The following is a 115,343-nucleotide window of genomic DNA, read 5'->3' as shown; positions in this document are numbered from 1 at the left end:
CAAAATTTGGACCTTCTGCTATCCCGTCACGAGTCACATCAGAGCATTTTAAGTATTTTAATCCTCGCTCGTGAAAGAATTCAATGTGATCAAAAAGATCAATTTCAGTCTTTTTTAACCAACCTCTTATTTTGATTTTCTCATCTGCCGGATTGACGTCGGCAGCTAAATTTATTTTTTCCCTACCATAGGAAAGTAAAAATTGCGCAAAGCGCTCAGGATTATTCGCTGCAATAGAACTTACAGTAATAGTAGCAGCTCCAAATTCAAAAGACTTGATTACGTCTCCGTCGGTTGTAATTCCTCCTGTGAAGTCAACTTTGAGATCTGTGTATCCCGTAATTGTTTCTAAAATATGATAATTTTTCGGCTCACCTCTTCTTGCGCCGTCAAGATCAACCAAGTGAATCCGCTTCAGACCGATGGACTCAAAAGCTTGGGCAATTTCAAGGGGATTATCCGAAATCACCTTCTCAGTGGAGAAGTCACCACGCTTTAAGCGGACACATTTTCCATTAATTAACCAAATCGAAGGGACTATTTCAAACATTACAGTGGGGTTTTGCTAAATTATTAGTATTGGTTTTTAAAACAGGTATTCAAAGATAATACAGGATAAGATTCTTCTGTAAAACTTCAAATCTATTCTTTCAGATTTTTGAATAAATAATCCGGTAAATCGAATATACTATAATAAATCTTGGTTTTTATTTTCAATATTTCAATTTAGCAACTTTTCCATTAGCTCCTGAAGCCCAAATTGAGGCTTCTGTGTGACCGATTTTCACAGAATGAAATCCTTCTTGAGAGAAATTTTGCCAAGAGACTCCACTATCTTTTGAAAAATCGGAGCCACTAGGTCCCACCGTTATTAACCAATCCAATCCTGGAAAAAATGTCACACCAGAACGATACCCTTTAGGAGAACTCCCTACTTGAATCCATTCCTCTAGGTCCAGAACAAATTTTCCGGAATTTTTAATCGAATCATTTTCTTTTAAGTAGTCTCCCCCTAAGGCGAAGAATTGATTTTTCCCGATGGCTGTAACTGCAAATATGCCCTGAGAACTTTCGCCTTGAATTAAAATGGAATTATACTTTCTCCATTGATCTCCTCCATTTTCAGAAATATAGAGATTAGCCTCAGACCCTCCACTTCCTAAAATTAACATCTCCTCAATTGCCAGTAAAGAGCTCGCGCTTGCAGCAAAACCTGCTTCACCAACTGCCGCCTCCGGAAGATTCAGCAGAGAATACCAAGTCTCCCCCTTATTTACTGTCTTTAATATAGTCCATTTACCATTCACTGGATCACCAATCACATAACCGGTGTCCTGGTTGGCAAAGGAAATTCCGTCTAAAAATGCCTGCTCACTTTCCTGATGCTTCAACTCCCAGGTTTTACCACCATCTGATGTTCGATAGATTACTGCCGGCTGACCAGCAGAAACTGCAACAGCATTTTCAGCATCAAATGCGTGAATTGATCTAAAATCGACAGTATCCAATCCCGCAATTACTCCATGATCCCAGGTTTTTCCACCATCTAAAGTTCGCAGCCAAGTACCCTTACTGCCACTCGCCCAGGCAATATCTTTAGTCAATGGAGAAAGTCCACGCAATGAAGATTTGACGGGAGTTTGAAATACTTCCCATCCTATTGGTGCTTCTGGGATTGGTTCGGTATTGTTTGAACAGGAAAAAAGCGCTCCTAAAAAGGAAAGCGCTATTAAAATTTGTCTCATTCTTTATTTAATTCTTTATATCAACTTTTCTATATGCAGCAATTAGAGCTTTTTCACCATCTATTCCCGGACCAGCATTTCCATGCTCCATACCCATCACTCCTTTGAACCCTTTTTCATGAATAAATTTAAAGACATTCTCAAAATTGATTTCTCCTGAACCTGGCTCCTTTCGTCCAGGATTATCGCCGATTTGGATATAAGCTATTTCATCCCAGGTTTTATCCATAGTAGCAATCAAATTTCCCTCATTCCGCTGCATATGATAGATATCATACAGAATCTTGCAACTAGGACTAGCTACAGCTTTACAAATCATATGGCTTTGATCAGCATGTCTCAGAAAGAGCTCCGGGGTGTCACTCAGTGGCTCCAGAACCATTACAAGGCCATGTGGCTCAAAAATCTCAGCACCTCTTCTAAGCGCCTCTATTACATGCCCAGTCTGAATGCCAATGGGTAAACTACGATCAAAGAATCCAGGGACCACAGTCATCCATTTAGCATTGACTCGCTTGGCTGCCTCAACTGATTGGCGGCAAGTAGCGAGAAAAGTATCTATAAACTCTTGCTTCCCAGTTGTAAGAGATGTTTTCCAATTATCTCCGCCATCTACTACAAAAACGCCCATCCTCATGCCTAACTCGGAGAGCATGTTCCCTATTTTAGTTTGATCCTCAACAGATCTTTTAAGCAGACCATTATCCTCTAAGGATCTAAATCCCTGATCAGCCATAAATCTCAACTCATCAAAAATCCCTCCGGGAGCTGAATTTTTGAACATTCCAAAATGTGGTGCAAAGTCCATGTTAAATGTAGGCTCAGCACTATTGCCCGCAAAAGAGGGAATGCTAGTGGCACCGGAAACTCCCAAAACAGCTCCTCCCAGTCCTATTTTTTTTATAAATCCTCTTCTTTTCATAGCCTAGATCACTTTAGTTTTTCCTGGAATTGCATGTGGGTAATAACCGTCTGGTCCTGGTAAAATTTTTGGCATCGCATCCCAAGCCAATTTCTCCGGAAAAAGATCCACAGAACCGTTTAAGGCTTCATCCCAAGTCAATGGTTTTCCAGAATAGGTGGCATAACGTCCCATAATAGAGGTCATCGTGCTTTTGGCGGCATTCTCTGCGTCTGCAAATTTATATTCTCCTTTGAAAAGCGTAGCCCAAAGCTCGTCATGCTCTTGCTGATATGGGTTGGGCTGATTTTCTCTTGAGTGATTGTAGAGTTCCTTCCCCTTCCAATCCGTCAAAATACCATGGTTCCCTGCACTTAGATAAGCTCGCCCATTGGTGCCTTGAAATGTCTCGTCTACCCGATTGGCAGCTCCTGGAAAATGGCGGCATTCGCTATGAATGACAGAACCATCTTCATAGGTAAACGATACCACGTGGTGATCGAAGATTTCTCCATGCTCCTTTCCAGTTCTCACTAATCTCCCTCCAGTACCTTCCGCTTTTACAGGATATCCTTTCTTAACCCAGTTAGCCACATCAATATTATGCACATGCTGCTCCGTGATGTGATCTCCACAAAGCCAATTGAAATAATACCAGTTGCGCATTTGGTATTCCATTTCAGTCTGTCCCGGTTGACGCTCTCTTACCCAGACACCGCCATCATTCCAGTACACTTGCCCTCCGGTAATTTCACCGATTGCACCGTCATGGATCTTGGCGATAGTATCCCGATAATTATTCTGATAATGGCGCTGCAAGCCAACCACTACATTAAGCTTTTTAGCCTTTGCTTCCTCAGCAGCTTTCAATACTCTCCGGATACCAGCTGCATCTGTAGCTACTGGTTTTTCCATAAATATCTGCTTGCCTTGCTTGACAGCTTCTTCAAAATGCATTGGCCTAAAACCAGGAGGTGTAGCCAAAATCACCACATCAGCAGCTGCAATTGCTTCTTTGTAACCATCGAATCCCACTAATTTCATTTCCTCAGAAACAGCTACTTTAGCTGCGCCATATTTTTCTAAAATCAATTTATGGCTATTATCTAATCGGTCTCTAAAAGCATCTGCCATCGCAACCAGCTTGATGGGATGACCCGTTTCCATTGCCTGGAATACTGCACCAGTTCCTCTTCCGCCACATCCTATGACGGCAAGTTTGAGCTCATTTACAGGAGCAGCGTATGCGCCTGGAAGAACAAATGGGGATGCAAGGACTCCACCGGTCACCAAGGCTCCGGTTTTGATAAAGTCTCTGCGGGAATTAGAGTTTTTCATGATTGGGTTATTTTAGGTTTAATAATCAGTTATTGGGCTTGCGGTATAATAGTTCTTAATTAATTCTGGCGAAGGTGGATTGAGCGGTCTCACTAACCTAATTCCCAAAAAGGGAGCTTCTGGAAACCACCATTGGCTTTTTGGGATTTGAGGGTCAATGCGCTTCCAGTCCGGAGAGGTTTGAAAACGCTTTGTAGCGCTAAGCTCATCTGCAGCTGTAGCAAAACTTCCTCCTCTTACCACTCTAGAATAGAGTTTTACCGGAGGGTTCTGAGGGTTTAGGGAATTTGATTTCTTATAAAACTCAGGATCATAGAGATCATACGTCCATTCCAAAACATTCCCATAGATATCATAAAGACCCCAAGGATTTGGCTTTTTGGTACCGATTTTCTGGGTAGATTCTTTTGAATTTTCTTTGATCCAGGCATAATCAATTAGCTGACTTGGATCATCTCCAAAGAAAAACCTAGAATTGGACCCTGCTTTTGCAGCATATTCCCACTCGGCCTCTGTCGGGAGTCTATAAAAAATACCAGTCTTCAGGTAGAGCCAATGACAATATTGAATAGCTCCATATTGGGTCATACCAACTGCAGGTTTTCCTTCTTTTCCCATTCCAAAAGTCATGTCCAGATAGGGTAAACTTGGTCTACTTAATCCATCCACAATCTCTCCTATCGGCTCCTCAGAGATAGCTAACTCATAATTTTTATCCAAAAAAAGCTCGAAAGCTTCCCAATTGACTTCATGAGTACCCATCCAAAAGGCATCTAATTTTACCTTATGAGCGGGTTTTTCATCTTGGTTATTAGAATCATCATTTCCCATTAGAAACTCACCTTCTGGGATAGGAGTCATATCAAAAGTCACTTGAGTACCAGGAATTTTCTGGGTATAGGCTTCAAAAAGAGAGCTCCTATTTGAAATGAAACTGACCAGATAGCCAGCAAAACCCAAGAATCCCAGAAAAATAAAAGTTCTTTGAAAAGTACTCATATGTTTGATAGGTAATTGAAATACAACTAGATGCTAAGAAATTTTATCCAGATTTGTGCAAAGGGATTTATAATCGGTTTACAACTTCTTTTTTTGGTATTCGAATAGACCACATTCCCCTTAAATCACCAATTTGATGACCTTTGGCTTTATCATTCGGATAGATGGAATCAATCTTTTGAAGCGTTTTGGAATCTATTTCCTTACTTGGATCACCGTGACAACTCAGACAAAAGGCACCTGGAATTACAATTGCTTTAGTATATAACAATACATCACCATTCTCTACTTTTTGAATACTGGGTTCGCTCTTGATCCCATTTTCCGCATTGTATTCATAGGCTTCCAGCAGTGGCTGCTCGTCTTCGTTGGGTTGATCAGCCGGGTTGCGGTATCGATTTGAAGCCCTACGAATGCTGACGTTATATTTTTCAGCAACTTCATTCAGAAGAGGAGTAGCATTCACATTACAAAATTCAACTGCACCGTCTACTCCTTTGTCAGCGATTGCTTTTTGCAGATTGGAGATCAATTGAACTTGAGCTTCGGTAGCAATCGAATCTCCCCAGATCATTGCTTCCTGCACAATTTCAAAATCTGAAAGTTTTTTCACTTCCATCTTCTCATTTACTGCCTCAAATACCTCTTTTGAAACTCGCTCCTGAGGACCGCAGGAAGAAATTAAAAGTGCAGGAATAATCAGTTTTACTAATACTTTCATTTTTCTTATCATTTCTATTCTTCTAAAGCTACAAATCTCGGATCAAAATAGAAATCCATAATCAGCCTTTTAAACGAGCTATATCAAGATACCACTTTGACAACTAGCAAAATCACGTATTTTTGTTTGAAATCCCTGAATCTAAAGAATGCGAAAATTCTTACTTCTATTTTGCTTATTTTTTATTGGTTCCATTTCCCTCTGGGCGCAAACTTGGACTCGTATGCAAAGTTGGGGACTAGACTTTGAATCCATAAACTGGGTAGATTCCGAATTAGGATTTATTGTAGGGGAAAATTTAATAATTCGAACCATAGACGGTGGAATCTCTTGGAAAGAATATCCGATAACCTTTGAAGGGAAACTAAAGGACGTGGATTTTTGGGATAAGGACCTTGGAGTCGCTGTAGGAGAAAATGGATTGATTTTTAGAACCAGTGATGGTGGTGGGAATTGGATAAAAATCAGTCCTCCCACCACTTCCAATTTATTGAGTATCGCTTTTTCAAACTCGACCAAGATTATAGCCATTGGTGAAAACGGGCTAATTTTTCGCTCCGAAGATGCAGGCCAGACTTGGAGTTCTATTCTCTCTGGATCAAACCTTAATTTAAACGACCTATTTGTCGTCAATCAGGATACTGCCTTTGTAGCATCAAATGAAGGGAAAATCCTTCGGACTTACGATGGGGGATTACAATGGATTTCAATTAATTCCGGACAATCTCAAAACCTGAAAGGGATAACTTTCTCCACAGCCCTAATCGGGTATGCGGTAGGAGATCAAGGGACAATACTGAAAACCATCAATGGAGGTGAATCATGGACGGCCGCGCCCTCAAACGTAACTACCGAACTGAGAAAAGTATCCATCAGTCCGATAGACATTAGAATCATAACTATAGTTGGAGAAAATGCTACCGCCTTACGATCCACCAATTCTGGAGCGAGTTTCGCTAAGGTAAACCTTGGGGCAACAAATCAAAGAGATTTGATAGCTCTTGCCTTCAAACCTAGCTCCAATTTGGTGATGGCAATAGGTCAGGATGGTTATTTAATAAGCTCAACTAATGCTGGAAGCAGCTATACTCAAAGACTCGCAGGAATAAGGAACAATTTCTCAGGCACCGATTTCAAATCAGATAGAGCTGGCCTGATTTCAGGGGAAAATGGCCAATTTTTCTTAACTACAAATGGAGCGGTAAGTCTTACCAGTAGGCCCTTACCGGAAAGTTTGAATCAAGTGAGTCTTGATTTTTGGAATACTTCTTTTGGATATGTATCAGGAGAAGGAGGCAAAATGTATCGAACTGGGAATAGTGGATCAAGCTGGGTTTCTGTCCCAGCTCAAACTAGTGAAACTATTAATGGCTTTTACCTTTTTGCTCCATCTGTCGCTTACATTGCAGGAAGTAATGGCTACATCGCAAGATCATTTGATTCAGGAGGCACTTGGGATTCAAACATTGCAACCAACACCTCGGAAAACCTTCGCGATATAACTTTCTTCGATTTTCAAGTTGGTTTTGCAATGGGAGATAATGGTCAAATCAGCTGGTCAAACGGTGGAAACGTCTGGGAAAATCTTCCAAAACTTACCTCCGAAAATTTGAATGCGCTTGCTAAAGTGGATTCTTCCACCGCAATAATTGTAGGAGATGCAGGGGTGATTTTGAAGTCAGAGGATAAAGCTAGGACGTGGAGAAGGATTGAATTGGAAGAAACTGAGAATCTAAATTCTGTAGATTTTTGGGACGAATTCATTGGATTCGTAGTGGGCGACAATGGAAAAACACTCCAAACCAAAGACGGTGGAGAGACTTGGGTTGAAATTCCCAGTGGGACAACCAGAAACCTGACTTCAGTAAGCGCAGGCAACCCGGTCGTTGCATTTGCTGTCGGTGAAGATGGTACAATTCTGAATTACAGATGTGTTCCTCCTACAGATGTGAGCGAAGTAATTGGTGCCCAGAATAGCTGTCTAACAATGCAAAAATATTCGATTTTGGATAGCCCAGTTGATGGCTCTGAATTGGTATGGAGGGTCGATGGAGGAATTATTGTAGCCGGTCAAGGAAGCAGTGAAATTGAAGTAATGTGGACTATTCCTGGTAAAAACGGAGTTTTTGTCAGCAGACAAAACTTCTGTGGTAATGGTGAAACTTCCTTTATGGAAGTATTGGTGGATGATTTGGCATCTTCTGAACTACAAATTACCGGGGATGGTAAAGTCTGTAAAGAATCCGTTTATTCTTACTCTGTCCCTGTCAAATCAGGTGTCACTTATAGTTGGACAGTCACCGGAGGCGAGATTACTTCAGGTCAGGGAAGTGCGTCGATCTTAGTGGAATGGTCCTTGGAGGGGAATCAGCTAGTTTCAGTAACCCAAGAGAATATCTGTGGAAAGTCTAACCCTATCGAGCTTCCTATCTTGGTAACAGCAGCCCCCCCTCAACCTAGTGAGATTGTAGGTGAATCCCAGACAGGGCTTGGAGATCAATTCTATGAAGTCGAACTTCAAAATGAAGTCAATTTTATATGGGAAATTTCAGGCGAAGGCATCATTGAACAAGGTCAGGGCTCAAATCGAGTTTTAGTGACGTGGCAAAATGAAGGGGATTTTCAACTGAAAGTGACCCCTCAAAATGAATGTAATGAGGGAGTTACCAGAGTTCTTGATGTAAATGTAAATATCATCACAGCTCTGCCAGAAAAAGAAATCACAGGAATTAAGATTTATCCCAATCCTTCCTCCGGGATAATTTTCATTGAATTTGAAGGCTCCTCTAGTTGGGAATCACTACTCTTGGTAAACTCTATAAGTCAAGAAATCCAATCATTTCAGCAAACAGGAACTATAGATCGGATTCGAATAGAGAATTTAAAAAAGGGGCTATACATCATTCAGCTTCAGAGCAAGAACTCAATAAGCCAATACAAAGTAATTGTGAATTGATGATGATTATTGCTCTCCTCGAATTCTCACATACTGAAAAATATCCCCTACAATCCCATTTTTAATAAACGCTTTTTTCAAAATAGCTTCAGGGAAGTAGCCTGCCTTTTCTAATACGCTCATCGATTGACCATTGAAATCATATACTTGAGCATAGATTCGCTGTATATCGAATTTTTGAAATATAAAATCTGAGTAAAGTTTAATTGCTTCTGTGGCAATTCCTTTGCCCCAAAAAGGCTCGCCTACCCAAAAGCCTAACTCCATATTCGTTCTAAGCTCATCCTTACCTCGCTCTGAGCCTACAGATCCTGCTAGCTTACCTTCAAATTCAATTGCAAAATTTTGAGGAGGATTGAATTTTTGATTATGCTCAATCCAGTGCCTCGCATCATGAATGGTATAGGGCTGAGGATAGCTATCGCGTAGATTCATAGCAATCTTGGGATTATTAGCCAGTGGATAGAGCTGATGAAAATGAGCTTCATTCCAGCTCACCAAATTGATTCCTCGTTCTCCAGTAATAATCATAAAAGTTTGATTGTTAATTGTTCAAGATAATAGGCTATTCTTAGAAAAAATAAATTTCTAAGGGATTTTATACAAATTGTATACCTATTCTTCAATCCCGCTTGTCTGCATTTTTTCAAGGTTTTCTGCAAACCTCAATGCGGATATAAATTCACCAATTTGCCCATCCATGACCTCAGGTAGGTTATAGACTGTCTTATTGATCCTATGATCTGTCACCCTTGACTGAGGATAATTATAAGTCCGGATTTTATCCGAGCGATCACCACTTCCTACCATAGACTTCCGTTGGGCACCTACTGCGTCATTATGCTTTGCCAATTCAATCTCATAAAGCCTAGAGCGAAGGACTTTTAGTGCCTTTTCAAAGTTTTTGATTTGAGACTTTTCATCCTGGCAAGTTACTACTAACCCAGTTGGATTGTGGGTCAATCGAACAGCTGAATAGGTTGTATTTACCGACTGACCACCAGGGCCAGAAGAACAGTAAGTGTCTTTTCGTACGTCATTCATATCTATATTGACTTCCACCTCATCCATCTCAGGAAGCACCGCAACTGAGGCCGCAGAGGTGTGCACTCGTCCTTGGGATTCTGTGGCCGGAACACGCTGCACTCGATGAACACCTGATTCGTACTTTAGCATCCCATATACATCTGCTCCCGAAACGGTGGCAATGATTTCTTTATAGCCACCAGCTGTCCCAAAAGTCAAATCAAGTACTGTCAGTTTCCAACCCTGCAATTCACAGAATCGCTCATACATTCTAAAAAGATCACCGGCAAAAATGGACGCCTCATCTCCTCCTGCTCCTCCACGGATTTCCAGAATACAATCTTTGGAGTCATTGGGATCTTTGGGAATCAAAAGTTGTTTTAACTCTTCTTCCAACTCAATTTTCCTAGGTCGTAGTTCTTCCAATTCAGCCTTCGCCATTTCGCGAAATTCAGCGTCTTTTTCAGTATCTAAAATTTCCTTCGAACTGGTTAAGTTTTGTAAGACAAGCACGTATTCATCGTAGATCTTTACGATTTTTTCCAAATCCTTATATTCTTTGTTGAGCTTGGCATACTTACTCATATCTGCCATAGACTCCGGCATTACGATCAATTGACCAACTTCCTCAAATCGTTCTTTAATAGCTTGTAATTTATCCAGCATAGTTTTTTCTTCGCTCTACAAAAATAGGAATTTTTATTTGTGCTAATTCTAAACTGACATTCGATTACTGCGTTTCAATGGAGTAATTAAATAATCTGATTATCCGCAATCTTGCCAGTAACCTAAAATTCTTTGCTCATTTGGCTAGAAGACGGAAGACCGGTGACCGAAGCAGCATCGATGCTAGCTTTAACCCCTTCTTTTATTGCTTTTAGCTATTTACTGGCAGAAAAGCGGATATACATATTAAATAACTTCTCATTTTGAAAAAACTCTCCTTTTTCGTTTTTCTACTGATATCTATTTCAGCATTCCAATGTGAAGATCAAAAGCCCATTGACGATTGCATTGACCCTGAAAAGATTAGGACAGGTATTTGCACAACGGATTACAATCCCGTTTGTGGCTGTGATCTAAAAACGTATAGTAATGCCTGTTCAGCTGATCTTGCCGGGGTCAAATCCTGGACTTTAGGAGAATGCAAGTAAAAAGGCTATCGAATCGATAGCCTTTGAAATTTATTCTACAGTAACTGACTTGGCTAAATTCCTTGGTTGATCCACGTTGCAACCTCTCATCACAGCAATGTGATAGGATAGTAGCTGAAGTGGCACCACTGAAACTAAAGGAGCAAAGGCCTCATGAGTTGCTGGAATTTCTATCACGTGGTCAGCCATTGCTTTTACCTGTGTATCACCTTCGGTAACAACGGCAATAACTTTTCCTTTTCTGGCTTTTACTTCTTGGATATTGCTAACTACTTTTTCATAAGAGCTGTCTTGAGTCGCAATAAAAATCACCGGCATTTCCTCATCAATTAATGCAATCGGACCATGCTTCATCTCTGCTGCTGGATATCCTTCAGCATGGATGTATGAAATCTCTTTCAACTTCAAGGCTCCTTCTAAAGCAACCGGGAAATTGTATCCTCTTCCCAGATAAAGCGCATTTCTAACATTTTTGTATTCTCCTGCAATGTATTTGATCGCTTCATTACTTTGCAAAGCCTTCTCAACTTTACTTGGTATAGCCTCAAGCTCGTTTAGCAATTGAATGTATCTGTTTTCAGGTAGAGTCCCTCTTTGATAACCTAGTTTCAAAGCCATCATCGCCAAAACAGAAATTTGAGCTGTGAACGCTTTGGTAGAAGCTACTCCAATTTCTGGTCCAGCGTGCGTGTAAGATCCAGCATGGGTAGCTCTAGGAATCGAAGAACCCACAACATTACATACTCCAAAAATTGTTGCGCCTTTTGACTTTGCAAGCTCAATTGCAGCTAAAGTATCTGCGGTTTCTCCGGATTGTGAAATAGCAATAACAAAATCTTTTTCGCTGATTACTGGATTTCTGTATCGAAATTCCGATGCATATTCCACCTCCACAGGTACTCTTGCAAACTCTTCAAACAAGTATTCGGCAACTAAGCCTGCGTGCCAAGAAGTACCGCAAGCAGTGATAATGATTCGTTCTGCATTTTGGAATTTATTCATGTAGTCACGAAGACCACCAAGAACCAATCTTCCAGATTTTGCATCCAGTCTTCCTCTAAGGCAATCCGCAATTGATTTTGGCTGCTCATAGATTTCCTTTAACATGAAATGCTCGTAACCGCCTTTTTCGATTGCCTCAAGCTCCATTTCCAATTGATTGATGTAGGGACTAGTCTCTACATTTTCAATGGTTTTAACTTGAAGTCTATTATTCCGAATTACTGCAATTTCATAATCATCTAGATAAATGACCTTATTAGTGTATTCGATAATCGGTGTAGCATCAGATGCTAAGAAGTACTCATCTTCTCCAACTCCTATCACCAAAGGAGAACCTTTTCTTGCAGCGATAAGCGTATCAGGCTCCTCTTTATTGATCAATACGATCGCATATGCTCCTACTACCTTGTGTAGTGCAAGTCGAAGTGCTTCTTCAAGACTACAGTGATTGTTGATTTGAATATCTTCGATAAACTTAATAAAGACCTCAGTATCCGTATCTGACTGGAAGGTGTAGCCTTTCTTCTCAAGGTCCTTTTTCAACACCTCGTAGTTTTCGATGATCCCATTGTGGATCATAGCTATTTTCTCAGAAGAAGAGTAATGCGGATGAGCGTTTGCATCATTCGGTTCACCATGAGTAGCCCATCGGGTATGACCAATACCTATCTTCGAAGTCAAATCAAACGAAGATTCCAGATGTTTTTCCAATTCGGAAACCTTCCCTTTCTTTTTATAAATACTCAAGCCATTGGAATCTAATAGCGCTACACCCGCACTATCATAACCTCTGTATTCTAATCTTCTTAAACCTTTGATGATGATTGGCAAGGCTTCCTGCTGACCAACGTACGCAACAATTCCACACATATTGAAAAATTTTTTAGCTTTTTATTTACTTCTACAAAGAAACATGATTCCATCCAAAAAAAATAGCCCACTTCACCTTTTTAGGGAAGTGGGCTAGCCTAACTTTTTCGAAAACGATTGTGTTACCTGATTTTCGAATAAATAACTTTTACTTTTATATTTTCCTGATTGACTAAAAACTCTCTAAATGAACGTTTAAAATCATCTCCGGAAGTCTGGGGCGAATTCCCATAAAGCAACCAATCTCTTCTTGTTATCTCTTTTCGGTAAAGAGCTCCCAAGTATGAGCTAATCTGTGTTACATAAATACCAGTATTCTCATTAAATCTAAGTATGGTTGGAGCATTTACAGCTGGTCGCTCATTTCCATCAGCATCTAACTCTATCTGTGGCTGCCCATCTGTTTGCAAAGTTAACGGAAGACCATCTGACCTTGTCAATATACCATTTGAATTATCTGTAAAATAGATAATCATTGAGGAAAGCGGACTCTGAGTTTCAGGTTGATCCTGAATCTTTCCAATTTCGAAATTAACCTGATTAAATGTCACCCCATCCAAAGTGTCTAAAAATGGATCAAATGGACTAGTATCTAATTTAATTGTCATTCCTAGATTGGCTTTCAATCCTACTAAAGGTCCGACGTCATAATCTTTCCCCAATTCCTCAACGATTGCTGTCGCTGAACCGGATCGATCACTTTTCACTCCATTAAAGCTTCTTGATGAAGCAGTGTTGATTTCGTAAATAGAAGGGACAGTATCCCCTTGCAAATGGTAATAGAAAGATAAGTTTGTAAGGAAACCGAGATTGACTCCGACTGTAGCATTGTCCCCTTCTCTTGCCGTAACTGCAATCCCTGGAAAATACTCTCTAAAACTAAAAAGATCATTAAACTCTCTTCCTCTTACAATTTTTTCAAATAATTCAAAACCAAATTCTTCATCAACGGGCATTTTAATTGTCGTGTCCTTTACATCACCAAAAGTGATTTCTGCTTGAGAGAAGGGCTTATTCTCATAGGACAGTTCATCAAAATTGTAATATAGCGTATCCAGTATTGGTTGAGTCAATTTATGAATCGAGATCTGTTTTGGTTGATCTAGATTTTCACCATTAACACTTACAACATCCAGAAAAAAGAAAACAGAATCAAAAAATGCCTCTCTTGTTGGCCTGTCTTCTGTAACATCAATAAACATTCTTGAAAAACCTCTTCCGGAGGACTTCCCGAAAAAAGGATCCTCTTCTTCCCCTACTATCAGTACTCCTTGATTTGTGGTATTAAAAGAATCAAGTAAAACTACCCTAGCAGGCAACTCAATTTCAGTGAAAAACACACCGATTTGATTATTTCCGGGCGCAAGCTGCAAGCCTACCGTGGCAGGATCACTACAGGAAAAACTAAGAAAGGAAATAGAAAGGATTGCCCACAGGGCAAACTTAACCGGCGAGGTTGGTATATATGTCGTAAAGCTCTTCGTGAGCTTGTTCTTCTGATTCTGATTCAATGCTGATTTCAAACTTCTTGTCTTTTGAGAGACCCTCGATTAGTTGGTTTAATTCTGCGGAAACTTCACCGCCTTTGACTATCAAATCGGCATATTCCATACCCATCTTGATAAATCCTATGTAGTCTTTGCTCATCAAAGGTGCTAAAATAGCGTCATCTATATCCACCATCTTAACCTTGTTTAACAAATCATCGCCAAAGGTATGAGAAAATCCATTGTTATAAACTGCAAAAACAGATTTAGTGTTCTTGAAGAGAGGCTCACTTTTGTAAGTAGTCTTCAAATACATAGGAATCAAGCTTGTCATCCAATCATTACAATGAACGATATCCGGAGCCCAACCTAATTTTTTAACTGTTTCAATCACACCTTTACAAAAGAAGATCGCACGTTCATCATTGTCTTCATAGAATTTCTTCTGCTTGTCATGAAATACGTGTTTTCTTTGGAAGTAATCTTCGTTGTCAATAAAGTAAACTTGCATTTTCGCATTAGGAATTGAAGCTACTTTAATAACCAGCGGCTTCTCTTCGTCTCCGACTGCGATATTAATTCCGGACAAACGAACAACTTCATGTAATCTGTTCTTTCGCTCATTTATCAAACCAAATCTTGGTACTAAAATCCTGATCTCCATGCCTCGCTCTTGCATAGCTTGTGGTAGGGCCCTCAGGAAGTTTGCAACTTGGGAAGTTTCAAGAAAAGGATTGATTTCACTTGCGACGTAGAGAATACGTAAATTGGACATAGTTATCGGATTTTAAGTATTAAGGTGATAAACAGCTGCGCAAATATATAAAAAAAATGCTGAAACGCCTTGTATTTCTGAATATTAATATAGATTTGCCCCTATTTACCCATTAAATACCCTCTCTCTTTTGATACAGATTAAGCACCGGGACGACTGGCATGAAAAATGGCTCAATGCCATTAAATCAAATAAAACTATAGGATTTGTACCTACCATGGGAGCACTTCATGAAGGCCATTTAGAGCTCATTCGTGCCTCCAAATTGACTTGTGATATTACTGTAGTTTCAATTTTCGTAAACCCAACACAGTTCAATAATTCTGAAGATTTCGGTAACTATCCTAAAACTCTAAATGAGGATTTAGAAAAATTAAAACAAGAAAAAGTTGATTATGTATATACGCCATCGAATGATGATATATATACAGAACTGCCTATCCTCAGTTTTTCCTTTGGAAGATTGGAATCAACTTTAGAAGGAGCATTCAGACCTGGACACTTTAACGGAGTTGGGATTGTAGTATCTAAGCTATTCAACATAATCAGACCAAGTAAATCATTTTTTGGCCAAAAAGATCTGCAGCAAGTTGCAATAATCAGGCGACTAGTTACCGACCTTTCATTTGATATTGAATTGATTGTTGTCCCAACTAAAAGGGAAACGGATGGCCTTGCGATGTCCTCTCGAAATCTTAGACTCTCTCCAATAGAACGGGAAAGCGCTCCACTATTATTCAAATACTTAACAAAGGCAAAAAGTGAACTATTGGCAGGAAAAAGCTGGTTTCAGGTACAACAAGAAATTGTCGAAGATTTTAAAGAAGATTCATTGATAGACCTGGAATACTTTGAACTGATTCATCCTGAAACCTTTACCCCCTATCAAGAATTTGATTCAAATGAAAAATCTTCAATTTGCCTAGCAGCATACCTAGGAAAAATTAGATTGATCGACAACCTCCCCATAATTTCTTAATTTTGCGGCAAAACTAAACCAATGCAAATTCAGGTATTAAAGTCAAAGATCCACCGTGTGAAAATCACACAGGCGGAATTACATTATGTAGGTTCTATCACCATTGATGAAGATCTTATGGATGCGGCGAATCTGATCGCAAATGAAAAAGTCCAGATCGTAAATATCAACAATGGCGAGCGTCTGGAGACCTATGTCATCAAGGGCGAAAGAGGTTCGGGAGAAGTCTGTCTGAACGGTCCCGCTGCTAGAAAAGCACAAGTGGGAGACATCGTAATCATCATTTCCTATGCAGGAATGGAACTCGAAGAAGCAAAGAATTACACACCAAAGCTGATCTTCCCAGACGAACAAAACAAACTAATCTGATGCTTCAGAAAAACTTTAAACAAATTATCCAGCTGACAATTTCTCTTGGAGTTGCCGGCTGGATTTTTTGGTTTTTATACCGTGATATTGCTTTTGATAGTTTGATTGAGCAGGTCAAGTCCAGTAATTGGTTTTGGATCCTTACCTCCTTGGCAATAGCACTGGTAGGGTATTGGGTCCGAGGATGGCGATGGAGTCTTTTGATCCAGGAAGATGAGGGTCTCAAAGTCACTCCGAATAGAGCTTATCATGCAGTGATGGTTGGATATCTGGTCAATATGCTGATCCCAAGGGCTGGAGAAGTAGCTCGCTGCGGAGTCCTCACCCGAACAAACGGAGTTTCTTTGGGGCATTTAGTCGGGACTGTAATCGTCGAACGAAGCGTAGATTTGATTTTTTTGATTGGCACTATCCTTTTAGCTTTTTTGGTAGAAAATGAGCTTTTCTTAAATCTGGCTAGTCAATTGGTAGATTTGAAAGCTTTGGGCGAAGGTATCCTCTCCAATCTTCCTATAGCTTTGGGTGGCTTGATCATTTTTATCCTATTTATTTATCTTGTTTTTAGAAGGTTCAAAAACCACTCGTTGGTAAACAAAATCCAGCATTTTTTCCGAGAAATCGGAGGTGGTTTAAAATCCGTCGGTAAACTCAAAAACCCTTTAGGCTTTCTGGGTAGTTCAATCTTGATTTGGGTGTTTTATTTTATGACCATGTACACTGTTGCATTAGGAATCCAGAGTACTGCCAATTTGTCTTCAAGTGAAGTGCTTTTGGTAATGGTAATGGGCAGTATTGGCATGATTGCACCTGTTCAGGGAGGCATAGGTACCTTTCATGCGCTTGTGGCTTTCATTTTGATACAGCTTGGTGTATCCGAACAAGACGGGAAAATCTTTGCGGCAATCATACATGGCACTCAGGTTATTCTAGTCTTAGTCGTCGGTTTGATCAGCTGGATAATTTTAGTGAGAATTCCAGCTTGGAAAAAACCTGACTCGTTCTAATTTCGTAATCACATCGCTAACTAATTTAAAAATGATCATAGTAATCTTTGTAGTCTTTGCAGCAGCTGGTTTTCTAGTAAGCAGGACTTTAAAAAGTAAATTCAAAAAGTACGCTCTGACACCTTTGAAGGCAAATCTGTCGGGTGCTGAAATCGCCAAATTGATGCTGGCAGATAATCAAATCACAGATGTACAGGTAGTCTCCGTAGAGGGGCAGTTGACAGACCATTATAATCCTCTGAATAAAACTGTAAATCTAAGTCCGGATGTCTATTATGGCCGCAATGCTTCTGCTGCCGCTGTAGCAGCTCACGAATGTGGCCACGCGGTACAGCATGCAAAATCTTATGCCTGGTTGAACCTAAGATCCACCTTGGTTCCCATCCAAAACAGTGCGAGTAAGATTCTAAACATAGTTTTGATCGCATCCCTTTTTGGTGGTTTTGCATTAGGCCTTCCTTATGAGTTTGTCGGATATATCGTAGTAGGTGCTTATGGAGTAATGACATTATTTACCCTTGTTACCCTTCCTGTGGAATTTGATGCTAGTAACCGGGCATTAGCATGGGTAAAGACCCGAAACATTGTCACTCCCGACGAATATGCAATGTCAAAAGACGCATTAAAATGGGCGGCAATGACTTACGTAGTAGCAGCCTTAGCAGCTTTGGCAACATTAGCCTATTATATTTTCATCTTTTTTGGAAATAGAGATTGATCCAGATCAAATAACTAATTCGAAGAGGGGCAAGGTTTTGCCCCTCTTCTTTTTTTGATTTAATTTCAAGACTGAATTAAACCCAAAAATTTAAAATATGCATTTCCAACTTACTGAAGAGCATTTAGCAGTACAAGAAGCGGCGAGAGAGTTTGCACAAACTGAATTATTACCGGGAGTAATTGAACGTGACTCAGAAGCAAAATTTCCAAAGGAGCAGGTTAAAAAAATGGGCGAACTTGGATTCATGGGAATGATGGTAGATCCAGCGTACAACGGTGGGGGAATGGATACCATCTCTTATGTTTTGGCTATGGAAGAACTATCCAAAATTGATGCTTCGGCTTCAGTTTGCATGTCAGTAAACAACTCTCTGGTATGTTGGGGTCTGGAGAAGTACGGTTCAAAGGCCCAAAAAGAAAAATATTTAAAACGACTAGCTACTGGCGAAGTTATTGGTGCTTTTTGCCTTTCAGAACCTGAGGCTGGCTCTGATGCTACTTCACAGCGGACAGAGGCGCAACTTAATGGCGATCATTATATTTTAAACGGAACGAAAAACTGGATCACCAATGGCTCTTCCGCAAGCATTTATTTAGTAATCGCTCAAACCGACGCCAGTAAAGGCCATAAAGGGATTTCAGTTTTCATAGTAGAAAAAGACTGGGATGGATTTATAGTCGGTAAAAAGGAAGATAAACTTGGAATCCGTGGTTCTGACACCCATTCGCTTATGTTTACCGATGTCAAAGTACCTGTGGAAAACAGAATCGGAGAAGAGGGTTTTGGATTTACTTTTGCAATGGAAACACTCAATGGCGGTAGAATAGGTATAGCAGCACAAGCCTTAGGCATCGCAGCTGGAGCTTATGAGTTTGCCTTGGCCTATTCCAAAGAGAGAAAAGCTTTTGGCAAACCAATTAGCCAACATCAGGCGATTCAATTCAAGCTTGCAGATATGGCTACGACTATTGAGGCCGCAAGACTTCTAGTCTATAAAGCAGCTTGGCTCAAAGATCAAGGTGAAGATTATTCCCACGCTTCAGCAATGGCCAAACTTTATGCATCACAAGTAGCCATGGATGTGACCATCGAGGCTGTTCAGGTACATGGAGGATACGGCTATGTTAAAGAATATCATGTCGAGCGCTTAATGCGAGATGCAAAAATCACCCAGATCTATGAGGGAACTTCTGAAATTCAGAAAATAGTCATATCTCGAGGAATTTTAAGATAAAATTAAGCTCCTTATGTGAAGGGTATAATTTATAGAAATTATACCCTTTTTTTATTTTTATACTTAAGCTGATAAAAAAGTGATGTTTTTTAATTAGAAAAATTATATTTTTGACTTTTACACATCTTCCAAATAATTCATGGAATATTACAACAAAGTCATTGAGTCAGTCAATGTTAGATTTATTAGAGGAAATAATTACAGGCTCGAAAAGCATTTTTCTGTCAAAGACTATCGAGAAACTGAAAACACTTTAATCCTACTTCACCACGGCACACTAAAATTTGGCGAAGATCAAGAGCTTTTAAATGAGGGAGAAGTACTCTTTCTCCCCGCAGATCAAAAAACCAAACTAACCATTGGGAATAGTGCGAAAAAAACCGAGTTGAATAATTCCCAATTCAAAGAATCAAAGAAAAAATACCTTCAAAGTCTTTCTTTCAAGGATATTCAAAACTCGGAAGAAGATTGCATCTCGATGATTAGCTTTGAATCCAAAGTTTTTGATGTAGTCAACTTCTTTAATTCACTGGATATTCCTCCTTTTATCATTCGATTCAATGATCGCCTTTCTACTGTAATGGAAGATTTGATGAAAGAAGTTGAGGTCAGTTATATTGGTAAAGAGCGCATTTTAAAAGCAGAAACTGAGATTTTGGTAATAGAGCTTCTGCGTCATATTTTGAAAAACCGTCTTTTCTTGGAAGAACTTTCTACCAATGCGACCTATTTCAAAGATCCTAGATTGATTGATCTTTTCAATTTTATCAAGACCAATCTTGGCGGAGATTTATCCAATAAAGTGCTGGCCCAAGTAGCAAATGTATCTGAAGATTACGTAGGTCAATATTTCAAAATGCTTACCGGAATTAATCCACAGGACTACATCGAATACCAGCGAATGGAAACCGCAGTAGAATTATTAAGAACTTCGAAAAAATCTATCCGGGATATCGGTAAAGAGGTAGGATACAAGGACACTGCCTATTTCTGCAGAAGATTCAAGATGATGTATGGAGTACCGGCCGGTAAAATGCGTAGAAGAGAATCGCTAATTAACGTTTAGAGAAGTATTCAATCCTGATTTAAATGCTAAGGCCTCGACCAAAAAGTCGGGGTCTTTTTCTATAGCATTACCCAAAACGACCACATCCGCACCGGCATTGAAGGCCATCTTAAGTTTATCCATTGAATCAATTCCTCCGCCTACTATCAGTGGATGATTTATAGTCTTTCTGACTTCCTCAATAACCACTTCGGAGACAGGCTTTTTTGCTCCACTTCCGGCATCTAAAAAGAAATACCGCATCCCCATAAATTGCCCTGCAAGGGCGGTAGCTATGGCAAGTTTTGGTTTGGAATTAGGTATTGGCGTTGTTTGACTGATGTATTGGACACTGGTGACATCTGTTTCATTGACCAATAAATATGCAGTTGGAAGTACTTCAATCTCCATTTGATGAATTGTCGGTGCTGCTGCAACCTGCTGTCCTATCAGATACTCTGGATTTCTCCCTGAAATTAGAGAAAGAAACAAAATGGCATCAGCTTCTTTTGCTAATTGTAATTGGGAGCCGGGAAAAATCACAACGGGAATATTTCCAGAGATAGTCTGAACAGATCGAATTACTTCTTTGAAATTATCTTGATTCAAACAGCTTCCCCCAACAAAAATTAAATCTAAGCCAGAATCTTTGACCCAAGAAAAATCTCTTTTGACGGTAGCCGTATCAACAATTTTATCAGGATCGATTAGCCAAGCAATACCTTTTTGGGAAGTTCTGTGGAGAGCTTTTAAAAGCTTACTTACTCTTTTCTTGGACGCCCTCATCTTCCTCTGCTAAATTAAAAAGATTAGGAAGCAATTTTTCCTTTGCAATTGCCAAACCCAAAATCAACAAACGTTGGCTAAGACTTGGCCAAAAGCTTGATTTTTGTGGCTCAGAGAGTTTCTTCTCCAAGTCTTTGGTAAGTAAACCTTCTCTTTCCAATACCTCAATCGCACGATCAGTTTCTCTGTCTTTTTTCTTTTTGGAGGTCCTTATTATTGCATAGGTCAACAAGCCACCCACTAGGACTAATCCTCCTATTTTAACCCATTCTTTCGAGTCTACTTTCAAAAGTTCCAATTGCTTGGAAAGGGTTTGTTCAAGTTCCTCAGCTTTATTTTCCAGATCCTTATTCATTTTAATTTTTCTTATTTCTTCTTTTGAAAATAAAACTCCGCAGACCTGATTCTACAGTCCGCTGCACAGCAGGTGAATATCTAGTGTAATACAAAACTGCCATCAGTATCAGGTATAAACCCCCAACCATCAAAAATCCCATATAGGAAGTCTTAGTATATTGACTCAGGAAAAAAGCCAATGAAAAACTAAAAAACAACAGGACCAAAAGACCTACTGAGCTTATAAATATCAAAAGCATTATCCGAAATACAATTCCGATAAATTCTTCTTGAATCTCATATTTCACCAATTCTACTTTGGTTTCTACGATTCCTTTGACCGTTTCTATTATTTCTCCAATTTTCAACATGACGGAAAATTTACTTAAAATCTAAACCCCAATATACCTTAAAAGCAAAGAGCAAAAAAATTACAGCTCTTGAAGTAATTCTCCTTCTTGATAAAATTTGTAGCGCAAAACCAATTCCAAGGCCAATTTTATCGCAGTATTGATAGGATGCTGTTGGGCCAACTGATCGTCGATTTCCTCTATTAGCATATAATATTTCGCGGCATTGGGAATTTCCATATCCTGATTTATTCGCTGAGTCGTAAGCTGATATTTCTCGGGCTTTCCCTCTTTCAGCACTTTGCAAATGATCAACTCTTTTGAACCATATTTATTCTTTCTGGCAGCAGCAGCAAACAACCTGCAAATCATTCCTCGATTGGCATAATTTGTACAATATCCCTTTTTTCCATCAGCAGAATGAGCTCGGTAAACTATACAAGCACTCCCTTCTTCATCGGAATCCAATAGCTCCAGTATGGTATCAGCAAGGCCTTTATTAAAAAAGTCAAAGGCAAGAGGCAAAAATTCCAATGGGGACGCAGATACCTTCGGGTTTGCGCAGCACGCTCCGCAACCAGCAACACATCCCAAACCACTCTCAGAAGCGAACTGCTTCGCTTCTTCACCAAGCTTTTCAAATAATTTTGAAACAGCCTGAGACTTCTCTGCAAGATTCATCGATTTATAAATAGTATTACAAAACTACGTCAGATAAAGGCTCATTGATTCTTAGATCCTCTAATTTTTTTATATTGAGCTTCAATCCCTTAGGAAAACTTTAGGACATAAAATTTAATTTCATTGTCCATTTCATAAAGAAGATCGTTTTCTTAGGTAAAAGAATTTTTATGAGCAACGAAGAAGAAAAAATTGCCGAAGATAAAATCCGAAGTGCTTTCAAAGAGCGAGACTGGAATGAAATCAAAAGTGCGGATTCATGGGTTATTTTTAAAGTGATGGCCGAATTCGTAGAAGGATTCGAAAAACTATCAAAAATAGGCCCCTGTGTTTCAATATTTGGTTCAGCTCGTACCGCCAGAGATCATGAGCATTATAAAATGGCAGAAGATATAGCCGCAAAGCTTGTCCGTCACGGTTATGGAGTGATTACCGGTGGTGGCCCCGGGATCATGGAAGCAGGTAATAAGGGAGCCTATTCCGAGGGCGGGAAATCGGTAGGTTTAAACATTGAATTACCCTTTGAGCAATTCAATAATATCTATATCGACCGAGATAAACTGATGACTTTCGACTATTTCTTTGTACGAAAAGTCATGTTTATCAAATATTCTCAAGGCTTCGTGGTCCTTCCTGGTGGATTCGGAACAATGGACGAGTTTTTTGAGGCCTTAACTTTAATACAAACCAATAAAATCGGAAAATTCCCAATCGTTTTGGTTGGAAAATCCTATTGGGAAGGTTTGGTGGATTGGATCAAAAAATCTCTTCTATCTAATCATTACATCCTTGAGGACGATTTGGAGTTGTTTAGTGTAGTGGAAGATGCCACCGAGGCAGTGAAAGTAATCGATGAGTTCTACTCAAAATACTTACTCAGTCCAAACTTCTAAATGTCCAAAAACCATATAATACTGCTCTATTTCTTAGTGATAGTTTGCTTAGGCATTACTATTTTCTCACTGTTTAAAAGTCAGAACACTCTAGAATCTGCACCGATTCTTGCATCAGAGCAGTTGATGAATACCGTCCCGGGTTCATTCAGGGATTCAATTCGGCTATTTGACCTTCCCTCCGAACTATCCTTTGCCGGGGAATCAGTTCCTCTTTCGATTCCCGATGTTAGAGAGCGACTGGAGCGGGAAATCTATGTTAATGCCTATTGGGAATCCAATATGCTTTTACTGATGAAGCGATCTTCCAAGTTTTTACCTGAAATCGAAGCCTGGTTGAAAGAAAACAATGTCCCGGATGATTTTAAATACCTTGCTATCGCCGAATCGGGCTTAATGAATGTGGCATCACCTGCTGGAGCAAGGGGTTTTTGGCAATTTATGCCGGCAACTGCAAAAGAGTATGGACTCGAAGTGAGCAAGGATGTTGATGAGCGATATCATTTTGAAAAAGCGACAAAAGCTGCTTCGAGATACCTTACAAAAGCACACGCCAAATTTGGGGATTGGACCGCCGTTGCAGCCAGCTATAATATGGGTCAGACCGGCTTCGCAAAGCGACAAGAAGAACAACTCAGCAGAAACTATTACGAACTGTATTTGAATGATGAGACAAGCAGGTATATGTTTCGGATTCTGGCTTTCAAGGTGATATTTGAAGATCCTGCAGCCTTTGGCTTCAAATTAAGGCCTAAAGATTATTACCAAAACCCTCCTCTCAAATCAATCAAGGTCACTTCCGATATTAAAAATCTAGCCAGCTGGGCCAAGACTAACGGTAGTAATTACAAAGATTTGAAACTTTACAATCCCTGGCTTAGAGATAAGGATCTCAATATCAAAAGAGGAAAATCCTACGAAATTCTTTTGCCTGAATAAAGAGTTAGAAATTTCCATTTTAAAACACTGACCATTTTCAAGTGAAATTCCAATCCTATAGGAATTTTAATCCGGCCATTGATTTAGAAAATATCCCCTTGCTTCAAACCAACCTGACCCTATTTGGGTTAGTATCTTGAAATACAGCTAGTCCTTCCCTTTCTAATTTCGTACCTTCGCCGATTGAAATCGTCCCTTTATTTATGAGTAATACCACTTCTTCTCAGGAAGAATTCATTGAAATTTTTGGTGCTCGTGAGCATAATCTGAAAAATCTTGATCTGAAAATCCCACGTAACAAACTTGTGGTTTTGACAGGATTAAGTGGTAGTGGAAAGAGTTCTCTTGCCTTTGATACTATCTACGCTGAAGGTCAGCGGCGCTACATGGAAAGTTTCTCTGCCTATGCAAGGTCATTTTTGGGAGGACTGGAGCGTCCAGATGTAGATAAAATTAACGGGCTTTCGCCTGTAATTGCAATTGAGCAAAAAACCACTTCGAAAAATCCTAGATCAACTGTGGGCACGGTCACAGAAATCTACGATTTTATGCGTTTGCTCTACGCAAGAGCAGGGGAAGCTTATTCCTATCTGACAGGAAAAAAGATGATCCGTCAGACTGAGGATCAGATCATTGAGCAGCTTTTCGCAAATTTCTTAAACAATAAATTATATATCCTTGCGCCAGTAGTAAAGGGTAGAAAAGGCCATTATAGGGAGCTTTTTGAGCAAATCCGTAAAATGGGATTTTCAAAAGTCAGAGTGGATGGAGTGGTCATGGAGATGGTGCCGAAGATGCAAGTAGATCGATATAAAATCCATGATATTGAAATCGTAATTGATCGAATCATCGCCGAAGAATCAGATCGGTTTAGGATTACCCAATCGATAAAATCTGCATTGCAGCATGGCAAAGGAGTAATGATGATTCGAGATGAGGCGGGCGAGATTCATCATTTTTCCAAATACCTCATGGATCCGGAAACGGGCCTTTCATACGATGAGCCTGCACCTAATTCCTTTTCTTTCAACAGCCCCTATGGTGCTTGTCCTGTTTGCAATGGTCTGGGAATTACAGAAGAAATCACCCGAGAAAGTATTATACCTGACCCCAAACTGAGCATCACAAGAGGGGGGATTGCTCCATTAGGAGAATATAGGGATATCTGGATTTTCAAAAAGATTGAAGCAATTCTCAAGCATTATAAATGTTCGATGAGCACACCAATCAAGGATTTGCCCGAACAAGTGATTGAAATCCTTCTGAACGGTGATAAGGTGGAAGTAGCCGTTGATTCGGTGAAATACCCTGGAACCAAATGGCATACGACTTTCGAAGGAATCATCAATTTCCTTCAGAAATATCAAGAAGGCAGTTCTGATAAAATTCAAGATTGGGTAAGTGAATTCACGGTGACTCAAACCTGCCCAGAGTGTCATGGCTATAGATTAAAAAAAGAATCTCTGCACATCAAACTGGATGATACCCATATCGGTCAATTGGCCGTGATGGATATCAGGAGCTTAGGAGAATGGTTTGAAAATGTTGAAGAACGTTTATCTGAAAAGCAAAATATAATCGCGGCTGAAGTATTGAAAGAAATCAGAAAACGAATTGGTTTTTTGCTGGACATAGGTTTGGATTATTTATCTCTTAACAGGCCTCTTCGAACACTTTCAGGGGGGGAAGCGCAGCGCATAAGACTGGCAACTCAGATTGGAACTCAACTTGTGGGTGTCCTTTATATCTTGGATGAACCAAGCATCGGTCTTCACCAGCGTGACAATGAAAAACTGATCAAAGCCCTACAAAGTCTTCGGGATTTGGGAAACTCTGTCTTGGTAGTGGAACATGACAAAGACATGATGCTTGAGTCCGATTATGTAATTGACATGGGACCTGGGGCAGGAAGGCATGGTGGTCATATCGTAGCATCAGGTACGCCCGCAGAGATCCTCAAGTCTTCTTCCGTCACGGCAGAATACCTCAGTGGAAAACTTGGATTACCTGTTCCAAAAAAGAGGAGAACAGGAAAAGGCATCTCACTTTCCCTCAAAGGCGCATCCGGAAACAATCTCAAGAATGTGGATCTCAATCTGCCACTTGGCACTTTGATCTGTATCACAGGCGTCTCTGGATCTGGAAAAAGCACATTAATTCATGAGACACTTTATCCTATTCTAAATCGAGAGATATATCATTCCAAGAAGGAGCCTATGCCGTATGAAAGTATCGATGGATTGAAAGAACTCGATAAAGTAATAGAAGTAGATCAATCTCCGATAGGTAGAACTCCAAGATCAAATCCAGCCACTTACACGGGGGTTTTCTCGGATATCCGGACCCTTTTCACTGAACTTCCCGAATCAAAAATCCGTGGCTATAAGCCGGGTCGTTTTTCTTTTAATGTAAAAGGTGGACGCTGTGAGGATTGCGAGGGAGCTGGTATGAAATTGGTCGAAATGGATTTCCTTCCCGATGTACATGTCCCTTGTGAGACTTGTAAAGGCAAGCGATACAACCGAGAAACTTTAGAAGTCCGATTCAAAGGGAAATCCATTTCGGATGTCCTGGATATGACAGTAGAGCAGGCAAATGATTTTTTTGAGTTTCAGCCTAAAATTCTTCGAAAGATCAAAACGCTAAATGATGTAGGACTAGGTTATATTACACTAGGTCAGCATGCTACGACACTTTCAGGTGGAGAGGCGCAACGAGTGAAACTGGCAACAGAACTTTCGAAAAAAGATACCGGAAAAACATTCTACATCCTGGACGAACCAACGACAGGTCTACATTTCAAGGATATTGAATTACTCATGCTCGTAGTCCAAGGATTAGTAGATAAAGGAAACACTGTATTGATCATTGAGCATAATCTTGACATCATTAAAATGGCTGATTACGTTGTAGATTTGGGTCCGGAAGGTGGAAACAAAGGTGGTTCTATTGTCGTCCAAGGCACGCCTGAAAAAGTGGCAGCCAATCCAAATAGCTACACCGGCAAATTCCTTAAGCCTGAGTTAAATATCTAAAAATTGATTAGATCAAAGGTTTCCTCCATTTATCAAATTTAAAACCCCGAAGATGTGAGGAAGATTAACTTTGCTGATCATGAATAGAGAGAGGCTATATTGGATACTTCAGATTTTAGGCTGGGGAGGATTTGCCTTCGTAATTATTTTCCTGGCTTCCCTTTCTAGCGGAATATCAGCAGTACAGATTTTTCCTATAGTGGTTTTGGCTATGTTTAATCTAGTCTCCACTCATTTTCTGCGCTATATCGTAAAGACCTATAATTGGTTTAAGCTGAGTATTCCCCTCCTTTTATCGCAATCGTTGCTAGCCATATTGGCATTAAGCTTTGTCTATGTAATTGCTCAGATTCTTGTAAATGTTGTATTCAACACCCTTAATCCAGAAGAAGACTTTAGAATTTTGGTAATTTTGGCTACTTTATTTCAGGCATTCCTATTCTATGTCGTATGGTTTTTACTCTACTTTCTTTTCCACTTTTTGGACAATTACAACACATCATTAAAATACGAAGCTAAAATCAATGAGATCCGTCTCAATCATTTGAAAAGCCAGCTCAACCCACATTTTATATTCAATGCACTAAATAGTGTTCGAGCTTTGGTAGATGAAGACCCTGTAAAAGCTAAATCCGCAATCACCAGAATATCAAATATGCTTCGGTTTTCACTGATGATGGACAAAAAGCAAACCATCGAATTTGCCGAAGAATTGAATACTGTAAAGGACTATTTGGAGCTAGAGTCGATTCGATTTGAGGAACGCCTACAAATCAAATATCTCATTGAGGATGAGTCCTATAGCTATAAAATACCTCCTATGATGCTTCAAACTATTGTGGAAAATGCGATTAAGCATGGGATTTCAAACTTGGTCAAAGGAGGCTTGATTGAGATTAAATGTCGGGAAGGATTAAATGAGGATTTGTATATTCAAGTCAAAAATAGCGGCCATCTAGACCAAGCCCCCAGCCTAAAATCAAAGGGAGATGAAGGACATGGTCTGAGTAATACAGTACAAAGGCTTAAATTAATCTACGGAGATCAGGCAAGTTTTCGAATATTCAATTCGGGAAATCAATTTGTGATCACCGAAATTAAGATTCCAAAACAAAAAGTTAAATTCGAATAACAAACTAAAAAAAAATGCGAGCGATTGTAATCGATGATGAAAGACTAGCTCGAAAGGAGCTAATTACCCTTTTGAATCAATTGGAAAGTGTAGAAGTGGTAGGAGAAGCTGTAAATGTAGATGATGCAAAAGAAAAAATAGAGCAATTAAATCCAGATGTAATATTCCTCGACATTCAAATGCCAGAAAAAACAGGCTTTGACTTATTGGAAGAATTGGAAAATGTCCCTCATGTAATTTTCACTACAGCATATGATGAATATGCACTAAAGGCGTTTCAAGTCAATGCATTGGATTATTTATTAAAGCCAATTGAACCGAAAAGACTCGAAGAAGCCATCACCCGACTTCAGAGCAAAATCGAAAGTTTTACAAAATCAGAGGTTTCTTCATCGAATATAAATCAAAAAAAACTTACCCTTGAGGACCAGGTTTTTGTCAAAGATGGAGATCGCTGTTGGTTCGTAAGACTTTCTAATGTAAGACTTTTTGAGTCTGACGGTAATTATATCAAAGTCTATTTTGATAATTTCAAACCAATGATTCACAAGTCATTGAATGCCTTGGATGAGCGACTTGATGAGAAATCTTTCTTCAGGGCAAGCCGAAAACACATCATCAATCTGGGCTGGGTAGAAGGTATAGAACCTTGGTTTAATGGAGGACTCGTAGTCACACTCAGAGGTGGAGACAAAATCGAAGTGAGCAGGAGACAAGCAGCCAGATTTAAAGAAATGATGAGTTTATAATTATTTCATAACCAAAAAAAAGCATTTGATTTGCGGAATAAAATTCGGTAATTAGAGGTGTATTATGACAAAAAAAATTTAATCATAAGATAATACCTCTAAACTTAACCACTTCCAGCCAATATGAAAGAAGAGCGGATTCTAATCGTCGAAGACGATATCAGTATCGCAGAAAATATTCAAGAGATTCTTGAACTATTAGGCTATGTGAATATTGATATTGCAAACTCTGCCAATCAGTGCATCAAAGTCATAAAGAAAAACCGACCAGATTTGATATTTATGGATATCAAATTAAAAGGTGATAAAGACGGGATTGAACTAGGTGAGATCGTTAAACAAATGGTTGACGCTCCTTTGGTGTATGTGACCTCATATTCAGATCCTACTATCATCGAGCGGGCCAAACGAATTAATCCAGCTGGATTTATCGTGAAGCCTTTCAACACAAATGATATTCATGCAATCGTAGAAATTGTACTTTACAATAAGCGAACAAAACCAACGACTGAAACTGCCGCAGTAAAAACCGCAGCAGATAGTCCCTTTCTTGTAACTGATTCTGTATTTATCAAAGCCGATAATGCATTCGAAAAAGTACCCTACGAGGAATTATATTACGTAGAGGCAAATGGAAACATGGTCACTATCTACACCAGAAACAGAGATTATAGCATCCGTAAATCGATGAAAGAAATCGAAGAAATTCTTCCTTCTCAATTATTCTTAAGAGTACAAAAATCTTTTATCGTCAATCTTGGACAAATTGAAAGCTTCAATACCAAGGAGATTTTCTTGAAAGGTGGAGCAGCAGTTCAGGTAGGAAGGCAATATTATAATAGCTTTTTAGCAAAATTGAATACCATCACTGAAAGTTAAAAAAAGAAAAAGGTGGATAAAATCCACCTCTTTAGTCTAATCAAACAATCAACCAAATTAACCCTTACGAGTACTTTAAATTTCTTTAAACCCCAAGCTTTGGAAATAACTCTGATACTTGGGGTTTTTCATTTTGGAATTCTGTGAATTCAATGATCGAACTATGCGATCGTTCTCCGATTGTAGTAGTTGGTTTAGCATATTCAAATCGGGCAGTTTGCTTAGCGAGCTTCGCTTCTTGATTTGCCTTTAGGACAATGGTAATCGCCATAATAAATCCTAAAGCAGCACAAATATTTTTCTGAGTAAATAGTGAGGTAGTCATGGCGTAAATAGTTGGTTTAGCGTTCTGTCCTACCTATTCCAAAAAGCGCCCCTTTTTTTTAACTATTTGATTTTCAATTTTTTAAAAAAATGCCAATAATTTTGCTGTACGATTCCGTACAGGATTTCCTCAGCTTCGAACAATTATCTTACCTTCAAAAGGTTGCAGCTTCCACAATTTTTAACAATTAAAAAATCTGATCTCTTAAGAATCAAAAAAAAAGGCCTCTTTCGAAGCCTTTCAATTTATGGACGTTTAATTTTAAAGAAGTTCGTTTGCCAAATTTGCCAATTCTGAGCGTTCCCCCTTTTCCAGCTTGATATGCGCATAGAGTGGATGATCTTTTACCCGATCAATCAGATAGGAAAGTCCATTGGATTGTGAATCCAGATAAGGTGTGTCAATCTGAAAAACATCCCCTGTAAAGACAATTTTGGTATTATCCCCAGCTCGGGAAATGATTGTTTTGATCTCATGAGGCGTCAAGTTTTGCGCTTCATCTACGATAAAGAAAATATTGGAAAGTGACCTTCCACGGATATAAGCCAAGGGCTGAATTACCAATTTCTCCTGATTGACTAGTTCAGTGATTTTCTGGAATTCCTTATCTGTCTCCTTGTATTGATTCTGTATGAATTTTAGGTTATCCCAAAGTGGTTCCATATACGGATTCAACTTCGACTTGATATCTCCAGGCAAAAAGCCAATATCCTTATTACTCAATGGTACAATTGGCCTCGCCAAGAAAATCTGTTTGTATTCCCTTCGCTGCTCTAATGCTCCCGCTAAAGCAAGTAGGGTTTTACCCGTCCCTGCAACGCCTTGAATGGAGACCAACTTGATATTTGGATCCATGATAGCATGAAGAGCAAACGCTTGCTCCGCATTTTTTGGCTTGATGTTATAAGCCAACCGCTTGTCCACACGCTCCAGTATGTTTTCCTGAGAATTGTAATAAGACAAGACCGAATTTTTGTCCGAGCGAAGAATGTAAAAAGCGTTAGACTTTCGCTTTCGAGTCCCGAGGACTGCTTTGGCCTCCACATAGCCCTGATCATACAGTTTATTGATATTTGTGATGTCGACATTCTCCATCACATATTTTCCTGTATTTTCTAACTCTGTAATATTTTTGATTTTACCAGTCTCGTAGTCTTCAGCATGAATTTCCAATGACTTCGCTTTCAGTCGCAAATTGATATCCTTACTTACCAAAATCACTTTGCGATTTTTCTCAAACTGCTTGAGGTAAAGTGCTGCGTTTAGGATTTTATGATCATTTTTTTCCTCCCCAAAGATCTCATTTGCATTGAGCTTGTTATCAGGGTTCATAAGGACCCGAAAGTTCCCTTTCGTCTTCCCATTTAGAGGAGTCCAATTATGAATCATGTGGTCCTGAGATAGCTTGTCCAGCAATCGGATAAACTCTCTCGCCTCAAAATTCTTAGTATCATTGCCCTTTTTGAACTGATCAAGTTCCTCCAAAACCGTAATCGGAATGACTACGTCGTGTTCGGCAAAATTCATGATGGAGTTGTGTGCGTAAAGGATGACTGAGGTATCCAGCACAAAGATTTTCCGATCGTTTTCGGATTTGGCTCTAGGCATGCGCAGGTATTTATTAAGCTACTGTACGTTTTAATTTAGAAAAATATTGGATGTATTACCCAAGTTTCAAAAAGAATTTATGGTTAACAAATCAATAACACTTCTTATCCATTTGACAATCAATGCAATAAAAAAGGCAAAATTTTCACCCTTTTCCTCGATTTTAGACAGCTTTGACTTTTAGATTAACAAAGCTGTTAAATTCTCATGTACCAGACTCATAATAAAGCTTTCTACTGTGTTGATGAGAACCAACTCGGCGTATTTAAATGATCGTGGAAACCCTTTGTTTCATTTTTTTTTCCTCTCCCAAACAGCTGTCGCGGTCTGCGCTTAGGCAAAGTTTTTATTACAGTCAGAGATAATAAAGCTCTATCTATTCGATCGATTCAGTTCTTCTTTATAGCTTAAGGCTAGTTCAAGATACTTTTTACCCTTGGCCAATTCTTGGCTTTTCCTTTTAGGGTCAGGTTCAGTCTTGCTGTTTAACAGAAATACTTTAGCCCTTACATTTGCCCTCAGGCACTTGAAATAGAAGAATATTTCTTTATCCTCCTCTTTTGGAAAGCATTTCAAAATGGATTCGTACGTACCCAAAAACAAATCAGAAAGGTCTTTCCTGCCAAAAAACTCCAGATCCATACAGAGAAAAGCTACTTCATATAAAATATCGATCTGCCTGAAGGCATCCTGAAATTCAATGCAATCAAAAATGACAGGGGCTTCGTACAAAAAAATATTGCCACTGTGAAGATCGCCATGCACATCTCTTCTAAAACCTTGCCTGTTTCTTTCTCCAAATCTCCCAGCATGTCTCTTTAAAAAATCATCACTGAAAGAAATCAATCGTGGGATCACCTCTGAAAAGTCTGGATCGAATTCTTGCAAAACCACTTCATGGACTGAGTTCAAGTCATTGAACAATTCTTTGGAATGTTCCTGATTGAAGTCATTTTTAATGATTTCAGCACATTGATGAAAGTTAGCAACTTGCTTAGCCAAAAGTGAAATCCTTGCCGGATCGACTTTATTTTGGGTAAGAAGCACATCCATTCTTTTGTCTCCACGCATCCGTTTCATGCAAACCACATAATCCACAATTTCCCCTGTTCCTTCTCCAATAGTAAATTTTTCATTGAAATAGGTTATAGGTTGAACGGAAAGGTAAATGGAGGAAAATCTTCTGTTGAGTTCCAATTCCTTTTCACAGTATTTTTTTCTCAACTCAAGGGTAGAATAATCCAAAAAAGACAATTTGATTTCCTTCTTTATCTTAAAAGCATGGCTTCTGCTCAGAATTACCCAAGATATATTAGTCTCTTCCAGAACCCCTTTGATGGGCTTACTATCATAAATTCCTTTGGCCATTAACTGCTTTACTTCTTGCCTATTCATGATCTGAATGGATGTATTTAACGGCTTTTTCCAGACTTTCTTTAAGGGAACCATCAGTGGACTGGATTAAAAGGTGGGGTTCCTTGATTGGTTCAAACTCAGATTTAACTTTCCGATAGACCTCAATATCTGCCTCACTATCCTCTCTGGGGTTTGAAAGCCTTTTTGAAATCAGCGCTTCATCTGCTTTGATATGGATGATGGATAGTTTCCATGACAATGAATTAGCCAAAAAAATAAAAGGAGTTCGGATTTTTTGCAGGTAAAAAGTACCATCCAAAACCAAGCTTTTTCCCGATTTCTGTATTCCCCTTGCCCTATTAAGCATCTCCTCATAGACCGATAATTTGTTATCAATATGATAATTACCCATCAACCCCATTTCTTTTCGGAGGTCATCAGTTCCAAGATGAACTCCGCCAATTTCTTTGGCTAGTCCTTTTGCAAAGTAGCTTTTACCTGATCCGGGAAGTCCCATTACCATGACTAGTACTGAATTATCCTTAGAATGCTTTTTCATATTTACACAATCTAAACTTTGTGGAGATACAGCCGATTACAAAAAGCCAGATTCCTCATTCAGCTAATTATACACCAAATAGAATGTAACTTAAATACCCACCATTGAATCTCGGAGACAACGCACTAGATCGGTTTTTTTACCATACTCGACTATTCTCCAAGTAGTTAAAGTTACAACTTTAATCCTGTAACATCTTTTGGTTGGTAATCTTGCCTCCGAATCACTGTAGTCAAATATCAGTTTGGACTGGGTGTAATCTGTACAGAAGCCGACCGAAATTACTCCCTAATATCCGTCCGTACCATCCCACATTTGAACAGGACTAAATCTAGCCCAATCCATGATCTTAATCCATTTGTTGATAACTAGATGGCAAATAAAAAAAGGGAAAGGCTTCCACCTTTCCCTTGATTCTGGACAGCTTTGACTTTTAGGTCAACAAAGCCGCAATATCTTCCTGACCCAGACTCTTCATAAAGCTTTCCTCCGTATTGATCAACTCACCCGCAAGGGCAAGTTTTCTGTTTTGCAAAGCCATGATCTTCTCCTCCACTGAGCCTCTACTGATAAACTTGTAAATAATGACTTTATTTTGCTGGCCGATTCGGTGAGCCCGGTCGATCGCTTGAGCTTCCACAGCAGGATTCCACCATGGATCGAGTAGAAAGACATATTCCGCTTTGGTAAGGTTGAGACCAACACCACCGGCTTTCAGAGAGATCAAGAACACCTTGATTTCATCCTGCTCCTGAAATTTTTCCACCTGAGCCTGTCGGTCTTTTGTTGATCCATCCAAGTAAGCATAAGGAATACCTTCTTTTTCCAGGTATTCTTTCACGATCGCCAAATGGCGGACAAATTGACTAAATACCAACACTTTATGTCCTTCCGAAATGGTGGATTGAAGCATATAAGTCACATCCTCCAATTTTCCTGAATCCCCTTCGTAGTCATCTCGGACCAATTTTGGGTGATTGGCAATCTGTCTCAATTGAGTCAAGCCACGAAGTAAGGTAAACTGCTGATTATTTCTACCTGTTGCCTGCATATCGGAGATAATTTTCTCCCGATAATAATTTTTCACTTCCTCGTAGACTTCCTCCTGAGCGCTGGTCATGTCGGAGTATTTCACATTGGTGATTTTCTCAGGCAGATCCGTCGCTACTTGCGATTTAAGTCTTCTTAGGATAAAAGGCTTGATCATCGCATTTAGCTTGATGGCCTTATCCTTATCGTCTTGCTTTTCGATTGGTAATAGAAATTGCTTTTTGAAGGAATTCTGATTTCCTAAAAGCCCAGGATTAATAAAATTCATCTGAGACCAAAGATCCATGGTGCCATTTTCCACTGGCGTACCAGTTAAAATCAGCTTTTGCTTGCTCTTCAACTGCATTACCGCAGCGGAGATATTACTGGAAGGATTTTTGATCGCTTGAGACTCATCAAGGATGATGTAATTGAAGAAAAAATCTTTCAAGACATCGATATCCAATCTGGTGATTCCATAGGAGGTCAATACCAAATCATACTCTCCAAATCTCCAAGGATCTTTGATTCGCTGCGTACCCGTATAGACCAAAATCTTCAAGTCCGGCGTGAATTTTTTGGCTTCCAATTCCCAGTTGTAGATCAGGGAAGTAGGCATCACCAAAAGGGAAGTAAAGCTTGGATTTTTTTCCTTTTCGGATGCCAAAAGCGCCAATGTCTGGACGGTCTTTCCCAGACCCATATCATCTGCTAAGCATCCTCCGAATTTGAATTCGTTCAAAAATCGAAGCCAATTGTAACCCGCCTGCTGATAAGGACGCAGAGTTCCTTCAAATGAAGTAGGTAATTCATATTCCTCAATAGCTTCAAAATCCCGAAGTTTTTCCAGCTTTCTACTCAGAGTCACCTGTACCAAGTTTCCTTCCTCCATTTCTTTGGCAAGTGCAAGATGATGCTTACGCAAAACCATGGTATCATCTACTCCACGGTCTTCCATGAAGTTGAACAGCTCTGAATAATTCACAAACCAAGAAGATGGAATCACGGCAATTTCACCGTTAGGAAGCTCAAATTCTGATTTCCCCTGTATCAAAAGCTTACGCAGCTTCGCAAAAGGAACCAGATAAATACCAAACTTGATCAAGGCCTTGACATCAAACCAATCGATATTTTCATTGACCTCAATCGAAATTTGAGCTTTTCCGATATGATATACTTTTCCTTTGGGCCCTGCTTTCTGACGAATTTTAATTCGCTCTATGTCCAGAAAATCCTCCTGATCTCCAATCCATTCAAAAGCTTGTGTTTTTGGCAAAGCAACTTTTCCAATCTTGAAGTCCATCCCTTTATCACGAAGCAATTTCAGAAATGCTTTTTCCTTTTGAGTACTTCGGATCGTCTTGTAAAAAGTGTAAATGCCATCTTTTTCATCCATTCGGACAGAATTTCCGAGCTTTTCACCATCAGGAGTCTGCACCGGAAAATCATATTCTCCATATTTGAATCGAAGTTCAAAGACGATCTTATCCTCGTCAAGTCGCTCGCCTTCTTCTCCAAAGAGATCCTTGCCGGTATTTCCCGGAAGTTCGCTAATAGCCAAAAAAACCTCCGGCGAGCCCCGCTCAATATTTATATCAAATCCAATGGAGTTGACATCAAACTGAGAAATCAGATTACTCATGAAACCACGATAATATCCTGGCTCAATCCGCTTATCAATTACAATAAATTTCTTATTCAAAAATGGCTTTAACTTTTTACCGTCGATTCCTTTTTCAAACTGAAACAATTGACCATTTACAATGAGCCATGCAGGTTCATTACAGATCAAATACCCATTTTTATACTGCCAATCGAGTTTTTCACCCTTAAATTTGATCGAAGGCCAATAGTGAGTGTTCTCTTCGTTTTTATGAAAATGGAATAAAACCGTGGCCCGCTCTGCATTGACTATAATTTCTTTACCTACTGGGTTACCGTCGCTACCCATTTCAAATAGTCGTTTTCCGATCAAGAGTGGCATGATCTGACTACGTTTCTTTTCTAAAGCATCCTCAAGAATTACCTGTACTTTTTTATCCTCTGTTTTAGGATCGAATATTTTATGGAGGTAATCCTTTGGGCGAATATTACCGCGCTTGATGTGAGGCTTGGCCAACTTTTCAGGATTCATCGAATCCATCAGTTTGATCAAGTCATAATCGGCCTTGTCCAATCCAGAATCAAATTCTGAAGCATTGGCGGAACTGATATTTTGGTGTGCAAGAGATAGTCTTCCCTGCTCATCCAATTGGACAACAAAGGACTCAATCAAAAGTCCGAGGTACTCATGGCTATAAATAGAATAAACGATCTGAAAGGGCTGGTCAGAATCTACGATCATAGGTATTGGGTCTTGATAATCAATGCTTTCTTGATCCTAATCGGAAAAAGCATTCGAAATGTGCACTTACATCCCAAATCGGGCATAAAGCAAAGTGAAAATTAAGGAAAATAGTGGTCTAAAACTCGTTTTTTAAGGATTATTTACCCCAAAACACAAAATTTCCCGAGTTTTTCTTTGAACGAAATAACCCGGGAATATAAAAAGATGAATTAATCAAGATTCCGAGATTGGCTCGGAATCCACTTTATTATTTAGTGTTTTCTCTTTTTCCTCAGGGAAAAATCTACCCTGAAAAATCAAAATAATCGCTACTCCGATAAAGATTGAAGCATCGGCAATATTGAAAATCGGCCAAAGAGCCGTATAACTTCCTCCCCAGATCGGAATCCATTCCGGCAAATATCCTTCCCAAATATCGAAGTAAAACATGTCTACTACTTGACCGTGAAACCAAGGTGAAGCAGCATCATAGGGGGCATTATTAAGCCAAACTCCGTAGAAAATAGAATCCACCAAATTCCCTATTGCTCCACCCAAAATCAGGGAAATACAGAGAATGTAAACCGGGTGTTGTTTCTTGCTGATGATGTGGTAGAGGTAATATCCAATTCCGACCATAGCAACCAGACGAAATGATGTCAACAGCAACTTGCCATACTCTGAACCCAATTGCATTCCGAATGCCATTCCAGGATTGGTAGTGTAATGAAGCTTAAACCAATCACCGAAGATTGGGATCTGACCGGGACTCCCAAAATCCATTTGGAAATGCACCAGCATCTTCACTGCTTGATCGAGAAGAATTACGAAAAGTGCAATTCCAAAATATTTGATATAGTTCTTCATACTTTGTCCCAAGACCTTAGGCCTTTTCTACTTTTATCGAAAGGTTAAAATCGTCCATATCCAGCAAAGATGCATCTTCCAGATTAGATTCAAAGCTCAAACTCACTGCTTGGGTCTCTGCTTCAATATAAGATCCAAATCCAGCAACAGCCGCATTCACCAAGTCATTATCATCCGACAATTGAATTTTAATCTTATCCTGCACTTCCAGTCCCATGTCTTTTCGAAGATTTTGGATTCGGTTTACAAGGTCTCTGGCTACACCTTCCTGCTTCAATTCCTCAGTCAAGGTCACATCCAAAGCAACAGTAACTGCAGCATCAGATGCCACTGACCAACCCGGGATATCCTGAGAAGAAATCAACACTTCTTCCAAGAGAAGCTCAAATGCTTCACCTTCAAGATCGACGTTGATCTTACCGTTTCGTTCGATCTGCCCGATTTCTTCTTGTCCCCAAGTATTGATTGCTGCTACGACGAAACGCATCTTAGGCCCAAGTTTTTTACCCAAAAGCGGCAAGTTAGGTTTCACGCTCTTCACTAAAATTCCGGAAGCATCATCGATGTACTCGATCGTTTTGATGTTCACTTCAGACTTGATGAGCTCTTCCACATGCTGGATCTGCGCTTGGGTTTTAGCACTCAATACAGGAATCAAGATTCGCTGAAGGGGCTGGCGGACTTTCATTTTCTCTTTCTTACGAAGCGAGTGCACAAGCGAAGAGATCGTCTGAGCCAAGTCCATACTTTCTTCCAGATCTTTGTTGATCAAGGCAGCTTCAGGATTTTTCCAGTTCGTCAGGTGCACTGACTCAATGGTAGAATCACCCGCTTCTGTCAAGTTTTGGAACAACCAATCGGAGTAGAATGGCGCAAAAGAAGACATCAACTGAGAAAGGCTAAGCAGACATTCGTAGAGTGTCTCGTAAGCAGCCTGCTTATCGGCATTCATCTCCCCTCTCCAGAATCGCTTTCTAGCCAGTCGAACGTACCAGTTGGAAAGTTGATCGACCGTAAAGTCCATGATCGCTCGAGTTGCTTTTGTCGCATCGTAATTATCCATTGCTGCCTCCACTTCTGTGATGAGTGTTTGCAGCTTGGAGATAATCCATTGATCGAGTTCAGCACGTTCTTTTACCGGAACTGCCTTTGCCGAATCATAGACAAATGCATCCAGATTCGCATAGAGCGCAAAGAAATTATAGGTATTCTGAAGTGTGCCAAAGAAGCGTCGCTGCACTTCAGTCACCCCGTCCAGATTGAATTTCAAGTTATCCCAAGGATTGGCATTGCTGAGCATATACCAACGAACGGCGTCTGGCCCGTATTCCTTGATGGTCTTAAATGGATCCACCGCATTGCCCAGTCGTTTGGACATTTTATTGCCGTTTTTATCCAAAACAAGCCCATTGGCAATTACATTTTTGAAAGCTACACTATCAAAGAGCATCACCGCTATGGCGTGAAGCGTAAAGAACCAACCACGTGTCTGATCTACTCCTTCAGCGATGTAATCTGCTGGATAGTTCGCCTTGAAAATGTCTTCATTTTCAAATGGATAATGCCACTGCGCATAAGGCATTGCACCCGAATCAAACCATACGTCGATCAAATCCGGCTCACGGAACATTTTTTCTCCTTTGGAAGAAACCAAAATCACATCATCCACAAAAGGACGATGCAGATCAAGTTCTTTCCCTTCATATGGCGATTTTTCCATCAGTCCTTTAGCGATCGAATTTTCGATCTCAGCTTGAAGATCAGCGATAGAGCCTATGCATTTTTCCTCAGATCCATCTTCTGTTCTCCAGATCGGAAGAGGCGTACCCCAGAATCTAGATCGAGACAAGTTCCAGTCTACCAAGTTCTCTAGCCAGTTACCAAATCGACCCGTTCCGGTCGCTTCTGGCTTCCAGTTGATAGTTTTATTCAGCTCAACTAGTCGGTCCTTGTAGGCTGTTGTTTTGATAAACCAGCTATCCATCGGATAGTAGAGAACCGGCTTGTCGGTTCGCCAGCAATGTGGATAAGTGTGCTCGTATTTTTCGACCTTGAAGGCCTTGTTTTCATTTTTAAGGATGATCGAGATGATCACATCCGTGTTTTTGTACTCAGGCAGGCTTTCATCTTCTTCCAGGTAGTTTTTTACATAGAAGTCAGAAGGTCCATATTCCTTATGTGCTGTGATGCCATGCTCCACCATTTTTGTAGAAAGGTATTCACCTACAACTGGAAGGAATTTCCCCTGCTTATCTACCAATGGCAAATCATTTCCTTTTTCATCTTTCACAAAGACACCTGGCACATTATTCTGCACCAAAGTCCGGAAGTCATCCGCACCAAAGGCTTTAGCCAAATGCACGATTCCGGTACCATCTTCTGTGGTCACATAATCTCCGGACACCACCGTAAAAGCAGGATTTGGCAAGGCTAATTCCTGAATCGGGAAAAGCTGCTCATATTCCCAACCTAGCATATCCTTTCCCTTAAACTCACTGATTACCTCAAAAGGAATCAGTTTATCTCCAGGTTTATAGTCTTCTAATTTCAGTTCAGCAGCCTTCGGATTGAGGTAAGCGTTCATTCTCGCTTTTGCCAAAATCACCGTGCATGCATCAAAAGTATAGGGGTTGAAAGTTTTCACTTTCACGTAATCTAAATTCTCTCCAATAGCCAAAGCAGAATTGGAAGGCAAAGTCCAAGGCGTAGTCGTCCAAGCCAGGATGTAAGTATTTTCCTCACCTTTTAGCTTAAACTGCGCAGTGATTGAGGTGTCTTTGACATCCTTGTAGGTGCCCGGCTGATTGAGTTCGTGCGAGGACAAACCAGTTCCTGCTGCTGGAGAATAAGGTTGAATGGTATAGCCTTTATAGAGCAAACCTTTATCATAAAGACGCTTGAGCAAGCTCCATAGTGACTCGATATAATTCGGTTCAAAAGTGATGTAAGGATCATCCAAATCGACCCAATAGCCAATTTTCTCAGTCAGCTCATCCCACTCATTTTTGAATCGCATCACGGTCTCGCGGCATTTGCGATTGTATTCCTCCACAGAGATTTTCTTTCCGATATCTTCTTTGGTGATTCCAAGTTCCTTCTCTACCTGAAGTTCCACAGGAAGTCCATGCGTATCCCAACCGCCTTTTCTCTTTACCTGAAAGCCTTTAAGCGTCTTGTATCTGCAGAAAATATCCTTGAGCGTACGTGCCATCACGTGGTGAATCCCCGGCGTACCATTTGCCGAAGGTGGACCTTCAAAAAAGGTGAAAGTCTCCGCACCATCCCGATTAGAAACCGATTTTTCAAAAATCTGGTTGGCTTTCCAATACGCTAAAACTGATTCCCCGATTTGCGGATAATCGACCTGTTTGTACTCTTTGTATGTCTTCACAATGTCCTTTCTTGTAGGCAAGTAGGTGATAAATTTAGCTTTTGGGCGTGCCCCCGCAGAAAAAGCGGGGTCGGGCTATTCGCTCTTATCGACTCCCCCGATAACTATCGGGGTGTGCCGATACCGCTTCTATCCCTCACGCAATCAAGGAAACATCCTCCTCAAAAGCAGGCACAAAGATAGAAGAAAAACCCTTTTGAGTGGTCAGAAATCCAAAAAATGGCGATTTGAAAATCAGAAGTAAAAAACGAATAATAAAATGGACTAGCAGGCAAAAGTTAGAAAGCTATTTAGTCACCATATTCAAGCTATAATGAACGTTCCTTCCTCCACCTATTGATTTAAATACTCCAATCTCAGCAAGCTGCTGAAGATCTCGTGTCGCTGTTGCTTTGGAAACTTTTGCGATTCCCATGTATTTCTTGGCAGTCATGCCACCATTAAATCCTGATGGTCCTTCCTCAAGCATTCTTGCGATTGCTTTTAGCTGGCGTTCATTGAGCTCATTTTTCCAGCGATCAAAAAACCGTGTTTTCTTAAACGTAAACTGAATAAGCTCAAGTGAATCGGTTTGGGCAGTTAAAATCGTCTCCCCAAAATAGTTTAGCCAATCAGTGATTTCGAGACTTTTTTGAGCCTTGGATAAGTAGCTGTAATAGCTGCTTTTTTCTTTTTCGATCACACTTGATACACTGATTAAAGTAGTGTAGCCAAGCCCCTGATGGATGACTTTTTCAACCAACGCACGACCAATTCTCCCATTTCCATCTTCAAAAGGGTGAATACTCTCAAAATATAAATGGGCTATACCGGCACGCAATAATGGGTTTAGAATTGCCTTTGATTTGCCTGGAGCAGTTTGATTAAACCATACGATAAAAGCCTCCATTTCATACGGAACTGCAGCTGAAGGAGGAGCTTCGAAGTGAACGGTCTCTTTTCCTATCACTCCTGATACTACTTGCATGGGAGCACTATCACTTCGCCATCTTCCAGCATTGATATAGCGATTTCCTTCCATGAGCATCTTATGCCATTCAAATAGTACTTCGGGTGTCAATTCATCAGCAAATGAAGCCCGGACATTCACGATCATTTTTGCAATGCCTTTTGCGCGAAGATCTTTAACGAAATTAGGTTGAGCTTCATGAATCCCAAGATTCTTTTTGATTGAACTCATTACATCTTGTCGACTGAGGAGTTCCCCTTCTATCACTGAGGTTTTCATTGCTTCTCCTACGATCGTTTCAAGAAGTAGCTCTTCTTGATCAATCGAACTTACTCCTTCAAGCATACCATTTCCCTGACCTGATTTTAATAAGAAATCAAGTTGTTGGTGGACTAATATTCCATCCTCAAAATTAAATTCAGGCCAATTGGGAAATTGCCAGTTATAGATCATGAGCCAAATATATAAATTATTCGGCTCAAAATATTGCTTTTTGTGAGCCGATTAATCAAGTTATTCGGCTCATCCAATACCTTCCAATGGATTTTTATCCATTAATCTTAAATTCAAAAGGTCATTATTTTTTAAAAACAGCATCTTTACGATGCATTAAAAAAAGAATCCTGCTAGTACAGTTTTTAAAAGATACCATGAATCACCTCCAATCCTCCATCACCCTTCCTTGCGGTGCTACTCTAAAAAATCGATTGGCAAAAGCTCCTATGACGGAACGAATGAGCAATTCGGCATACGAACCTACTTCGGAGCATGAGCATCTTTACCAGCTTTGGTCTGAAACTGGAGCAGGATTGCTAATCACCGGAAACGTGATGATTGATCGAGATCATATGGAATCAGCAGGCAATATTTTCTTTGGGAATGAAGCCATGATTCCAAAATTAAAAAAGTGGACTGCAGCTGGCACTGTCAATGGAAATCACCTTTGGGCGCAGATTTCACATTCCGGAAGACAAACCAATCGATTCGTAAATCCGCATCCCAAAGCTCCGTCTGTGGTGAAGCTAAACAAGCTTTTTCTCTTTGGGGAACCAAAGGCAATGACCGAGGAGGACATCCATCAAGTGATTTCCGGTTTTCGACTAGCAGCAAAAATTGCAAAAGCTTCGGGCTTCACCGGAATCCAAATCCATGCAGCTCACGGCTATTTATTAAGTCAGTTCCTTTCTCCAAGAACCAATCACCGAGACGATCAATGGGGCGGAAGCCTTGAAAATAGGAGCCGCTTATTAATGCAAATCGTGCAGGAATGCCGAGAGGAAGTTGGTGCTTCCTTTCCTATTTCGGTCAAGTTGAATTCTTCTGATTTTCAAAGAGGTGGATTTACCGAATCTGATTCGCTTGAAGTCGTCAAAAAATTGAGCGATGCTGGTATTGATTTGATCGAGATTTCTGGCGGGACTTATGAAAGAGTTACTTTTTTTCTAGGGAAAGAAGAAAAAACAGTGAAAGAAAGCACTCAAAAGCGGGAAGCCTATTTCCTGGATTTTGCAAAGCAAGTCAGGCAGATCTGCCAGGTACCGTTGATGATTACAGGCGGATTTCGATCTTTTGATTTCTGCAACGAAGTCCTAGCAAATGGAGAATGTGATATGATCGGCATGGGAAGGCCTTTTATTAGTAACATCGATTCTATCCAAGGATTTTTAGCGAGCAAAGTGACCTATTTAGACAACCCTCCAATCCGCACAGGTTTCAAAGCTTTTGAAGATGCCGCAGAGGCTGGTTTTTATGCACGGCAACTGATCAGTTTGGCAGAAGGAAAAGGTCTTCAAAAAAATCTCAACCCTATTGCTTGCTCCATGTTTATCGTTACCCATGAGTTCAAGAAAGCTCAGGAAAAGAAAAACCGCTGAAAAATTCCAGCGGTTTTAAAATTATATTTTCGTTCACTATTTCTTCAACAAGCATCAGTGAGTGTTAAAACTTCACTTTCGCTTCCAATTTTGCTCCAGCTCGCTCATAAGCCACTGAAGTAGAATCACCTTTTTGGAATGCACTCAATGCCCGCATATAGCTCATCATATCGACAATCGTCGAATCACCCATTTGGAGAATGATATCGCCTTTCATCAGACCAGCAGCTTGAGCAGGTTTGTCCTCAGATACGCCATCGATTCGCATGCCTTTGCCATCATATAAGTAATCCGGAACCACACCCAGCGAAACAGTAAAGCGAGGAGAGTCCCCATTGCTGTCTTTTGTTTTGGTAAAAGCTAGCTTCGGTTCCGCATCCAACTGATCTACCAAGCGATCAATGTATTTTACGACTTTTAGTAAACCTTCATAATTGATCAAATCTGAATCATCTGAAGGTTTGTGATAATCCTCGTGCTGACCAGTGAAAAAATGAAGAACGGGTATATCCTGAAGATAAAAAGAGGTGTGATCTGAAGGCCCTACTCCAGACTCCGAAGTCACTAATTTCAAGCTATCTGTATTCACAGTTTCCAAGACAGGAAGGAACGAAGGACTGGTCCCCACACCATTTATGGCTAAGGTTTTCTCCTCATTCATCCTGCCGACCATATCCATATTGATCATGTAATTCACAGTAGAGAGCTCGATGGTAGGATTTTTTACAAAATAATTGGAACCCCAAAGTCCATTTTCTTCTCCTGAAAATGCGATAAACAGGAAATTTGAAGTATGTTTTTCATGTTTGAGAATCTTTGCCAAAGCTACTAGTGCTGCTGTTCCCGAAGCATTATCATCAGCACCATTGTGAATTGCCGAATCGCCACGGTGAAGCGAACCTTGCGCCCCCATTCCCAAGTGGTCAAAATGAGCTCCGATTATTATGGTGTTTTCAGATTTGTTGTCGATATATCCAATTACATTTCTTCCGGTTACTCCATCCCCATCGGTACCTATTACAGCTTCTTCATGCGGGTTGGTCGGCTTAGAAACTGTAAAGGGCTGGAAATATAAATCTGTACCTTTTGGTTCCAAACCTATCCTCTCAAACTCTATTTCCAGATATTCTGCAGCTCTTTGCTCACCTTCTGTACCTATTGCTCTTCCTCCAAGATCATCAGCGGCAAGATATGTGACATCGGTCTTTAAGCCTTCAAGTAAACTTTGATCTGTAGGAGTTGTATCGCAACCCCAAGTAAAAAGTGCTCCTGTGAGGAGAATGACGAGATATTTTGATTTAGTATTCATCGGTTGATTGATTTTAGCCCAAAGATAATAATTGGTATCTTCGCGCTGCAATTTAAACAGCTGTAAAAACAAAAATGAGAGCACTTATCATCTTAGTCTTGTTTGCAACATTCGCTTGCAACCCAAAAACTGAAACTATTGAATCCCACGAATCCACCGCTCATTCGGCTTCAGATTCCCTACTTCTTCAACCTGAAGAAATGAAGTATCTGAAAAACATCAAGCAGATCACTTTCGGAGGAAATAATGCAGAAGCTTATTGGTCATTTGACGATTCCATGTTGGTCTTTCAATCGGATTATGCTGGTTGGGGAAATAAATGTGATCAGATTTTTTACACAAATTGGGAGACGGATGATCTAAAAAACAACCAGCCGCAGCGTCTTAGCACTGGGCTCGGAAGGACTACCTGTTCTTATTTCCTGCCGGACAATAAGACCATCGTCTATGCTTCTACTCATTTGGGTGGTGACAACTGTCCGGCTGTCCCAGAACCTAGAACAGATGGAAAATATGTATGGCCAATCTATGATTCCTTTGATATTTTCACCGCCGACCTCAATGGCAATCTCTTGAATCAACTGACGAATGAGCCCGGCTATGATGCTGAAGCTACCGTCTCTCCAAAAGGAGATAAAATCGTTTTTACTTCATTGAGAACAGGTGATTTGGAACTTTATACTATGAATATTGATGGGACCGATGTCAAGCAAATCACCTCAGATTTAGGATATGATGGTGGCGCTTTCTTCTCTCCTGATGGTTCAAAAATAATCTGGAGAGCTTCAAGACCAACTACCGAAGCTGATATCAAAGAATACAAAGACCTATTAGCTGAAGGACTGGTGATGCCAACCAGCATGGAACTGTACATAGCCAATGCCGATGGAACTGATGTGCGGAAATTAACTGATCTCGGTAAGGCCAATTGGGCTCCATTCTTTCATCCATCAGGTGAAAAAATCATTTTCGCTTCCAATCATCAGACTGAAAGAGGATTTCCATTCAATTTATTCATGATCAATATCGACGGAACCGGCTTGACAAAAATCACGAATGATGGCACCTTTGATGCATTCCCGGTTTTCTCTAATAATGGCAAATACTTGGTTTTTGCTTCCAATAGAAATAACGGCGGCACTCGGGACACCAACCTATTTGTTGCGGAGTGGATTGGAGAATAGATCTATTAGTTTCTTTACTTTGAAAAGTTAAAACGTTAATTTTAAAAACTTTAGAATATAAATTCGATTACCCAAAACTAAAAAACTATGAAACGATTCAAATCAATCTTTACAATCGCATTTGTGATGCTGTTAATTTCTGCAATGAGTTTTACCTCCTGTGGTGGTAAAAAAGAAGCAAACAATGAAGCTGATACAGAACAAGCTGAAGGTGGCGAGCATCCTGAAGGAGGAGAACATCCAGCGGGTGGTGAGCATCCTACAAATGGGGATAGCACCGAGCATCCAGCTGATAGCACTGAACATTAAGAATTGAATACAAGAAAGGCTGTTTTCACAGCCTTTTTTTATGTCCTAAATTTTCCTCTGGAATGAAAATCTCGAATTTACTTTTACTTCTTTTCCACCAATTTCCAAGTAGGGATAGGCTAGAAAGTTGATCGGTCCAGCTTCAGGACCTGGCGATAGTTTCAAATCTCTTCCCCTGCTCAGCTCAATTCGATTCGCGGGATGGCGGCCGAAATAATAGGTAGCTAATGCAGTGTATTTATTTCCCTCACTGATATCGACAGGCCACCATTTCCCATCTGCATAGAATTCGGCCCAACAATGGTAACCGTCAATTCCACCTTCATTTCGATCCGATGGGATCGAGGCCCCAATTGCAAATCGCGCTGGAATCCCAACCGATCTCGCCAGTGAAATAAAGAATGAATGAAATTCGGTACAGTTACCCGTTTTGGAATCGCAGGCATAATTGGAATCTCCCCTACCGTAGTCTCCAAACTTCATGTATCGCATGTTATCAATGATGTAATCATAGAGAACACGAGCTTGGATCAGATGTGAGTCGTTTATTTTATCTCCTAGCTCTTCTTTGGCAATCTCCTCAAATCTTCCACCGGTAGGCATCAGTTTGGTCGAAGCTAAGTAAAGCGTCTTATCAGGCTCAGGCGCGTCATAAGGTCCTTTCTCCTTTCGCTTCACCGCATAAGTAAGCTTAATTTCATCGCCTGAATTTTCAGGCCCTAATTCAAAATACAGGAGCGTATTTCCATAGCTACCATCTTTTATTCTTTTTGCCCCTTTTGGGACTGAAGTCTCAAGAAGCTCGATCTCCTGAAAAGGGTCCGACTCCGCTATTGGAATCCACATTCTTGCCGGCCCTTGTAACTGAGGTACTTGTGCGGTATAGTAAAATTCAAACTCGTCTCTTCCTTCCACGACACCTAGAAGGCTTGTATTAGATTGATCCATAGGTACTTTAAACCAAGTTTTGTCTTCTTTATTTTGCTTCCAGGAATAGAAAGGTTTTCCATTTAGCTTATGAACTGTAGTAGAGGTTACATCCATTCCTCCGGGTTCTCCTTCCATGAAAAAATCCACATCATAGACTTCGCCGCTTTCATCGACTAAATCCACACAGGCAAAATGGCTTTGCGGTCCGAGGTTAGATAAATATTCGGTATGAACTCGAACCAGCTTCATTTTGAGATCATGATTTTCATCTTTCACCGGAAATACCCCTCCATTCTTTTCAGTTTGATCTGCGATATAGGCTTTGATTCCTTCTTCGATCTGGCTAATACTTACTTTAGGAGTTGGAGAAATTTGGGCTAATTCCTTCTCATCTTTTTGCTTGTCTGGAGTACAAGAAATAAGAAGTGCCACCAATGCCAATGTAAGACTGAACAGATTTATCCTTAATTTTCTCATGCTTGAATTTAATAGCTGTTTGTGAGTATCGCCTCATTATTGAACGGGTTTTCTCAAATAAAATCTTCAATTTTTGTTTTGAACAATATATCAATCGATAACTAATTCAAAAATGAAGTCTATACATTGAGAATTTTTAGATCAGTTTTTTAAAAAAACTTATGATTAGATTCAAAATCTAAACGGAAGACCAAAGTTAAGTTTCACGTACACTTTGAAGGACATACTTTGATTCCTGAAATGATTTTTGTTTTTTGAGCGAAATGCCACTCAGACCTATGAATATTTACAAAAGATTAATATTTCCACTTTTGATTACGCTCTTTTTGGGATTCACCAAAATCTACTTTGGGGAAGCGGCTAAATCTTGGGAAGGGATTTTGGCCTACTTACCTCATTTAAATACCATTTTTATTATCTCTGGTTTTACCTGGTGTCTATTGGTTTTGATCAAAATCGGTAAAATTTCTTTGCTAAAACAATACGACATCAATCAGGAAAATAATCTCAAGGCGCGAAAAGTTTACACTCAAATCAATGTACTTGAGAAAGTCGCAAACTTCCTGATCATACTGCTTGGAATAGGATTGATTCTGATTTCTTTTGAATCGATTCGTCAAATCGGTGTTGGACTTTTTGCATCTGCGGGGGTGGCGGGCATTATCATTGGTTTTTCTGCCCAAAAAGCCATAGGGACGCTTATTGCTGGTATTCAAATCGCAATCACTCAGCCTTTCCGTCTGGAAGATGCAGTCGTAGTAGAGGGCGAATGGGGCTGGATTGAGGAGATTAATTTGAATTACGTTGTGGTACGAATATGGGATCAAAGGCGGTTGATTTTGCCATCGACCTATTTTTTGGAAAAGCCTTTTCAAAACTGGACTAGGACTTCCGCTGACATTATCGGGTCCGTATTTATTCACACAGATTACACAATTCCCTTTGAAGAGCTTCGCAAGGAACTAGATCGGATTTTGGAAAAGACAGATCTATGGGACAAGAAAGTGAAAGTACTTCAGGTGACAGATGCAAAAGAATTTACTGTGGAATCAAGAATCTTGGTATCTGCAAGAAACTCCCCTACAGCTTGGGACCTTCGAGTCTATGTCCGAGAAAAGATGGTAGAATTTGTTCAAAAAAATTATCCGGAAAGCCTTCCAAAGACACGTCTTTCTTTGGAGAAAGAGACACCTTCTAAATAAATACAACTAATTGAAAAACTGGAAAAAGCTTTTAGAAAGCAACCCAACCTGATTTTCCAGATTATTTGTTTTCAACAAAATACATTAAAATATCGCCTTTGTTTTTTGCTGATATTTTACCTCTACTTTCAAACACAAAATCTTCCTTACAAGCCAAATAGGTGGAATGGGAAACATTCACCTTACCTGCAATAGAGCCCGACTGGATCCTGTCTGCCGTATTTACAGTATCGCCCCATATATCGAATGAGAACTTCTTTAAGCCTACGACTCCCGCTACTACAGGGCCAGTATTAATTCCCACTCGAATCTTAAAATATTCCCGGATTGCTTCAGGTTTTTCTTTCCCATATTCTTCAATAAAATCCCGCATCTCGATCCCAGCCCGAATTACATCAGAGGCGGATCCTGTCTCCCCAGTCACACCGCAGGCGCTCATATACGCATCACCTATTGTTTTTATCTTTTCCAAACCGTATTTGGTTGTGATCATGTCAAAATTCCTAAAACAATGATCCAGTTCAGCTACCAATTCTTCAGAAGATATCTGGGAGGAAAATTTCGTGAAATTCACAAAATCTGTAAACATCACTGTTGCGTCAGTCTGCAATTTTGCTTTAGCAAAACCATTCTTTTTGAGCTCGTCTGCAGTTTCTTTTGGTAAAATATTCAAAAGGAGATCTTCCGATCGTTTCTTTTCTTCAAACAACTCAAGATTTTTAGTCCTTAGATCTTTCGTACGTTCTGCAACACGCTGCTCCAATTCTTGATTGTAAGCCTCCAATTCCTTGTTTGCGTGCTCCAAACTGGCATACAAGCTGGAATTGGAAAGTCCAGCTTCCAAGAATCCTGAGATGGAAACGATGGTATCCAAGTCACCTTCATCCAAAGGTGGGTAAAAAGGCCACGCTTCTTTTTCTCTCCCTGTCACCATCCAGGCAATAATTTTATTCCTCATTCGAATCGGAACAGCTATAAAAAAAGGCAAGACTAGCCTTTCACGAAGCTGATCGATTAAGTCATTGGTACGCGTATTTTTATTAGCAAGAAATGGCCTTACCATCGGGCTTTCTTCGATCAAAAAATCCACCTGTCTGTTATGGATTAAATCCACTTCTTCACGCTCATATCCCATATGAAACTTGGGGCTAAAGCCTTTTGAATGGCTACTCAATTCCCAAAGAACGACCGTTTTATCCATTTTGAGGGTGGTATTGATCAATTCTAAGGTATTCGTGAAAAAATTTTCTTCATAAATCTGATGGCCAAAGGCATCATGCAGGGCTGACAAGATTGTAAAGCCATTTTCTTTTTGGATGAGCTTCCGCTTCAAAAGTGAAATCTGAGAATCACTCCTAATATTCTGTCCAGCTACTTCATCGGAGAGCTGACGATAGTATTCAACCTGTCGCTGCAGCTCATTTAACAAAATATCTTTTGAATCTTCGCTCATCTGGATTACCCGATTTTTTCACTGAACACACAAAATAAGCCTGTCCAATCTAACACCTGCAACTCATTTTTAATCACTGCAAGTTCCCCCGCCTCATAAATTCCCATCAATGGAAATTCACCATTTATAGCTTCTTGAACGTGACGGACATCCTCATCGGTATGATTTGAATAGGCTGCCGCACGGCCAGAACAATTGATATACATTCCGAAAATGATTTTTCTGTTTTCGGCTTTGACTTTGTCAATCAGTTTTTTAGTTCTTTTAGACACATACTCCATCTCAAAGCTACGGCGCATGAGCTGGACTTCAGTACCTTCTTCGATATCCATCTCAGCCATAAATAGCCCCTTCGACTCTGGATCTACCCCGACACACATCCGATTGATGTAATTTCCGGGATTATAGGACTCCCATTTATCCCCCATATTTTTACCTAAAGTCACAAAAAACTTCAACTCTTGAGGGCTGGACAGTAAATCATCTCCCAAAATACTCCCCACCACATCTAAAGCTGGCATATGATCCAACTCAAGGATACTCGCTCCTTTGGTTGCAGTCACGGTATGATAGGCACTTGCAGGTTGACATCCATGCATGATCTGGGTGTCTATCCGAATATTGCCATGAAGGATAAGTGCCATCGCAGCGTTTTGACTCATTTCAGTTCCACACCATTGACGGGTCGGTTTGAATTTCATGTCACCGAGCATTCTCGCCCCAATTATATTAGGCCAAACGGTTAAACTTTCTTTCATTCCGTTGATAAATGGAGTGCCGTAATTCATCCGAAATCGACCCTCCAAGCGATTTACTGCATCAAAAAGCAATACTATCTGAGGAACTGTGTCATATTCTTTAGCGGCAATTTTTTCACCTAAGGCCTTACCGGTTTCATATTCATGAAATCCGATTCCTTCTTCGATCAGAAGGTCAAATTTGATTTCTGATTTACCCAAAAGACCAATCACAGTCTGGTAACCATCATACCCTTCTTCCACATTGGTACAGGTGCCGTTGGCGAATCCTCCAAAAAACTGTGTCTGGGCACCAAGGCAAGATTTCACTCCTTCAAAAAAGTCAAGAGGGTCATGTCTTGAAGTACAAAACAAAAAACAAAGCTGAACTTCCTCAGGAGAAAGTTCAGCTTTGGCTAATGCTTCCTTAGAAGCCTGAATTCCGGCCTTTTTTGAATCCGAGGATTCGGAAAATCCCACTCCAAATGAAGTACCGGTAGTCATTTTACTCTTCGATTACAACTTCTGTAGTTACTCGTAGCGGTAGCTCTATTGTGTTTTTAATTGGGGATTTTTTATCTAAAGTCTCTTTGGATTTAAGAAGCTGCTCTGGTGTTGCTCCATTCTTTCCTTTCAAAGTTACTTTATAGTGCAAATCCAGTGGACCATTAGGCTTTGTACGATCCATGCCCAATACTCCATGAATATCAAAGTTCACAGAAACCTCTACATTAATTTTCTCTAACTCAGTCCCGAATAAGGCGGCATTAGTGGCAATTCCAGCTGTAAGGCAACCACAAAGTGCCGATGCTAGGTATTCAACAGGATTAGGATGCTCATCTGATCCACCTAAAACAGCTGGCTCATCTACCATTAAGTGAAATTTACTCGCTTCACTGCGAATATTATTTCCATTTGAAAAAAGCTCTGAAACAGTAACTGACGTTTTTGTTCCTCCTTTCCATTCGGACTTAGCTTTAAACTGGACAAGTGCTACTTTAGGATCGTTTTTGATTGCTCCTGTGAGTGCCTCAATATTGTCGAGGTTTACTCCATTTTTAATGTTTGGCATGTTTAGAAAAAGTTTTTAGTGATAAAAAGAATGATTGAAATATACCAAAAATAGGGGCTAGTCCAAACTAACCCTTATATTTAATCTATTGATAATCTCAAGTTTAGTTTTTTATATAACCAATTTTTTCTTACACATGTCACAAAAAAATCTTCAAAAAATCCAACCAGATGCAGAACTGCATCAAATGCTCCAATCAATTACTGAATCAGAAAAAGAAGAGTTTATCGAACTAATCTTTTCACTATTGAAACAAGCCAGTACTACCGAGCATTTGCTGGCAATGCAATACTTGTTCACAAGCTTTAGTCTGAAGAAATACCCAGAGGAATTTGCAGACTACAAGGGAGTGTATCCGAATCCTGAGAAGGAAAAAGTCAAGAATGAGAAAAACCCCAATGATTCATCAGAATTTGAGGAACCTCCATTGACCGAAACTCAGCAAAAAATCAATGAAATTCGAGAAGCCCAAGTGGAAAAAATCCGAAGATGGGAGGCCAATATTTTAATGGTATCTCGGGAGGAAATGACTCACTTATGTTATGATATGAATTTATTGGCTATTCTGGGCAAAGACCCTTACATGTACCGGCCAAACTTTCCTGTACCCGCAACTGCTTTCCCACTAGGAAAGCCAGTTAATCTGATGCCTTTTAGCCCAGTAGCCTTAGAGATTTTTCGTTATTGGGAAAAACCAGATCACCTACCAGTAAAGGATCCGCTTTTGGCAGATGGAATTCCTGAAGGATTAAAAGAACTCTTCACAATTCCACACAAAGATCCAGACCAATTTAACCACCCGGAGACCCATCAAGAGGCTATGGATTTTCTGAAGAAATTTTTTTCTAAGTCTTTAGACCAAAACACACTCGCAAAGATCCATGATCCTTTAACCAGCGGAACTCATTTCGACAGCATTGAGCAGCTTTATACCTTTATTCGTGCTTTTCTATTGATTGGATTAAAATACAAAGTATTTGAAGGCCAAAACATGGAGCGGATTGTGGACGAGCATTATGGATTTAATATCAACTTGAATCCTTTGGTCCTCGGGCAATTCGAAGCTTATGTTGAAGAAGCGATTGAGCAAATCATCGAAGAAGGAGAAGGTGTCTGGGGAATTCCTCCAGCTTTAGGAAGTCATTTCTGGGTATTTCAAACGGTGATTGATTCCATGTCTCGGGAATCGAAAGAATCCGGTTTATCATTCGAACCAGCACTACCCGTCGTATGGAATCCTACTTGTGCTACATTGAAGGATAGACATTTGATCAACTCGATTCCAAATATGCCTTCCAATGCTACTTATCAAGTCACTAATGTAGTAGCGATCCAAGCTATGCAGCTTTTCAACGAAGCTTATACGACTATGATCAAAATGCTAAGTGGGTTTTTCGGACATTATGAAATTGATCAAACCACGGGCATCAGACCACCTCAGGTGAACGCTTATTTCCAAACCGCCTTTTATCCTTTTATGACTAATGTAATTCGGCCCCTTGGAGAAATGATTTGCCGGCTTCCTGCTGATGAGAGTTTTGTCCCGGATGGAGGTAAAGTTCCGGATAGATGTGCTGGACCTGATTTTCTATTTGATATTTCCCAGTTTGATTCTTGTGGAATCGATGAAGCGATTAAACCCTATAATGATGTCGATAAGTATTTGGCTCATTTTGAAGCCATGAAAGAAAGTGCACTCAAAATAAAAGACCTGTGCGAGGAAAGAGGCTATCATATGGCATTCTATCGACAAACTGATGCAAGGGATTTTCCGGTTTCTTTCCAATATCTAGCAGAAAATTTTGAGCGAATTGGGAAAAACTTTTGTGCTTATTGGGACGGTAAAATGGTTGCCCCAATCTCATCAAAAGGTTTTCAAAACTATTCTACTAACTTTAATTAATACTTTTTATGTCAACATTAAGCATTTCTTTTGACGGTTATTTCCAATGTCGATTAGCAACAGATCCAGACCCCTCCAATGAGCAGCGTGGAATCTCCGGATTTACTTATTCAGTAGCTGGTGAGACCCTACTTGACCCTTCGATCTGGTCTCAGGCAAAGGATATCGAAGCTGCATATAAAAAGAAGGATCCTGCGTATCAAGATCCACTGCGCTCAAATCCTCAATTTGATATCAAGAATATCAGAGAAGCATCTCCTGATTATACCGTTTATAATTCACGAGGAATTGGAATTCTAGTCAATAAAGTCGAAGTCGATGGGGAAATAGTCCCGGATCTAGATCAGAAAATGAAAGGGGCGCTTTGCCGATTTGCAAATAGACCTGAATCAAATGGACCTTACAAGGGACCGATTTTCGAAGGAAGAAATCAAATTACCTCCGATGGAGATCCGGATCGATTTACAGTCAATCCATTTCTATTTACGATTTCCACTCCTGATGACTCAAAAACTATTCTAAGTCGCTTCGATCCTTTAGACTTCGATCATCCGAATTGTCAACTTTATAAGATTTTCCCTAATGAAAAAGTTGATAGAAGATTACCCTATCAGCGGTTCGCACTTTCAGATGATGGATTGGCCCAAATCGGCTTGACTTCAGATGATTTAAATACCTACTTCGAAAATCGTATGAACTGGCTTAAAGGAAAAATTGTCGAAGCCGAAGCTGTAAATAAACCTGCTTTGGCAGAGGCCTATCGATCCAGATTATATGCAGTAAACTTCTTCACTCAGGCTACTGGACCCACTGTACTTGCAAATCGATTGCTGAGTAGAATTCCACTTCGACAGCTCTATCAGCACAGCATCCGAGGCAACTCAAGCATGCTTCCTGTCCCAATGGCCGACCAGGAGTTTTTTGGCTCTTATCAAATTGACACTGAGAAAGAATGGAAAATTCTTTACTACCTAGGTCAATATGATGGAGATCTAATGGCAGGATGGTGCAGCGGTACCTTAGATATTCCTCTGAAATAAACCTTAACTCCTCAACCTCAAAGGATTCAGTTTATAACTGGATCCTTTTTTAAATATTATGTGGACCTGCCCAATTTGCGAACGCGACCTAAAACGCGAAAACCAATGGCACATGTGCATCAAAGCGGATTTAAACTCGCTTTTTGACGGTAAGCCGAAAGAGTTGGAGTTCGTCTTTGATAAAATCTTAGCACAAGTCTATGATTGGGATGAGGTGATCGTGAGTAATACCAAAAATGCGATCATGTTTGTACACAAACAGACTTTTCTAGTCATTCGACCTATGAGTAAATTTTTGGATTTGAAATTTTATTCTAAGGAGCAGCAACTTTGTCTACCATGCTTCAAGTCCACACAGGTTTCTAAAAAATTTGAAAATCGGATCCGTATCTCCTCATTGGAAGAACTAACCCCTACTTTAAATAAATTAATCCGGCAATCTTACGAATTACTTTAAGTCATTGCTTTACTTGGAAGAAGCATTTTGGTAATTTGAATGATGGTCTTTTTTAAAATATCCTTTCTGCGGATCTTGTTACTTCCACTTCTTTGCTTCTTTATTTTGTCTTCGACATTTGCACAAGACAATTCAGAGCAGAAATCAAGCTTTAATTTTTCTACCTTTTTGGATGGGTATTATGGTTATGATTTTAATATCCCAACCGAAAAAAAGCGTCTCCCTTTCCTATTCAATCATACTCGTTCCAATCAATTTGCAATTAATCTAGCCTTAATCACGGGGAATTATGAAATAGGTCGCTTCAGGAGCAACTTAGGAATCCAACAAGGAACCTACGCAGAAGATAATTATAGCGAAGAACCAAAAATTCTTCGCTGGATCAATCAAGCCAATATAGGTTTTGCCTTAAATAAGAGTAAAACAGTGTGGTTAGATGCTGGAATAATGCCTTCGCATATTGGATTTGAAAATGCCATTTCAACAGAAAACCTTACACTTTCCAGATCCATCATAGCTGAGAACAGTCCATATTTTCTAACAGGAGGAAAACTTGGATGGCAGACGAATCCTCGTTTGTATTTTTCATTTTGGGTAACGAAGGGCTGGCAAGTAATCCAAGGGATTGAAGGAAATTCTCAACCCTCTATTGGCACCCAGGTAGATTTTAAATCGTCTGAAGAGCTGACTTTAAACTGGAGCACATTCATTGGAAATAATTTCAATAATGAAAATCGTAGAATGCGCTATTTCAGCAATCATTATGCGATTTGGGACCCTGCTGGAGACTGGAAGTTTATCGCTGGGATAGATTTAGGATGGGAGCAGAAAATGAAAAATTCTAGAACTTTGAATTTCTGGTCTGGTGGGACCATTATTGTATCCTATAATATCAATCCAAATTTGAAAACCTCCTTTCGAGGAGAATTTTACAGCGATCCTCAAGGAGTCATCGCACTCAATCAAAACATGGAAGGTCTACAAACCAGCGGTTTTAGCTTGAATTTTGATCGAAAAATTGGTGAGAATTTAATTTTCAGAATTGAGTCCAGATATCTAACCAGTCCAAAGGAGCAATTTTTGAAGGAGTCCAACCCAAGTTCTTCCAATTTATTTATGCTTGCATCGGTAGCATTTCAATTGGATTAAAAAATAGATTTGTTAGTTTCAAGAAAACAAAAACTATGAGCTACGAATCCTTAATGTATTTTCATCTACTGACTGTAGTTCCATGTATTTTTTTAGGAGGTTACTTACTTGCTGCGCGAAAGGGAGGATCAATCCATCGTAAACTTGGTGGAATTTACATGATTCTCATGATGCTAACCGCATTGATTGCTTTACTTATCCCAGCTGGCGTGGGTCCTCGATTTTTAAATCACTTTGGCTATCTTCATTCGTTAAGCATCATCGTGCTATGGACAGTACCAACTGCTTTTTTTGCAATAAAGAAAGGTAAAATCAAGGAGCATCAACGTAAAATGATAATTCTATACATCAGTGGAATTATTATCGCAGGAGGATTTACCTTGACTCCGGGAAGGTATTTATATGAGGTCTTTTTCGGTTAATCAAAAACAGTTTTCCTCCCTTTTTTGAAATAATTTGAATAATGCTGTGATTTTTTAAGCTTGTCTGCGAATCATTGGGAAAAGATATTCAAATGAGTTCCTCATCCAGAGTTATTTCTGAACAATTTATAAAGCTCCTTGAAGAGAATAAAGGAATTCTATTTAAGGTCGCGCGTACTTATGCCAGCGGGGAAGAGGAAGTAAAGGATTTGATTCAGGAAATCTCAATTCAGGTCTGGAAGGCTTTCCCTAGGTTCAATCCAGATTTCAAATTTTCTACTTGGCTCTACCGAATAGCTTTAAATGTGGCTATCTCAAACCTCCGAATGGAATCCAAACGGAAAGAAATTCATCGTGGCTTTGATGAACAAATGGTACTCAAAATCCCAGAAGAGGATCAAGAATCTAATCAATCCTTAAAATTACTTTATCAAGTAATTGGGACATTGAAATCATTTGATCGCGCACTGATACTTCTCTATTTAGAAGAAAAAACCTACTCGGAAATCTCGGAAATCATGGGAATCACCGAAACTAATGTGGCAACCAAACTTAGCAGATTGAAAAAAACGATCAAAGACAAATTCCTAAAGCTAAACCAACACTAAAATGAACGAGCAAGAAATTTTAACGCTATGGAAATCCCAAGACAGTAAGATTGAAAAAGTCATGGCGATGAACTCCAAGATTCTGAAAGAACAAATCAGTCAGAAATCCAAGAAAGCACTCTTCGGATTTAAAGCTGAAAAAATTACCGGGATAATCTTCGGGTTACCCTATTTGATCATTCTTGGATCTATTCTAGGTATAGGATTGCAGGTAAGCAGCTTAGCTGGAAATTACTTTTTGATCTCAATAGGAATGATTTTCCTGATCAATTTGAAAATCTTCGCAGATTATGTCCGGCATTTAGTCATGAGTTATCAGATTGACTTCTCAGGAGCCGTTGCTGATATTCAAAAGAAATTGATTGAGCTTCGATTTTCGCTGATAAGAAGTGTGCGATATATCGGATTTCAACTTCCGTTTTACAGCACTCTTCATTTGGACAGTTCTTGGTTTCCTTCACAGGCGAACGCGGTTGGAATCATTATTCAGGTTCTAATCACAGGGATATTTACTTTCGCGGCAATCTGGATCTTCCTGAATTTCAAACCTGAAAATTCAAATCACAAAATTGTAAAAAAACTCTTTTTCATCGCTGGGATAAAAGAAATTGATCAATCCATGCAGCAATTGGAAGAATTAAAGAATTATTAACAGCCTCTAAAAACTAGCGGAGAAAAATCAAAGCTCCGCTAGTTTTTCAAGGTATTCATCAGCCTGCTTCAATATTTCTGCTTTATCCTTCATCTTATCCAAGGTGCGGTAGGCCATTCCGATTCTTGGATTTTTCTCGAGTTTATCGCGATTGCGATCATAAAAATGCCAATACAAACTATTGAAAGGACAGGCTCCATCGCCCGTTTTTTTGTTAGGATCATAGGCGCAGTGCCCACAATAATTCCCCTGCTTTTTGATGTAATTGGCTGAGGAGACATAGGGCTTGGTTCCGACTATTCCCCCGTCTGCAAATTGGCTCATCCCTCGGGTGTTGGTGATTTCTACCCATTCGATCGCATCGATGTAGATTCCGAGATACCATTGATCCACTTCATCTGGATGGATTCCGGCAAGAAGCATAAAATTACCCGTCACCATCAGTCGCTGAATATGATGTGCATAGGCTTGCTCCAAAGACTGAGTGATTGTATGACTTAGGCATTTCATCTTGGTCTTGCCCGTCCAAAACCAATCCGGTAATTCCCGATCATGACCAAAGAAATTCAGCTCCGCAAAGTCAGGCATTTTTGCCCAATAGATTCCTCGCATGTACTCCCGCCATCCGATGATCTGACGGATAAATCCCTCGACTTGGGAAATACTGATCTTAGATTGATTTTCCTTCCAATGTGCCACCACTTTTTCCACCACTTCCAAAGGAGAGAGCATCTTTGAATTCATTGCAAAACTAAGTCTGGAATGGAAAAGAAATGGATCCCAAGTAGTCAGCGCATCCTGATAATCTCCAAAATGAATCAAAAGATTTTCGCAGAAATAATCCAAAACTTCCAGGCATTCGCCTCTACTAGTTGGCCAGTTGAATGCTTCTGCATCAATTTCCCCGATGGTTTTTACTCCCGCTTTATGGATCATCTCCACCAATTCATTCACCGCTTTAGGATGGAGTTTTGGCTTACGCAAAAGGCGTTTATCTTTTAAAGCCGAGCGGTTTTCAGCATCAAAATTCCACTTGCCATCCACTGGTTCTTTTCCTTCCATCAAAATGTCAAAATCCTTGCGCATTTGACGGTAGAAAGTCTCCATCAAAAAGGTCTTTTTCCCTTTAAAAAAATCAGCCAAGAATTCTCTCTCAGTAAGAAAATGTTCTGTCCCAACTGCTCTTGCAGGGATATCCAGGGAGCTGGATATATGTTTGAGCTGCTGATCAAGGCGGTATTCGTCCGGAAGTTGATATTCAAAACTTTTAAAATTACCATCCTTAACAAGTTTGGAAATCATTTTACCCAGATCTTGCTGATTGTCTTCCTGATCTAATTTGAAGTACAATACTTCATGACCAGCATCCTTGAGTTGATCAGCAAAATTTCGCATGGACAAGAAAAAAGCTACTACTTTTTGAATGTGATGCGTCACATAATCTGTTTCCTGACGCATCTCAAGCATTAGATAAGTGAACTTCGAATCTGCTGTATCAAACCAAGAGTGGGAGAGATTCAGTTGATCACCCAGAATCAATCGTAGCGTTTTTGTCATAAAAAAGAATTTATCTCTAAAGTCCTTTCGAATTCGGATTGTTTATGAAATTAATATTTAGGACTATGAATAATCACGTCATTCTTAAATCCAAAAAATAAGGAAGTCGCAAGTTTTTTTGAAATGATCAAATAAAAACAGGATTTAAACAGTGTTGCCAGAAATTTTACAAAACTTCCGTAAACCTTTAATATTTAAAACAAGGGATTGTTCTAGCTCTTTGATTTCTACTTTTTGGATCTCCCCAAAGGAAGGAATAAGTGAGTGACACCTCATGTGCTCCACCTGAATTACGAAGTCCAAGCTTAGATACAGTTACATCATAGGAGTAGCCAATATCTAATCCATTTTCTAATGATACTCCCACTAATCCAATAATTGCTTCATTATTGGGTAATCCATTTTTGGTAGGCAATCCTCTATACCAAACCCCGAGAACCAGTGGCTCCACAAAAAGTTGTACTCCAAGGTCTAATTGGTTAAAAGGATCTTGCTGCTTGTAATTAAATGCGAATGACACAGATCGCTCGGCAAAAGCATGTGTGAAATAATTTCTTCTCCCGCCCTGAAGATCAAAGCGGATTCCGCCTTGCGCTGATAATTTCATTGGGAGTTTAGAAATTTGTCCGTCCACAAATGAAACATTAGGCTCTGAAATATGGTGTGCTGAGGCTCCCAACCAAATTTTATTGGAATAAAACATACCTCCAAAACTGTAATCGAAAAAGCTATACCTACTATCTATTGGGATTCCATTCAATTCGTCTGTAATACCTCCTACTGTGCCATTAATAATATCAATCTGAGTCCCAAATACTAGATCATTGAAGAAAGCATCTCGCTGCATGTAGCTGGCCATTCCCCCAATCCTGAAATAAAGATCTTCTCCTAACTTTAATCTATAAGCGTATGAAAGTCCGATTTCGTTTGTAGAAAGATTTGCCATACTTTCTTGGCTTCCATTAAAGATCAAGCCTATCCCACTATTATAGTCAAAAAGATAATGGTCAATATAGGCCGAGTAAGAATTAAAATTCTGATCCAGTCCAGGCCATTGATTCCGATAGTTGACACCGATTCTCGTTAGCTCACTTGCACCGGTAAGTGCTGGATTAAGATATAGAGGAGCAGCGTAAAATTGAGAATATTGGACATCTTGAGCGTAGGAGTCTTCTATTGCACCAGATAGTGCAATCAAAAAAATGAAAACGCCTAATAATTTCCTCAACATAAGGTATCGCTCCTTCCCCGAAGGCAAAATTACTCATTTAGAGCTAGCAATCAGGAAATTAAATCTAATAATGTGGACTAAGAAACTACTAGGGCTTATGATCAGAGACGATCAAATTCGTTTTAATCCTGTTCCGTTTGAACAAAAATCTTCAGTCGGCAACAGAGTAATAAAGAATCAATAATAATACCAAAGGAATAATTGGAGTGGATTTAATGAAATTAAAGCTCCAAAACGATCTGATTATTTATCAAATCTTTAAATTCTTCTCTTTTTCTAATCAAGTGAGCTTTTTCTTTCCAAACCAAAACCTCTGCGGGCCTTAGTCTTGAATTATAATTTGAGGCCATGCTAAACCCATAAGCCCCTGCATTTTTGATGACAATCAAATCTCCAGTTTTCACTTCACCAATAAGTCGGTCGGCAGCTAAGGTGTCTGTCTCACATATATATCCAACTACATTATAAGGCTTTAGCTTGCCTTCGGGATTACTTAAATTATAAACCCCATGGTAAGCATCGTATAGCATTGGACGAATTAAGTGATTCAAGCCTGAATCCACTCCAATAAAAGTAAGTTGGGGAGTCTGCTTCACTACATTGGTTTTTACTATGAGATAGCCAGCCTCACTTACCAGAAACTTTCCTGGCTCCAACCAAAGCTCTAATTCTCTTCCATACTTTTTGCAAAATTCCTGAAAAGCTTCTGTGACTTTCTTCCCTACCTGAAAAACGTCTGTTGCTATATCATCTGGCTTATAACCTACTTTGAAGCCTCCTCCGAAGTCTAGGAATTTTAGATCCGGAAACTTCATTGCAGCATCAAAAAGCACATTCCCGCCACGAAGAAAAACCTCAGCATCCAATATATCCGAACCTGTATGGACATGCAGACCAGTGATTAGCATTCCATATTGGGACACAATATTCAAAATTTCATCAAGCTGGTGGATCGATATTCCAAACTTACTATGGATATGTCCTACAGAGATTTTGGCGTTTCCACCTGCCATGATATGAGGATTGATTCTGATGCAAACTGGGACTGAATTCCCATAAGTTTGGCCGAATTGGGCCAAAACGGGGAGGTTGTCCAGATTGATCGTTACGCCTAAATCCACCGCTTCCTGAACTTCTTCAAACCCCACACAGTTAGGCGTATACATGATCTCGGTAGGAAGAAATCCTGCCAACAAGCCTAAGCGGACTTCTTCGATCGATACTGCATCTACTCCTGCGCCGGCAGACTTGACAACCTTTAAAATCGATATATTCGAAAGCGCTTTGGTGGCATATTTAATCTTCAGCATCACTCCTGAAAAGGCATCTTGCAAAGCTTGAATTTGACTAGTAATCTTATCCCCATCGTAAACAAAGACGGGGGTTCCGAACTGTTCTGCGATAGATTGAAGGGTTACACCTTGAATTTCTGTAGGATCCTGAGGAGTTGGCATGGTTTGAAATTTGCGTGCAAAGATACGCAAAACCAAAAAAAAGGAGGCATTACCCCCCTTTTTTCAAATTTTAAAATGTAATTAAGAAACCTGACGTAAATAAGAATATTCCTTCCGGGAAGTCAATCTACACCAAGAAAATACTCCAAGAATCGCAGTTAAATATTGTTAAGCATCTGTAGCTGCCTTTATATAAAATTAAATTTGTTTGATGTCTAAGCGTAATATCATCTTAATCATAGTACTCATGTCCCTTTCCAGCTTTGGGCTGATTGGGTTTCAATACTATTGGGTGACCAATGCGATCAGTATCAATCGTGAACGATTTGATCAAAATGTACTTCAGGCACTTACCAGTACTGTCGAGGATTTGGAAAAGGCACAGACAAGAAATACAATTCTGAGTACAATCATGCAGGATTCTGTATTTCAGGAATCAGTCTTTCAAAAAATCGAACCTATTGGATACCAAATCAGCAGGAGACCGGTAAATAGAGGGCGGCCATCCTTGATCGATACTATTTTCAAAGGCACTGCCCCGGAAGTCAGCCCTACATTTCGGAGAATTCTGGAATCACAAGGTGTAAATATCAATATTCTTGAAGAATTAGAGCGGTTTTTCGCTTACATGACCCCTGAGCAGGCTTCCAAGCTTTTCACTCCCGATGAAATGCAGATTCTTTTACAGGAGAAAGAACGGCAGTATAAGTACCTATCTGAATTGGAAAAAAGTCAAAACGAACTTCTAAATTCCAAGCGTGCAAGTTTCCCTCAGGTGATAACGGAAATCGATCTTTCTGAGGATGCTTTTGACAAAATCCGAAAAGCAAATCTTAAAATTGATATTGCAAATCAAACTTTTGATGAAATCATGGCAGGGCAAAAGGCAATTCTCGATCGTTTGGACACCACTGAGGTGAGAAAAATAATCAAAGGTCATTTGTTAGAAAAAGGAATCTTAGAAAGTTTTGAAATCGGGTTATTGAAAGACGATGGACTGTTTCTGCCAATTGGTCCTGTGGAGCAACAATTCATCTTGGTCCAGCAAGGGATTCAGGCAAAGCTTTTTCCAAATGATATTGTTGGTAAAAACAATTACCTCTATATCTATTTCCCAGAAAAGGGAAGTTATGTTATCCGGCAAGTTTGGCTACCTCTTTCCAGTTCCTTGGTTTTCATCGGAGTGATTATCTTTTGTTTCATCTATGCAATCAAAGTTATTATTCGTCAAAAGGCTCTTTCTGATACGAAAAATGATTTTATCAATAACATGACCCACGAGTTCAAAACACCACTTGCCACGGTGAGTCTAGCTGTGGAGGCGCTTCAAGATCCCGAACTCTCTTCTCAGGACAAATTCCGTTCAAGGTATTTGGGTATTATTAAGGATGAAAATAAAAGGCTTGTAGCTCAGGTAGAAAACGTTCTACAGGCAGCTGCGTTGGATAAAAAAGATTTCAAACTGAAAATCGAAACCTTGAATCTATCGGAGATTCTGGAATCAACAGTGGATCATTTTGGACTCTTAATTGAAAAACGAGGCGGAAAAATAACCTTTAACAATCAGCTCAGTAATCCGATCATTGAAGGTGATGCATTTCATCTCAGTCATATATTCAACAATCTTTTGGATAACGCGAATAAGTATTCTCCAGAAAAACCTGCTATAGATATTTTGGCAGAGGATTCGACGGATGAATTTATCATCAAAATTCAGGATCACGGGATCGGAATGAGTAAGGATTCTCAACGGAAAATTTTTGATAAATTCTATCGTGTGCCCACGGGCAATATACACGATGTTAAAGGTTTTGGGCTGGGATTATCCTATGTCAAAACAATGTTAGAAGCTCATAGAGGCACTATTTCTGTCTCCAGTGAGCTCGGAAAAGGAAGCACATTTACCATTCACTTACCTAAAAAACAATGAGTAAAGCCAAACTATTGGTCGTAGAAGATGACCCAAACTTAGGAGATATCCTGAAGGAATATCTTGAAATGAAAGGATATGAACCCACTCTTTGTAGAGATGGAGAAGAGGGCTGGAACAAGTTTAAAAAAGATAAATTCGATCTTTGTCTTTTGGATATTATGATGCCAAAGAAAGACGGATTTACACTTGCCAAAGAAATCAAAAAGGTACAGGAAAACCTTCCTATTCTATTTTTGTCTGCTAAAAACCAAAAAGATGATATCATCGAAGGATTGAAAATCGGTGCAGATGACTACATCACCAAACCATTCAGTATGGAGGAATTGCTTCTCCGGGTGAATGCGATTTTGAAGCGGACTAAAAAAAGTGATGATATTTCTCCATTGAAAGTTTACAGTTTTGGAGATTTTGTCCTCCACTACGATGAACAAATGCTCGAAGGTCCGAAAGGCAAGCACAAATTGACTTCCAAGGAAAATGAGCTTATCAGGATTTTAGCTGCAGAGATCAATAAGCTGGTAAACAGAAGTCACGCACTCAAACAGATCTGGGGAGACGACAGCTATTTCAATGCCCGGAGCATGGATGTCTATTTGAGTAAAATCAGAAAGCTGCTGAAAGACGATCCAAAAGTCCAGATTATCACCATTCACGGTGAAGGATTCAAATTAATTGTAAGTGAAGAGTAATGAGAAAGGGCGGTTTGGAACCGCCCTTTCTATTTTTAATTCGATTCGATAGGTTCTTCGATCAGTTCGGCACCAATTCCATTTCCTTTAGGGAAGGTTACTTTTTCAGGAGTTATTGTCACCCCTTTTGCAGGATCATGCGATAGTAGCATAGCACCATCCATATCGACATAATCCAGAAGTGCGGCAATATGGGCAATCGCTGTAATACCAACAGAAGATTCTGTCATACAACCTACCATCGTTTTCATACCAAGCGATTTTGCTTCTTTAATCATTCGAAGTCCCGGAGTAATTCCACCCGCTTTCACCAATTTAATATTGACAGCGTGGAAAAGTCCGTGACATTTTTTGACATCTGATTCCACAATACAACTTTCATCTGCCATGACCGGAAGTTTACTTTCTGCGTAGACCTTCCGCATTCCCTCCAGATCATCTTTTCCAAGCGGCTGCTCCATAAATTCTACTCCAAGCTTACTGAGTTCGGCAGAGTAAGCGATTGCTTGATCTGCAGTCCAGGCACAGTTTGCATCAATTCTAAAAACCGCATCGGTATGTTTTCGAAGTTCTTTAATGATCTCGAGATCATTTTCAGTACCCAGCTTGATTTTGTAAATCGGCCAGTCCACCTCTTTCATTTTTGACACCATTTTTTCAATTGTATCAATACCAATAGTAAAATTAGTCAGAGGGATATTGGCTGGATTCAGCTCAAGAAGTTCATAAAGTTTCTTTCCCTTTTGCTTCGCAAAAAGGTCCCAGGCAGCCATGTCTAAAGCACACTGTGCAAATGGATTGTTTTTGAAAACCTCTTTTCCAAGTTCCCATAGCCTTTCTGGAGTTTTCCAATTTCCTCTCTCTACAATTGGTCTGATTTCTTCCAGACATTCAATCATATTGGCTATCGTCATCCCATAAAAAGGGTTGGTCGTAGATTCTCCCAAGCCGTAAAAACTTGCATCTTCCAATTTCACGATCAATGTATCCTGCACATCACGACTTTGATGGGCAATGGTGAAGGTGTGTTTCAGCGGAAGATCTTTTACAAAATAAGATAACTTGATAGCCATAAATACTGATTTTAGATCAAAATTAAGGGGTTTTTTATTCTAAGTTGCCTAGATTTACAAATAATTGATTGAAATAATAAAGATTTATGAAATCTACTTCCAGAACTCTATTTAGCATTTTTTTGCTGTTTTTACTTCAAATTTCTGGGTGCAAAACAGCAATCCCAGAAGACTTTGAGCCCCTATCAATTGAATCCTTGAGTGAAGCCCAGGAGCAATATCTTGAAAAGGCTATCACGAATAGAAGGTTCAAGCATGCCGATCTACAGCCTTTGATTCAAAAACATGCTGATATCTTTCAAATAGAAAAGCTTGGCGAATCGATTGAAGGTAGAAGCATTTCCTCTTTGGACTGGGGAAATGGTCAGACCAAAGTGATGCTTTGGTCCCAAATGCACGGCAACGAAAGTACGGCCACCATGTCTCTTTTTGATTTGTTCAATTTTCTGAAAGCAAGTGGAGATGAATATGACGAGTTGCGAGCACTTTTGAAGAATCAACTTCAAATCAAATTCATTCCAATGATCAACCCGGATGGCGCAGAAGCTTTCAAACGAAGAAACGCACTGGATATAGACCTCAATCGCGATGCGATCTCCCAGATTTCTCCGGAGGCTCAAATTCTAAAAAATGCCAGAGATAAATTCGAACCTGAGTTTGGATTTAATCTTCATGATCAGCAGATCTATTACAATGTTCACAACACGCCAAAACAAGCCACTATTTCTGTTTTGGCTCCTGCCTACAACGAAGCTACGGAAATCAATGATGTGCGAAAAAGAGCAATGCAGACCATAGCGGGTATGAATGAAGTGCTACAACAGATCATACCTGGCCAAGTAGGCAAATACGATGACGAATTTGAGCCGAGAGCATTTGGAGACAATATTCAAAAATGGGGCACAAGCACCATTCTAATCGAGTCTGGAGGATATACTAACGATCCTGAGAAGCAATACATCCGAAAATTGAATTTCATGATCATCCTGAATGCGCTTCATCAGATTGCAACCAAAGGCTATGAGCAATATACTACCGAGCAATATTTTGCCATTGGGGATAATGATCTCCAACTGATGGATTTGATCTTAAATGAAGTTTTGGTTCCAGTAGGAGAAAAGGTATATCCAGTTGATCTTGCCATTAGAAGACGGGATATCACTTCTGGTGAGAGCTACTATATGACTTCATCTGTAGAGGACCTAGGCGATATGCAAGTATACTTTGGAATAGAAACTCTTGATGCTACCGGTTTGAAATATATGGAAGGCAAAGTATATGAAACGGAATTTGAGAACTTCGATGCACTTAATGGGGAAAAAGCAATGGACTTGCTTAGGAAAGGATACCTAGCAGTAAAAGTTAAGAATGCTTCAAAAAACGAGTTGCATGGACTCCCTATTCTCGTTTTGAAAAGTACTGAAGAATACCCATCCGGCTGGATGACAGGTGCTACTCCTAATTTCTTTCTAGCAAAAGAGGACAAATTGAAGTATGCCGTTGTCAATGGCTACTTAATCGATCTGGATAATCCAAAATCTCAAGAATTTAAGCAAAGAGTACTCTGAATAAGTATTGGTTAAGACTTCTTAAAACCCGCTTTTCGGCGGGTTTTTTGTTACCTAGCCTATGAATTCTTATTTTCAGTAAACCAATCTATGCTTTTATGAAGAAGAACATTCCAGCAATACTTTTTGCACTAGCGATAGTAATTGCAGCTTTTATTTTGGGAAATGCAGTCATCAATCGAAATCGTCCTCAGGGCACAATCAACGTGACTGGCTTGGGCGAAAGCAATTTTACCTCGGATCTGATCGTCTGGGAAGGAAATTTTAGCCGAGAAAGCCGAGATCTCAAAACAGCTTATGCAGATTTGGAATCTGATAAAAAGGCAGTAACAACTTATCTGAAATCAAAAGGAATCCCAGAGGATCAACTGATCTTCAATGCCGTATCCACTAATCCCCAATATCAGCAAAACTATTCCAACGATGGGAGATATCTGGGACAGACTTTCACCGGTTACCAACTTAATCAATCACTAAAAATAGAATCCAAAGAGGTAGAAAAAGTAGAGAAAATCTCAAGGGAAATCACGGAACTTCTCAACCAAGGGATCACATTCTATTCCCAAAACCCACGCTACTATTATACCGAACTTGAATCTCTCAAATTGGAAATGATTGCAAAAGCAACGGAGGATGCCACCATCAGAGCGGAGCGAATCGCAGAAAATTCAAAAGGTAGTCTTGGCGATTTAATTTCTGCAAATATGGGAATCTTCCAAATCACCGGTCAAAATTCCGGTGAAGATTACTCTTGGGGAGGCACTTTCAATACCGCTGATAAAAACAAAACTGCTTCAATCACCATGAAGTTGATCTTTGAAGTGGACTAATAAGGGTCATTTTGCTATCGGTAGTTTTGCAGGGTCAACTTTCTGGAATTAAACAAAATAAAAGGTTTTGACTTTTAAGAGTGTGAAAGCTCTACTATTCTACATCCCACTTATGATTTCATTAATGCTCTATGATTTTTCTCAAAATTCTTCCAAATCCGACTGGCAGATTGTCGATGATGTGGTGATGGGAGGAAGGTCGGTTGGTAATTTTTCCATCAATGAAGCAGGAAATGGCCTATTTGAAGGGAAAGTTTCGCTAGAAAATAATGGAGGATTCTCTTCGCTTCGACACGATCTCAATACTAAGGTTGGAAATAATACCAAAGTGAAAATCACCATAAAAGGAGACGGTAAAAGTTATCAGTTTCGAATCAAATCAAGCCCATACGATAGACATTCTTACATTTCCGAGTTCCAGACGAATGGGGATTGGCAAGAAATTGTGATTCCATTATCTGGGATGTATCCTGCATTCCGAGGGAGGAAATTGGCGATTCCAAATTTCAATTCCGATCAAATAAGCGAACTTGCCTTTCTGATCGGAAACAAAAAACCTGAAACCTTCCGGTTGGAAATCTCCAAAATCGAACTGATTTAGGTATAGGTTTCCTACCATGAAAAACTCTGAACAAAATAAAAGCCTCCACCCTAATAATCTTCATCAAGGTCGCTACGATCTGGCCTCTCTTTCTGAAACTTTGCCAGAGTTAGCTCCTCATGTTTTTCAAAATGAACATGGAAATTTAAGTTTGGATTTTGCTGATTCTACGGCAGTTAAACTACTCAATCGGGCGCTGTTAATCCATTTTTATGGAGTCAAATTCTGGGACATTCCAGATGGGTTTCTTTGTCCTCCAATCCCGGGACGCGCGGACTACATTCATTATGCTGCTGATTTATTAACACAAAGTAATTCAGGAAAACCCATAAAGGGATCCAAAATACAGATTTTGGATATTGGTTGTGGAGCGAATTTGATCTATCCTATTTTAGCAAATTCAATATACGGTTGGAAAGTTGTCGGGTCTGAATTGAATCCAAAAGCCATCGAATCCGCGAGGAGAATATTAGAAGAAAACTCTCTTCTACATGGCAAAATCGAGTTAATGGCTCAAACTGATTCAAATCATATCTTCCAAAACATCATTCAAAATGAGGTCTATTTTGATTTGACGATTTGCAACCCTCCTTTTCATGATTCTGCCCAATCAGCATCCGAAGGAAGCATGCGTAAACTTAAAAATCTCCGGCAAAAGCCGATAGAAAAATTAGCCCTAAACTTTGGAGGTCAGGCCTCCGAACTTTGGTGTCCCGGAGGTGAATTAGAGTTTATTCGAAAGATGATTTTGGAAAGTATCAGCTTTCGGAATCAGGTATTTTGGTTCACTTCATTAGTTTCAAAATCTGAAAATCTCAAGGCCATTGAAGAATCCCTACGGAAAGTTGGTGTGGTAGATTTCAAAATTATCCCAATGGCTCAAGGCAATAAGAAAAGTAGGTTTGTAGCGTGGACTTTTCTTAGCCCAAAGCAACAAGACGTTTGGCGAAAATTCCGATGGGCATAAAAAAAGCAGGCTATTCGGCCTGCTTTTTTTTATTATTGGAAATCCAATTAGGAATTAAGCGTGTATTCTACGCTGATTTCCATCTTTAAAGCTTGAGAGATAGGGCAGTTTAGCTCCGCATCTTTGACTAATTCAGCAAATTTTTCTTCAGTGACGCCTGCCACTTTGGCTTTTAGTACGAGGTGTGACTTTTTCAAAGTTCCCTCTTCGAAAGTAATATTAGAGGTTACATCCAATTCTTCCGGAGTCAAGCCCTCAGCGCTAAGATTAAAGCTCAATTTCATCGCAAAACAACCCGCATGCGCTGCAGCGATTAGTTCTTCCGGATTGGTGCCTACACCATCCTCAAACCTCGTGTTGAAAGAATATTGAGTTTTATTGAGCACATTGCTCGCTGTGGTCAGATGACCTTTTCCTTCTTTACCAGTGCCATTCCAAACGGCTGTTGCTTTTCTGATCATTAGTTTAAAATTTAGGGTTAAAAGTTATGTTTTTCTAAGTCTCAAAATGAGCTTAAAGTTCCAAGAAATCACATTTCTCCACAGATCTTCACTGATTATTGCAAAGACTTGCCTCACGCATGACAGAGCTTTCTGACTATTCAGCAGGTTAAAAATCAGATCTCTGTGATTCTGTTACCTCTTCCAAACTTACCTGTTTGGCTACAGGAAGTGGTGCTGGAACTTTTTTTCCAGATAATTCCTGAAAAACTTCCAGATATTGCTCCGTCACATAATCCCAATTATATTTTTCAGTTAGACCTGAGCGCGCTTCTTTTCGGAGTTCATTCATTTGAGTTGGGTTTTTCTCCGCTTTCCCGACGATCTCTGCTACCGCTTTTACTTTCTTATCGAAATACCAACCATGCTTTCCATTTTGTAACATCTCCTGATTAAAAGGAGTATCCAATGCCAAAATTGCACAGCCGTAACCCATGGCCTTGAGCATAGCTGGATTAGTGCCTCCATATTCATGGCCATGAAAATATGCATAAGAATGAATATAGAACGAAGCCAACTCATCAGGATCCTTAACATATCCCGTAAATAAAATTCTCGGATCTTGAATTTTCTTCAACTCATTAGCCCATTCATCCTCAAAGGGTTGGTCTCCAACAATCACCAATTTACGATTTGAACTAGATTTTAAAAATCCGTCTATGATCAAATCGGCATTGTTATCGGGAACTAGTCTCCCTACAATTAAAAAGTATGATTCCGTGGTCAATCCCCACTTCTCGATAAATTTACTTTCTGCACTTTCACGTGGATTCGCCCCATAGGCAATTACCTTAGAATCTGCGTTAAACAATTCCAAGTATACACGACGCATCTCTTCTGAGTCATTGATGACTTGGTCATATAACTTAGTGGCCATTCTAGATGCCCAAAGAAAATACTTGGAACCGGCACCTTTCCATTTTGGACGAAGCCACTCTAACCCGTCAACGTTAATTACTGTAGGTTTACCAAAGAGTCTTGAAATTAGTCCGAAAGGCCCATTTCCACTATTGACCACAAAAATCACATCCACATCCGAAAAGCAGGCGTGAACCATTGAAAAAAAACTGTGAGTCAATTGAGTCAGGCTTTTCTTCTCAATCGCAGGAGTGTAGATGCATTCAATGCCTTTTACATACCGAGGTTTGTCTTTAAAAAGTGCCCGATGATTATATACTCTCACCGAAACCCCGCGTGTGACTAGCCGCTCTCCAAGTTCTCGGATCAAGGTATCATAGCCTCCGTACACATACGGATAGCCTTTGGCTCCCATAATAGCGACTTTTAGTTTTTTCTCATTTGTCGCCATAAGTGATTTTTGATTTTTTCTTCGAAAGCTTCCAAGCTATATTCATGAAGTACCCTGTTGCGAGCTGCATTTCCCATTTCAATCCGCAAAGCTACATTTTTAATTAGTTTGTCTAAAGCTTCTGCTCCCTTTTTCACATCTCCGACCGAAACTAATAAGCCAGTCTTCTCATGAATGACCATTTCGGAAGCTCCTCCCGAGCGTGTAGCAACTACTGGTTTCCCGGAAGCCATAGCCTCCAAAATTACCGTAGGAAATGAATCAGGAAGAATCGAAGGCAAAACAAAAATATCTGTTGCAGCTAGAATCTCCGGAATATCTTTCCTGAAACCCAAATAGCTTACTGATTTCTGAAGTTGAGTTTTTTCTATCTTTTGTATGATTTCCTGTTCTATCCCCTCATAGCCAGGAAAAGGATCCCCTACTAACATAAAGTGAAGCTGAGGAAATCTATTGACCAAAATTTCAGCCATTTCCAAAAAGAAAAGTTGCCCCTTCCCAGGATTAATTCGGCCCACCATCGTGATGACTAGCTCGTTTTTGTCAATTCCTAGATTCTTTTTTGCATTCGGAAATTCAATCAAATAGGGTTCGTACGGAATCCCGTTATAAATGACTTCAGGTCTAGCTTTTTTTAATTTGCCTTTCCAATGATCTCCCACAGCTTGGGAAACTACGATAGGCTCAGCAGTACTTACATCAAGCATTTTTGCCAACATACTCACCAATGGTGATGGTCCTAGTAGAATCTCATGAATATGCCAAATGTGAGGAATCCTCCTTCTTCTTGCCCACCAAGCACCGACCACAACAGCAAGTGTATTGGAATAAACGAGCTGGAAATTAAACTCTCGGTGAAGTTGATTTAAATAGCTGTACGCCTGAATATTTTTGCTAAGTCGATTGATCAGCCCACTCGGTCTGACATATTTTCTCCGCAGAATTCCCAAATTTTTGATTCGAACAATATATCCCTCTTCTATCAAAAGTTCAGCAAGAGGACCGGGGCCAGTAAGCAAAATGACAGGAATTAAGCCCTCTGATCGATATACCTGAAGCACTTGATGGATGATCTTCCCCGAGCCATAGAGCTCAGAGGAGGACTGCAATACCAATACATGTCGAGATTCAATCATTTGACTTGAAGTATACGCCGATGATTCCAGATCGATTAAAAGGGACAGCTAATACCTCTAGCAATATTGCTACTGGCAAGACCAATCCTATACCTAAAAGTAATCCAACTGTTTTTTTTCGTTTCAATCGCAAAACGAGATTGTCTCGAAACCCAAAAATACTCATAACCGATTGGACCATTCCCATCAATCCCAGATGAATCGAAAACCTACGGTCTGCTTTTTTTGAAAATCCAATTTTTGCCATTTCAGTACATAGAACATCCTCACTCCAATGCGTCAAGTGCTTTGGAATATCCCAATGCATCCAATATTTACCGGAAATTTTCGCCTGCCAGGAATTAGCACGAGGCACCTCAATATAGACCAAACCATCTTTCGCAAGATTCGAATCAAGCAACTCATTTAGAAGTAATACCGGCTGAGGCAGATGCTCTAATACGTGATTCAGAGTGATAAAATCAAATGGTGCTCCTTCAACTTTTCCTTGGGAATAAAACTCACGAATGACTTTTACTTGATAAAACTCGCTTGCAAAATCAGCTCTTGCAGCTGCAGTTTCAATACCTGTTCCTATCCATCCACTTTCTTTAGCAACCCATAAAAATTGCCCTTTCCCTGAACCAAAGTCCAAAAGTTTGGAAGCTCGGGGTAAAAGATTTTTAGCAATTGAAAGGATTTTCCGTGCTTCTGAAAAGATGATTCGCTCAAAAATCGACTTACGATTATCTACTACCTGATAAACTTCGTCCTGATATAACTCTTCAGATTCTATTGAATTGGATACATAAGTCCAACCTACCTTACAATTGCTACAAGTACAGATTTCGAATTCCTCTAAAGGATCAGTTGGAATCGAATTACAAACTGGACAGGTGATTTGCCGCATGGACTAGTTTTGAATATCCAGAATAATCCGGTGAAAAGCTTCAATAAATTTCTTTGGAGAAAAATCCTCAGCCCGCTGCAATCCTTTTTGGATCAAAAGTCCACGAAGTGTATTTTCTCTGCTCAAAAGTACCATTTTTTCTGCCAAATCGCCCGAATCTCCGGTTTTACAAACTATTCCTGCCCCTCCACTGACTTCTACCAAAGCAGGCTGATCCGAATGGATTACCGGAATCCCTGCCCGCATAGCCTCCACAATTGGGATTCCAAAACCTTCATTCTCGGAAGGAAATACGTAAGCAAAAGCTCCATCGTAAAGCGTATTGACCTCCAAATCGCTAACATATCCAGGTAAGACTACCTTTTCTTCCAAGCCCAATTTTTTTACTAGGTTTTTCACTAGTGGCAAGGAATTCATTTGCACACTTTGACCAGATCCTCCTGCAAGCACCAATTTGAATTCTGAATTAGTCTTCTTCAAAAACTCATCAAAAGCCTCTACTAAAAGCGCTAAATTTTTTCGCTTATCAAAAGTTCCTATATGCAGAAAATACTTGCCTTGTTCCAAATTTGATTCTTTTAAAAAGCCTTCCTTAACCTCCTGATTAAGCGTTTTAGGAACTTGGTAGACCACTTCAATTTTATTAGGAAGTGCCAGGTGCTTTTCCAATGCAGCCTTGGAATGGTTCGTAGTGGTGATGATACTAGTCGTTTCTTTAATCCCTTTTTTTATTAAGCTCAAAAAATATTTACGCCACCAAGCGGGATAGTTTTTTGGCATTTGCCAAAAAAACGCGTCATGGAAAACAGTCAGCCGACGGCAGGGAAGTGCAGTAGCGGGTGACACAAAGTCGAGACAAATCAATACATCAGGCTGATGCTTCTTGACCAAATCCGGCAGCTGAAATTCCTTCCAACGAAAATAATCAAGATGGTAATTCAATCGCTGAATTTTAGAATTCAGATTTTTGAAAGTCTTGTCTTCCGATTGCTTTTCGGGATCATGTGTAAAAACCCACTCAATCTCAGGATTTGGATAATCTCTAGCCGCTTTGGCGAGCTCCAACATGTAGGTTTTAATCCCAGTGGTAGCGGCATTAAGATATTGGAGATCGAGGAGGACTTTCAATTTATATCTCTGTAAAAAGTGTTTCTGTAGGAATTTTCTACTTCAAATATAATCTTATTCTACTATAGCTATTAACACTATAACCGATCATCCACCAAGAAATCCAAGCTACGTAAGTATACATTTCTGCATTTGCAGTAAATAAGGGTAATAGCAAACCAACCTTCACAGAGGCAGCTACAAAAGCTAGCCTAGCAATCATTTTATCTTCTGTTTGATAAAAAACACGCAAGCTCAAAACTACTCCTGAAGCAAGTGTAAGGATATAAAGAAGCATACCAATCCATCCCAATTGGACTCCATAGATCAAAAATTGATTTTCTCCCCCGACTCGTAGCTCATCCGTTACACTTCCTGCATTCCCACTCATCGCCAGGCCTATTCCCATTGGGCTCGACACCATAGAATCCAAGGCAAGCAACCACTCCACAACGTGACCGATGCTGGAAGTATTTTCAAAAGTCAAGGTGTCTAGCACAAAAAAGTAAAAGTCTTCTGAGGCAAAGAATACTACATAGACTCCGAATCCAATCAAGGCCAGAAATCCTCCAGCAATTAATTTATATAGCCCAAATACCAAAGCCACAAAAAAGATCATCATGAAAAATGCTCCAAATGCTGCTCTGGAAGCAGAAAAGAATAAGCTCCCTAAAGACACCAGCATAATCAGTATATAAATCCAGTTCTGCTCTTTTTTGGTAGTTAAAAACCAAATCAATCCAGCCGCAAATCCCATTAGGACTGAACTAGCCATCTCTAAAGGATCGGAGAAAAAACTAGCTAATCGCTTGGTCACTGCTTGTGTTTCAAAAGTCCAAGTCAAACCAAAATTACCTGTAGGGTCGATATCGTTGATAGCTTCATTATAAAGTGCATATCCAGTAAACTGCTGCAAATGGGCATTTAAAACAAAGTTTTCAATCAAATTCACTAGAAAAGCTCCAATCGCAATGATGAAAATAATTCCAAATAACCGCTTGATCTCCAAGTCCGAAAACCGTGTATTCCGACCCAAAAAATACACGAAACCTGGAATCAACATGCTTTTGTAATACAAGGCCTTATTCACAAATGAAGCTTGCCCAATTGGAAGCAGCAAATACAAAAATGCCAACCCTAAAAACCCCAGCATCATCCAATCTGTAGCTTGAAGCCGAAATGGATAGTCGAAAATTTTTCGATTGTAAAAAATAAAAACCAGGACCGCGATAAGCACAATCAATTCCTTCAAAGCCTGAAAAACGGCAACAATAAGCGTGGAACTTGTCGCTAGATAAATAACGCTGAGGCTTGTAATATAAAAGGGTAAAAAAGCCGCCAGAAAATAAATAAAATACGACCACTTTCCCTTGAACACCATCTCCTGAACAGTCCAGAGAAAGCCTCCACTAACACCAATCGCAATTAGAAGAAAGAAGATTAAAGCCATTTTTCAGGAGATTGAACAGGCAAAGTGAATCCATCCCAGATTCCCTTGGCCACAGATTTTAATTTCTTAAATCTTCCTCGGACCGCAAAATAAGCTGCCCAAAACCCAAACCGAATTAAGTGGTATCCAAAAGCAAATGGCTTATAGATTAAACTGACGGCTGTACGGATTAAAAAAAACTGATTCCGAACGTGATAATAAAAAACTCTTGGACTGAGCGTGCCTTCGCTATGACTTTTTTTTGATGAAGCTCCTGCCTCATGGTAGATAATTGCTTGTGGTGCCAAAGCGATTTCAAAACCTTTTTCTCTAAATCTCAAACTCCATTCTACATCCTCAAAATAGGCGAAGTACTGTTCATTCAACAATCCTGCTTCCAGTATCGCTTCTCTGGAAATAAGCATACAGCAACCAGTTGCCCAATCCAGTTTTTGAAAACTAGTCTTTGTAGTCTTTGTCTTTTTTAACTCTAAACGAGTGATCGCGCGGCCAAGCCAGTCATTCCATTTTCCTCCTGCACTCCAGATTTGATTTCGATACTTCATCCAATAAATAAGGGGCTGAACCACTCCGACTGATGGATACTTTTCAAAAACGGTAAACATTTCATCCAAAAAATCTGATACAACAACAGTATCATTATTCAATAGCATGACATGAGAAAATCCCTGTTCCAATGCCCTTCGAATTCCAAGGTTATTCCCACCAGCAAAACCCAAATTGCTTTGACTTTGCACCAATTCAATTTCAGGAAACTGTTTTTGAAGAATTGCTCCCTCTTGATTGTCAGAAGCATTATCAACTAGAATAACTCCAAAATTCGGAAAATTCAGATTCCGAAGTGAGTGAAGGCATGCTACTGTAAAGTCTAACCCATTCCAGTTGACCAAGATTATTGCGACGCGACTGTTAGCTATAGAATCCAAGGAAGAGTTTTCGGTTATTTCTAAAGAGCAAAACCATACAAATCAGGAATACAATAATCTCCGTGGAGAGAATCGCATAGCAAAGACCGATTCCCCCAAATTGCGAAGTAAGTAGAGAGGCGGTGATAATCATATACACGCACATCATCCAAGAAGCCTTGAAAAGTAAGTTTTTCAAATCTGCAACTAGCATGAGCGTTACGTTTCCTACATTGAGGCAAGCTAAAAATGGCACTGCCGCCAAGATTCTCAGGTAATCCACAGATTCATCCAATGGTTTTCTAGCCAAGGTCTGAATGATCCAAGGAGCGGTGAAGTAAGTTCCTGCAGTAATCAGCATTCCCACTAATAAGACTCTTACGTAGACATTTTTCAAGAATCGAAAGAATGCCAATTCATCATTTTGGTAATTTTTTGCTGCGTTGGGATAAATAGCCTGAATGATCAAAGCTGGAAAAAGTCGTAAAACCATTACCACACGCTCTGCCAGGCTATACATCCCGAGTGTTTCGGCTACAGAGAAAAAGCTCAAAATGATCAACCCTCCATTAATGGAAATATGACTCGCCAGATTACTAAAAAAGAAAAGAATATTATCTTTCAAACTCTTCCAAATCGCAGAAAATTCCGGTCTGTAAAATCGAATTTCCAGAAAGATATGAATGTAAAAGAGTAGGAAAATATTAATTGTCAGTCCAAAAAAGCCCATTATAAAATTCACCCACTTACTTTGGTCAGGTTGGTGTATAAACAAAACAATCCCCATTAAGAACAGCAGTTTGCTGAAAATATTGGTGATACTAATCAACTTCATTTTTTCCATTCCCTGAAAAAACCAAAGTGGAAGCGTCGCCTCAGAAAACAACAACAAGCATGAAAACAAAAGGATGACTTGATATTCTTTGAATAAATTCAGACCGAAAACCCCAATAAGAATAAAGAGCGTGGCTAAGAATGCCAGCAAAATCTTCCCAGAAAAGACATTTGAAACCAAGTGAGAAAGCGCAACCTTGTCCTGTTGGTTGACCGCAACATCTTTTGGAGCACTGAGGTTATAGCCAAATCCGACCATAATATTCAGCAGAATAATCACAGAAAGGGAGAGGTTTACCAAGCCAAATTGATCCAGCCCGACACTCTGGATCAAAAGGGGCATCGTAATAATGGAGATGAGGATGTTTGAAGACTGAATTACCGCCAAAAAAAGGAAATTCTGGATTGATTTATTCCGGATAATATGTCCTAGGGGTAATAATGACAGTTTTTCAAACATGGCGGTAAGCTATGCTAGGCATGCTTTTGGTACAATCGACGGAAGTATAGCATCAACAAAGTCAAAAATCCGGTTCCAAAAGCTCCCAAAACCATTCCTTTGACTAAGCGGATTTCTGTCCGCTTTAAGGGAAGTCGAGGCTGATCTATGATTTGAATCAGAGGTGAATTGTTGCGATGGTTTACTTTCGCAATTTCTAAGTTTTTTACGATCTCCTGATATACCGCTCCAGTTGCCTGTACATCAATTTGCCTTTTCCGGCTTTCCACCGTCGCAGAGCTCAAAAGTGGATTCGCATTTGGCACCCGATCTGAAGCAGCGGCATAAGCCCCGATACTTTCATCCAAAATTGCCCGAACGCTATCTGCCTGAGTTTGCAGAATGCTGAGATTTTCTCCCGTCTTTTTCGTCTTGGTTTCGAGGTAGAATCCATTGACTTTTTCCACCAATCGCTCATTGAACACTTTTGCGAAAAGCTCATCTTTAGATGAAATTGAAACCTGAATGATCGTAAGTTTGCGATCAGGCTTGACAACTGCCAGTTGATTTTCTCTTATCAATTTTGAGACTTCTTTTACCACAGAATCCTGTGAAACAGTGAAGCTGTCTCTTGGAATGGAAAAGTCCATGGCCTCAAAATTTACTTTGGAAGCCCATTTTTTATCCAACTCTTCAAAGGAAATGAATCGATCAATCAATAATTGTCCCTCGTCAAATGGACTTAACAAGGTCTCGCCGAGCATTCGGTCTGAGCGATAAAGCTCCATTATATTGTCGCCTTGGAATAACCCACTTGTGCCACCTAAGGAACCTAAATTCACTCCAACCAAGGAAGCTAAACCAGACATTTGTCCCATACCTGCGGCATCACCCTCTTCAAGTACAAAGGATGTTTCGCCATGAAAAACCGGTTTTTTGAAAATAGAAACCATTGCCCCAAGTCCCAAACCAATAATTCCTGCCGCGATGAGCACTTTCCATTTGGAGAGAAAATAGCTTATCCACTCCCCAATATTTTGGAAGACTTCTTTGATGGTAAATTGATTTTCCGAAAAATGTTGAGATCCTGCCATTACCAGTTGATTTGAGAAATGACTAATCCTAATGTTGCCAATCCGGTTGTAATGCCAACTACTTCACCCAAACGCAATGGTACTTTAGGGCCTTTCGTAGGAACGATGACTTCCGCTCCCGGCTCTACTGAAGGATAATTTCTGATTCCTAAAAAGCCTTTGGTCCGTTTTACCGCTCCGTTTGCATAGACTACATAAGTTTGTTTTCTATTCGCTCTGCGGTCGAATCCTCCAGCGTTATTGATATAGTATTTTAAACTTTTGCCCGACTCAAGACGAAGCGTAGTCGGATAGACTAGATCTCCTCGCATTCTGACCGTCTGAAGCAATTTTGGAACGGATAAAATATCACCCTCCTCCAATAGTAAATCATCCTCAGACCCTGGGTTTTTAATGATAGTTTCCAAGTTGATCGCCACTGCTTCGGTCTGTTTTAGTTTGACCTCAAATCCTGGTGTCCCTGCCGCGATTTGATCTAGGGATTCCTTTTTATTTTGCGCCAATTGAGTATCAACTGGATTAGCCGTTTCTGGTAAGTCTTTGAATAATCGTTGCAATAATTCTTCCTGTGCCTCCGAATTGGACGGATCAGCTTCAAGTTTTAATCTCAAAGCTTCCAAATTTCTTCTTCTTCGAATTTCCTCGGATTCGGTATTAAAAAACTCAGTACGACGGATCAAGGTTGCCCCTTTGGAATAGGCAAATTGATTCAATCCTCCAGCTCGTTTGACTAGATCGGAGATTCGCTCACCACTTGTTTGAATGGCAAAAATCCCTGGAGAATTCACCTGACCTTCAACCGCCACTAATCTTTGCATAGTAAAAGTGGAACGCTTTCTTACAATCACTTGATCAAAAGGCATCAGTTCTGGCGATTCGCTGGTAATGGACAGATTAGCTGCAACCTGAGCCGGAATAATATCTGACAAAGTCCCAAGGTCCGTATCTTCTAATCTTCTTGCGATTTCGATATCTTGGGAATTTGCAGATTCCTGAAGTCCTCCTGCCAATACAATCAACTCTTCCAGTCTCATAGATTTGGAGAAAGGATAGACTCCAGGTCGCATTACTTCACCTAAAATCTGAACGTATTGCTCATTTTGAATATCATAAATGCTTGCGATCCGCACGACATCTTCCCGTTGCAATGTGATATCAGGAGAGCTTCCATCCAAAACTGACTTAAGATTCACTTGGATCATTTCTGTACTGAGGTCTGTTTTTGTCCTGAGTATACTCGCCTGCTCGGTGTAAGCATCTCCTCGGAGACCCTCTGCATTCTTAATTAATTGGGAAAGCTTAAGTCCATCTGTCAAGGCAAAAGTCCCTTCACGATATACCGCACCTTTGATTTGTACTCGGTTGGAATAGCGATTCAAAATCCGCTGAACAGTAATCTCATCTCCTCCTTTGAGGATAAACATCCCAAACTGATTTTGATAGACATCAGAGACGGAGCGTTGATTGCCGGTAATTCTGGAAATGGCTACCCGATCTTTAAAAGCCTCATCGGTAAACCCTCCAGCGTAATTTAGCAGATCTTCAAATGTGTCCTCTGGAGCAATTTCAAAAGTAATTGGACGCTTCACCTCTCCATTGACTTTGGCTCTAGCCAGAAATGCCGGAACTAGGATCACATCTTGGTCTTTCAGTTGAAGATCTAAATCGGCCATGCCTTTGGTCAGCATTTCATAGACATCTATCTCGGCAATGAGCTTATTATTTCGAATGAGTCGGATTGCACGGAAAGAGCCATTTTCATTTGGACCTCCTGCTGCATAAAGCGCGTTGAAAACAGTTGAAAAAGCGCTCAAGGTAAACGTTCCTGGCAATCGCACCTCACCAAGAATATTGACTTTGATGGTACGGACATTACCCAAAGTGACTTGAAGAAATGTGCTTGGATTCGCTCCTGAAAGGCCCGGATAGTAGCGGGCAACTCGATTTTTAATGATGCCTTGTGCTTCCTCAATAGACTTTCCGGAGACAGAAACCGGTCCGATATTATCCAAGAGTACAAAGCCGTCAGGATTGACCGTCGCCTCATAATACTGTTCGGATTGCCCATAGATATCTACATAGATCATATCTCCCGGTCCCAAGGTGTAGTTTTTTGGAGTAGCCTGATTCAGGCTGGGCTCAAAGCTTAATCTTCTGTTTTTATTGTAAAAAAGTGATTCACCGAAGATCTGAGGACCATTATCATCAGATTCTACGAAATCTTGCGGCTCATAAATCCCTTGTGTTATCGTATTAAAATCTACTTGTTGCCGAGGCTGTCTTTTGGAAGCATTAGTTGAGCGCGGATTTGCGACAGAACGATTCAATTCGTCAATTCGGTTTTTAAGTTTAGCCACCTCAGCAGAAGGCATCCCTCTCAACTGTGCCATCTGAAGAAATTCTTCAGGGGAAAGTCCTGCTTCTGCTGCTCTGGAAATTAATTCTTCAATTTGCTGATCAGATAATTCATCTACCTTGAGCTGTGTCAAATCGGTCGTTTGCTGCGCAAAAGAAATAGGAGACACAAATACTAAAGCTGCAACTACACTAAAAAAATACCAGAATCTTTTTGTTTGCATCATATTTTATGGGCAGTTCCGGGTGAATCTAGAACGTATTAAGGACTAAAAATCCGTGAATTTCTTATTTCTACCAAATATAGTTCCAAAAAGGTGCTTTTCAAGTCTTTCAAGATTGCCCTTACTCGGTGCAATTTTTACAAATCTCGATCTGGGTACGATCTGCTAAAAGTTGTTTTCGGAAGTTGAAATAGGGAATAGATTTCCATATCGACTCCATGGTATTCAATTTCAACTCACCCATCACATACGTTGCATCTTTGTCAAAGCAACAAGGGACTACTTTTCCATCCCAAGTGACCACTGCCCCTTGCCACATCCGCCAGCATTTATTTTCGATTTTCTTTTTGATCTTCCATTTACCATTTCCAACAGGTACATAGCGCGAATAGCCTAGATCGGAGGGAATCAGGTCAGATCCATTTTCAAAGTCATAGATCTGTGTGGTTTTAAGTTGGAGTTCATCCACGCCGATTTCCTTGGCCCAAGTTTTCAGCGCAGGGATCTGATGCTCATTTTTCCCAGTCACCAAGAATTGGAGAATGACTCTGGGGAAATCCAGCTTGGCTTTTTTGCGCTCCTCTAAAAGCAAACTCAAGCCATGCTGAACTTTCTCCAATGAACCTCCAATTCGGTAATCTTGATACACTTCCTGCGTAATCCCATCCATCGATACGATGAGTTGCTTAAGTCCACTTTGGAGTACCTCACTCACTTGCTTTTCTCCTAAGTAGTGGGCATTGGTGGAAGTCGAAGTAAAGATCCGCTGTTGATCGGCATAGCGCACCATCTCCAGAAATCGAGGATTGAGAAAAGGCTCACCTTGAAAGTAAAGATGAAGCCAAGTGAGGTGACCTTTGACTTGATCAATAACTTTTTCAAAAAGCTGATCCTGGAGCATTCCAGTTGGTCTGGTAAATGAACGAAGACCTGAGGGGCATTCAGGACAACGGAGATTACAACTGGTAGTCGGCTCGATGGAAAGCGTCGTTGGATTTCCCCAAAGAATTGGTTTTCGCAGGAACCTTGAAATCTGAAAAGAAATTCCCAAAAGCGCATAATTCCAGACTTTCCTTAATGTCAGGAATCGAAGAAATGCGGTTGCTGAGAGCCATTGGTTAGTCACTGGGGCAAATACGGAAGAGAAAGGGGAGAATGCAAGATTTACATTTTTGGTTGAGCCAAAATTCACGGTAAACAAAAAAACCGACCACATTGAAGCAGTCGGTTTTCTAATTAATTACAAGAGAATTTATTTCTTCAAACTCGTATTCATCATTGGAGATGGCTTCGTCCAAGGTGTAACATCCAATTTTCTAGGTGTCGGCAAGATTTCATCCAGTGTATTTCCATCGTACACCCGCCCGTTTTTCACCACATGGGTGATGGTATTGGTGTTACGGATATTCTCTAATGGATTTGCTTCCATGATAACCAAGTCAGCCAACTTACCAGCTTCGATGCTTCCCAGTTCCTTATCCAAGCCCAATGCTTCCGCACCCAAGATCGTCGCAGTCTTCAAAGCATCCATACCAGACATTCCTCCACTGGCTACAGACCAAAGCTCCCAATGGTAACCCAAGCCTTGCAACTGACCGTGAGAACCTACTCCAGCTAATCCTCCTTGATCAACGATAGATTTGATGCCAACTGCATGATCTTCGAAGACATGATCCTCTGGCGCAAACCAACCACCTAATCCACCAGCTCTACGGCGTGCTTTTGAATTCAACTCCTCATATGGCGTGAATCGATTTAGTTTAGGGTCATGCAAAGGACTCTCGGTGGTATAGTAATAATTTTCAGCCCAAGGTCCGCCATAAGCTACAAGCAAGGTCGGAGTTACCGCCATTTTGCTTTCAGCAATCGTCTTAGTCACGTCTTTGTACAAAGGATAAATCGGAATCGCATGCTCATGTCCCGGATAGCCATCAAATAGCTGGGTCATATTCAATTTGAAATCCAAACCACCTTCCGTTGTCGGCATCAATTTCTGCTCTTTCGCAGCCATGATCACCCATTGACGATGCTGTCTGTTTCCAACCAAATACATCTTGATGTACTGGGTATTGTAATACTTGCTGTATTGCTTAAGGACATCTTTGGTCTGCTCGAGTGACTTCAGATTATACATCCAATAACCCACACCTGGACCTGTAGAATAAACTCGTGGACCAGGAACCATTCCTGCCTCGACCATATCACTATAAGTCAAGACATCAGTAGTTGCAGTTTGAGGATCACGAGTGGTCGTTACGCCATAGGCCAGATTAGCGGCATAGATCCAAACCGAATTCTTATGCAAACCCCAAGTTGGCCACATGTGCGCATGGGTATCTATAAATCCTGGGGTAATCGTTTTACCAGTTGCATCGACCACTTTCGCAGACCCAGCATCAAGCGTTCCAGTCTTTCCAACAGCTTTGATTCGGTTATTCTCAATCAGGATATCGCCGTTTTCGATGACCTCATTTCCCTTCATAGTCACGATTCGGGCATTCTTCAGAAGGATGCTGCCTTTTGGAGTGTCCTTCGCAAAGTAAACCTTCACCTGACGCTCCTCAGGTTTATAGCTTTCTTTCTCTTTCTGCGCTGCTTTGTGAAGGCTATCTGCTTTGGCTTTTTCCTTATCAGTTTTGAAGAGTTCTTTGATTCGTTCTTTTTCAGCTTTTGCTACCGAATCAGCAGCCTTTACTGCATCCGGACCCAACGCTTTCAAAGTTGAAACGCTGTCAGCATCAGCCATCATTTTAGCTTTCTTAGCAGATTTAACAGAATCTTCAACTAATTCAGCACGTGTGATATCATAAACCCAATGTCCATTTCCAAGTGACCAATGCACTTTTTTACCATCGGCTTCCCAAGCTGGCCATTCTCCGCCGATCTCAGTCAATTGACGAGATGGAAAGTTGCTAGATGAAGGATCTGCCACGTTGATAGTTGGTGTTTTTCCCACCTTCGGAATAGTGACTACATAAACGTTATTATTTACCTGTGCCAATGCCAAATTACCCTCTGGCGCCATCAAGATCGTACTTGCGCTGGCTGGACGCATTGTTGGTTCTTGTGCATTCGAACCTTCCGGCAGCATGCAATAATTCACCGCGTCAGCATTGGATCGAGGCATTCCCATCACATATCGGACGGTTGAAATATCTTCCAAGCTAGCATGGTCATGCGAATCATGATCTCCTGCAGCAGATCCGAATGGGGTGATTCCCGTGATCTTCGCATAAATCTTTTCGTCTTTTCCTTCCCAGTTTACAGAAAGCAGAGAGCCTCCGGGACCGTTCAGGAAAATGCGAGTTGGATCCTTGGTGAAGTGAGCATTTCCATAATTAGGGGCATCCACGATTTTGGTGAGCTCGCCGCCAGCTGCCGGAATCCAAACCAATTCTGCCTCAGAACCCGAAAAGCCAGGACCTTCTGAATCTTGCAATTCTCTTCTTGGACCTTTGAATACCACAATTCTATTGTCTGGGGACCAGACAGGACCAACATAAAGTGCTGCTTCTTTGGTCAATTTAGTGACGGAGCCTTTTCCTGCAAGCGAGGCTTTATAAAGGTGTCCTCCTTCCGTTTCAGACCAAGTCGTAAATACCAATTGCGTTCCGTCTGGACTCCAGGAAGGCATAGCTTCGGTAAAGTTATTGGTCGTGATTCGCTTTGGCTCTCCATTTGGATAGTCCATTACATACAATCTGTTCAGAACTGTAAAAGCCAATTTTTTGCCATCCGGAGAAGGCACACCATCACGAATTTGAGTGGCAAGTTTGGCTGTGGTATCCTTGATTTCATAATCGAAATACAATCTTGGACCCATAGCCAATTTCACATCTACTTCGAAAGGGATTTCTTTAGGTGCTCCATCCATCACTGGGATGCTCCAGATTTTTCCTCCATAGGAGGCAATTACACTTTTGGAATCCGGAGTGAATGCCATGGCAGGAAGGACACCCTGAGGAGCAATCGATTCTTGCTCATCCCGCTGTACCGGATAGGCGAGCCAGCGTTCGTCGCCTGATTCAAGATTTCTTAAAACTAGACCAGTTTTATCCTCATATCGAGTTCCATAGACCATCCACTTTCCATCCTTACTCAGGGTAGGAGTGAATGCCGAACCGTAGCGGGAAGAAATGTTGGTTATTTTCCCTTCTTCCAAATCATAAGTACCGAGTTGATATTGCGGCAAAAGCGCGTTGTAATTCCATGCTCCCGTACGATGTGAAAAATAAACTTTTTTGCCGTCCGGGCTGACTACTGGGTCAATGGTCTTCATGGAAGAAGGTTCCTCATTGAGTTGGATTCCTCCCCCACCATCTTTGTGATACATCCATAATTTGGAGATTCTTCGGCCCTTGCTTACCACAATGTATTCTCCATCCGGTGTCCAAGCTGCTCCAGGTATGTCTCCGTTTTTATCTTTGGTGATTTGGACCGTGTCCTTTTTCACCATATCGATGTACCAAAGGTTGTCAGAACCAGCACGATCGGAAGTGAAAAGTATTTTTTCTCCATCCGGAGAAAATCTGGGATGTGTTTCGTAGGCTATACCGGTGGTAATTGGAGTGGCTTTCCCCCCAGAAATCGGAATAGTATAAATATCTCCCAAAAGGTCAAAAGCAAGAGTATTTCCGTCAGGACTGACATCTACACTTATCCAAGTTCCTTCTTTGGTGTTGAATTTCACTTCGCGCTCAGGCTTGAGTGGAAGGTCTTTGAATTTTGGGTAGACTAGACTGTCTTTTTTGGTGCTATCCAGCAGAGTAGTGAAATCTTCTCTCAACGGCGCCAATGCCGAATCATTTTTTGGCACTAAAGCCGCAAAGCTCACAGATACTCCTAACGCTACTAGCAAAGCAGGTTGGATGATTTTTTTCATAAATTATGAGTGGTGGTTTATTTATTCCGGGAAATAGAAATTATTGCCAATTGCCTGATTTTCAAGTATATAAAATGAGTCTTCTTATGGTCTATTCGACCTCCCAAACATTCACTGGTAGGGCTTTATTCTTCAGCTCCATTTGTCCAATACTATTACATTTAAAGTCAGGGACTGCGTTTGCGTATTTATCCAAAATCAGGATTTGACCAGGACTTGCCTTGGATTGTAATCTAGAGGCGACATTGACGGTATCTCCAATAACTGTAAAATCAAGTTTTTTTAGGGAAATAGAACCAATGTTTCCGGAGACCATTTCACCACTATTGACCCCAATGGAGACATTAGGTTTGAATCCTGATTTTTCTGAAAAGACAGGAAGCGCATTCATTTTATTACGGATAGCTATACAGGCCCGAAGTGCTCTTGCCTGATAATCTTCCCCTTTGAATACTGCCATGATTGCATCTCCGATGAACTTATCAATGATTCCTCCCTCATTCATTATTTCACGAACCATCAGGTCAAAATACTCATTGAGCAAACCTACGACGAGGTTCGGTTCCTCATTTTCAGAGATAGCCGTAAAACCACAAAGATCAATAAAAGCAACTGCTGCTTCCATCGTTTCATTTTCCCAGATTCCGGATTCGATTTCACGATTGCCCATGAAATTCAAAACGGTTTCATCCACATACATCTTGAGAATGTTGTTTTCTTTTAGGGCTTTAAGAGTCGATTTGACTTGATGGATGTATTGGCTAGTCTTTTCGATAGTGATTTCCAAATCCTGAAAATCAACCGGCTTGGTGATGAAATCAAAAGCTCCAAGGTTCATGGCTGTACGGATATTCTCCATATCTCCGTAAGCCGAAATGATGACAGTTTTCAGTAGAGAATGTTTTTCCTTGACTTTAGAAAGCAATGTCAATCCGTCCATCTCAGGCATGTTGATATCGCTAAGGATCATATCTACGTCCTTATTAGCATCCAGAACCTCAAGCGCAATTCGGCCATTCAGTGCAAACAAAAACTCCAGCTCTCCTTCACGAATTCGCTTTCGGAATTTTTGCTTGATCAGGATTTCCAAATCCGCCTCGTCATCGACTACCAATATCTTAATCATCCTTAATCTCTTTATTTCTTTGTTATCAGCCCTACAATTTCTCTCTTAAGAGAATCAAAATCAATTGGTTTAGTGAAAAATTCTTTTGCACCTGAACTCATTGCCTTTTGATAATTTTCAGTATCGCCGTAGGCAGAAATCATACTGACATTAATATTAGGAAACTTATCCTTTACTTTTTTCAATAATTCCAAACCAGTCATTCCCGGCATATTTATATCCGAAAAAACATACACCACTTCTGGAGGCTCGTCCTCACTTAATATCCGAAGTGCCTCATCTCCCGAAAAAGCAAAAGCCAATTCTAAATCTCCATTACGGACTTCCTTTCTAAACTTTTGTCGAAAAAGTGTCTCTACATCTCTTTCATCATCAACTATTAAAATCTTTGTCATCTTTTCTTAAGTTAAAATAATAATAAATTCAGTAAACTCTCCAGGAACACTTTGAACCGAAAGCTGCCCATTGTGACCTTTGGTAATAATCTCATAGCTCATTGATAAACCTAGACCAGTTCCTTTTCCTGCCGGTTTGGTAGTAAAGAATGGTTGGAAAATCTTCGCCTTAATCTCTTCTGGTATTCCTTTTCCATTATCCCGGATGCGAATCTCTATGCCTTTATCTAGCTTTTTGGTACTTACCCAAACTGTTGGCTTATAAGAAGCATGCTCGCTATTACCTTGGATAGCCAGTTCTTGTCGCCTTTCAGATACTGCATAGAATCCATTATTGATTAAGTTTAGTACAACACGGCCAATATCCTGAGGCACAACTTCAATTTTCGGAAGAGTCGGATCCAAGTCCAACTTAAAGTCCGCATTAAATGACTTGTCTTTAGCACGCAATCCATGATAGCTAAGTCGCAAATATTCATCTGCCAAAGCATTGATATCCGTCAATTCTTTTTGTCCAGAATTATTTCTACTGTGCTGCAGCATTCCCTTCACGATAGAATCTGCACGTTTGCCGTGGGTATTAATCTTTTCAAGGTTATCGGCTATGTCATTCAATATCTCATCAATCAATTCCTGATCCTGCACTTCCCTTGGTTTGACGCGCTCTTCCTTAATCTCCTGGATCAATTCATTACTCACCTCGGAGAAATTATTCACAAAGTTGAGTGGATTTTGAATCTCATGAGCAATCCCGGCAGTGAGCTCTCCCAAAGAGGCCATTTTCTCGGATTGAATCAATTGCTCTTGAGTAGATTTCAATTCCTCAATGGATTTATTCAACTGAGCAGTACGGTGTTGGACTCGCTCCTCCAATACTCGATTTTCCTTTTTGAGATAAAAAGACCTGATCTGAACAATAGTATAGATCAACAAGCCTAGTAAAAATGCATAGATCAAAAATGCCCACCAGGTAAGCCACCATGGAGATTTAATAATAAATGAGAATGAAGCAGGCTGACTCCAAACTCCATTAAATCCTTTGGTGATTACTTTAAAAGTATAATCTCCAGGTAATAAGTTGAAATACGTTTTAGACGCGGAGTTTTTGGTGATTTCAGACCAGTCCTCATCGGATCCTTCAAGCACATATCGGAATTCTATTTCATCTCTACTTTTGATTGTAGGGTTGGAATAAAGAAAAGTCAGGGAATTTTGATGATGTGGCAAAACCAAACCAACCGGCATTTTAGTTTTCTTATCTAAGCTATCCCATCGAATATTATTTTCATTGAGATAATCTGATAATTCACCTTTATCCAAATCAAGACTATCCGGAATGGCTAAGTCTTCAACTTTCTGATATCTAATGAAAAAAGAGGGCGATTCATCCATCACCTTGATTCCCGTCATTTCTACTTTCGCATCAGTGCTGGAATTTGTAATTGGATCCTGAAGATTTACAGTCAAAATAGGAGATGCTCCCCACCAAACCTTTCCTTCTGAGGTGACAAAGCCTGTAGATTGATTGTAATCAGTAAAGGGAAACCCCTCGGCTCTTCCAAAATTTGAAAATCTCCAAGCTTGGTTTGGATCATCTTTTTGAGGCTCATCGATCACTACAATTCCATTTTCTGTCCCAAGATGGAGCCTGCCTTTTGACTCCACCATGTCATATAATCCCTCCGGAATTAAACCATGTGATTTATTGATAAGGGTGATGGAGTCCCTGCTTTTATTGATAATAGAGATTCCCTTAGCTCCACCTATTACTAATCGCCTGTCCTCAGTTAACAAGAGAATAGATTGATCATTGGAAGGAAGTCCTTCGAGTACCCCAAAATAGCTCAAGGTATTTTTCTCAGTATCAATCCTATTGATTCCAGAATCACTAACCAACCACATTTTTTTGTCGGCATCTTCTTTAATTCCCCAAATGGTGTTACTGGCTAAACCAGAAAATGCATCCAATTTTTTCATAGTCATATTTGACCGGTCAAAAACTATCACTCCGTTATCGCTCGCAATCCAAATTGAACCATCACTGCTTTTTATACCTCTCCAGTTGGCCTGAGCTGTTTCTGAATTGCTTTTGTAGGAGGTAATTAAATTTGAATTGACATCCAGTATACTAAAGCCACCTATCGAACCAATAAAAAATAAATCCTGACCTATTTTATTAATTCCGCTTAGTCTATTTGGGCCTATATCTCTGGGAATAATCAATTCCTTTAGCGTATGATCTTTTGGATTGTAAATCATCAATCCTTCATAAGTCCCAAACCAAACACGGCCCTTGCTATCCTCAGAGATTCCCCAAGTATCATTGCTGATTAGCCCATCATCTGTTGTAAAATGTCTGGAATCCATTCCAGTGGGATCATAGAGCGTGAGCCCTTGCAGCCAAGATCCAGACCAATACATTCCCTCCTGATCAAATATATTGACCGCAGGTGGCCCCTGACCTGTGAGATTTGATTTAGTATCAATGGTTTTTATAGTTCCTTTTATTGGCCTGTAAATACTGAAAAACTGATTAGAGCCGATCCAAATATTCTCTTCTTTATCCAAAGCGATTGAAATGGGAGCCCCTTCAAATCCTTGCTCAGCCGCTAATCTAGTGATGGTGGAATTTTCTAATGAAATACTGGAAAGCCCTGGCGAGAAGGATGATATAAGAATTTCTCCAGAGGAAGTTTCAGTGAAATCATAGTTAGCAAAAGTTTTCAATCCGGATTCCTGATCGAAAAGCTTCATCTTTTTTCGATCAGCATCAATAATTCCAACTCCAATACTTAAGCCTAACCAAAGATTGTTTTTTGAATCAATGAAGGACCCCAGTGAATTATTGATTCCTAAATTCAAGCCTTTCAAATCAAGATTGGATACCGTCCGATTTTTCAAGTCAATGAACTTGTGCTCATCCACCACTCTTCCTCCCCAGTAATTACCATCCCGGTCTACATTTCCCCTTGAAAATCCATAAGACAACTCAATAGTTTCTACTAATTCTTTTTCCAAATCGACTATAACTATTCCTTTTTGGAAACTGGACACTATCAGTTTGCCATCGGGAGCAAAATCTAAATCCGATATCGTGTTCACAGCTCCAGAAAAGTCACTTTTTACGATTGGATAGAGGTGAAACTCAGAACCGGTAAACTTAACCAACCCCTTTTCTGTGGCTATCCAATGAATTCCATCAGGACTAATAATCTGTGCGAAAATGATATTCCCCGGCAGTCCTTGTCCGTTGGAAAGGCTTAGAATTCCTGCATTGACATTTTCTAATTTCAGTGGGGTGATGACCGGCGTGATAATAGGTTCAGGAAGTCTAACTATTGAACTTTCCAAAGAATCACTCTCTAATATTAAATTAAAGGGGTATTCCTCTAGTTTATCCCAATCGAAAGTAGTTTTCTCAACTGGTTTTTTGAGCGGAGTTTCTTCTTCAAGAAAGAATGGTTTAGAGGGCAGACGATCCAGATCAAACCTCATTATATTTCCCTTAGGCACGCTGTCTTTAGGGATTTCTTTCCAAGTGATCGGTTTTCCATCAGGTATTTTAAAAGGGAAAGCCTTTGGGATTTCGAATCCTGAGGGATTTTCAGGAAAGGGAATATCCTTATCTGACTGACAGGAGAAAGTCAAAACTAGAAAAAGTATAAAAAGCGACTTTGAATTAAACAATTGATCGTCTTTCAACATGTATAAATATAATTATTTTAAGTTGGAAGTTCGATAAGGATTTGAGTGCCTTTTCCATCTTCCGACTGCACTTGAATATCTCCGCCATGGCTTTTGACAATATCATAGCTAAGCGACATACCTAAGCCAGTTCCTTGACCCGTTGGCTTGGTAGTAAAGAAAGGTTGAAAGATTTTTTGTTTTACTGATTCAGGCATCCCCATCCCATTATCCTCCACTTTTATTTGAATTTTATTTCGATTTCTTCGGGTGGTAATTTTAACAAAAGGCTTATACTCTTCCGCACTATTATCAGACTTGAGTTTAAGCTTTTTTTCGTTGACTGCATAAAAAGCATTATTAACCAGATTGAGTAATACTCGACCAAAATCTTGTGAAATCACCTCTACTTTAGGGAGTAAATCATCAAAATCAGTCTGAAAATCAGCATTGAAAGTTTTATCCTTTGCCCTCAAGCCATGATAAGCCAACCTTAAATATTCATCAGCCAATTCATTAATATCGGTCAGTTCTTTGACTCCACTACTCGTACGGGAGTGCTGAAGCATTCCTTTCACAATTGTATCAGCTCGTTTTCCATGATATGCTATTTTGGAAAGATTATCCGCCACATCACTAAAGATCTCTGCTATCAATTCCTGATCTCTTTCGGCAGGCGCTTTGGATAGTTCCTCCTTAATCTCCTGGATTAATTCATTACTGACTTCAGAGAAGTTATTTACAAAATTTAGAGGATTTTGAATCTCATGTGCAATTCCTGCTGTTAACTCTCCTAAAGAAGCCATTTTTTCAGATTGGATTAACTGATCCTGGGTAGACCTTAACACTTCCAAAGCGGCTTCCAATTCTTCTTTTTGCTTAGTTATTTCCTTGGTCCTTTCGGCTACCTGTATCTCCAATTCGTCCTTAACCTTTGCTGCAATCTGATATTCCCGCTCTTTTATTATCGCCTTTTGCTGCTCTTTTTCAAGCGCTTTAGCCTGCCTCCTGTTTAAAATCCACATGGCAATAGCCCAGATAAAAGCAAAGAATTCAGCCGTCTCAAAGTATGTTACCCACCTGATGTACCAGGTATGGTTGATCAGTTCTGCTAAATGGGAAATAGCTTTTGTGCCTATTAAAGGAAGTAAGGCAAAAATCAGATTCTTACGAAAATGAAATTCTGAATACTTGAAAACCATGAAAATCAAAGTCCCTATCAAAGCAAACGTACTAACCATCAAAAGCAGGTTAAAACCTTCACTTACTACATCTATCACTATGAGTGCTACAGCCGCAGCCATGATAGAAGTAAATAGAGACCTCCACCTGTTAGGGGTTTTTTCTAACCCAAGTGGCTTTCTCAAATAAAAAGCGATAATGATGGTGATAAAATTAATCTCGTTCATGCTCGGTAAGATACTTTTTTCTGGCTATTCCTAGTTTAAAGTTAATTTAAACTATTCATGCCCCTCATTAAAAGTGAGAAATATGATAAATTCCGAGCTTGGATTTAATCCTTCTTTCCCGGATGTAAGCGAGTATTCTACAGTAAGCGTTCTTTCATGAGATCTCGCGATATGCCTCAGAAGTACTATCAATTTGCTCTTTTTACATTTTACCAAAGTATGCGGCAAAAAAACTAACTCCATAAAACCAAAAAAAACAGTTTCATCTTGTCAATTAAATTTTTGAAACACACCAAGTAGATGCTTAATACTAATACAAGACTTTAAGATAATTATAATGCTTTATAATTGATGGATGGACTTCAGTTATATAGACAGGAAAGTGAATAAAGCATTACATTTTCCATTTTTTGGTTGGATATAGGTAAAATGGTTGATGGATTAGCCTATTTGGTTACTTGCATAAAGCGGATAATTCCTGTTTCGAAGAGGTGATATCTTAATTTCTGATTTAAAAAAAGGTCCAAGGCTCTTATGTTTTGATTAGTAAAAACATGGAATTAGATCAAAAGAAACCGGGAAGAACCTTAATCACCCAAAAAAGGTCTTCCCGGCTATTTAAAAAATATGAGTTATTGCTTATAAATCTCCTCAGGTTGAATCCTGATTTTTCATTCTAGCAATAACATCATCTTTAGTCCTCACTGCCATTTTAAGTTTAGTTTAAAACGGAATTAATAGCTCATGTTAAGTCTTATATCAGTTTTAGCCATCAACGAGGATTCTTATTAAAAAAAGTTTATATCAGCATATTTTAAATTTCTTGAACGGAATCTTCTAATTTCTCAGGTACATAATTTCAATATTAGAATTGATAATTTTCATTTCCATAAAATAAGTCTGTGTAGTGCATCTTCGCTTCACAGGCAAATGCTTGGATCAGAAATGAGACGAGTACAAACAATTTTAGATCTTTAAATTCCAGAACTGAAATTGTGAACAGTCTATCTGATTAAATATGCAGTCAAAGGATCAATAAAAAAATTGTCTTAGGACAAAATAGACGTAGTACTTCCCCAATCCCATAAAATTCTTCCCCATTAGATTATTTTAAATACAGAATACTGATCTTGATATAATTCTATTTAGTACATTTAGAAATGAAGAGGTTTTTCTTTTTTTGGATTTTTTTGATACCTATTGTATTATTCGCCCAAATCGAAAATCAAAGGGGAAAGCTTCGATATCAAGAGGTTTTTGTAGCTACAGATAATTTTCAATCAGACTATCTAGACAACCTTGAGAATAGCGTTTCGGAAATACCTGAATTCTCCCCGCTTAGGCTACAAATTTTAAATGATTTGGGGTACTATTATCATACTCGAAACCTCAAAAAAGCATTAGATATTATAGAGCTAGGATTAAGAGAAGCCGTAGAAAGTGATGAGACGTATTGGAAGGGTAGATTGCTGGTTTCCAAGGGAGCAATTCTTCTTCGAATGGAGCAATTAGATGAAGCAGAGCAAGTCCTCAACGAAGCTATTTCAATGATTCCCGAGCAAGAAGCTTGGTTATTATATACCAACTTAGGCTATGTGTATGAGCGTAGGGGAATGCTTGGGGAGGCTTTTGAATATGCTTCCAAAACGCTTGGAATAGGGGAAACTTACAAAGATCAAAAGGCTATTGCTATGGCCTATTCCGATATGAGCAATTTATTTTGGAAACAGCGGAAATTTGAATCCGCATTTTTTTATGGAATCAAATCATTAGAAATATTTGAAAGAAGAGGAATAAATGATTTGGATTATGATTTCACACTTCACCTCGTCGGACAATACCTGGTGGACCTGGAGCGCCAAGACGAGGCTCTTCCTTATTTTCAGAAATCTGTCCAACTTGGAGAGCAATATGGTTTTTACAATAATCTCAGTGATACTTATATCGCTTTGGCCAACCTTCATGCTAATGCGGGGAATTTTTCGGAGGGAAAAAAGTCAGGTCTGGATGCGCTTAGATATGCAGAATTACTTGAGAATGACTTTATGATAATGAGATCCTATCTCGCTTTGGGAAAAGTGAGTAACGAAGCAGGGGAATACAGTCAGGCTGCCAAATACTTGAATACAAGTATTGAAAAAGCAAAGGAGAATTTTGGAGATAAGTATTACCTGACTTTGGTATACCAGGAGTTAAGTAAGGCTTATGAAGGTTCTAAATTATTTGAAAGTGCCTTGAAAGCCTCTAGGATTGCGCATCAACTCCGAAGCGATGTTTTCACTTCTGAAGCAGAAGCACAAATCGCAACTCTTCAGACAGAAATGCAGGTCGCGCAAAAAGAAAATACGATCAACCTTCAAGAATCCCAACTGAGTCGTCAGCGGATTTTGCAAGTTCTCTACCTTACCCTTGCTATAGTCCTAGTGATCATTCTGTCTTTGGTATATCGGGTTTATCTGAGGAATAAATCCTATTCAGCACTACTAGAAAAGAAAAATCAAGAAAAGGAATTTTTATTGAAAGAAATCCATCATCGAATCAAAAACAATCTTGAAACTATATCTAGTTTACTCTCCCTCCAAATCGCAAAAATTGATAATCGCCACTTTCAGCAAGTATTGGAAGAAACATACAATCGAGTTCAAAGTATGGGGATGATTCATTTGCAGCTTTACCGAGAGAAAAACTTAAAGGGAGTAGAAATGAAACAGTTTTTTGAAAGATTGGGAAGATTTATCCTTGACACCTTTGATGCCAAGAAAAGAATCGATTTTGACATTGAAATGGCACCTCTTGAATTGGATGTGGACATGGCTATACCAATAGGGTTAATTGTAAATGAATTAATCTCCAACTCACTCAAATATGCTTTTCCAGATCAGGAAAAAGGCAGAATCCTTATCAGTCTTTATGAAAAAGAGGATGCCTTATTTCTAGAGGTCGCTGACGACGGAGTAGGAATAGTTTCAAATTCAACTCCCCAAGGAACTGGATTTGGGAGCGAGCTGATTAGCTTGCTAACAAGACAACTTGATGGAAAAATGACCTTGGTCAAATCTCCAGGAACAGCCTTTTCATTTACATTTTTTTTAAACAAAGCAGCCTAACCAAAATGAGAATATTAATCGTCGAAGATGACATGATTATTGCCGCTAATATCAGTTTACAACTGAGTAAACTTGGCTATGAAGTTACCGGTATTGAAACCAAGGCGGAGGAGGCAATTCACCATGCTTTAGAAACCAAGCCAGATTTGATCCTGATGGATATTCAGCTAAAAGGCAAATCCAATGGAATAGATGCGGCGCATGAAATTCATAAAGTTCTGGATATTCCAATTATTTACCTAACTGCCAACGAGGATGATTCCACTTTTCAAAAAGCTAAAAATACTCATCCATTTGCATTCATTTCCAAACCATTCAACAAGCAAAACTTAGAGCGGACTATTGCTTTGGTTGAAGAAAGGATCAAGGAAACTCCCAAAGAAGAAGCAGAAGAAAATTCTTTTCATGAATCACATGAGGATAGGATTTTTATCCGAAATCAAAATAAATTAATCAAGGTTATGCTCGATGACATTATTTGGGTAGAAGCCGAACGGAACTATTGCAAAATAATTACCTCCCAGCAAGACTATTTGATCGTGAGTCCTTTGAATAAGCTTTGTGAAAAAATCGACCCTAAACGCTTTGTCAGAATCCACCGATCCTATATGGTGAATTTTTCAAAATTAGAAGCGGTAACAGAAACCCATGTGGAATTGAAAGGAAAAATCCTCCCGATTGGCAAGCAATACAAGGAGGATTTATTTAGGTTGGTGAATAAAGTCTAGTTCTTATCTGATAAATAAAATTTTCATTCGACTACTATTAATTATCCTTAGAATAATAGACTTAAAGTTGTCAGATAATCCTACCCAACTTCTCCTACCAGCATTTTGACGCCACCGGTAGCAAAATTAGCTAGATCACCAGTAGTTGCTTTTCCTTCTGGTGAGCCCAGAGATTTTTGCATTGCTTCAGGACTTGCATAATATAATTCAGCCATTCGATAGTAATCAGGTTTGGATCCGTCCGGATTAGGCAAGAACTTGGTGAGTTCAGCTTTCTCAAATCCAGTCATTTTACCTACTAGTGGCATATGGGAAGAAGCATAATAGCTTTCAAAAGCTGCTGGATCTGTAGGATGCCCATAGAGTACGGTTACTTTTAACATGATTTTTTTGAGTTTTTGTGGTTATACTAATTTTTCAATACAATTCTAAATCTTGCCTTTCCAGCTTCAAGATGTGCAAATGCTTCATTAACTTTTACCATTGGAAATTCCTCTGTTATGGGATAGATATGATGTCGTACACAAAATTCCAGCATAGTTCGCGTCAGAGCAGGACTCCCGAGTGGGCTACCTGCTACAGATTTCTCTCCTGTGATAAGAGAAAATGCCGGAATCGCCAAAGGTTCTAAAACCGCACCTACATTATGAAACTTACCTTTTGGGGCTAAAACTGTCAAATATGAATCCCAATCTAAGGTCACATTCGTTGTATTAAGAATAAAATTTAAAGACCCTGCGATTGATGCTAATTCATCAGGATTTGTTGAATCTACAACTCTAGTAGCTCCCATAGCAAGAATTGATTCTTTTTTACTTGGAGTGGAGCTAAATGCAATCACCTCGCAGCCCCATTTATTAAGGAATTTAAGGGCCATATGACCAAGTCCTCCAATCCCAATTACTCCAACTTTATCTGTTGCTTTTACATCAGCCAGAATGATCGGGTTAAATACAGTAATCCCTCCACAAAGCAGTGGGCCAGCTTTATCTAAGTCAATCCCTTCAGGTAGCGGTATCGCCCAGGACCAATGACTTCGCACATAGTCGGCAAAGCCACCATGTCTTCCTCCAATGGTAAATTCTGCTGATGTACACAAATGGTGCGACCCATCCATGCATTCATGGCAAGACATACAGGAGGAGGAAAACCAACCAACACCTACTTTGTCTCCAATTTTGACATTTTTGACCGAACTACCGACTGCCACAACTTCACCAATAATCTCATGCCCCGGAACTATCGGATAGGCGGTCATCCCCCATTCATTTTTCATCATGCTTAAATCCGAATGGCAGATTCCACAATTAATCACTTTAACATCAACCTGCTCTGCTCCCAACACACCCATTTCATAGGTAAATGGCTCTAATTTTTCATTTGGCCCTTTAGCCGCATATGCTGATACTTTCATTAGTTCGTTGATTTAATAAATGTTTAAAAATTCAGGCAGGAGTATAAGCTATTCATTTCAATTAAAAAGGAAAACCTATCAGGGACTAGAAGCTGTTTATTCTGTCCAAACGAAGTTGCATATTTTCCCAAAGCATCAATCCTGATGAAAATTTGCAAATTCAAAAGAAAACCAATGCTGCTAGTAATTAAAAAGTACTAGAAACATTGGTCCAAAAAAATAACGTTTTAAAAAATTATGTATTAGTTGGCTGGTGGTTTAACTTCATATCCTTGCTGGGTAAGGATATTCAGCATATCATACCAATAATTCATTGTTGCAATTTTCCCATCTACCACCTTTGTGGCAGTATGGTAAGGGATTCTGATGGATTTGCCAGTCACTTTATCTGTGACAGTATTTACCCCCCAAGACAGAACCCATTCACCCTCATTCCAGTTGTTGGTCACTTTGACGGGAAGGTAAAGTTCATTACTCAGTGTATGCTTGAATTGGTTGGTACTGGTAGTATAATATTCCTTGTGCTGAGCTTTGGTAAGTGAATCCAATGCTCCACCCAAACCATATACCATGACATCTCTGTGAAGTTGGGCATCCATTTTGGCTACATCACCTGCCTGAAGTGCTTTGGTATAATTTTGAACTAGCTCAAGTGCGGTTGCCGCATTAGTAAATTCCAGCGTTACTTCCCCTTGCTGCGCTTGGGTGGTGAATGGCATCCACGCCATAAAAAATGCGATAATCAAAGTTGCTTTTAATGTTTTCATTATTCTAAAGAGTTTAAATTTAAAAAGATTAATTAAGTGATATAATTAATTGATTTTCAATGGGAAAAAGAAACTATTTAGGACAAAGTAATCATAAAATTGTCCCAGCATTGCTTATAACTTACCATAGTAATTTCTTAGTGAAATTCCAAAATTAGCTGGGGTGAATTAAGACTCAGGCCAAATGCAAATTGGACTTTGGGGTTCTAAATAATTGCTTGACTTTGGGGTTAGCGCATCAGAAAAAATCAAGGGTTAAAATTCAACTGAATGAAAAACCAGAAAAAGATGAGCTTGGCCTAATCGTACTAATTATCTTTTAATCCTTTGATTACCACATTTCCTGTGCCTTTTGGGTCGCATGGATAACCAAAATCCTTCCGCCAAACATTTTCATCATTTAGTGTGGCATAAAAGTCATCTAAATATAAAATAGTCGATTCGATGTATGCTTGGTCTAAAAACTCTGAGTCTTCATATAACTTATAGATCTCCTCTTTCATTGCTTTGAATCGATTAATAATAGGCTCAAACTTATCCAAATCTTCAATGCAGTATCCTCGGTAAATTCTTTCACAAACGGACTTTATCCCCAATTCTTTCGTGGGAAGCGCATAAGGCGCACTTACAATTCCAGCATGGTCAAAGTCGTAGGGAACCGTAAACGGCAGCTTGGAATCACCTTCATAAAGCAATTTTATATTTTGCCGATATTGTACTGACCAATCTGTGTTTCCAATTAAGTATTCGAAAACGGCCATCAAATTGAATTGATCAACTTGAGTTTGATAGGGTTTCATATTACGCTTCAATGGAATCATCTCGTTTCTCTCTGCTAGTTTGGTCTCATCTTCCAATAGGATACCATAAAATGCGTCATCGTTTTTAGTTTTTCCCTCCTCCTCGAGTTGAACTTTGACTAGCCGTACCTTGAAACTCAAAGGGGTTAGTAGGTTATAAAGTTTATAGACTAACCACTCTCGGACGACATACTCATCTCCCTGGCAAGGCATAACTAACTTTAACTCCTTCTGTGAATTAAAAATTGAGACTTGAGTAGCTTCATCCTCTCAAAATTTGAGCATCAAAGGAGCATAAGTACAATTTCCTCGAAGTCTTCTAAAATTTCCTCTGGCCTTTACTTCAACAGTAAGGGATTTCTCAGAATCATCTTCCGCCTGATAAGATAGCGTCAGGGGATAAAATTTTGGTTTTTGCGATTTATCATGAAGGGGTTTACGCATATTCCCTTTGAGTGTCAACTGTAAGATTTCATCCGAATCGAAAAGTCCGGAATAAGGAGTTGAAATCGAGTCGAGGCCTGTAATTCCATATTCCTTCGCATTCAGGCTTCCAAAAAATCCAAGGACAATAACAGTTAAGAGAATTCTGAAAGCCATGCCCATGGTGTTTAGGTTTAAAATTACTTTTTCAATTTATAGGGAGTTTAATAATAAATTCTGATCCGGACTCTCCTTGACCTTCTCGAGTGATCATACTCAGCTCTCCACCATGCGCCTTGACGATATCATAGGAAAGTGAAAGACCTAATCCAGTTCCCTGCCCGGTTGGTTTAGTTGTGAAAAAAGGCTGGAAAATTTTATCTCGAATCGGCTCTGGCACACCATTTCCATTATCACTAACCCTGATTTCAACCGCGTCACCCAGCCATTTTGTAGTCACATTTACTTGTGGGTGATATGAGTTAGGATTAGATTTTAATCGCTCATTGACGGCATAAAATGCATTATTGATCAAATTGAGCAAAACCCTTCCTATTTCTTGAGGAATGATTTCGATTTTTTTCAGATTTGGGTCCAAGGTATGGCTGAACTCAGAGACAAAATCCTTATCCTTTGCTTTGATACCATGAAAGGACAAATTCAAATATTGAATAGCCAAGGCATTCAAGTCTGTAAATTCTTTTTGCCCGGTGTTAATACGACTATGCTGTAGCATATTCATGATGATCCCGCTTGCGAGATGCCCGTATTTATTGATCTTCCCAAGATTAGACTTTACATCGTCAACTACCCCTAGTGCAGTCTTAGCGTCTCCCTTCTGGAGTTCATCTTTCATTTCATCTACCAGCTCAGCAGTGACTTCAGAAAAATTATTCACAAAATTCAACGGGTTCTGAAGCTGATGGCTAATGCCAGCCGTCAATTCACCCAAGGAAGCCATCTTCTCTGACTGAACCAATTGAAGTTGTATTAACTTCAGTTGAGCAAGAGTATTTTCCAGTTCTTCGTTTTTACTCTTAATTTCATTGTTTTTTTCTTTAAGGGTTTGGTATGCTTTATCCAGTCTGTTTCGGTTTCGATAGACTAAAAACAGAATAATCAAGAAAGTAAATAACCCCACGAAAGCTGAAAAGGTAAGCCATTGCTGCCTTATCGCAGCTTTCTCAAATTCTAATGTTTTTTTGGAAAACTCGTACTCGGCCTCCAGACTAGTAGCCAGCCTTTGCCCTAAGGAAGTATTTATACTATCATTGTACAGTTTGAAAAGCTTGTAATTATCCAGTGCCGCCTGATAATTCCCCATTACTTCATTGATTTTTGCAAGGAGTTCATTTGCATTGCGCAATTGGGTAGTCTGACCCATTTTCTCAGCTTGCTCCAATCCTTTATTTGCATAAATCGATGCTTCTTCAAAATTTTGATTTTTATAATACAATTCTGCAAGTCCTATCAGGGAATGCGAGTAGGGTACCCCATATCCTTTTTCCTCAGCAATAGCGATGGATCGTCGGTATAGCTCTTCTGCCAACTCCGTACTATCCATGGCTGCATAGATATCGGCCATAGTCCTTGCAGTCATTTCTATAAATTCAGGGCTTTGCAAATCCAGTGCAGATGCATAGCCAATTTTAAGATTTTCTAAGGCAGCTACTGGATTATTCTGTTTGAGTTCTACATCACCAATATTATTATATGCTAGAATTACGCGGCCCTGATTTCCGATTCCCTGATAAATCGAAAGCATCTCTTTGTATTTTGATTTGGCCTCTTCAAATTTCTCTTGCTCAAAGTAAATCAGAGCAACGTTATTTAAGGCCGCGGCTTTTACATTCAAATTACCAGTGGTTTCTGCGCCTTTTATTGCATCAAAAAAATTATGTAAAGCCTCAGTATAATTTCCAAGGTTATAATAAACCAGTCCTATATTATTTAAGATTCCCGGGACTAATTTTTCATCAGAGAGCGATTTTGCAATAGTAAGTGAGTTGGTATAGTACTCAATTGACTCCACGAATTCGCCTTTGTTTTGAAGTGCGTTTCCGTAAATTTTCAATGCTTCAGATTCCCCCTTTTTATAATTTGCTTCCTGACAGCGCAAAATTTGCTGATCAAGAAATAAAATGGCAGAGTCTGGATTACTCTCTGCAAGCATAAAACCCAGTTCATTGGCTTTATTAAGATAAACTGTATCCTTAGCATAGCCTGGTTTATCAGAAAGTCTGGTTAGTTCCTCTTTTAAGCTTTCAATTGTCTGTGCCTCTAGTGTCTCAAAAAAAAGAACCGAAAAAGCGAACACAAAAAGTAAAATCAGTTTGGTTCTAACTGGATGAATTACAAGAAGCCTTTTCATAAATAAACCACAATTAATTTTTCGAATGCCGGAGTTTTAGCAGTTCGAACTTTGAAACCTTAAAATTTGGATTTTTAACTTAAAAAACTACCTTTATTTTATATAATTTGTATTTTAAATCTAAGATCATGGAACGTAATTATTTTAGAACTGGTAATGCTTGGTTCTTATTTTTTGTAACACAGGAGGAATCATTTCAGGTATCCAATCGACAGGATACTGTAGATATAGATTCTGAATTAATCAGTACCATCTCATTAAATGAGGATGAAAGCCAAGACCAGGGCGATTCATCAGAAAGTACTGAAGAGGAAAACGAGAATTTAACCGAAAGTGATGTTGATCCAGCTCGAACAAGAGGGGTAGATCCAGCTAGGACAAGGGGCGTTGACCCGGCTAGGACGAGGGTTGTAGATCCTGCTCGAACTAGAGGAGGGGAATAATCTTAAAAAAATATTGGCCCAGGAGGTTATTCTTTCTGGGCTCATTTTTTCTCTCAACTACCAATTGTCAATTCATTAACAAGGAATTGACCTAGAGTTATAGAAAGGTGATTTTTTTAGAGTCAATTTATACATCCTTTATAGGGAAATAGATCATAAACTCAGTCCCCTCTCCTTCCTTGCTTTCTACACTCAATTCTCCTCCGTGTGACTTTACGATATCATAGGAGAGAGAAAGACCTAGACCAGTTCCAGAACCAGTCGGTTTAGTAGTGAAAAATGGCTGGAATATTTTTTCTTTGAGGGAGTCTGGGATGCCTATTCCATTGTCCTTTATTGTGATGCTTACGCCAGATTGACCATTTGGCCTCGTAATCCGTTTCGTAGTCACTTTTACTTCCGGTTGAAAGGAGGTCGGTCCACCTTTCTCCCTCAAAATCCTTTCATGGACAGCATAAAAGGCATTATTAAGTAAATTCAAAAGTACCTTCCCAATTTCTTGTGGGACCACATTGATCTTTGGTAAATTATCCTCGGTAGAGATATCCAATTTGATATCCAAATTCATATCCTCACTATTTCTAAGCTTAGATAAAAAGCTATGATAGGACATTCTTAGGAATCCATTGGCGAGCGAATTCAAGTCCGTTAATTCTCGAGTTCCTTGACCTTGTTTGCTATGCTCAAGCATGTTTTTAACGATAGCATCTGCCTGCAAACCGTGCTTACGGATTTTTTGAAGATTGGATTTTACATCACGAAGGAGATCTTGAACCAGCTTTTCATCTCTTTTTTCCAGTGATTTTCCCTGTTCCTCCAAGACCTCATCGACCATCTCATCACTGACTTCGGTGAAGTTATTTACAAAATTTAAAGGATTCTGAATCTCATGAGCTATTCCTGATGCGAGCTCGCCCATCGATGCCATCTTTTCAGATTGGATTAACTGAGATTGAGTTAATTTCAGTTGATCATACGCAGAAGCAATATTTTCTCGTTGAGTATGAATTTCTTCCTTTTGTATTTGGAGTAAGCGGTTTGCTTTTTGCTTACTCAGATTGTTTCGGAATAGGACTATGCTGATCCCAACAAACATTAACAAAACTCCTAAAGACGCGAAAATGATTATCCTTTGGTTGAATACCGCAGCATTTTTTAATTCTGTATCTTTTTGAAGGAGTTCTATTTCAGCTTCTTTTTTATCCAAGTCAAATTCCAATCGAAGCCGTTGGATCATTCGCTCGGTACTTATTTTAGCGATTTCATCCTTTACAAATTTTGCATTGACTTCATTTTCATAGGCAGCCTTGTAATCACCAACAAGGGCTTGAGTCTCTGCCAAACTTAAATACACATCCACCAATTCATTTTTGGCGTCAATCTCAATTGCCAGTAATTTTGCTCTTTCGAAAGTGCTGATGGCTCCTTCAAAATCCTTCTGTATTTTCTGTGTCTTGGCCAAACCGATTAGTCCTTGCGTCAATTCAAATTTGGCATCCAATCGCTCTGAAATTGCCAAAGCACGTCTGTGAAAATCAAATGCCTTTTGGAAATTCCCTAATTCGCCATTAATCTCACCCAATTGGGTAAGAGGGAAGGTAGCGTCAATAGTCCCATCACAAAGTCCTAAAGCCAGTTGATGAAAATAGATTGCCGAATCATAGTTCAATTCTTTAAAGTATACCTCCCCTATATTCATGGCCGCTGTAGCAGTTCCTTGCTTCTCTTCTATGCCCTGAAATACTTCTAAGGATTTTTTGAAATAAGACAGGGCTTCGCTTATTGTACTTTTATTTTCAAGGTAAACTGTCCCAATATTATTAAAGGAAGTTCCTATTCTTAATTTGTTATCAATTTCTTCTGAAATCTTTAGGGATTCAAAATGTAGTTCCAACGCTTTGGTGCTATTACCAAGCATATAATAAATGGAACCAAGATTACTCAAGATATTAGCTTCGCCCGTTTTATCTTCAATCTCATGGAAATACTTCAAAGCTTCTTGAAAGTTTAAAATAGACTCCACAAAATCTCCTTGTTGCGCATTCGCACGTCCTTTAGCATTATAGGCATTTGCTAGACCTTTTTTGAAGTTGATCCTTTTTCCGATTTGGATAGCTTCATCAAAATAATTGATCGCACGATTTATATCTGAACCGAGCAATTCCAGCCCCAATTCCAAATAACGAGTGACTTTGACACTGTCGTCGTCAACGTTCACAGCCTCATTCAATAAACTATCAGCTCGAGTAGTTTGGGAAATACTTTCACTTACAAGGGTAAAAGACAACAAAAAAAGTATGTATTTAAAAATAGTCATGTATTGGTTCATATACCTAGTAAAAGCTAGTTGTTTTGCCTTCTTTAGATTGAGAGTATTCTTTAATATCATCCCAATTAATTTAAAAATGCCATATAATTGGCCAATAAACAAACTTGCATCCTAACAAATGGATTTGGAAGCAAAATAAACATTGAGGTGGAACAAGTCAGACTAGTATGCCTTTACCTAGCCCCTCCGAAAGATCAATTAGGAAAAAACTAATTTATCAGTTTTCTATTCATTGATCTTTCCCAACAATTCAAAGATTACTTTTTTTAGTAAAATCGGGTTTACAGATTTTCTGTTTCTTAATCTTTATAATCAAATCTTTTACAAAAAAGGCAATTATCCTTTGACTCAAAAACATTTGAAAGAGCTAAATACTAGATTAAAATGACTCAAAATCAGATGTAATTTTTCAGAGTTCAAATAAATGAATTCTACTTCTAAAACTTGGATTTTAAGTGTTTACGAGTTGAAATTCTCCAGTAAATATTGAAATGCTTACAAATTTAATACTTGTTCCAATGGAGTTAAAACAAAAAAGAATGGAATTTTTTCCATTCTTTTTTAAGATATAAAGGCTGTGACGTCTACTGTGATTTTTTGATCACACGGATGGATTTCACACCATATAAGGTTTTGATATTGATGACATAAAATCCAACTTTCATTTGAGAAAAATCCAACTCCAGACGGCTTTCATTTTCATGCCAGACTCCATTCCACGGAAGACTTCGTCCCAATGCATCTGATAGAACCAGCGAAGACTCATTTGGAGCTTCTTCCACAAGGCCTCTTAGTCGGAGATTAAGTTTGTCTTTTACCGGATTAGGATATGCTTTAAGCTCAGCCAATACTTCTTCATCCTGAAGGGTAGAAAGTTCTTCAGATTTTGACAATTCCGGAATGAGTTCGCTCGACAATGGATTTATTCTAGCAGATTCCAAGTCTACCACAAGCGGCCTTATTGCAATTGCCTGAGCTACCCAATTTTCACTGATTGAAGCAGTAGCACTTAAATCTCCAGTTCTACCAGCTTCACTTTGAATAAAATAAGACATCATATTTGAGGTCAAACCTTGCTGATTATTAGGATCATCATAAACTTCAATAGTTCCTGCTGGTGGTGTCCATGTTGCATTTTTCTTATTGGAATAGAAGAGCATCACCATGGTGTTGCAGTCAGTGGTTGTCAAAGAAGGCGCTGTTGCCACTAATTCCGGAAATCCTGATGCCGCACTGAATGCAACAATAGGTCCTTCAGGATGATTGATATCAGCACCGCTAACTCGGGTAATTCCCATCGTCCATTTTGGTGCTTGATTAATTCGGAATCCATAAGTCGCCGGCTCATTATTACTTTTCACCACTTTATAATAAGTAATCATCGCAACTTGATTTCGCTGGTTTACCCGCTCTATCAGTACCCAATCCTTATCCAAAGGAGTAATAGAAGGCCCACTTCCTTTTTCAATCATCAAGCCTACAATCAACAAATCTCCTATTTGGGTATTGGCAGGTCTCTTTATAGTTGCTGGGTTACTTGTGTTACCAGCCCCCATTGCAGTCTCAAAATCGCCGATTTCCGGCGCAGCATTGACGCAACCAACTATGATCAATGCATCGTATTCTGAACTGGCAGGATTATAATTTGCATTTCCTGCAAAATTTGCAATTATCCTATATGTCCCCGGTGAAATCGGAGCTGAAGTAGTTGGACCATAGGTAGTTTGATCGGTCCCTTCGTACGTTATGGAAACAAGGTTTTGGTCAAGGACATCTTCTTCCCCTCCAATTCCATATGCAAATGCAGTCGCCTCTATAGGTTCCCCATCAAATTCAAACCTTCCACCAGTTATTGAAACAGTTGGCGTTGCTTTTTCCACAGTAAGCAACCCTCTAGTAATGGTGCCCAAGATATAATTGGAAGGCTCTTTAAAGCTGATATCAGGATCAACTTCATAGCTACCTGCCTGGATCAAGCCAATACTTGGGAACGATAATTCCCCTACTAGTAATGAATAATCAACAGATTCAATTACAGATTCTTCGTCATCCTCCAAGTTCACTTCATTTCCATCAGGATCAAGGAAGCTTGTACTGACTTCAAATCCATCGAATTCAGTTGCATATTCCGGTGCTGTATCACCAAATCCAATCAAATCAGGACTTGCAGTGGTTTTAGCAGTCAATGTAGCCGGAGTGATGGTCAAGTCTGCCGGCAGATAGGACACGGTAAAGTTTCTGGATTCAAATGTTCCCGGAATGATGAAATGGTGACCAACATCTGTTCCTGTCACCATATTTATTGAGAAGAATTCAAGATTGAAATCATCATCATTTTCACCGATTTCTTCACCGAAATCATAATATTTCCCGATAACCTCATTTTCACCTTCTTCCGCAAGCTCAAGATCTTTTTCACCGAAAATAACCAAGCTGTTATCTTCTGGACCTTCTCCCTCACCGCCTGTGCTATTGATTATCGTTCTACCATTGATGATAGTGCGTCCATTAATAATCGTACGGGCATTGATTATAGTACGCCCGTTAATAATTGTTCGCCCGTTGACTATAGTTCTGGCATTTATAATAGTCCGCGCATTAATCATTGTTCTGCCGTTGATACTTACAGATTTAAGCTCCTGACTTTCCTGATCTTCAAGGTATTCTAGGAAAGAGTCACCAGGAACGTCAAATGCCGAATTAATGATCGTGCGTCCATTGATTATGGTACGGCCATTTATGATAGTGCGTCCATTGATTATGGTACGGCCACTGACCATAAAGCTCTTGTTGATAAAATTATCTTTGTTGATGATTGTCCTTCCATTGAAAATTCCCAATGGCAGGCTATTATCTCCTGGCTGTTTAGCTAATTCAAGATCTAATAAATATTGAGAATGAATATTCTCTTTTAAGCTTTGAACATCAGATATTTTGACTTCCCCATTGGATTCAATTAAATCGTCAGGAATAATTACCTCAAATTCTAAAGCATCACTGATTGATTCGCCATATTTCAAAGCAGATTCATTCGTCAGGTCTTGAGGCTTTATCGTAATTGGCAATGATTCAACCGTGATGATACCAGGCCCATAGTTTCCAAAAGCATTATTCGTTCCGTCATAGAAAAGATTTCCGTCCTCTTGGATTACTCCGACGTAATTGTAAAAGTCTGAAAAAGCAAACCCGGTTTGCGGATGAGAAGCTGTAATGATATATTTTCCCACATCTGCCAAGTCACCACTGATTGGACTCGAAAGCGCTAGCTGAACCAAAGAACTATTTTCATCATCTGGATTTAGAGTAAGTCCAACTTCTTCCAAAGTAAGCGGACTCAGCACCCAATCGTTGTCGGCTCGCTCATATACACTTGCTGTAAATGGTTTTAATGCCTGGGCATATATTTTGGTAAAGTCATCCGCCCGGATTGCAATAGTTTTCTTTACAATATCAAAGAAGAACTCTGGACCAGCAGTTCCCCCGTCAAGTCCACTATCTGAAATAGCATTATTGACCACGGTGACCCCTGGGTTTCCTTCAAATGGTGGAACTGTAACTTCTAAATACCCAAAACCCTGATCATCAATTCCATAAGTGGCACTTAATAGTTCCTCTCTCAAATAAACATTTGAGCCTTCATATAAATTAGTCCCGTTTATTCTCAGTTTAAATTCAACTTCTCCAGGATTAATATCTTCTCCATAAACCAGTTCTATGTTGTCTGGATTTGGTGCGGCAAGTGAAAGTAATGCCCTATCTGCCCGAACAAGTCCAGAACCTGATTTGATATCATCGCCAGATTCGTGCATGTCTTGTGCAGTAGTTTTTAATACTCTTCTTATATCAACTGGCAGACTTGTACCAACTCCCCCAACCCAATCCTGAGGATTGGATCCAGGATAATACTTGACCCGGGCTTGCTTGACCAATGCAGCAATTGCTGCTGCATGTGGTGCTGCGGCTGATGTACCAAAGAAGTTTGGAAAGTCATCCCCTTCTAAATTCGGCGCCCCCAAGTTAACAGTAGTATTCACACCATTTGGAGCAGTAAAATCCGGCTTATCCCTAAGCTCGCCGTTCGTAAATGTTCCTCCTCTGGAGGAGAAAGTAGCAACTGTAAATGGTGCAACTCCACTTGGAACAAGTGTCGGGTCAAATCCAAAAACAGATGTATTGGCATAAAGTACTGCCCCTACCGTCATGGCTCCTTCTGCATTTGCATGTCCAAAAATTGTGGAAGCATTTATTCCATTCGGATCATTCGGGTCGAGTTCACCCCGGAAGACAATGTACTTAAACTTAATACCTGTGTTGGAATCTAGGTCAGTACAGCTTTCACACTCTCTCGCAATTAAAAGATCGATAGTGGTTTCTTCCGTGACTGTAAAAGAAAGAATTTCAATTGGGTCACCATTGGAATTATCACGATTAAACCCAAATAGCGGAACACCATAATTTTTAAGATAAATATCAAGATCATATAAGCTTCCCGTCTGATCAAATGAATAGAGTGGATCTTCCCATTGAAGGGCTATCATATAGACCGCAGGACCATTTTGACCTGGAAATACTTTAATTGACTGCGTAGTACTACCTCCACTAAATTGATGCACTCGACCAAGTCCCGTCCAAGCTCCACTATTAAGTGGTAAATCTATAGACGAATCAGTCACTGGATTAAATACACCCTCAAAGGATTTGCTTCCAAAATTACCGGCAGAGGTAAAATACGAAACACCATTTGCCGCAACTTCATTGACTGCTTTTGCCACCCTTCCATCACTAAAAATAGGTTCGGTGATATAGGTGATATCGTCAACAATGATGTCACTACCAGCTGCAGCTAAGTCGCGGATTCCTTGTGCGAAATCTCCTGCTGTAACTACTCCTGTTCGAAAACCAAGCTGGGAACCTGGAGCTACATCATGAACGATTTGCATCATCGCACGTCCTTCATCCGATCCTTTTCCAAAACGGCTTGGTAAGTCTCTTAAAAAATAAAGGCTTTCAGGCAAGTCCCCATTGGAAATATCTGTTGCTAAAGTATTGACCCCTGCATCGGTACGAGTAGCATAGCTATCAGAAATCACCCCTATTTTAATTCCTGTTCCGTCAATGGCTTGGTCCCCCTCAAAATGAGAATATCCTGCTCTTACCAGGTTGGATCGCATGACCCGATCACCTTGAGTGGTTGTCGCACCTTTATTGGGAACTGGTGGAATGGCAGGGCGCACATAATTTATATCCTCTGTGTACTGATTTAAATCCACCAACTTATTTATTGGAAAAAATCCAGCGATGATCAATGAATTCGGATCTTGTTTTAATTCCGCTTCAGTTGGAGTCACAAAACCTAAGCTTTCCAAAATTGATTTTGCTTGTGAAAATTTATCCTTAAAGTAGATTACTTCGATTAGCACCTCGTTTCCGCTGATATAGAAGACTTCATTGGTCTCAACGGTTTGACCTTGTTTAAAAATTTCACTCAATGCACTTAATTCAGAGCCTATTAGTTCATATACTTTTCCTTGTGAGCAGATTCCAAAAACCTGCCGATCATTCACCGTTACATCAAAAGTTTTTGTGCTACCACAGTTACCTATTGCTCTAACCTCTATTTCATCTCCATCAGTAACCAAAACAGACTCAGGAGTTACAATCTCCTGACCATTTCGAGTAAAAACCAAGTCTCCAAAATCGACCGTGACATAATCATTTAAATTTGCAATGGCGGTATTCCCTCCATTTTCAGTGCTGCACAAAACTGCATCGAAAACAGACAAAACAGGAGGAGTGCTAAGTGTCACGTTGAGGCTACATTCTGTTGGGAAACAAGCCCCCGCAAAGTCTATATCCACTGATATGTTTCCGGAGCTTGTCCAATTGACTATAATTGAATTAGTGCCTTGCCCAGATATTATTTCTCCATTCGTAACTGTCCAAATATATGAGGATGCTCCATCAGGTACTGAATAAGATGCAGTAGAACCAGCACAAACTTCACTTTCGCCTTGAATAACACATTCAGTATCAAAGTCAATAACTTCTGAGGCGGCTTGTACGGAACTGCTCCTACTTCCTACAGATTTTCCATCTAATGAAACTACTCTGGTATGGTATGGAGATCCGTTTATACTTGATGCTGAATTGCCTTCTCCCCAATCCTGTGCTTTAGCGATATGGCCTCCCCAGGCAATAACAACAGTATTATTCGCCCCATTCCCACTCGTGGTAGTAAAAGATATACTTAATCTGGTAATGGCGCTGGTAAGAGAATTGTTCTCCTGCAGCGTATACTTTATTTCACCTATTGTACCTCCATATATGGCAATCTTTCTTTCTTCATCGGAAAGCTCATTAAAACTGGCTGAAGGTTGGGGTATTCCATTTGGAGGCGGTATTACTCCAAAACTTGGATTACCAGAACTTGGGATTACATCTTCACAGATTCTATCGAAATTCGTGATGTAATCGATAGCGCTTTTGTTTTTTTCTCTGGTATCCCACTCAATTTCTACCGTATGCTTTCCTGCCTTTAACTTTGAAATAGTCAATCGATATGGAATTGATTGTCCCTCAAAAAAATGGCTGTTTCCGGAATTGGAATTACCAGAAGCCCAGTTTACGGGGCTTACTGGCACTTGGTCAAGCCCGCCATTCTGGCCCTGCTCAAGTTTAACAGATTGCGCAAAAGAAAAATTTGCCACAAGAAGCAATAGTATCAATAACCCGGTGCTATGTTTGAAGAATGTACGCATTGAAAATCTGTTTATCGTTAAAGAATTTAAACACAGTAAAAGCAAAAGTTTTTCGAAAAAGAAAAAATCAACTACTGAACGAATCAGTCACCTTTGCCTAATTAAAATACAAATTACTTGGTATAAAAATCATTTCTAAGTTATGAATTTTTTTTTCAAAATGTTAATAACCATTATTTTGGAGAAGAATAAAAAATTTCAAATCAATTTGGCGATAAATGAGATTTGACTCGATTTTTTTTTGAGTTTGAAGGTATCTGATGAATAAGTGAGAACTGCATATAACCCCATCCGCAAACCCAGAGTTTTACTAAATCAAAGATCACTCATATTTAGTCCATCCATCTCCATCAACTATTCTTCCCCATTTTATCTTTGATTTTGAAATTGCTCTCTTACAATTCGGACATTTTCAAAATCTTAAGCTCGTTCACATTGCTATGTTTCTGCAATAATTATAGCATCTAAGCCATTAGAATACCAATTTCAAAATTCACTGTTTCTTTTAGAATCTTAGAAATAGTTTACTCTTTTGAAACACTATTTAGCCCTTTAAGCAACCCAATTTCTATGAATATTAAAACTCAATTTGGACGAAGTCCAAGTAAATTTCCCCTAATACAGGCAAATTCTTTTCGAGTCTATTTTCGATTAGGGTTGTTTGACCTAGAAAATGAAACAAAACTGTTTAGAATTTGCAAGACTTGACAGCATCAAAATCTAACCTCCAAGATCCTATCTGATAATAGTTGCAAAATTTACATCAAAGCGGTAAATCTATCACAAACTCACTTCCTTCCCTTCCTAAAACTGCCTCGCTGACGGGGAAACTTTCTACTCTTAATTTACCCCCATGCGCTTTGACAATATCATAACTCAAACTCAAGCCTAGGCCCGTTCCGGACCCAGTTGGTTTTGTGGTAAAGAAAGGCTGGAAGATCTTCTCCTTAATTGTGTCCTGGATTCCGTTGCCGTTGTCTTTTACAGAAATCTGGATTCCATTTTCGGTTTTCTTAGAACTTACGATTACTTCAGGTTTGTAGCCTTCAATTCCTGATTTAGCTTTTTCGTTTACGGCATAGAAAGCATTGTTCACCAGGTTGAGAATTACCCTCCCGATATCTGATCCCACCACATTTACTTTCGGTAAATCAGGATCAAGTTCCAATTTAATCCCGATAGCTACCTTAGGTTTGTTTGATTGAAAAAGGGAAGATTTTAGAGTATAATTGAAGCCCTGTCAGCGACCCAGCGATAGTTTTAGATGT

Annotated in this window: 91 protein-coding genes (1 of these 91 running past the window's edge); 34 read left to right on the top strand and 57 right to left on the bottom strand. The window is 39.7% G+C overall.

Annotated elements, in window-relative coordinates; all coding sequences use genetic code 11:
- The 6 genes from BVC88_RS07260 to BVC88_RS07235 all read right to left on the bottom strand — a co-directional run.
- On the bottom strand, window positions 1–550 hold the 5' portion of the coding sequence (locus BVC88_RS07260) for a 1-(5-phosphoribosyl)-5-[(5-phosphoribosylamino)methylideneamino]imidazole-4-carboxamide isomerase (RefSeq protein WP_075350001.1). It extends 188 nt beyond the left edge of the window; 550 of the gene's 738 nt are visible here — the first part of the coding sequence; its start codon is at window positions 548–550; its stop codon lies off the left edge, out of view.
- Window positions 551–713: 163 nt separating this feature from the next.
- Entirely contained in the window at window positions 714–1,745 is a 1,032-nt protein-coding gene (locus tag BVC88_RS07255; RefSeq protein WP_075350000.1) for a WD40/YVTN/BNR-like repeat-containing protein, read from the bottom strand.
- 7 nt (window positions 1,746–1,752) lie between these two features.
- Complete coding sequence (locus BVC88_RS07250; protein WP_075349999.1) at window positions 1,753–2,667, bottom strand: hydroxypyruvate isomerase family protein; 915 nt, start codon at window positions 2,665–2,667, stop codon at window positions 1,753–1,755.
- A gap of 3 nt (window positions 2,668–2,670) precedes the next feature.
- Window positions 2,671–3,984, bottom strand: a complete 1,314-nt coding sequence (locus BVC88_RS07245) for a Gfo/Idh/MocA family protein (protein WP_075349998.1) — start codon at window positions 3,982–3,984, stop codon at window positions 2,671–2,673.
- Window positions 3,985–4,002: 18 nt separating this feature from the next.
- Window positions 4,003–4,983 carry a formylglycine-generating enzyme family protein gene (locus tag BVC88_RS07240; protein ID WP_075349997.1) on the bottom strand — a complete coding sequence of 327 codons (981 nt, stop codon included), beginning with the start codon at window positions 4,981–4,983 and terminating at the stop codon, window positions 4,003–4,005.
- A 67-nt stretch (window positions 4,984–5,050) separates the two neighbouring features.
- The gene (locus tag BVC88_RS07235) at window positions 5,051–5,704 is read right to left on the bottom strand and encodes a Tll0287-like domain-containing protein (RefSeq protein WP_075350175.1); all 654 of its coding nucleotides are present in this window, start codon (window positions 5,702–5,704) and stop codon (window positions 5,051–5,053) included.
- Between the two features lie 223 nt (window positions 5,705–5,927).
- Between BVC88_RS07235 and BVC88_RS07230 the strand changes: the two genes are divergently transcribed.
- Window positions 5,928–8,660: a YCF48-related protein gene (locus BVC88_RS07230; RefSeq protein ID WP_175574388.1), complete on the top strand. Its 2,733-nt coding sequence runs from the start codon at window positions 5,928–5,930 to the stop codon at window positions 8,658–8,660.
- 6 nt (window positions 8,661–8,666) lie between these two features.
- Here BVC88_RS07230 and BVC88_RS07225 read toward each other — a convergent pair whose 3' ends face one another.
- Window positions 8,667–9,191, bottom strand: a complete 525-nt coding sequence (locus BVC88_RS07225) for a GNAT family N-acetyltransferase (RefSeq protein WP_075349995.1) — start codon at window positions 9,189–9,191, stop codon at window positions 8,667–8,669.
- A gap of 84 nt (window positions 9,192–9,275) precedes the next feature.
- Complete coding sequence (gene prfA / locus BVC88_RS07220; protein ID WP_075349994.1) at window positions 9,276–10,352, bottom strand: peptide chain release factor 1; 1,077 nt, start codon at window positions 10,350–10,352, stop codon at window positions 9,276–9,278.
- A gap of 263 nt (window positions 10,353–10,615) precedes the next feature.
- Between prfA and BVC88_RS07215 the strand changes: the two genes are divergently transcribed.
- Window positions 10,616–10,840, top strand: a complete 225-nt coding sequence (locus BVC88_RS07215) for a Kazal-type serine protease inhibitor family protein (protein WP_075349993.1) — start codon at window positions 10,616–10,618, stop codon at window positions 10,838–10,840.
- Window positions 10,841–10,870: 30 nt separating this feature from the next.
- Here the strand turns inward: BVC88_RS07215 and glmS are convergent, their stop codons facing one another.
- From glmS to BVC88_RS07200, 3 genes are all read right to left on the bottom strand, one after another.
- Window positions 10,871–12,712 carry a glutamine--fructose-6-phosphate transaminase (isomerizing) gene (glmS, locus tag BVC88_RS07210; protein WP_075349992.1) on the bottom strand — a complete coding sequence of 614 codons (1,842 nt, stop codon included), beginning with the start codon at window positions 12,710–12,712 and terminating at the stop codon, window positions 10,871–10,873.
- 122 nt (window positions 12,713–12,834) lie between these two features.
- Entirely contained in the window at window positions 12,835–14,235 is a 1,401-nt protein-coding gene (locus BVC88_RS07205; RefSeq protein ID WP_083639038.1) for a DUF4270 family protein, read from the bottom strand.
- Window positions 14,156–14,974: a glycogen/starch synthase gene (locus BVC88_RS07200; RefSeq protein ID WP_075349991.1), complete on the bottom strand. Its 819-nt coding sequence runs from the start codon at window positions 14,972–14,974 to the stop codon at window positions 14,156–14,158. The genes BVC88_RS07205 and BVC88_RS07200 overlap by 80 nt, the downstream gene beginning before the upstream one ends.
- A 130-nt stretch (window positions 14,975–15,104) precedes the next feature.
- Here BVC88_RS07200 and panC point away from each other — a divergent pair, with 130 nt between their 5' ends.
- From panC to BVC88_RS07170, 6 genes are all read left to right on the top strand, one after another.
- The gene (gene panC / locus BVC88_RS07195; protein ID WP_075349990.1) at window positions 15,105–15,953 is read left to right on the top strand and encodes a pantoate--beta-alanine ligase; all 849 of its coding nucleotides are present in this window, start codon (window positions 15,105–15,107) and stop codon (window positions 15,951–15,953) included.
- 21 nt (window positions 15,954–15,974) lie between these two features.
- Window positions 15,975–16,322: an aspartate 1-decarboxylase gene (panD, locus tag BVC88_RS07190; protein WP_075349989.1), complete on the top strand. Its 348-nt coding sequence runs from the start codon at window positions 15,975–15,977 to the stop codon at window positions 16,320–16,322.
- Window positions 16,322–17,326: a lysylphosphatidylglycerol synthase transmembrane domain-containing protein gene (locus tag BVC88_RS07185; RefSeq protein WP_075349988.1), complete on the top strand. Its 1,005-nt coding sequence runs from the start codon at window positions 16,322–16,324 to the stop codon at window positions 17,324–17,326. Before panD ends, BVC88_RS07185 begins: the two co-directional genes overlap by 1 nt.
- Before the next feature lie 31 nt (window positions 17,327–17,357).
- The gene (locus BVC88_RS07180) at window positions 17,358–18,044 is read left to right on the top strand and encodes a zinc metallopeptidase (protein WP_075349987.1); all 687 of its coding nucleotides are present in this window, start codon (window positions 17,358–17,360) and stop codon (window positions 18,042–18,044) included.
- Between the two features lie 97 nt (window positions 18,045–18,141).
- Entirely contained in the window at window positions 18,142–19,281 is a 1,140-nt protein-coding gene (locus BVC88_RS07175; protein ID WP_075349986.1) for an acyl-CoA dehydrogenase, read from the top strand.
- A gap of 139 nt (window positions 19,282–19,420) precedes the next feature.
- Window positions 19,421–20,347: a helix-turn-helix domain-containing protein gene (locus BVC88_RS07170; RefSeq protein WP_075349985.1), complete on the top strand. Its 927-nt coding sequence runs from the start codon at window positions 19,421–19,423 to the stop codon at window positions 20,345–20,347.
- Here BVC88_RS07170 and BVC88_RS07165 read toward each other — a convergent pair.
- Genes BVC88_RS07165 through BVC88_RS07150 form a run of 4 tightly spaced genes read right to left on the bottom strand, consistent with a single transcriptional unit; the run spans window position 20,333 to window position 22,479 of the window.
- Window positions 20,333–21,112, bottom strand: coding sequence for a geranylgeranylglyceryl/heptaprenylglyceryl phosphate synthase (locus tag BVC88_RS07165; protein ID WP_075349984.1), 780 nt, complete (start codon window positions 21,110–21,112; stop codon window positions 20,333–20,335). The two genes, BVC88_RS07170 and BVC88_RS07165, sit on opposite strands and share 15 nt — an antisense overlap.
- Window positions 21,084–21,467 carry a hypothetical protein gene (locus tag BVC88_RS07160; RefSeq protein WP_075349983.1) on the bottom strand — a complete coding sequence of 128 codons (384 nt, stop codon included), beginning with the start codon at window positions 21,465–21,467 and terminating at the stop codon, window positions 21,084–21,086. Before BVC88_RS07160 ends, BVC88_RS07165 begins: the two co-directional genes overlap by 29 nt.
- A gap of 1 nt (window position 21,468) precedes the next feature.
- On the bottom strand, window positions 21,469–21,819 hold the full coding sequence (locus tag BVC88_RS07155) for a phage holin family protein (protein ID WP_075349982.1): 351 nt from the start codon (window positions 21,817–21,819) through the stop codon (window positions 21,469–21,471).
- Between the two features lie 60 nt (window positions 21,820–21,879).
- The gene (locus tag BVC88_RS07150; protein ID WP_075349981.1) at window positions 21,880–22,479 is read right to left on the bottom strand and encodes a YkgJ family cysteine cluster protein; all 600 of its coding nucleotides are present in this window, start codon (window positions 22,477–22,479) and stop codon (window positions 21,880–21,882) included.
- 170 nt (window positions 22,480–22,649) lie between these two features.
- Here BVC88_RS07150 and BVC88_RS07145 point away from each other — a divergent pair, with 170 nt between their 5' ends.
- The 6 genes from BVC88_RS07145 to BVC88_RS07120 all read left to right on the top strand — a co-directional run bounded on the left by BVC88_RS07145 (window position 22,650) and on the right by BVC88_RS07120 (window position 30,106).
- A complete protein-coding gene (locus tag BVC88_RS07145) occupies window positions 22,650–23,372 on the top strand; it encodes an LOG family protein (RefSeq protein ID WP_075349980.1) in 723 nt (240 codons plus the stop codon).
- Window positions 23,373–24,311: a lytic transglycosylase domain-containing protein gene (locus tag BVC88_RS07140; RefSeq protein WP_075349979.1), complete on the top strand. Its 939-nt coding sequence runs from the start codon at window positions 23,373–23,375 to the stop codon at window positions 24,309–24,311.
- A 203-nt stretch (window positions 24,312–24,514) separates the two neighbouring features.
- Window positions 24,515–27,346, top strand: a complete 2,832-nt coding sequence (gene uvrA, locus BVC88_RS07135) for an excinuclease ABC subunit UvrA (protein WP_075349978.1) — start codon at window positions 24,515–24,517, stop codon at window positions 27,344–27,346.
- Between the two features lie 79 nt (window positions 27,347–27,425).
- On the top strand, window positions 27,426–28,478 hold the full coding sequence (locus BVC88_RS07130) for a sensor histidine kinase (protein WP_075349977.1): 1,053 nt from the start codon (window positions 27,426–27,428) through the stop codon (window positions 28,476–28,478).
- Between the two features lie 14 nt (window positions 28,479–28,492).
- Entirely contained in the window at window positions 28,493–29,227 is a 735-nt protein-coding gene (locus BVC88_RS07125) for a LytR/AlgR family response regulator transcription factor (RefSeq protein ID WP_075349976.1), read from the top strand.
- Window positions 29,228–29,350: 123 nt separating this feature from the next.
- The gene (locus BVC88_RS07120; protein WP_075349975.1) at window positions 29,351–30,106 is read left to right on the top strand and encodes a LytR/AlgR family response regulator transcription factor; all 756 of its coding nucleotides are present in this window, start codon (window positions 29,351–29,353) and stop codon (window positions 30,104–30,106) included.
- An 85-nt stretch (window positions 30,107–30,191) separates the two neighbouring features.
- Here the strand turns inward: BVC88_RS07120 and BVC88_RS07115 are convergent, their stop codons facing one another.
- The 8 genes from BVC88_RS07115 to BVC88_RS07080 form a co-directional block, all read right to left on the bottom strand.
- Entirely contained in the window at window positions 30,192–30,431 is a 240-nt protein-coding gene (locus BVC88_RS07115) for a hypothetical protein (protein ID WP_075349974.1), read from the bottom strand.
- A gap of 261 nt (window positions 30,432–30,692) precedes the next feature.
- A complete protein-coding gene (locus BVC88_RS07110) occupies window positions 30,693–32,039 on the bottom strand; it encodes a PhoH family protein (protein ID WP_075349973.1) in 1,347 nt (448 codons plus the stop codon).
- A gap of 372 nt (window positions 32,040–32,411) precedes the next feature.
- Window positions 32,412–33,434 carry a phosphotransferase gene (locus BVC88_RS07105; RefSeq protein WP_075349972.1) on the bottom strand — a complete coding sequence of 341 codons (1,023 nt, stop codon included), beginning with the start codon at window positions 33,432–33,434 and terminating at the stop codon, window positions 32,412–32,414.
- Entirely contained in the window at window positions 33,427–33,954 is a 528-nt protein-coding gene (locus tag BVC88_RS07100) for an AAA family ATPase (RefSeq protein WP_075349971.1), read from the bottom strand. The genes BVC88_RS07105 and BVC88_RS07100 overlap by 8 nt, the downstream gene beginning before the upstream one ends.
- 433 nt (window positions 33,955–34,387) lie before the next feature.
- A complete protein-coding gene (locus BVC88_RS07095) occupies window positions 34,388–37,327 on the bottom strand; it encodes a DEAD/DEAH box helicase (protein WP_075349970.1) in 2,940 nt (979 codons plus the stop codon).
- A gap of 216 nt (window positions 37,328–37,543) precedes the next feature.
- The gene (locus tag BVC88_RS07090; RefSeq protein ID WP_075350173.1) at window positions 37,544–38,176 is read right to left on the bottom strand and encodes a lipoprotein signal peptidase; all 633 of its coding nucleotides are present in this window, start codon (window positions 38,174–38,176) and stop codon (window positions 37,544–37,546) included.
- A 16-nt stretch (window positions 38,177–38,192) separates the two neighbouring features.
- Entirely contained in the window at window positions 38,193–41,567 is a 3,375-nt protein-coding gene (gene ileS, locus BVC88_RS07085; RefSeq protein WP_075349969.1) for an isoleucine--tRNA ligase, read from the bottom strand.
- Between the two features lie 286 nt (window positions 41,568–41,853).
- On the bottom strand, window positions 41,854–42,969 hold the full coding sequence (locus tag BVC88_RS07080; RefSeq protein WP_075349968.1) for a Fic family protein: 1,116 nt from the start codon (window positions 42,967–42,969) through the stop codon (window positions 41,854–41,856).
- Window positions 42,970–43,166: 197 nt separating this feature from the next.
- Here BVC88_RS07080 and BVC88_RS07075 point away from each other — a divergent pair, with 197 nt between their 5' ends.
- Window positions 43,167–44,390, top strand: coding sequence for an NADH:flavin oxidoreductase/NADH oxidase family protein (locus BVC88_RS07075; protein WP_175574387.1), 1,224 nt, complete (start codon window positions 43,167–43,169; stop codon window positions 44,388–44,390).
- A gap of 64 nt (window positions 44,391–44,454) precedes the next feature.
- Here the strand turns inward: BVC88_RS07075 and BVC88_RS07070 are convergent, their stop codons facing one another.
- Window positions 44,455–45,699 (bottom strand): M28 family peptidase, encoded by a 1,245-nt coding sequence (locus BVC88_RS07070; RefSeq protein ID WP_075350172.1) that lies wholly within the window; start codon window positions 45,697–45,699, stop codon window positions 44,455–44,457.
- 74 nt (window positions 45,700–45,773) lie between these two features.
- Between BVC88_RS07070 and BVC88_RS07065 the strand changes: the two genes are divergently transcribed.
- Together BVC88_RS07065 and BVC88_RS07060 are read left to right on the top strand one after the other, a co-directional pair.
- Window positions 45,774–46,883 carry a TolB family protein gene (locus tag BVC88_RS07065; RefSeq protein WP_075349966.1) on the top strand — a complete coding sequence of 370 codons (1,110 nt, stop codon included), beginning with the start codon at window positions 45,774–45,776 and terminating at the stop codon, window positions 46,881–46,883.
- Window positions 46,884–46,970: 87 nt separating this feature from the next.
- Window positions 46,971–47,192, top strand: coding sequence for a hypothetical protein (locus tag BVC88_RS07060; RefSeq protein ID WP_075349965.1), 222 nt, complete (start codon window positions 46,971–46,973; stop codon window positions 47,190–47,192).
- 45 nt (window positions 47,193–47,237) lie between these two features.
- Here BVC88_RS07060 and BVC88_RS07055 read toward each other — a convergent pair whose 3' ends face one another.
- On the bottom strand, window positions 47,238–48,599 hold the full coding sequence (locus BVC88_RS07055) for a transglutaminase-like domain-containing protein (protein WP_075349964.1): 1,362 nt from the start codon (window positions 48,597–48,599) through the stop codon (window positions 47,238–47,240).
- A 278-nt stretch (window positions 48,600–48,877) separates the two neighbouring features.
- Here BVC88_RS07055 and BVC88_RS07050 point away from each other — a divergent pair, with 278 nt between their 5' ends.
- Window positions 48,878–49,801 (top strand): mechanosensitive ion channel family protein, encoded by a 924-nt coding sequence (locus tag BVC88_RS07050; protein WP_075349963.1) that lies wholly within the window; start codon window positions 48,878–48,880, stop codon window positions 49,799–49,801.
- A 61-nt stretch (window positions 49,802–49,862) separates the two neighbouring features.
- On the opposite strand, the gene BVC88_RS07045 is transcribed toward BVC88_RS07050, so the two are convergent.
- The 3 genes from BVC88_RS07045 to BVC88_RS07035 are packed head-to-tail and all read right to left on the bottom strand — an operon-like array spanning window position 49,863 to window position 53,063.
- Window positions 49,863–51,254 carry an adenylate/guanylate cyclase domain-containing protein gene (locus BVC88_RS07045; RefSeq protein ID WP_075349962.1) on the bottom strand — a complete coding sequence of 464 codons (1,392 nt, stop codon included), beginning with the start codon at window positions 51,252–51,254 and terminating at the stop codon, window positions 49,863–49,865.
- Window positions 51,255–51,259: 5 nt separating this feature from the next.
- A complete protein-coding gene (locus tag BVC88_RS07040) occupies window positions 51,260–52,495 on the bottom strand; it encodes an FIST N-terminal domain-containing protein (RefSeq protein ID WP_075349961.1) in 1,236 nt (411 codons plus the stop codon).
- A gap of 1 nt (window position 52,496) precedes the next feature.
- Window positions 52,497–53,063 (bottom strand): OsmC family protein, encoded by a 567-nt coding sequence (locus BVC88_RS07035; RefSeq protein ID WP_075349960.1) that lies wholly within the window; start codon window positions 53,061–53,063, stop codon window positions 52,497–52,499.
- Window positions 53,064–53,199: 136 nt separating this feature from the next.
- Here BVC88_RS07035 and BVC88_RS07030 point away from each other — a divergent pair, with 136 nt between their 5' ends.
- From BVC88_RS07030 to BVC88_RS07000, 7 genes are all read left to right on the top strand, one after another.
- Entirely contained in the window at window positions 53,200–54,966 is a 1,767-nt protein-coding gene (locus tag BVC88_RS07030) for a ferritin-like domain-containing protein (protein ID WP_075349959.1), read from the top strand.
- 8 nt (window positions 54,967–54,974) lie between these two features.
- Window positions 54,975–56,006: a hypothetical protein gene (locus BVC88_RS07025; RefSeq protein WP_075349958.1), complete on the top strand. Its 1,032-nt coding sequence runs from the start codon at window positions 54,975–54,977 to the stop codon at window positions 56,004–56,006.
- 112 nt (window positions 56,007–56,118) lie between these two features.
- Window positions 56,119–56,463 (top strand): DUF5655 domain-containing protein, encoded by a 345-nt coding sequence (locus BVC88_RS07020; protein ID WP_075349957.1) that lies wholly within the window; start codon window positions 56,119–56,121, stop codon window positions 56,461–56,463.
- Between the two features lie 39 nt (window positions 56,464–56,502).
- Window positions 56,503–57,612 (top strand): porin, encoded by a 1,110-nt coding sequence (locus tag BVC88_RS07015; RefSeq protein ID WP_083639037.1) that lies wholly within the window; start codon window positions 56,503–56,505, stop codon window positions 57,610–57,612.
- 35 nt (window positions 57,613–57,647) lie between these two features.
- Complete coding sequence (locus tag BVC88_RS07010) at window positions 57,648–58,034, top strand: DUF2306 domain-containing protein (RefSeq protein WP_075349956.1); 387 nt, start codon at window positions 57,648–57,650, stop codon at window positions 58,032–58,034.
- 92 nt (window positions 58,035–58,126) lie between these two features.
- The gene (locus tag BVC88_RS07005; protein WP_075350170.1) at window positions 58,127–58,642 is read left to right on the top strand and encodes an RNA polymerase sigma factor; all 516 of its coding nucleotides are present in this window, start codon (window positions 58,127–58,129) and stop codon (window positions 58,640–58,642) included.
- Between the two features lies 1 nt (window position 58,643).
- Window positions 58,644–59,294, top strand: coding sequence for a hypothetical protein (locus tag BVC88_RS07000; RefSeq protein WP_075349955.1), 651 nt, complete (start codon window positions 58,644–58,646; stop codon window positions 59,292–59,294).
- Between the two features lie 27 nt (window positions 59,295–59,321).
- Here the strand turns inward: BVC88_RS07000 and BVC88_RS06995 are convergent, their stop codons facing one another.
- The 3 genes from BVC88_RS06995 to lysA all read right to left on the bottom strand — a co-directional run bounded on the left by BVC88_RS06995 (window position 59,322) and on the right by lysA (window position 63,536).
- Window positions 59,322–60,851, bottom strand: a complete 1,530-nt coding sequence (locus tag BVC88_RS06995) for a cryptochrome/photolyase family protein (RefSeq protein ID WP_075349954.1) — start codon at window positions 60,849–60,851, stop codon at window positions 59,322–59,324.
- A 187-nt stretch (window positions 60,852–61,038) separates the two neighbouring features.
- On the bottom strand, window positions 61,039–62,082 hold the full coding sequence (locus BVC88_RS06990) for a PorP/SprF family type IX secretion system membrane protein (protein WP_075349953.1): 1,044 nt from the start codon (window positions 62,080–62,082) through the stop codon (window positions 61,039–61,041).
- Between the two features lie 221 nt (window positions 62,083–62,303).
- Window positions 62,304–63,536: a diaminopimelate decarboxylase gene (gene lysA, locus BVC88_RS06985; RefSeq protein ID WP_075349952.1), complete on the bottom strand. Its 1,233-nt coding sequence runs from the start codon at window positions 63,534–63,536 to the stop codon at window positions 62,304–62,306.
- Window positions 63,537–63,747: 211 nt separating this feature from the next.
- Here lysA and BVC88_RS06980 point away from each other — a divergent pair, with 211 nt between their 5' ends.
- On the top strand, window positions 63,748–65,466 hold the full coding sequence (locus BVC88_RS06980; protein ID WP_075349951.1) for a sensor histidine kinase: 1,719 nt from the start codon (window positions 63,748–63,750) through the stop codon (window positions 65,464–65,466).
- Entirely contained in the window at window positions 65,463–66,158 is a 696-nt protein-coding gene (locus BVC88_RS06975; protein ID WP_075349950.1) for a response regulator transcription factor, read from the top strand. The genes BVC88_RS06980 and BVC88_RS06975 overlap by 4 nt, the downstream gene beginning before the upstream one ends.
- Window positions 66,159–66,193: 35 nt before the next feature.
- Here BVC88_RS06975 and BVC88_RS06970 read toward each other — a convergent pair whose 3' ends face one another.
- Window positions 66,194–67,225, bottom strand: coding sequence for a dipeptide epimerase (locus BVC88_RS06970; RefSeq protein ID WP_075350169.1), 1,032 nt, complete (start codon window positions 67,223–67,225; stop codon window positions 66,194–66,196).
- A 203-nt stretch (window positions 67,226–67,428) separates the two neighbouring features.
- Between BVC88_RS06970 and BVC88_RS06965 the strand changes: the two genes are divergently transcribed.
- From BVC88_RS06965 to rlmF, 4 genes are all read left to right on the top strand, one after another.
- The gene (locus BVC88_RS06965; RefSeq protein WP_245803612.1) at window positions 67,429–68,799 is read left to right on the top strand and encodes a M14 family zinc carboxypeptidase; all 1,371 of its coding nucleotides are present in this window, start codon (window positions 67,429–67,431) and stop codon (window positions 68,797–68,799) included.
- A 98-nt stretch (window positions 68,800–68,897) separates the two neighbouring features.
- Window positions 68,898–69,629, top strand: coding sequence for an SIMPL domain-containing protein (locus BVC88_RS06960; RefSeq protein WP_075349948.1), 732 nt, complete (start codon window positions 68,898–68,900; stop codon window positions 69,627–69,629).
- Between the two features lie 82 nt (window positions 69,630–69,711).
- Window positions 69,712–70,230, top strand: a complete 519-nt coding sequence (locus tag BVC88_RS06955) for a CIA30 family protein (RefSeq protein ID WP_245803611.1) — start codon at window positions 69,712–69,714, stop codon at window positions 70,228–70,230.
- A 16-nt stretch (window positions 70,231–70,246) separates the two neighbouring features.
- The gene (rlmF, locus tag BVC88_RS06950) at window positions 70,247–71,197 is read left to right on the top strand and encodes a 23S rRNA (adenine(1618)-N(6))-methyltransferase RlmF (protein WP_075349946.1); all 951 of its coding nucleotides are present in this window, start codon (window positions 70,247–70,249) and stop codon (window positions 71,195–71,197) included.
- A 47-nt stretch (window positions 71,198–71,244) separates the two neighbouring features.
- On the opposite strand, the gene BVC88_RS06945 is transcribed toward rlmF, so the two are convergent.
- From BVC88_RS06945 to BVC88_RS06870, 16 genes are all read right to left on the bottom strand, one after another.
- Entirely contained in the window at window positions 71,245–71,658 is a 414-nt protein-coding gene (locus BVC88_RS06945; protein ID WP_075349945.1) for an OsmC family protein, read from the bottom strand.
- A gap of 148 nt (window positions 71,659–71,806) precedes the next feature.
- Window positions 71,807–73,006 carry a glycosyltransferase gene (locus tag BVC88_RS06940; RefSeq protein WP_075350168.1) on the bottom strand — a complete coding sequence of 400 codons (1,200 nt, stop codon included), beginning with the start codon at window positions 73,004–73,006 and terminating at the stop codon, window positions 71,807–71,809.
- Window positions 72,982–74,142 carry a glycosyltransferase family 4 protein gene (locus BVC88_RS06935; RefSeq protein WP_075349944.1) on the bottom strand — a complete coding sequence of 387 codons (1,161 nt, stop codon included), beginning with the start codon at window positions 74,140–74,142 and terminating at the stop codon, window positions 72,982–72,984. Before BVC88_RS06935 ends, BVC88_RS06940 begins: the two co-directional genes overlap by 25 nt.
- Window positions 74,135–75,031, bottom strand: coding sequence for a class I SAM-dependent methyltransferase (locus BVC88_RS06930; protein WP_075349943.1), 897 nt, complete (start codon window positions 75,029–75,031; stop codon window positions 74,135–74,137). Before BVC88_RS06930 ends, BVC88_RS06935 begins: the two co-directional genes overlap by 8 nt.
- A 3-nt stretch (window positions 75,032–75,034) precedes the next feature.
- Entirely contained in the window at window positions 75,035–76,159 is a 1,125-nt protein-coding gene (locus BVC88_RS06925; protein WP_075349942.1) for a glycosyltransferase family 4 protein, read from the bottom strand.
- Between the two features lie 37 nt (window positions 76,160–76,196).
- Window positions 76,197–77,588: an O-antigen ligase family protein gene (locus tag BVC88_RS06920; RefSeq protein ID WP_075349941.1), complete on the bottom strand. Its 1,392-nt coding sequence runs from the start codon at window positions 77,586–77,588 to the stop codon at window positions 76,197–76,199.
- Complete coding sequence (locus BVC88_RS06915) at window positions 77,579–78,514, bottom strand: glycosyltransferase family 2 protein (RefSeq protein WP_075349940.1); 936 nt, start codon at window positions 78,512–78,514, stop codon at window positions 77,579–77,581. The genes BVC88_RS06920 and BVC88_RS06915 overlap by 10 nt, the downstream gene beginning before the upstream one ends.
- On the bottom strand, window positions 78,498–79,787 hold the full coding sequence (locus tag BVC88_RS06910; protein ID WP_075349939.1) for an oligosaccharide flippase family protein: 1,290 nt from the start codon (window positions 79,785–79,787) through the stop codon (window positions 78,498–78,500). The genes BVC88_RS06915 and BVC88_RS06910 overlap by 17 nt, the downstream gene beginning before the upstream one ends.
- Window positions 79,788–79,801: 14 nt before the next feature.
- Complete coding sequence (locus tag BVC88_RS06905; RefSeq protein WP_075349938.1) at window positions 79,802–80,860, bottom strand: GumC domain-containing protein; 1,059 nt, start codon at window positions 80,858–80,860, stop codon at window positions 79,802–79,804.
- On the bottom strand, window positions 80,860–83,442 hold the full coding sequence (locus BVC88_RS06900; RefSeq protein ID WP_075349937.1) for an SLBB domain-containing protein: 2,583 nt from the start codon (window positions 83,440–83,442) through the stop codon (window positions 80,860–80,862). Before BVC88_RS06900 ends, BVC88_RS06905 begins: the two co-directional genes overlap by 1 nt.
- 118 nt (window positions 83,443–83,560) lie before the next feature.
- Complete coding sequence (locus BVC88_RS06895) at window positions 83,561–84,565, bottom strand: radical SAM/SPASM domain-containing protein (RefSeq protein WP_075350167.1); 1,005 nt, start codon at window positions 84,563–84,565, stop codon at window positions 83,561–83,563.
- Window positions 84,566–84,691: 126 nt separating this feature from the next.
- Window positions 84,692–88,321 (bottom strand): amidohydrolase family protein, encoded by a 3,630-nt coding sequence (locus BVC88_RS06890; protein WP_075349936.1) that lies wholly within the window; start codon window positions 88,319–88,321, stop codon window positions 84,692–84,694.
- Window positions 88,322–88,412: 91 nt separating this feature from the next.
- Window positions 88,413–89,447 (bottom strand): adenylate/guanylate cyclase domain-containing protein, encoded by a 1,035-nt coding sequence (locus tag BVC88_RS06885; RefSeq protein ID WP_075349935.1) that lies wholly within the window; start codon window positions 89,445–89,447, stop codon window positions 88,413–88,415.
- A gap of 11 nt (window positions 89,448–89,458) precedes the next feature.
- Window positions 89,459–89,842: a response regulator gene (locus BVC88_RS06880; RefSeq protein WP_075349934.1), complete on the bottom strand. Its 384-nt coding sequence runs from the start codon at window positions 89,840–89,842 to the stop codon at window positions 89,459–89,461.
- Between the two features lie 6 nt (window positions 89,843–89,848).
- Complete coding sequence (locus tag BVC88_RS06875; protein WP_075349933.1) at window positions 89,849–93,547, bottom strand: sensor histidine kinase; 3,699 nt, start codon at window positions 93,545–93,547, stop codon at window positions 89,849–89,851.
- 17 nt (window positions 93,548–93,564) lie between these two features.
- Entirely contained in the window at window positions 93,565–94,935 is a 1,371-nt protein-coding gene (locus tag BVC88_RS06870; protein ID WP_075349932.1) for a sensor histidine kinase, read from the bottom strand.
- Window positions 94,936–96,095: 1,160 nt separating this feature from the next.
- Here BVC88_RS06870 and BVC88_RS06865 point away from each other — a divergent pair.
- Together BVC88_RS06865 and BVC88_RS06860 are read left to right on the top strand one after the other, a co-directional pair.
- Window positions 96,096–98,042 carry a histidine kinase dimerization/phosphoacceptor domain -containing protein gene (locus BVC88_RS06865; RefSeq protein ID WP_075349931.1) on the top strand — a complete coding sequence of 649 codons (1,947 nt, stop codon included), beginning with the start codon at window positions 96,096–96,098 and terminating at the stop codon, window positions 98,040–98,042.
- A gap of 5 nt (window positions 98,043–98,047) precedes the next feature.
- Entirely contained in the window at window positions 98,048–98,770 is a 723-nt protein-coding gene (locus BVC88_RS06860) for a LytR/AlgR family response regulator transcription factor (protein WP_075349930.1), read from the top strand.
- An 80-nt stretch (window positions 98,771–98,850) separates the two neighbouring features.
- Here BVC88_RS06860 and BVC88_RS06855 read toward each other — a convergent pair whose 3' ends face one another.
- From BVC88_RS06855 to BVC88_RS06830, 6 genes are all read right to left on the bottom strand, one after another.
- A complete protein-coding gene (locus tag BVC88_RS06855) occupies window positions 98,851–99,153 on the bottom strand; it encodes an EthD family reductase (RefSeq protein WP_075349929.1) in 303 nt (100 codons plus the stop codon).
- A 26-nt stretch (window positions 99,154–99,179) separates the two neighbouring features.
- The gene (gene ahr, locus BVC88_RS06850; RefSeq protein ID WP_075349928.1) at window positions 99,180–100,184 is read right to left on the bottom strand and encodes an NADPH-dependent aldehyde reductase Ahr; all 1,005 of its coding nucleotides are present in this window, start codon (window positions 100,182–100,184) and stop codon (window positions 99,180–99,182) included.
- Between the two features lie 242 nt (window positions 100,185–100,426).
- Complete coding sequence (locus tag BVC88_RS06845; RefSeq protein ID WP_075349927.1) at window positions 100,427–100,951, bottom strand: nuclear transport factor 2 family protein; 525 nt, start codon at window positions 100,949–100,951, stop codon at window positions 100,427–100,429.
- A 308-nt stretch (window positions 100,952–101,259) separates the two neighbouring features.
- The gene (locus BVC88_RS06840) at window positions 101,260–101,964 is read right to left on the bottom strand and encodes a hypothetical protein (protein ID WP_075349926.1); all 705 of its coding nucleotides are present in this window, start codon (window positions 101,962–101,964) and stop codon (window positions 101,260–101,262) included.
- A 57-nt stretch (window positions 101,965–102,021) separates the two neighbouring features.
- Entirely contained in the window at window positions 102,022–102,351 is a 330-nt protein-coding gene (locus BVC88_RS06835) for a hypothetical protein (RefSeq protein WP_139316536.1), read from the bottom strand.
- 31 nt (window positions 102,352–102,382) lie between these two features.
- On the bottom strand, window positions 102,383–104,545 hold the full coding sequence (locus BVC88_RS06830; RefSeq protein ID WP_075349924.1) for a tetratricopeptide repeat protein: 2,163 nt from the start codon (window positions 104,543–104,545) through the stop codon (window positions 102,383–102,385).
- A 128-nt stretch (window positions 104,546–104,673) separates the two neighbouring features.
- On the opposite strand from BVC88_RS06830, the gene BVC88_RS06825 reads away from it, so the two are divergent.
- Entirely contained in the window at window positions 104,674–104,988 is a 315-nt protein-coding gene (locus BVC88_RS06825; RefSeq protein ID WP_075349923.1) for a hypothetical protein, read from the top strand.
- Window positions 104,989–105,115: 127 nt separating this feature from the next.
- Here BVC88_RS06825 and BVC88_RS06820 read toward each other — a convergent pair whose 3' ends face one another.
- From BVC88_RS06820 to BVC88_RS06810, 3 genes are all read right to left on the bottom strand, one after another.
- Entirely contained in the window at window positions 105,116–107,305 is a 2,190-nt protein-coding gene (locus BVC88_RS06820; protein ID WP_245803610.1) for a tetratricopeptide repeat-containing sensor histidine kinase, read from the bottom strand.
- Window positions 107,306–107,901: 596 nt separating this feature from the next.
- Window positions 107,902–114,075: a S8 family serine peptidase gene (locus BVC88_RS06815; RefSeq protein WP_075349921.1), complete on the bottom strand. Its 6,174-nt coding sequence runs from the start codon at window positions 114,073–114,075 to the stop codon at window positions 107,902–107,904.
- A gap of 763 nt (window positions 114,076–114,838) precedes the next feature.
- On the bottom strand, window positions 114,839–115,243 hold the full coding sequence (locus BVC88_RS06810) for a sensor histidine kinase (RefSeq protein ID WP_075349920.1): 405 nt from the start codon (window positions 115,241–115,243) through the stop codon (window positions 114,839–114,841).
- Window positions 115,244–115,343: the final 100 nt, after the last annotated feature.

The organism is Algoriphagus marinus (assembly GCF_001936475.1).
GTDB classification, from domain to species: Bacteria; Bacteroidota; Bacteroidia; order Cytophagales; family Cyclobacteriaceae; genus Algoriphagus; species Algoriphagus marinus.
This window is presented reverse-complemented; position numbering and strand designations above follow the sequence as displayed.

Bases quoted from the DNA above. Each gene is read 5' to 3' on its own strand.
- BVC88_RS07255 (WP_075350000.1), bottom strand. From the start codon at position 1,745: ATGAGACAAATTTTAATAGCGCTTTCCTTTTTAGGAGCGCTTTTTTCC.
- BVC88_RS07250 (WP_075349999.1), bottom strand. From the start codon at position 2,667: ATGAAAAGAAGAGGATTTATAAAAAAAATAGGACTGGGAGGAGCTGTT.
- BVC88_RS07245 (WP_075349998.1), bottom strand. From the start codon at position 3,984: ATGAAAAACTCTAATTCCCGCAGAGACTTTATCAAAACCGGAGCCTTG.
- BVC88_RS07240 (WP_075349997.1), bottom strand. From the start codon at position 4,983: ATGAGTACTTTTCAAAGAACTTTTATTTTTCTGGGATTCTTGGGTTTT.
- BVC88_RS07235 (WP_075350175.1), bottom strand. From the start codon at position 5,704: ATGAAAGTATTAGTAAAACTGATTATTCCTGCACTTTTAATTTCTTCC.
- BVC88_RS07230 (WP_175574388.1), top strand. From the start codon at position 5,928: ATGCAAAGTTGGGGACTAGACTTTGAATCCATAAACTGGGTAGATTCC.
- BVC88_RS07225 (WP_075349995.1), bottom strand. From the start codon at position 9,191: ATGATTATTACTGGAGAACGAGGAATCAATTTGGTGAGCTGGAATGAA.
- prfA (WP_075349994.1), bottom strand. From the start codon at position 10,352: ATGCTGGATAAATTACAAGCTATTAAAGAACGATTTGAGGAAGTTGGT.
- glmS (WP_075349992.1), bottom strand. From the start codon at position 12,712: ATGTGTGGAATTGTTGCGTACGTTGGTCAGCAGGAAGCCTTGCCAATC.
- BVC88_RS07200 (WP_075349991.1), bottom strand. From the start codon at position 14,974: ATGTCCAATTTACGTATTCTCTACGTCGCAAGTGAAATCAATCCTTTT.
- panD (WP_075349989.1), top strand. From the start codon at position 15,975: ATGCAAATTCAGGTATTAAAGTCAAAGATCCACCGTGTGAAAATCACA.
- BVC88_RS07185 (WP_075349988.1), top strand. From the start codon at position 16,322: ATGCTTCAGAAAAACTTTAAACAAATTATCCAGCTGACAATTTCTCTT.
- BVC88_RS07180 (WP_075349987.1), top strand. From the start codon at position 17,358: ATGATCATAGTAATCTTTGTAGTCTTTGCAGCAGCTGGTTTTCTAGTA.
- BVC88_RS07175 (WP_075349986.1), top strand. From the start codon at position 18,142: ATGCATTTCCAACTTACTGAAGAGCATTTAGCAGTACAAGAAGCGGCG.
- BVC88_RS07170 (WP_075349985.1), top strand. From the start codon at position 19,421: ATGGAATATTACAACAAAGTCATTGAGTCAGTCAATGTTAGATTTATT.
- BVC88_RS07165 (WP_075349984.1), bottom strand. From the start codon at position 21,112: ATGAGGGCGTCCAAGAAAAGAGTAAGTAAGCTTTTAAAAGCTCTCCAC.
- BVC88_RS07160 (WP_075349983.1), bottom strand. From the start codon at position 21,467: ATGAATAAGGATCTGGAAAATAAAGCTGAGGAACTTGAACAAACCCTT.
- BVC88_RS07155 (WP_075349982.1), bottom strand. From the start codon at position 21,819: ATGTTGAAAATTGGAGAAATAATAGAAACGGTCAAAGGAATCGTAGAA.
- BVC88_RS07150 (WP_075349981.1), bottom strand. From the start codon at position 22,479: ATGAATCTTGCAGAGAAGTCTCAGGCTGTTTCAAAATTATTTGAAAAG.
- BVC88_RS07145 (WP_075349980.1), top strand. From the start codon at position 22,650: ATGAGCAACGAAGAAGAAAAAATTGCCGAAGATAAAATCCGAAGTGCT.
- BVC88_RS07140 (WP_075349979.1), top strand. From the start codon at position 23,373: ATGTCCAAAAACCATATAATACTGCTCTATTTCTTAGTGATAGTTTGC.
- uvrA (WP_075349978.1), top strand. From the start codon at position 24,515: ATGAGTAATACCACTTCTTCTCAGGAAGAATTCATTGAAATTTTTGGT.
- BVC88_RS07130 (WP_075349977.1), top strand. From the start codon at position 27,426: ATGAATAGAGAGAGGCTATATTGGATACTTCAGATTTTAGGCTGGGGA.
- BVC88_RS07125 (WP_075349976.1), top strand. From the start codon at position 28,493: ATGCGAGCGATTGTAATCGATGATGAAAGACTAGCTCGAAAGGAGCTA.
- BVC88_RS07120 (WP_075349975.1), top strand. From the start codon at position 29,351: ATGAAAGAAGAGCGGATTCTAATCGTCGAAGACGATATCAGTATCGCA.
- BVC88_RS07115 (WP_075349974.1), bottom strand. From the start codon at position 30,431: ATGACTACCTCACTATTTACTCAGAAAAATATTTGTGCTGCTTTAGGA.
- BVC88_RS07110 (WP_075349973.1), bottom strand. From the start codon at position 32,039: ATGCCTAGAGCCAAATCCGAAAACGATCGGAAAATCTTTGTGCTGGAT.
- BVC88_RS07105 (WP_075349972.1), bottom strand. From the start codon at position 33,434: ATGAATAGGCAAGAAGTAAAGCAGTTAATGGCCAAAGGAATTTATGAT.
- BVC88_RS07100 (WP_075349971.1), bottom strand. From the start codon at position 33,954: ATGAAAAAGCATTCTAAGGATAATTCAGTACTAGTCATGGTAATGGGA.
- BVC88_RS07095 (WP_075349970.1), bottom strand. From the start codon at position 37,327: ATGATCGTAGATTCTGACCAGCCCTTTCAGATCGTTTATTCTATTTAT.
- BVC88_RS07090 (WP_075350173.1), bottom strand. From the start codon at position 38,176: ATGAAGAACTATATCAAATATTTTGGAATTGCACTTTTCGTAATTCTT.
- BVC88_RS07080 (WP_075349968.1), bottom strand. From the start codon at position 42,969: ATGATCTATAACTGGCAATTTCCCAATTGGCCTGAATTTAATTTTGAG.
- BVC88_RS07075 (WP_175574387.1), top strand. From the start codon at position 43,167: ATGAATCACCTCCAATCCTCCATCACCCTTCCTTGCGGTGCTACTCTA.
- BVC88_RS07070 (WP_075350172.1), bottom strand. From the start codon at position 45,699: ATGAATACTAAATCAAAATATCTCGTCATTCTCCTCACAGGAGCACTT.
- BVC88_RS07065 (WP_075349966.1), top strand. From the start codon at position 45,774: ATGAGAGCACTTATCATCTTAGTCTTGTTTGCAACATTCGCTTGCAAC.
- BVC88_RS07060 (WP_075349965.1), top strand. From the start codon at position 46,971: ATGAAACGATTCAAATCAATCTTTACAATCGCATTTGTGATGCTGTTA.
- BVC88_RS07055 (WP_075349964.1), bottom strand. From the start codon at position 48,599: ATGAGAAAATTAAGGATAAATCTGTTCAGTCTTACATTGGCATTGGTG.
- BVC88_RS07050 (WP_075349963.1), top strand. From the start codon at position 48,878: ATGAATATTTACAAAAGATTAATATTTCCACTTTTGATTACGCTCTTT.
- BVC88_RS07045 (WP_075349962.1), bottom strand. From the start codon at position 51,254: ATGAGCGAAGATTCAAAAGATATTTTGTTAAATGAGCTGCAGCGACAG.
- BVC88_RS07040 (WP_075349961.1), bottom strand. From the start codon at position 52,495: ATGACTACCGGTACTTCATTTGGAGTGGGATTTTCCGAATCCTCGGAT.
- BVC88_RS07035 (WP_075349960.1), bottom strand. From the start codon at position 53,063: ATGCCAAACATTAAAAATGGAGTAAACCTCGACAATATTGAGGCACTC.
- BVC88_RS07030 (WP_075349959.1), top strand. From the start codon at position 53,200: ATGTCACAAAAAAATCTTCAAAAAATCCAACCAGATGCAGAACTGCAT.
- BVC88_RS07025 (WP_075349958.1), top strand. From the start codon at position 54,975: ATGTCAACATTAAGCATTTCTTTTGACGGTTATTTCCAATGTCGATTA.
- BVC88_RS07020 (WP_075349957.1), top strand. From the start codon at position 56,119: ATGTGCATCAAAGCGGATTTAAACTCGCTTTTTGACGGTAAGCCGAAA.
- BVC88_RS07015 (WP_083639037.1), top strand. From the start codon at position 56,503: ATGATGGTCTTTTTTAAAATATCCTTTCTGCGGATCTTGTTACTTCCA.
- BVC88_RS07010 (WP_075349956.1), top strand. From the start codon at position 57,648: ATGAGCTACGAATCCTTAATGTATTTTCATCTACTGACTGTAGTTCCA.
- BVC88_RS07005 (WP_075350170.1), top strand. From the start codon at position 58,127: ATGAGTTCCTCATCCAGAGTTATTTCTGAACAATTTATAAAGCTCCTT.
- BVC88_RS07000 (WP_075349955.1), top strand. From the start codon at position 58,644: ATGAACGAGCAAGAAATTTTAACGCTATGGAAATCCCAAGACAGTAAG.
- BVC88_RS06995 (WP_075349954.1), bottom strand. From the start codon at position 60,851: ATGACAAAAACGCTACGATTGATTCTGGGTGATCAACTGAATCTCTCC.
- BVC88_RS06990 (WP_075349953.1), bottom strand. From the start codon at position 62,082: ATGTTGAGGAAATTATTAGGCGTTTTCATTTTTTTGATTGCACTATCT.
- lysA (WP_075349952.1), bottom strand. From the start codon at position 63,536: ATGCCAACTCCTCAGGATCCTACAGAAATTCAAGGTGTAACCCTTCAA.
- BVC88_RS06980 (WP_075349951.1), top strand. From the start codon at position 63,748: ATGTCTAAGCGTAATATCATCTTAATCATAGTACTCATGTCCCTTTCC.
- BVC88_RS06975 (WP_075349950.1), top strand. From the start codon at position 65,463: ATGAGTAAAGCCAAACTATTGGTCGTAGAAGATGACCCAAACTTAGGA.
- BVC88_RS06960 (WP_075349948.1), top strand. From the start codon at position 68,898: ATGAAGAAGAACATTCCAGCAATACTTTTTGCACTAGCGATAGTAATT.
- rlmF (WP_075349946.1), top strand. From the start codon at position 70,247: ATGAAAAACTCTGAACAAAATAAAAGCCTCCACCCTAATAATCTTCAT.
- BVC88_RS06945 (WP_075349945.1), bottom strand. From the start codon at position 71,658: ATGATCAGAAAAGCAACAGCCGTTTGGAATGGCACTGGTAAAGAAGGA.
- BVC88_RS06940 (WP_075350168.1), bottom strand. From the start codon at position 73,006: ATGGCGACAAATGAGAAAAAACTAAAAGTCGCTATTATGGGAGCCAAA.
- BVC88_RS06935 (WP_075349944.1), bottom strand. From the start codon at position 74,142: ATGATTGAATCTCGACATGTATTGGTATTGCAGTCCTCCTCTGAGCTC.
- BVC88_RS06930 (WP_075349943.1), bottom strand. From the start codon at position 75,031: ATGCGGCAAATCACCTGTCCAGTTTGTAATTCGATTCCAACTGATCCT.
- BVC88_RS06920 (WP_075349941.1), bottom strand. From the start codon at position 77,588: ATGGCTTTAATCTTCTTTCTTCTAATTGCGATTGGTGTTAGTGGAGGC.
- BVC88_RS06910 (WP_075349939.1), bottom strand. From the start codon at position 79,787: ATGTTTGAAAAACTGTCATTATTACCCCTAGGACATATTATCCGGAAT.
- BVC88_RS06905 (WP_075349938.1), bottom strand. From the start codon at position 80,860: ATGGCAGGATCTCAACATTTTTCGGAAAATCAATTTACCATCAAAGAA.
- BVC88_RS06900 (WP_075349937.1), bottom strand. From the start codon at position 83,442: ATGATGCAAACAAAAAGATTCTGGTATTTTTTTAGTGTAGTTGCAGCT.
- BVC88_RS06890 (WP_075349936.1), bottom strand. From the start codon at position 88,321: ATGAAAAAAATCATCCAACCTGCTTTGCTAGTAGCGTTAGGAGTATCT.
- BVC88_RS06885 (WP_075349935.1), bottom strand. From the start codon at position 89,447: ATGATTAAGATATTGGTAGTCGATGACGAGGCGGATTTGGAAATCCTG.
- BVC88_RS06880 (WP_075349934.1), bottom strand. From the start codon at position 89,842: ATGACAAAGATTTTAATAGTTGATGATGAAAGAGATGTAGAGACACTT.
- BVC88_RS06875 (WP_075349933.1), bottom strand. From the start codon at position 93,547: ATGTTGAAAGACGATCAATTGTTTAATTCAAAGTCGCTTTTTATACTT.
- BVC88_RS06870 (WP_075349932.1), bottom strand. From the start codon at position 94,935: ATGAACGAGATTAATTTTATCACCATCATTATCGCTTTTTATTTGAGA.
- BVC88_RS06865 (WP_075349931.1), top strand. From the start codon at position 96,096: ATGAAGAGGTTTTTCTTTTTTTGGATTTTTTTGATACCTATTGTATTA.
- BVC88_RS06860 (WP_075349930.1), top strand. From the start codon at position 98,048: ATGAGAATATTAATCGTCGAAGATGACATGATTATTGCCGCTAATATC.
- BVC88_RS06855 (WP_075349929.1), bottom strand. From the start codon at position 99,153: ATGTTAAAAGTAACCGTACTCTATGGGCATCCTACAGATCCAGCAGCT.
- ahr (WP_075349928.1), bottom strand. From the start codon at position 100,184: ATGAAAGTATCAGCATATGCGGCTAAAGGGCCAAATGAAAAATTAGAG.
- BVC88_RS06845 (WP_075349927.1), bottom strand. From the start codon at position 100,951: ATGAAAACATTAAAAGCAACTTTGATTATCGCATTTTTTATGGCGTGG.
- BVC88_RS06840 (WP_075349926.1), bottom strand. From the start codon at position 101,964: ATGCCTTGCCAGGGAGATGAGTATGTCGTCCGAGAGTGGTTAGTCTAT.
- BVC88_RS06835 (WP_139316536.1), bottom strand. From the start codon at position 102,351: ATGGCTTTCAGAATTCTCTTAACTGTTATTGTCCTTGGATTTTTTGGA.
- BVC88_RS06830 (WP_075349924.1), bottom strand. From the start codon at position 104,545: ATGAAAAGGCTTCTTGTAATTCATCCAGTTAGAACCAAACTGATTTTA.
- BVC88_RS06825 (WP_075349923.1), top strand. From the start codon at position 104,674: ATGGAACGTAATTATTTTAGAACTGGTAATGCTTGGTTCTTATTTTTT.
- BVC88_RS06820 (WP_245803610.1), bottom strand. From the start codon at position 107,305: ATGACTATTTTTAAATACATACTTTTTTTGTTGTCTTTTACCCTTGTA.
- BVC88_RS06815 (WP_075349921.1), bottom strand. From the start codon at position 114,075: ATGCGTACATTCTTCAAACATAGCACCGGGTTATTGATACTATTGCTT.